This window comes from Gilliamella sp. Nev6-6 (assembly GCF_001690605.1).
Lineage (GTDB): Bacteria > Pseudomonadota > Gammaproteobacteria > Enterobacterales > Orbaceae > Gilliamella > Gilliamella apicola_C.
This window is the reverse complement of sequence record NZ_LZHP01000090.1, coordinates 57,672-173,014: the sequence shown is the minus strand read 5'-3', so window position 1 is coordinate 173,014 and position 115,343 is coordinate 57,672. Positions and strand designations below refer to the sequence as shown.

General features: G+C 35.1%; 102 protein-coding genes, 4 tRNA genes, 1 other RNA gene and 1 riboswitch (2 of these 108 cut by a window edge). Of the genes, 49 read left to right on the top strand and 58 right to left on the bottom strand.

Annotation, left to right across the window (positions count from 1 at the left end; genetic code table 11):
- The 10 genes from rarD to recA all read right to left on the bottom strand — a co-directional run.
- Nucleotides 1–69, bottom strand: the beginning of a protein-coding gene (gene rarD / locus A9G42_RS11245) for an EamA family transporter RarD (protein WP_065653459.1). 828 nt of this gene lie to the left of the window's left edge; the window shows 69 of its 897 coding nt (coding positions 1–69); it begins with the start codon at nucleotides 67–69; the stop codon falls past the left edge of the window.
- 67 nt (nucleotides 70–136) lie between these two features.
- Nucleotides 137–1,429, bottom strand: coding sequence for a serine--tRNA ligase (serS, locus tag A9G42_RS11240; protein WP_065588295.1), 1,293 nt, complete (start codon nucleotides 1,427–1,429; stop codon nucleotides 137–139).
- Between the two features lie 152 nt (nucleotides 1,430–1,581).
- Nucleotides 1,582–1,658: transfer RNA gene (locus A9G42_RS11235), tRNA-Arg, on the bottom strand.
- Nucleotides 1,659–1,677: 19 nt separating this feature from the next.
- Nucleotides 1,678–1,754: transfer RNA gene (locus A9G42_RS11230), tRNA-Arg, on the bottom strand.
- A gap of 18 nt (nucleotides 1,755–1,772) precedes the next feature.
- Nucleotides 1,773–1,849: transfer RNA gene (locus A9G42_RS11225), tRNA-Arg, on the bottom strand.
- A 16-nt stretch (nucleotides 1,850–1,865) separates the two neighbouring features.
- Nucleotides 1,866–1,958 (bottom strand) — tRNA-Ser (locus A9G42_RS11220).
- 124 nt (nucleotides 1,959–2,082) lie between these two features.
- Entirely contained in the window at nucleotides 2,083–2,283 is a 201-nt protein-coding gene (csrA, locus tag A9G42_RS11215; RefSeq protein ID WP_065567772.1) for a carbon storage regulator CsrA, read from the bottom strand.
- Nucleotides 2,284–2,418: 135 nt separating this feature from the next.
- Nucleotides 2,419–5,052 carry an alanine--tRNA ligase gene (gene alaS / locus A9G42_RS11210; protein WP_065653458.1) on the bottom strand — a complete coding sequence of 878 codons (2,634 nt, stop codon included), beginning with the start codon at nucleotides 5,050–5,052 and terminating at the stop codon, nucleotides 2,419–2,421.
- Nucleotides 5,053–5,255: 203 nt separating this feature from the next.
- Nucleotides 5,256–5,756, bottom strand: coding sequence for a regulatory protein RecX (locus A9G42_RS11205; RefSeq protein ID WP_065653457.1), 501 nt, complete (start codon nucleotides 5,754–5,756; stop codon nucleotides 5,256–5,258).
- Nucleotides 5,756–6,802 (bottom strand): recombinase RecA, encoded by a 1,047-nt coding sequence (gene recA, locus A9G42_RS11200; protein WP_065581594.1) that lies wholly within the window; start codon nucleotides 6,800–6,802, stop codon nucleotides 5,756–5,758. The genes A9G42_RS11205 and recA overlap by 1 nt, the downstream gene beginning before the upstream one ends.
- 507 nt (nucleotides 6,803–7,309) lie before the next feature.
- On the opposite strand from recA, the gene A9G42_RS11195 reads away from it, so the two are divergent.
- The 3 genes from A9G42_RS11195 to A9G42_RS11185 are packed head-to-tail and all read left to right on the top strand — an operon-like array spanning nucleotide 7,310 to nucleotide 10,791.
- Nucleotides 7,310–8,554, top strand: a complete 1,245-nt coding sequence (locus A9G42_RS11195) for a PqiA/YebS family transporter subunit (protein WP_082212148.1) — start codon at nucleotides 7,310–7,312, stop codon at nucleotides 8,552–8,554.
- Nucleotides 8,555–8,569: 15 nt separating this feature from the next.
- A complete protein-coding gene (gene pqiB, locus A9G42_RS11190; protein ID WP_065653455.1) occupies nucleotides 8,570–10,207 on the top strand; it encodes an intermembrane transport protein PqiB in 1,638 nt (545 codons plus the stop codon).
- A complete protein-coding gene (locus tag A9G42_RS11185) occupies nucleotides 10,207–10,791 on the top strand; it encodes a PqiC family protein (protein WP_065653454.1) in 585 nt (194 codons plus the stop codon). Before pqiB ends, A9G42_RS11185 begins: the two co-directional genes overlap by 1 nt.
- A 45-nt stretch (nucleotides 10,792–10,836) precedes the next feature.
- Here the strand turns inward: A9G42_RS11185 and pabB are convergent, their stop codons facing one another.
- Both pabB and A9G42_RS11175 read right to left on the bottom strand, forming a co-directional pair.
- Nucleotides 10,837–12,591 carry an aminodeoxychorismate synthase component I gene (pabB, locus tag A9G42_RS11180; RefSeq protein ID WP_065653453.1) on the bottom strand — a complete coding sequence of 585 codons (1,755 nt, stop codon included), beginning with the start codon at nucleotides 12,589–12,591 and terminating at the stop codon, nucleotides 10,837–10,839.
- 8 nt (nucleotides 12,592–12,599) lie between these two features.
- The gene (locus A9G42_RS11175; RefSeq protein ID WP_065653471.1) at nucleotides 12,600–13,169 is read right to left on the bottom strand and encodes an anthranilate synthase component II; all 570 of its coding nucleotides are present in this window, start codon (nucleotides 13,167–13,169) and stop codon (nucleotides 12,600–12,602) included.
- 292 nt (nucleotides 13,170–13,461) lie between these two features.
- Here A9G42_RS11175 and manD point away from each other — a divergent pair, with 292 nt between their 5' ends.
- From manD to A9G42_RS11150, 5 genes are all read left to right on the top strand, one after another.
- A complete protein-coding gene (manD, locus tag A9G42_RS11170; protein WP_065653452.1) occupies nucleotides 13,462–14,676 on the top strand; it encodes a D-mannonate dehydratase ManD in 1,215 nt (404 codons plus the stop codon).
- 83 nt (nucleotides 14,677–14,759) lie between these two features.
- Complete coding sequence (uxaC, locus tag A9G42_RS11165; protein ID WP_065653451.1) at nucleotides 14,760–16,163, top strand: glucuronate isomerase; 1,404 nt, start codon at nucleotides 14,760–14,762, stop codon at nucleotides 16,161–16,163.
- Between the two features lie 62 nt (nucleotides 16,164–16,225).
- Nucleotides 16,226–17,725: an MFS transporter gene (locus A9G42_RS11160; protein ID WP_081295834.1), complete on the top strand. Its 1,500-nt coding sequence runs from the start codon at nucleotides 16,226–16,228 to the stop codon at nucleotides 17,723–17,725.
- Nucleotides 17,726–17,749: 24 nt separating this feature from the next.
- Nucleotides 17,750–19,231 carry a mannitol dehydrogenase family protein gene (locus tag A9G42_RS11155; RefSeq protein ID WP_065653450.1) on the top strand — a complete coding sequence of 494 codons (1,482 nt, stop codon included), beginning with the start codon at nucleotides 17,750–17,752 and terminating at the stop codon, nucleotides 19,229–19,231.
- Nucleotides 19,232–19,421: 190 nt separating this feature from the next.
- Nucleotides 19,422–20,105, top strand: coding sequence for a GntR family transcriptional regulator (locus tag A9G42_RS11150; RefSeq protein WP_065589007.1), 684 nt, complete (start codon nucleotides 19,422–19,424; stop codon nucleotides 20,103–20,105).
- 84 nt (nucleotides 20,106–20,189) lie between these two features.
- Here the strand turns inward: A9G42_RS11150 and A9G42_RS11145 are convergent, their stop codons facing one another.
- Nucleotides 20,190–20,783, bottom strand: coding sequence for a CHAP domain-containing protein (locus A9G42_RS11145; RefSeq protein WP_065589006.1), 594 nt, complete (start codon nucleotides 20,781–20,783; stop codon nucleotides 20,190–20,192).
- Between the two features lie 259 nt (nucleotides 20,784–21,042).
- Here A9G42_RS11145 and yccX point away from each other — a divergent pair, with 259 nt between their 5' ends.
- The 5 genes from yccX (at nucleotide 21,043) to A9G42_RS11120 (ending at nucleotide 24,654) form a co-directional block, all read left to right on the top strand.
- Complete coding sequence (yccX, locus tag A9G42_RS11140; protein WP_218837808.1) at nucleotides 21,043–21,321, top strand: acylphosphatase; 279 nt, start codon at nucleotides 21,043–21,045, stop codon at nucleotides 21,319–21,321.
- An 81-nt stretch (nucleotides 21,322–21,402) separates the two neighbouring features.
- Nucleotides 21,403–21,966 carry an LPS export ABC transporter periplasmic protein LptC gene (lptC, locus tag A9G42_RS11135; protein WP_065567757.1) on the top strand — a complete coding sequence of 188 codons (564 nt, stop codon included), beginning with the start codon at nucleotides 21,403–21,405 and terminating at the stop codon, nucleotides 21,964–21,966.
- A 3-nt stretch (nucleotides 21,967–21,969) separates the two neighbouring features.
- Nucleotides 21,970–22,512: a lipopolysaccharide transport periplasmic protein LptA gene (gene lptA / locus A9G42_RS11130; RefSeq protein ID WP_082212145.1), complete on the top strand. Its 543-nt coding sequence runs from the start codon at nucleotides 21,970–21,972 to the stop codon at nucleotides 22,510–22,512.
- A 1-nt stretch (nucleotide 22,513) separates the two neighbouring features.
- Nucleotides 22,514–23,239, top strand: a complete 726-nt coding sequence (lptB, locus tag A9G42_RS11125; RefSeq protein ID WP_065653448.1) for an LPS export ABC transporter ATP-binding protein — start codon at nucleotides 22,514–22,516, stop codon at nucleotides 23,237–23,239.
- Nucleotides 23,236–24,654 (top strand): RNA polymerase factor sigma-54, encoded by a 1,419-nt coding sequence (locus A9G42_RS11120; protein WP_065653447.1) that lies wholly within the window; start codon nucleotides 23,236–23,238, stop codon nucleotides 24,652–24,654. Before lptB ends, A9G42_RS11120 begins: the two co-directional genes overlap by 4 nt.
- Before the next feature lie 30 nt (nucleotides 24,655–24,684).
- Here the strand turns inward: A9G42_RS11120 and A9G42_RS11115 are convergent, their stop codons facing one another.
- From A9G42_RS11115 to leuA, 5 genes are all read right to left on the bottom strand, one after another.
- The gene (locus tag A9G42_RS11115) at nucleotides 24,685–25,449 is read right to left on the bottom strand and encodes a class I SAM-dependent methyltransferase (RefSeq protein WP_065653446.1); all 765 of its coding nucleotides are present in this window, start codon (nucleotides 25,447–25,449) and stop codon (nucleotides 24,685–24,687) included.
- 46 nt (nucleotides 25,450–25,495) lie between these two features.
- Nucleotides 25,496–26,098, bottom strand: coding sequence for a 3-isopropylmalate dehydratase small subunit (gene leuD, locus A9G42_RS11110; RefSeq protein WP_065653445.1), 603 nt, complete (start codon nucleotides 26,096–26,098; stop codon nucleotides 25,496–25,498).
- An 11-nt stretch (nucleotides 26,099–26,109) separates the two neighbouring features.
- Nucleotides 26,110–27,510 carry a 3-isopropylmalate dehydratase large subunit gene (gene leuC / locus A9G42_RS11105; RefSeq protein WP_065588146.1) on the bottom strand — a complete coding sequence of 467 codons (1,401 nt, stop codon included), beginning with the start codon at nucleotides 27,508–27,510 and terminating at the stop codon, nucleotides 26,110–26,112.
- 161 nt (nucleotides 27,511–27,671) lie between these two features.
- The gene (gene leuB / locus A9G42_RS11100) at nucleotides 27,672–28,751 is read right to left on the bottom strand and encodes a 3-isopropylmalate dehydrogenase (protein WP_065588147.1); all 1,080 of its coding nucleotides are present in this window, start codon (nucleotides 28,749–28,751) and stop codon (nucleotides 27,672–27,674) included.
- A 67-nt stretch (nucleotides 28,752–28,818) separates the two neighbouring features.
- The gene (gene leuA / locus A9G42_RS11095) at nucleotides 28,819–30,366 is read right to left on the bottom strand and encodes a 2-isopropylmalate synthase (RefSeq protein ID WP_065588148.1); all 1,548 of its coding nucleotides are present in this window, start codon (nucleotides 30,364–30,366) and stop codon (nucleotides 28,819–28,821) included.
- A gap of 412 nt (nucleotides 30,367–30,778) precedes the next feature.
- Here leuA and nfsB point away from each other — a divergent pair, with 412 nt between their 5' ends.
- The 3 genes from nfsB (at nucleotide 30,779) to ettA (ending at nucleotide 36,136) form a co-directional block, all read left to right on the top strand.
- Nucleotides 30,779–31,423 (top strand): oxygen-insensitive NAD(P)H nitroreductase, encoded by a 645-nt coding sequence (gene nfsB, locus A9G42_RS11090; protein WP_065588149.1) that lies wholly within the window; start codon nucleotides 30,779–30,781, stop codon nucleotides 31,421–31,423.
- A gap of 352 nt (nucleotides 31,424–31,775) precedes the next feature.
- Nucleotides 31,776–33,341: a hypothetical protein gene (locus tag A9G42_RS11085; protein WP_065653444.1), complete on the top strand. Its 1,566-nt coding sequence runs from the start codon at nucleotides 31,776–31,778 to the stop codon at nucleotides 33,339–33,341.
- Nucleotides 33,342–34,468: 1,127 nt separating this feature from the next.
- Entirely contained in the window at nucleotides 34,469–36,136 is a 1,668-nt protein-coding gene (gene ettA / locus A9G42_RS11075) for an energy-dependent translational throttle protein EttA (RefSeq protein ID WP_065567746.1), read from the top strand.
- A 76-nt stretch (nucleotides 36,137–36,212) separates the two neighbouring features.
- On the opposite strand, the gene A9G42_RS11070 is transcribed toward ettA, so the two are convergent.
- From A9G42_RS11070 to A9G42_RS11060, 3 genes are read right to left on the bottom strand one after another with little or no spacing between them, the layout of a single operon-like run.
- On the bottom strand, nucleotides 36,213–37,841 hold the full coding sequence (locus A9G42_RS11070; RefSeq protein ID WP_065653443.1) for a DUF2813 domain-containing protein: 1,629 nt from the start codon (nucleotides 37,839–37,841) through the stop codon (nucleotides 36,213–36,215).
- Nucleotides 37,842–37,853: 12 nt separating this feature from the next.
- Nucleotides 37,854–38,657 carry a lipopolysaccharide core heptose(I) kinase RfaP gene (gene rfaP, locus A9G42_RS11065; protein WP_179854650.1) on the bottom strand — a complete coding sequence of 268 codons (804 nt, stop codon included), beginning with the start codon at nucleotides 38,655–38,657 and terminating at the stop codon, nucleotides 37,854–37,856.
- Nucleotides 38,650–39,774 (bottom strand): glycosyltransferase family 4 protein, encoded by a 1,125-nt coding sequence (locus A9G42_RS11060; protein ID WP_065653441.1) that lies wholly within the window; start codon nucleotides 39,772–39,774, stop codon nucleotides 38,650–38,652. The genes rfaP and A9G42_RS11060 overlap by 8 nt, the downstream gene beginning before the upstream one ends.
- A 378-nt stretch (nucleotides 39,775–40,152) precedes the next feature.
- Here A9G42_RS11060 and A9G42_RS11055 point away from each other — a divergent pair, with 378 nt between their 5' ends.
- Nucleotides 40,153–41,079 (top strand): TIGR01212 family radical SAM protein, encoded by a 927-nt coding sequence (locus A9G42_RS11055; RefSeq protein WP_065567742.1) that lies wholly within the window; start codon nucleotides 40,153–40,155, stop codon nucleotides 41,077–41,079.
- Nucleotides 41,080–41,291: 212 nt separating this feature from the next.
- Nucleotides 41,292–41,679: RNase P RNA component class A (gene rnpB, locus A9G42_RS11050), an RNA gene on the top strand.
- Between the two features lie 23 nt (nucleotides 41,680–41,702).
- Here the strand turns inward: rnpB and A9G42_RS11045 are convergent.
- The 6 genes from A9G42_RS11045 to A9G42_RS11020 all read right to left on the bottom strand — a co-directional run bounded on the left by A9G42_RS11045 (nucleotide 41,703) and on the right by A9G42_RS11020 (nucleotide 47,997).
- Complete coding sequence (locus tag A9G42_RS11045) at nucleotides 41,703–42,389, bottom strand: DedA family protein (protein WP_065642781.1); 687 nt, start codon at nucleotides 42,387–42,389, stop codon at nucleotides 41,703–41,705.
- Between the two features lie 30 nt (nucleotides 42,390–42,419).
- Complete coding sequence (tldD, locus tag A9G42_RS11040; protein ID WP_065653440.1) at nucleotides 42,420–43,877, bottom strand: metalloprotease TldD; 1,458 nt, start codon at nucleotides 43,875–43,877, stop codon at nucleotides 42,420–42,422.
- Between the two features lie 140 nt (nucleotides 43,878–44,017).
- Nucleotides 44,018–45,493: a ribonuclease G gene (gene rng / locus A9G42_RS11035; RefSeq protein WP_065567739.1), complete on the bottom strand. Its 1,476-nt coding sequence runs from the start codon at nucleotides 45,491–45,493 to the stop codon at nucleotides 44,018–44,020.
- Between the two features lie 11 nt (nucleotides 45,494–45,504).
- Nucleotides 45,505–45,990: a rod shape-determining protein MreD gene (gene mreD, locus A9G42_RS11030; protein ID WP_065567738.1), complete on the bottom strand. Its 486-nt coding sequence runs from the start codon at nucleotides 45,988–45,990 to the stop codon at nucleotides 45,505–45,507.
- Nucleotides 45,977–46,819, bottom strand: a complete 843-nt coding sequence (gene mreC, locus A9G42_RS11025) for a rod shape-determining protein MreC (RefSeq protein ID WP_065579749.1) — start codon at nucleotides 46,817–46,819, stop codon at nucleotides 45,977–45,979. The genes mreD and mreC overlap by 14 nt, the downstream gene beginning before the upstream one ends.
- A gap of 131 nt (nucleotides 46,820–46,950) precedes the next feature.
- Complete coding sequence (locus A9G42_RS11020; RefSeq protein WP_065567736.1) at nucleotides 46,951–47,997, bottom strand: rod shape-determining protein; 1,047 nt, start codon at nucleotides 47,995–47,997, stop codon at nucleotides 46,951–46,953.
- A gap of 371 nt (nucleotides 47,998–48,368) precedes the next feature.
- Between A9G42_RS11020 and accB the strand changes: the two genes are divergently transcribed.
- The 3 genes from accB (at nucleotide 48,369) to A9G42_RS11005 (ending at nucleotide 50,923) form a co-directional block, all read left to right on the top strand.
- Entirely contained in the window at nucleotides 48,369–48,824 is a 456-nt protein-coding gene (accB, locus tag A9G42_RS11015; RefSeq protein WP_065567735.1) for an acetyl-CoA carboxylase biotin carboxyl carrier protein, read from the top strand.
- A gap of 39 nt (nucleotides 48,825–48,863) precedes the next feature.
- On the top strand, nucleotides 48,864–50,210 hold the full coding sequence (gene accC, locus A9G42_RS11010) for an acetyl-CoA carboxylase biotin carboxylase subunit (RefSeq protein ID WP_065653439.1): 1,347 nt from the start codon (nucleotides 48,864–48,866) through the stop codon (nucleotides 50,208–50,210).
- Between the two features lie 68 nt (nucleotides 50,211–50,278).
- Entirely contained in the window at nucleotides 50,279–50,923 is a 645-nt protein-coding gene (locus A9G42_RS11005) for a bifunctional 4-hydroxy-2-oxoglutarate aldolase/2-dehydro-3-deoxy-phosphogluconate aldolase (protein ID WP_065581628.1), read from the top strand.
- 69 nt (nucleotides 50,924–50,992) lie between these two features.
- Here the strand turns inward: A9G42_RS11005 and A9G42_RS11000 are convergent, their stop codons facing one another.
- Together A9G42_RS11000 and A9G42_RS10995 are read right to left on the bottom strand one after the other, a co-directional pair.
- Nucleotides 50,993–51,763 carry an ABC transporter permease gene (locus A9G42_RS11000; protein ID WP_065581629.1) on the bottom strand — a complete coding sequence of 257 codons (771 nt, stop codon included), beginning with the start codon at nucleotides 51,761–51,763 and terminating at the stop codon, nucleotides 50,993–50,995.
- Complete coding sequence (locus tag A9G42_RS10995) at nucleotides 51,756–52,700, bottom strand: ABC transporter ATP-binding protein (RefSeq protein WP_065567731.1); 945 nt, start codon at nucleotides 52,698–52,700, stop codon at nucleotides 51,756–51,758. The genes A9G42_RS11000 and A9G42_RS10995 overlap by 8 nt, the downstream gene beginning before the upstream one ends.
- Before the next feature lie 221 nt (nucleotides 52,701–52,921).
- Here A9G42_RS10995 and mog point away from each other — a divergent pair, with 221 nt between their 5' ends.
- From mog to cysS, 5 genes are all read left to right on the top strand, one after another.
- Complete coding sequence (mog, locus tag A9G42_RS10990) at nucleotides 52,922–53,500, top strand: molybdopterin adenylyltransferase (RefSeq protein WP_065587914.1); 579 nt, start codon at nucleotides 52,922–52,924, stop codon at nucleotides 53,498–53,500.
- A gap of 198 nt (nucleotides 53,501–53,698) precedes the next feature.
- Entirely contained in the window at nucleotides 53,699–54,157 is a 459-nt protein-coding gene (argR, locus tag A9G42_RS10985; protein ID WP_065579746.1) for a transcriptional regulator ArgR, read from the top strand.
- A 109-nt stretch (nucleotides 54,158–54,266) separates the two neighbouring features.
- Nucleotides 54,267–54,440, top strand: a riboswitch (Lysine riboswitch).
- Between the two features lie 74 nt (nucleotides 54,441–54,514).
- Nucleotides 54,515–55,879 (top strand): lysine-sensitive aspartokinase 3, encoded by a 1,365-nt coding sequence (gene lysC, locus A9G42_RS10980; protein ID WP_065587913.1) that lies wholly within the window; start codon nucleotides 54,515–54,517, stop codon nucleotides 55,877–55,879.
- 357 nt (nucleotides 55,880–56,236) lie between these two features.
- A complete protein-coding gene (locus A9G42_RS10975; RefSeq protein ID WP_065567727.1) occupies nucleotides 56,237–56,482 on the top strand; it encodes a GlsB/YeaQ/YmgE family stress response membrane protein in 246 nt (81 codons plus the stop codon).
- 620 nt (nucleotides 56,483–57,102) lie between these two features.
- Nucleotides 57,103–58,494: a cysteine--tRNA ligase gene (cysS, locus tag A9G42_RS10970; protein ID WP_065653438.1), complete on the top strand. Its 1,392-nt coding sequence runs from the start codon at nucleotides 57,103–57,105 to the stop codon at nucleotides 58,492–58,494.
- 77 nt (nucleotides 58,495–58,571) lie between these two features.
- Here cysS and trmJ read toward each other — a convergent pair whose 3' ends face one another.
- A complete protein-coding gene (gene trmJ, locus A9G42_RS10965; RefSeq protein ID WP_065653469.1) occupies nucleotides 58,572–59,258 on the bottom strand; it encodes a tRNA (cytosine(32)/uridine(32)-2'-O)-methyltransferase TrmJ in 687 nt (228 codons plus the stop codon).
- A gap of 405 nt (nucleotides 59,259–59,663) precedes the next feature.
- Here trmJ and raiA point away from each other — a divergent pair, with 405 nt between their 5' ends.
- From raiA to A9G42_RS10945, 4 genes are all read left to right on the top strand, one after another.
- A complete protein-coding gene (gene raiA / locus A9G42_RS10960) occupies nucleotides 59,664–59,993 on the top strand; it encodes a ribosome-associated translation inhibitor RaiA (protein WP_065567725.1) in 330 nt (109 codons plus the stop codon).
- A 96-nt stretch (nucleotides 59,994–60,089) separates the two neighbouring features.
- Entirely contained in the window at nucleotides 60,090–61,241 is a 1,152-nt protein-coding gene (gene pheA, locus A9G42_RS10955; protein ID WP_065653437.1) for a bifunctional chorismate mutase/prephenate dehydratase, read from the top strand.
- 5 nt (nucleotides 61,242–61,246) lie between these two features.
- Entirely contained in the window at nucleotides 61,247–62,290 is a 1,044-nt protein-coding gene (gene mutY / locus A9G42_RS10950; RefSeq protein ID WP_065653436.1) for an A/G-specific adenine glycosylase, read from the top strand.
- Between the two features lie 68 nt (nucleotides 62,291–62,358).
- Nucleotides 62,359–63,543 carry an MFS transporter gene (locus A9G42_RS10945; protein WP_065653435.1) on the top strand — a complete coding sequence of 395 codons (1,185 nt, stop codon included), beginning with the start codon at nucleotides 62,359–62,361 and terminating at the stop codon, nucleotides 63,541–63,543.
- A 617-nt stretch (nucleotides 63,544–64,160) separates the two neighbouring features.
- On the opposite strand, the gene A9G42_RS10940 is transcribed toward A9G42_RS10945, so the two are convergent.
- Nucleotides 64,161–65,345, bottom strand: coding sequence for an FAD-dependent monooxygenase (locus A9G42_RS10940; RefSeq protein WP_065567721.1), 1,185 nt, complete (start codon nucleotides 65,343–65,345; stop codon nucleotides 64,161–64,163).
- 14 nt (nucleotides 65,346–65,359) lie between these two features.
- On the bottom strand, nucleotides 65,360–65,536 hold the full coding sequence (locus A9G42_RS13435; protein ID WP_081295562.1) for a Sec-independent protein translocase subunit TatA: 177 nt from the start codon (nucleotides 65,534–65,536) through the stop codon (nucleotides 65,360–65,362).
- Nucleotides 65,537–66,152: 616 nt separating this feature from the next.
- Between A9G42_RS13435 and A9G42_RS10935 the strand changes: the two genes are divergently transcribed.
- Together A9G42_RS10935 and A9G42_RS10930 are read left to right on the top strand one after the other, a co-directional pair.
- Nucleotides 66,153–66,845, top strand: coding sequence for a LexA family transcriptional regulator (locus A9G42_RS10935; RefSeq protein WP_065579741.1), 693 nt, complete (start codon nucleotides 66,153–66,155; stop codon nucleotides 66,843–66,845).
- 254 nt (nucleotides 66,846–67,099) lie between these two features.
- Nucleotides 67,100–68,935 (top strand): ABC transporter ATP-binding protein, encoded by a 1,836-nt coding sequence (locus tag A9G42_RS10930; RefSeq protein WP_065653434.1) that lies wholly within the window; start codon nucleotides 67,100–67,102, stop codon nucleotides 68,933–68,935.
- Between the two features lie 58 nt (nucleotides 68,936–68,993).
- On the opposite strand, the gene dacB is transcribed toward A9G42_RS10930, so the two are convergent.
- Nucleotides 68,994–70,430 carry a serine-type D-Ala-D-Ala carboxypeptidase gene (dacB, locus tag A9G42_RS10925; protein ID WP_065567718.1) on the bottom strand — a complete coding sequence of 479 codons (1,437 nt, stop codon included), beginning with the start codon at nucleotides 70,428–70,430 and terminating at the stop codon, nucleotides 68,994–68,996.
- Between the two features lie 181 nt (nucleotides 70,431–70,611).
- On the opposite strand from dacB, the gene A9G42_RS10920 reads away from it, so the two are divergent.
- Entirely contained in the window at nucleotides 70,612–71,637 is a 1,026-nt protein-coding gene (locus A9G42_RS10920; RefSeq protein ID WP_065567717.1) for a TerC/Alx family metal homeostasis membrane protein, read from the top strand.
- Nucleotides 71,638–71,683: 46 nt separating this feature from the next.
- On the opposite strand, the gene cycA is transcribed toward A9G42_RS10920, so the two are convergent.
- Nucleotides 71,684–73,054 (bottom strand): D-serine/D-alanine/glycine transporter, encoded by a 1,371-nt coding sequence (cycA, locus tag A9G42_RS10915; RefSeq protein WP_065567716.1) that lies wholly within the window; start codon nucleotides 73,052–73,054, stop codon nucleotides 71,684–71,686.
- 196 nt (nucleotides 73,055–73,250) lie between these two features.
- Here cycA and mltA point away from each other — a divergent pair, with 196 nt between their 5' ends.
- From mltA to asmA, 3 genes are all read left to right on the top strand, one after another.
- Complete coding sequence (gene mltA / locus A9G42_RS10910; RefSeq protein WP_081297862.1) at nucleotides 73,251–74,351, top strand: murein transglycosylase A; 1,101 nt, start codon at nucleotides 73,251–73,253, stop codon at nucleotides 74,349–74,351.
- A gap of 70 nt (nucleotides 74,352–74,421) precedes the next feature.
- Nucleotides 74,422–75,003: a dCTP deaminase gene (dcd, locus tag A9G42_RS10905; RefSeq protein WP_065653433.1), complete on the top strand. Its 582-nt coding sequence runs from the start codon at nucleotides 74,422–74,424 to the stop codon at nucleotides 75,001–75,003.
- Between the two features lie 32 nt (nucleotides 75,004–75,035).
- Entirely contained in the window at nucleotides 75,036–76,922 is a 1,887-nt protein-coding gene (asmA, locus tag A9G42_RS10900) for an outer membrane assembly protein AsmA (protein ID WP_065653432.1), read from the top strand.
- A gap of 56 nt (nucleotides 76,923–76,978) precedes the next feature.
- Here the strand turns inward: asmA and hslU are convergent, their stop codons facing one another.
- From hslU to sucC, 11 genes are all read right to left on the bottom strand, one after another.
- Nucleotides 76,979–78,307, bottom strand: a complete 1,329-nt coding sequence (hslU, locus tag A9G42_RS10895) for an HslU--HslV peptidase ATPase subunit (protein WP_065653431.1) — start codon at nucleotides 78,305–78,307, stop codon at nucleotides 76,979–76,981.
- Nucleotides 78,308–78,333: 26 nt separating this feature from the next.
- Nucleotides 78,334–78,861, bottom strand: coding sequence for an ATP-dependent protease subunit HslV (gene hslV / locus A9G42_RS10890; RefSeq protein ID WP_025316169.1), 528 nt, complete (start codon nucleotides 78,859–78,861; stop codon nucleotides 78,334–78,336).
- 150 nt (nucleotides 78,862–79,011) lie between these two features.
- Nucleotides 79,012–80,142 (bottom strand): cell envelope integrity protein TolA, encoded by a 1,131-nt coding sequence (tolA, locus tag A9G42_RS10885; protein WP_179854649.1) that lies wholly within the window; start codon nucleotides 80,140–80,142, stop codon nucleotides 79,012–79,014.
- A gap of 28 nt (nucleotides 80,143–80,170) precedes the next feature.
- Complete coding sequence (tolR, locus tag A9G42_RS10880) at nucleotides 80,171–80,590, bottom strand: colicin uptake protein TolR (RefSeq protein WP_065567711.1); 420 nt, start codon at nucleotides 80,588–80,590, stop codon at nucleotides 80,171–80,173.
- 2 nt (nucleotides 80,591–80,592) lie between these two features.
- A complete protein-coding gene (gene tolQ / locus A9G42_RS10875) occupies nucleotides 80,593–81,273 on the bottom strand; it encodes a protein TolQ (protein WP_065567710.1) in 681 nt (226 codons plus the stop codon).
- The gene (gene ybgC / locus A9G42_RS10870) at nucleotides 81,274–81,669 is read right to left on the bottom strand and encodes a tol-pal system-associated acyl-CoA thioesterase (protein ID WP_065567709.1); all 396 of its coding nucleotides are present in this window, start codon (nucleotides 81,667–81,669) and stop codon (nucleotides 81,274–81,276) included. It abuts the gene before it with no gap.
- Nucleotides 81,670–81,861: 192 nt separating this feature from the next.
- A complete protein-coding gene (locus A9G42_RS13720; RefSeq protein WP_141671992.1) occupies nucleotides 81,862–81,972 on the bottom strand; it encodes a cytochrome bd oxidase small subunit, CydX/CbdX family in 111 nt (36 codons plus the stop codon).
- Between the two features lie 9 nt (nucleotides 81,973–81,981).
- On the bottom strand, nucleotides 81,982–83,118 hold the full coding sequence (cydB, locus tag A9G42_RS10865; protein ID WP_065567708.1) for a cytochrome d ubiquinol oxidase subunit II: 1,137 nt from the start codon (nucleotides 83,116–83,118) through the stop codon (nucleotides 81,982–81,984).
- A 19-nt stretch (nucleotides 83,119–83,137) separates the two neighbouring features.
- Nucleotides 83,138–84,715: a cytochrome ubiquinol oxidase subunit I gene (locus A9G42_RS10860; protein ID WP_065653429.1), complete on the bottom strand. Its 1,578-nt coding sequence runs from the start codon at nucleotides 84,713–84,715 to the stop codon at nucleotides 83,138–83,140.
- A gap of 98 nt (nucleotides 84,716–84,813) precedes the next feature.
- Nucleotides 84,814–85,686, bottom strand: coding sequence for a succinate--CoA ligase subunit alpha (gene sucD / locus A9G42_RS10855; protein WP_065567706.1), 873 nt, complete (start codon nucleotides 85,684–85,686; stop codon nucleotides 84,814–84,816).
- Between the two features lie 28 nt (nucleotides 85,687–85,714).
- Entirely contained in the window at nucleotides 85,715–86,884 is a 1,170-nt protein-coding gene (sucC, locus tag A9G42_RS10850; protein WP_065653428.1) for an ADP-forming succinate--CoA ligase subunit beta, read from the bottom strand.
- 178 nt (nucleotides 86,885–87,062) lie between these two features.
- On the opposite strand from sucC, the gene fldA reads away from it, so the two are divergent.
- From fldA to cls, 5 genes are all read left to right on the top strand, one after another.
- Nucleotides 87,063–87,575 carry a flavodoxin FldA gene (gene fldA, locus A9G42_RS10845; protein WP_065642792.1) on the top strand — a complete coding sequence of 171 codons (513 nt, stop codon included), beginning with the start codon at nucleotides 87,063–87,065 and terminating at the stop codon, nucleotides 87,573–87,575.
- A 78-nt stretch (nucleotides 87,576–87,653) separates the two neighbouring features.
- Nucleotides 87,654–88,112: a ferric iron uptake transcriptional regulator gene (fur, locus tag A9G42_RS10840; RefSeq protein ID WP_065567703.1), complete on the top strand. Its 459-nt coding sequence runs from the start codon at nucleotides 87,654–87,656 to the stop codon at nucleotides 88,110–88,112.
- Nucleotides 88,113–88,179: 67 nt separating this feature from the next.
- Entirely contained in the window at nucleotides 88,180–88,722 is a 543-nt protein-coding gene (locus A9G42_RS10835; RefSeq protein ID WP_065567702.1) for an inner membrane-spanning protein YciB, read from the top strand.
- Between the two features lie 26 nt (nucleotides 88,723–88,748).
- Entirely contained in the window at nucleotides 88,749–89,204 is a 456-nt protein-coding gene (gene yciA, locus A9G42_RS10830) for an acyl-CoA thioester hydrolase YciA (protein WP_065567701.1), read from the top strand.
- A gap of 5 nt (nucleotides 89,205–89,209) precedes the next feature.
- Complete coding sequence (gene cls, locus A9G42_RS10825) at nucleotides 89,210–90,673, top strand: cardiolipin synthase (RefSeq protein WP_065653427.1); 1,464 nt, start codon at nucleotides 89,210–89,212, stop codon at nucleotides 90,671–90,673.
- A gap of 54 nt (nucleotides 90,674–90,727) precedes the next feature.
- Here the strand turns inward: cls and cpdA are convergent, their stop codons facing one another.
- Entirely contained in the window at nucleotides 90,728–91,558 is an 831-nt protein-coding gene (cpdA, locus tag A9G42_RS10820; RefSeq protein ID WP_065653426.1) for a 3',5'-cyclic-AMP phosphodiesterase, read from the bottom strand.
- A 169-nt stretch (nucleotides 91,559–91,727) separates the two neighbouring features.
- Nucleotides 91,728–92,357, bottom strand: a complete 630-nt coding sequence (gene nudF, locus A9G42_RS10815; protein WP_065653425.1) for an ADP-ribose diphosphatase — start codon at nucleotides 92,355–92,357, stop codon at nucleotides 91,728–91,730.
- A gap of 138 nt (nucleotides 92,358–92,495) precedes the next feature.
- Here nudF and tolC point away from each other — a divergent pair, with 138 nt between their 5' ends.
- The gene (gene tolC, locus A9G42_RS10810; RefSeq protein WP_065653424.1) at nucleotides 92,496–93,842 is read left to right on the top strand and encodes an outer membrane channel protein TolC; all 1,347 of its coding nucleotides are present in this window, start codon (nucleotides 92,496–92,498) and stop codon (nucleotides 93,840–93,842) included.
- A 508-nt stretch (nucleotides 93,843–94,350) separates the two neighbouring features.
- On the opposite strand, the gene A9G42_RS10805 is transcribed toward tolC, so the two are convergent.
- Together A9G42_RS10805 and A9G42_RS10800 are read right to left on the bottom strand one after the other, a co-directional pair.
- Entirely contained in the window at nucleotides 94,351–94,842 is a 492-nt protein-coding gene (locus A9G42_RS10805; protein ID WP_065653423.1) for a hypothetical protein, read from the bottom strand.
- 172 nt (nucleotides 94,843–95,014) lie between these two features.
- Complete coding sequence (locus A9G42_RS10800) at nucleotides 95,015–95,317, bottom strand: MerR family transcriptional regulator (protein ID WP_065586914.1); 303 nt, start codon at nucleotides 95,315–95,317, stop codon at nucleotides 95,015–95,017.
- 147 nt (nucleotides 95,318–95,464) lie between these two features.
- Between A9G42_RS10800 and A9G42_RS10795 the strand changes: the two genes are divergently transcribed.
- Nucleotides 95,465–96,622, top strand: a complete 1,158-nt coding sequence (locus tag A9G42_RS10795; RefSeq protein WP_065567694.1) for an MFS transporter — start codon at nucleotides 95,465–95,467, stop codon at nucleotides 96,620–96,622.
- A gap of 103 nt (nucleotides 96,623–96,725) precedes the next feature.
- Nucleotides 96,726–97,301: a hypothetical protein gene (locus A9G42_RS10790; RefSeq protein ID WP_065580444.1), complete on the top strand. Its 576-nt coding sequence runs from the start codon at nucleotides 96,726–96,728 to the stop codon at nucleotides 97,299–97,301.
- A gap of 140 nt (nucleotides 97,302–97,441) precedes the next feature.
- Here A9G42_RS10790 and metG read toward each other — a convergent pair whose 3' ends face one another.
- Nucleotides 97,442–99,469 carry a methionine--tRNA ligase gene (gene metG, locus A9G42_RS10785; RefSeq protein ID WP_065653422.1) on the bottom strand — a complete coding sequence of 676 codons (2,028 nt, stop codon included), beginning with the start codon at nucleotides 99,467–99,469 and terminating at the stop codon, nucleotides 97,442–97,444.
- 227 nt (nucleotides 99,470–99,696) lie between these two features.
- Between metG and apbC the strand changes: the two genes are divergently transcribed.
- Nucleotides 99,697–100,797 (top strand): iron-sulfur cluster carrier protein ApbC, encoded by a 1,101-nt coding sequence (apbC, locus tag A9G42_RS10780; RefSeq protein WP_065582441.1) that lies wholly within the window; start codon nucleotides 99,697–99,699, stop codon nucleotides 100,795–100,797.
- A gap of 108 nt (nucleotides 100,798–100,905) precedes the next feature.
- Here apbC and A9G42_RS10775 read toward each other — a convergent pair whose 3' ends face one another.
- A complete protein-coding gene (locus A9G42_RS10775) occupies nucleotides 100,906–101,646 on the bottom strand; it encodes an acid phosphatase (RefSeq protein ID WP_065582440.1) in 741 nt (246 codons plus the stop codon).
- Between the two features lie 281 nt (nucleotides 101,647–101,927).
- The gene (locus A9G42_RS10770) at nucleotides 101,928–102,281 is read right to left on the bottom strand and encodes a DMT family protein (RefSeq protein ID WP_065582439.1); all 354 of its coding nucleotides are present in this window, start codon (nucleotides 102,279–102,281) and stop codon (nucleotides 101,928–101,930) included.
- Between the two features lie 287 nt (nucleotides 102,282–102,568).
- On the opposite strand from A9G42_RS10770, the gene tpx reads away from it, so the two are divergent.
- Both tpx and A9G42_RS10760 read left to right on the top strand, forming a co-directional pair.
- Nucleotides 102,569–103,081 carry a thiol peroxidase gene (gene tpx, locus A9G42_RS10765; protein ID WP_065582438.1) on the top strand — a complete coding sequence of 171 codons (513 nt, stop codon included), beginning with the start codon at nucleotides 102,569–102,571 and terminating at the stop codon, nucleotides 103,079–103,081.
- A gap of 141 nt (nucleotides 103,082–103,222) precedes the next feature.
- Nucleotides 103,223–104,404 carry a sugar transporter gene (locus A9G42_RS10760; protein WP_065582437.1) on the top strand — a complete coding sequence of 394 codons (1,182 nt, stop codon included), beginning with the start codon at nucleotides 103,223–103,225 and terminating at the stop codon, nucleotides 104,402–104,404.
- Between the two features lie 74 nt (nucleotides 104,405–104,478).
- Here the strand turns inward: A9G42_RS10760 and A9G42_RS10755 are convergent, their stop codons facing one another.
- Nucleotides 104,479–106,404, bottom strand: coding sequence for an ABC transporter ATP-binding protein (locus A9G42_RS10755; protein ID WP_065582436.1), 1,926 nt, complete (start codon nucleotides 106,402–106,404; stop codon nucleotides 104,479–104,481).
- 198 nt (nucleotides 106,405–106,602) lie between these two features.
- Between A9G42_RS10755 and A9G42_RS10750 the strand changes: the two genes are divergently transcribed.
- Nucleotides 106,603–108,771 (top strand): MerC domain-containing protein, encoded by a 2,169-nt coding sequence (locus A9G42_RS10750; protein WP_065653421.1) that lies wholly within the window; start codon nucleotides 106,603–106,605, stop codon nucleotides 108,769–108,771.
- A gap of 65 nt (nucleotides 108,772–108,836) precedes the next feature.
- Here A9G42_RS10750 and glyA read toward each other — a convergent pair whose 3' ends face one another.
- The 4 genes from glyA to A9G42_RS10730 all read right to left on the bottom strand — a co-directional run bounded on the left by glyA (nucleotide 108,837) and on the right by A9G42_RS10730 (nucleotide 113,098).
- A complete protein-coding gene (glyA, locus tag A9G42_RS10745; RefSeq protein WP_065653420.1) occupies nucleotides 108,837–110,093 on the bottom strand; it encodes a serine hydroxymethyltransferase in 1,257 nt (418 codons plus the stop codon).
- Nucleotides 110,094–110,422: 329 nt separating this feature from the next.
- Nucleotides 110,423–111,784 (bottom strand): tRNA uridine-5-carboxymethylaminomethyl(34) synthesis GTPase MnmE, encoded by a 1,362-nt coding sequence (gene mnmE / locus A9G42_RS10740; protein WP_065653419.1) that lies wholly within the window; start codon nucleotides 111,782–111,784, stop codon nucleotides 110,423–110,425.
- A 155-nt stretch (nucleotides 111,785–111,939) separates the two neighbouring features.
- Entirely contained in the window at nucleotides 111,940–112,524 is a 585-nt protein-coding gene (locus A9G42_RS10735; protein WP_065653468.1) for a YdcF family protein, read from the bottom strand.
- Between the two features lie 4 nt (nucleotides 112,525–112,528).
- Entirely contained in the window at nucleotides 112,529–113,098 is a 570-nt protein-coding gene (locus A9G42_RS10730; RefSeq protein WP_065653418.1) for a DNA-3-methyladenine glycosylase I, read from the bottom strand.
- Between the two features lie 231 nt (nucleotides 113,099–113,329).
- Here A9G42_RS10730 and A9G42_RS10725 point away from each other — a divergent pair, with 231 nt between their 5' ends.
- The gene (locus tag A9G42_RS10725; protein WP_065653417.1) at nucleotides 113,330–114,679 is read left to right on the top strand and encodes an MFS transporter; all 1,350 of its coding nucleotides are present in this window, start codon (nucleotides 113,330–113,332) and stop codon (nucleotides 114,677–114,679) included.
- A 79-nt stretch (nucleotides 114,680–114,758) separates the two neighbouring features.
- Here A9G42_RS10725 and gorA read toward each other — a convergent pair whose 3' ends face one another.
- Nucleotides 114,759–115,343: the 3' end of a glutathione-disulfide reductase gene (gorA, locus tag A9G42_RS10720; protein WP_065653416.1), read on the bottom strand. Its footprint extends 768 nt past the window's final position; only the last 585 of its 1,353 coding nucleotides appear in the window; the start codon falls outside the window, past its right edge; it ends in the stop codon at nucleotides 114,759–114,761.

Here is a 115,343-nt window from a genome sequence, read left to right as displayed (position 1 = left end):
AACAGGATAGTAATAAAGTAAACCAAAAAGGCATGACGCCAGTATCGAAAGTGTAATGCCTTTTATCATTTTTCCACCTTAATTAATAAAAAAATAGCGCTAATTATTAGCGCTATTGTATGTGTAATGTCCAGTTTTATCCGATAAACTCAACGCCATTCATATAAGGAATTAAGACGGATGGGATTTTAATTGTTCCATCTGCCTGTTGGTAGTTTTCCATAATGGCAACCAGTGTGCGACCAACCGCTAATCCTGAACCATTTAAAGTATGAACTAAATAAGTTTTATTATCGGCCTTATTACGGTAACGAGCTTGCATGCGACGTGCTTGGAAATCCCACATATTAGAGCAAGAAGAGATCTCACGATAAGTATTTTGCGCTGGAACCCAAACTTCAAGATCGTAAGTTTTACATGAACCAAAGCCCATATCGCCAGTGCATAACACAATTTTTCGATATGGTAATTCAAGTAATTGTAGAACTTTTTCCGCATGGGCAGTAAGTTCTTCTAATGCTTGCATAGATTCTTCAGGCTTAACAATTTGAACCAATTCGACTTTATCAAATTGATGCATACGAATTAATCCGCGAGTATCTTTACCATAAGATCCTGCTTCAGAGCGGAAGCACGGCGTATGTGCTGTCATTTTTAATGGTAATACGCTTTCATCAAGAATTTCATCACGCACGAGATTGGTTACAGGCACTTCAGCAGTTGGAATTAATGCATAATTGCTGCTTTCTGTTTCTTCATCTAGCGGTTTAGTATGAAATAAATCACCCGCAAACTTCGGCAATTGTCCTGTGCCAAAAAGCGTTGTCTGATTTACCAAATACGGCACATAAATCTCGGCATAACCATGTTGTTCAGTGTGCAAATCTAACATAAATTGAGTTATAGCTCGATGTAAGCGTGCTATTTGTGATTTCATCACGACAAAACGTGCACCGGTTAGCTTTACTCCTGCTGCGAAATCTAGCCCACCAAAGCGCTCGCCCAATGCAACATGATCTTGAATCGGGAAATCAAACGTTCGTGGGGTTCCAAAGCGAGAAATTTCTATATTGTCATTTTCATCTTTGCCATCAGGAACGGAGTCATCAGGAATATTAGGAATAGTAGAAGCTATATCTTTAATTTGGTTAAGTAAGATATCAAGCTCAGCTTTAGCGCTATTAAGTTTTTCACCAAGCTTATTCACTTCTTCACGTACAGCTGAGATATCCTCGCCTCGTGCTTTAGCTTCACCAATTGCCTTTGAGCGAGCATTACGCTCAGCTTGCAAATTCTCGGTTTCAACTTGTAATACTTTGCGTTTTTCTTCTAGTTGACGGATAGTATCAACATCTAATTTAAATCCACGGCGTGCTAATTTATTAGCAACAAGATCAAGTTCATTTCGGAGTAAATTCGGATCCAACATAAATAATGTCCATTATTATTAATTAAGTAATATTTTCACTTCATTATTATTCTAATATAGATAACAGAACATATAAATCAAAAAGTGGGTAATTACATATATTAAAATTTGTGAACTTAGTATACTAGAATTATATTGGTATTCAACCAAAATGGCGCACCCGAAGGGATTCGAACCCCTGACCGCTCGGTTCGAAGCCGAGTGCTCTATCCAGCTGAGCTACGGATGCATGTAAACTCATGAAAAAGTGGTGCATCCGAAGGGATTCGAACCCCTGACCGCCCGGTTCGTAGCCGGGTACTCTATCCAGCTGAGCTACGGATGCATTTTGAATTTATTAAAATGGTGCATCCGAAGGGATTCGAACCCCTGACCGCCCGGTTCGTAGCCGGGTACTCTATCCAGCTGAGCTACGGATGCATATTTTAATTTTAAATGGCGGTGAGAGAGGGATTCGAACCCTCGATGCAGCTTTTGACCGCATACTCCCTTAGCAGGGGAGCGCCTTCAGCCTCTCGGCCATCTCACCGAAACATTATGATTTCGCTTTAGCAACAAAATCATAATGTGTGGCGCACATATTACGGTTTACAAAAAATAAGTCAAACATTTTTTTGTTTATGTGCGCTTAATTGTTTATTTCCTACCCAATATCACCCCATTGGCTTGGATAATTCATCATTTGTCTCTTTTGACTGATGAATCTTGTTATATATCTCTTCCCTATGAATTGAAACTTCTTTAGGGGCATTGATACCAATTCTGACTTGATTACCTTTAACACCTAAAATAGTAATGACTACATCATCACCAATAATTAGTGTTTCACCTACTCTCCTAGTTAAAATTAACATTCGATCTCCTAATATCAGTTAAGTATATATCTAAACAATTTTTAAGATATAGCTTCGCTAGCCTTCTATCAGTAAGATAAAATTTTGCAGAAAAAACTCTAATATTTAACTAATAAATAATCGAGCATATCTGGACTAACTTGCCTGTAATTTATTACTGATTTCCTTTTTTACAGAAGATAACGCTTCTGGTAACGCTGAAAGATCCATTCCACCTGCTTGAGCAAAATCAGGTCGCCCACCACCTTTACCACCTACCTTTAACGCTAATTGAGAAACTAATTCACCAGCTTTAACTACACTGATTAAATCATTGGTGACTCCAGCAGCTAAATTGATTTTGCCATCATTAACGGCCGCTAAAACAATTACGCCTGTTTTCAATTGATTTTTTAGATCGTCAATCATAGTGCGCAATAATTTTGCTTCGACATTATCAAGTTTAGCAATTAGTAAATTTGTACTATTGATTTTTTCGCATTGATTAAGCAATTGCGCACTATCTTGGCTCGCTTTTTGTGCTTTTAATTGCTCAATTATTTTTTCAAGCTGTTTAGTTTGTTCAAACAGTTGCTCAATACGGTTTAAAACAGCAGACTTATCGCTTTTAACTACTTGTCCAATCTGAGTTAATAAATTAGACTCATGATGGATCAGATCCATTGCATTTTGTCCTGAGGTTGCCTCAATACGGCGCACGCCAGATGCGATACTTGATTCGGATATTATTTTAAATAAACCAATATCACCCGTTCTATCTACATGAGTACCACCACAAAGCTCAATTGAAAAATCACCCATTGTAAGAACTCTAACAATATCTTCATATTTTTCACCAAATAAAGCCATAGCGCCTTTATCTTTGGCTTTATCAATTGGCATTAGTTCAATCTCTACAGGTAAATTGTGGCGAATCTGTTGATTAACCAAATTCTCTATCTCAATAATTTGTTCTGGCGTAATAGCTTGATTATGCGAAAAGTCAAAACGCAGATAACTATCATTAACTAAAGACCCTTTTTGATGAACATGATTACCTAAAACACGTTGCAACGCAGCTTGTAACAAATGTGTAGCTGAATGATTACGACGAATACGCTCACGTAACTCCACATCAATTGCAGCAGTAACATTATCGCCAACTTTTAAAGAACCTTTAATTATTTTACCTATATGACCAATACTTTTGCCGTATTTTTGACTATCTAAAACAGTAAATTCAACATTTGCTGCTGTTAATAATCCTTTATCGCCAATTTGACCACCAGACTCGCCATAAAATGGTGTCTTATCTAAAATGACAATAGCATCATCGCCAGAATTAACACTTTCAACTTTTTGACCATCTTTAAATATAGCGATAACTTTTCCTGATGATTCTGTTGCTTGGTAGCCTAAAAATTCTGTTTTATCATCAAGTTTGATAACATTACTATAATCAACATTAAAAGAGCTTGATTCACGGGCTCGCTTACGTTGCTCTTCCATGCATAAATTAAAGCCAATTTCATCAACAGTAATATTTTTTTCACGACATACATCAGCAGTTAAATCTAAAGGAAAACCGTAAGTATCGTAAAGTTTAAATGCAATATCTCCAGGTAAAATGTTTCCCGTTATTTTAGTTAATTCTTGATCAAGTAAAAACAACCCTCGTTCTAGTGTCTTTAAAAATTGCTCTTCCTCAATTTTGAGTGCGTCTTCGACCAACTTCTGGTTTTGTCCTAATTCAATTGCAGCACTTCCCATTACTTCAATTAATGGTTTAACAAGTTTATAGAAGAAAATACCTTTGGCGCCTAACATATGTCCATGGCGTACAGCACGTCGAATAATACGGCGTAATACATAACCACGACCTTCATTAGATGGAAGTACACCATCAGAAATTAAAAATGCGCAAGATCGAATATGATCGGCAATGACTCGTAAAGATTTACTTTCCAAATCTTTAGTTTGAATAATTTTAGCCGCATCGTGAATTAATTTTTTAAATAAATCAATTTCATAATTAGAATTAACATGCTGAAGCACCGCTGCAATACGCTCAAGCCCCATACCTGTATCAACTGATGGCTTAGGCAATAGTTCCATTGTACCGTCAGGGCGTCGGTTAAATTGCATAAAGACAATATTCCAGATTTCTATATATCGGTCACCATCTTCTTCAGCGCTTCCAGGAGGGCCACCCCAAAGATGATCGCCATGATCATAGAAAATTTCAGTACAAGGACCACAAGGACCTGTATCGCCCATTTGCCAGAAGTTATCCGAAGCATATGGCGCGCCTTTATTATCGCCAATACGAATTATTCGTTCTTTAGGGATACCGATTTCTTTCTCCCAAATAGCATATGCTTCATCATCTGTTTCATAGACAGTAACAGTTAACCTATCTTTTGGTAAATTAAACCATTCTTTACAGGTTAATAGCTCCCAAGCAAAATGTATTGCATCATGCTTAAAATAATCGCCAAAACTAAAGTTTCCTAGCATTTCAAAAAAAGTATGATGACGAGCTGTATAACCAACATTGTCTAAATCATTATGTTTACCGCCAGCGCGGACACAACGTTGTGATGTTGTTGCTCTAGAATAAGAGCGTTTATCAATACCAAGAAAGACATCTTTAAATTGATTCATTCCAGCATTAGTAAATAATAGTGTTGGATCATTATGCGGGACAAGGGAACTACTTGTGACAACTTCATGTCCTTTGCCACGGAAAAAGTCAAGAAAATTTTGACGAATTTCTGCAGTGCTTTTCATTTATGCTTCCATATAAAACGATAGATTTTTAAACATAGTAATATACCCGCTACAACTAAAGTTGAAAAGTAAATATTCTCATATCGAAACGGATCTAACTAGTACTACAAGTAAATAAGGGAAAACTAAAAAAGAATTTGCGAGCTTTATTTATAATTGCTTTTGTTAAGCTATATACCTAGTATTGTAGATATTATAATTATTTAAGTCAATAAATCGTAAGCAGTTTTAATATCATCTTGTGTATAACCTCTCGCCATTAAAAATTGCATACCTTTTTGTTTATTATTATTTTTTTTACAATCAATTTGTTTTAGCTTTTTTAGTAATTGCTCGTATGCCATATTTCCCCAATTGATATCGGCAATTTGCAAAAGTTGCCGGCTCAAATCAACAGGTAAACCTCGTTGTTTAAGTTCCATGGCTATTTTATATTTTCCATAACCTTTTTGGGCTCGCATAACAATATAATTTTCAATATATTGTTCGTCATTAATCCAATTTTGTTTTATACAATATTCAATAATATATTGAATTTCAATTTTTAGTTTGGCTAATTGGTCATGGTATTCTTCATCGGTGTATTGCAGCTTTTTTATGAAAAAAGAGGCTATTTTTTGGCTTAGCTCATAAGAAGAATGGTTGCGCTGTGCAAGTAATTGCACAGCTTTATTGAGCATTGATTTGTTCAGTTTTGTTTCCATTATTCAACGCTTTCGCTTTCTGATGATATAGCTTGGTCATCAGATGTAAAAACAGCAGGGCTATTTAATAATAATTCGCGTATTTTAGTTTCAAGTTCTGAAGCGATCTCAGGGTGTTCTTGTAAAAACTTAATTGAATTAGCTTTACCTTGACCCACTTTCTCGCCATTGTAGCTATACCACGCTCCTGCTTTATCGACTAACTTATGCTTAACGCCTAAATCAATTAACTCGCCTTCTTTCGAAATACCACAACCATAAAGAATTTGGAATTCAGCTTGTCTAAAAGGGGCTGCCACTTTGTTTTTAACCACTTTTACTCGAGTATCACTACCAATAACATCTTCACCTTCTTTTACAGAACCAGTACGGCGGATATCTAAACGTACTGATGCATAGAATTTCAGTGCATTACCTCCAGTTGTCGTTTCTGGACTACCAAACATAACACCAATTTTCATACGGATCTGGTTAATAAAGACAACTAAACAATTGGCATTTTTAATATTCGCAGTTAGTTTTCGCAATGCTTGTGACATTAAACGAGCTTGTAATCCCATATGAGAATCGCCCATTTCACCTTCAATTTCTGCTTTTGGTGTTAATGCAGCTACTGAGTCAACAATAATAACATCAACAGCACCAGAACGAACTAAAGCATCACAAATTTCGAGTGCTTGCTCTCCTGTATCGGGTTGAGAAACGAGTAAATCATCGACTTGTACCCCTAATTTTGCAGCATAAATAGGATCCAGCGCATGTTCAGCATCAATAAATGCACAGGTTTTACCCTCTTTTTGTGCTTGAGCTATTACAGATAAAGTTAGCGTTGTTTTACCAGATGATTCAGGGCCAAAAATTTCAACAATTCTACCCATTGGTAGGCCACCGATACCTAATGCAATATCGAGCCCTAAAGAACCAGTAGATACCGCATCCACATCCAACGTTTGGGTATCGCCTAAACGCATAATTGAACCTTTACCAAATTGTTTTTCGATTTGACTTAATGCTGCTGAAAGTGCGCGTTGTTTGTTTTCGTTCATATTATAAAATTCCAATGAGTTAGGATATGGCTATATATTATACTGTATTGTTATACAGTATCAAGTTTTTTTTATATATAGAAATTATTTAGTTAATCATGAGAACTTCTTCACAATTTTTTTATAAATAATTCATTTGATGTCATAATTGAAACTAACAAATGGTGATGAAATATTGAGATTCAAGATTAAATTTATTGAATTAGGCGGTTAATTTTACGATATATACTATTTGAACAATTTTAAACGCATAGTGGTTGCTTAAATGCACATAAAAGGCGTAAATTATTTCATCATCCAATTTAATTAATTTAATTTGCTAATGCTTTCATAACAAAATACCATTTGATATCATTAGCGGTGCAGAGGGTTTAATCCACTTTATTTACGAAAGTAATTATTCCACAGCCAATAATTTAAAATAATTCACTAGCTTTTATACTTAAACGTTATATCTATTTAAAATATTTTACAGGTTAAAAAATAAATATCGAATAAAGGAAAATAATGACCATTGATAAACAACATTATGTTTTATGCTCACACTGTGATTTGGTCATAGAATTATCTAATATTGAGGTAGGGCATAAAGCTGTTTGCCCTCGTTGTAATACCACGTTGACTAAAAATAATAGCAACATGAAATTTAATGCAACTATGTATGCAGCCTGTTCATTAATTATGATTATTGTAGGATGTGGCTTTCTTTTTATTGATATTCGTATTGTGGGTAATTTTATTGGTATTAGCTTATTAGATATTCCTAAAACCCTTTTTTTTGATAAATATCATTATATTTCAGCACTTTTTATCTTATTTGTTTTACTCTTTCCAATATTAAATTTATCAATTATTATTTTGCTTTGTTCAAAATTACCATTAACAAAATATCGTAAACGCGATCTACTTATTGTTTATGAAAAGTTTCAACACTGGTGTATGCCTGAAATATTTCTTACTGGAATTTTAGTGAGTTTTGTTAAACTCATGAGTTATGGCAGTATTGGCGTTACGAGTACATTTTGGGCATTTTGCCTGTTTGTCTTTTTTTATATAAAGTCTTTAGTGATTTTTTCTCCGGAAACCATTTGGAATGAAATTCATCGTAATAATTTTGCTCAAGGTATATTACAAGCTGGTGAAACGGGAATTTGTCAAAATTTGAAATTATGCAGTTGCTGTGAGGCGATATTACCTGAGCATTATATAAAATGTCCTCGATGCAAACAAAAAAGCAAAATCAGAGAACGCGATAAGATACAATGGACTATTGCTTTATTGGTTACTTCATTGATTCTTTACATTCCCGCTAATTTATTTGGCATTATGATAACTGTTGTATTTGGTTCGCCATCAAGTTCAACAATTATGGATGGTGTCATTTATATGTGGCAAGCAGGCGATGTGCCTGTTGCACTTGTTATTTTTATTGCCAGTGTCGCTATTCCCATCTTAAAAATTATTTCGCTAAGTTGGCTTTGTTATTTTGCACTAGCTGTAAAACGAAAAAATAATCATAATTGCTTGAAAATGAAAAAATTATATACAGCAGTTGAATTTATTGGTAAATGGTCAATGATAGATATATTTGTGGTTTCTGTTATTTGTTCTTTAGTTAGAAATCAGCAAATGATGGGCGTTTATCCTGATATTGGCGTTACATTTTTTGCAACTGTTGTGATTATTACAATGATTGCATCACAAAAATTTGATCCTCGTTTAATTTGGGATCTACCGCAAAATAAAAAATAGATTAATAGGAACAATATGACAACATCAAGTAAATTAGCAAAAATAATTAAAATTAGAGCTATTTCAGCAATATGGATCATCCCCATTGTTACTGCAATTGTTGGTCTTTGGATAATCTATGCGCATTTGGCTGATAGAGGAACATCGTTTACATTGCTTGCAAAAGATGCCAATGGTATTGTTGCTGGGAAAACGGTTATTAAAAACCGTAGCGTTGATGTCGGTATCGTCGATGAAGTAACTCTATCTGACGACTACACGCAAGTAGTAATAAAAGGACGTATTTATAATGATATGGATCCGCTACTAAAAAATGACTCTATTTTTTGGGTTGTGAAGCCAGAAATTGGTCGAGATGGCGTGACTGGACTTGGCACGATTTTATCAGGTGTTTATATAGAACTCGTTGCTGGAAATGATACCCATAGTTTTCAACATAAACCTTTTGTACTGTCTGATGCCCCTCCGTTGTCCGATCCAAGCATTAAAGGAATTCGTCTAAATTTAGAAAGCAATCAAAATGGGGTAATTCCTAGAGGCGCTTCTGTTATGTTTCATGGTTATCGCGTAGGTAATGTTGAAACGTCAGAATTCGATGTTGAATCACGTAAGATGAAGTATCAAATTTTTATTACAAAACCTTACGATGTGCTAGTAACACAAAATGTGCGGTTCTGGAAAGAAGGAGGAATTAATTTAACACTTTCATCTCGAGGCGCCAGCTTAGATGTCCCTTCTTTAGATGTCTTGATGTCTGGTGGAATCAGTTTTGATTTACCTGAAGGTTCAAAATTAGGTGCACCAGCTGAACAAAATTCAGTTTATACATTATATGAAGACAAAAAGTCTATCCAAGATTCACAATATACTGAATACAAAGAATTTCTTATTATGCTTTCCGATTCTATTTCTGGCTTATCAGAAGGGGTACCTGTTGAATATCATGGAATTAGGCTAGGAACAGTCTCGAAAGTGCCATTTTATACCGCTGAAATGTTAAAACAATCATCGATTTTAAATAAAAGAGTTCCGATATTAATTAGAATTGAACCCGATCGTTTATCAGAACTTGTTGATGAAAAAATTGACATTGCGACATTGATCATCAGAGAGCAAAAAAATGGCTTAAGAGCTTCATTAAAAACTTCCAACATGTTCACAGGAGCACTATATATAGATCTTGATTTTTACCCTGACTTAAAAAATAAATATGATCCAAAATTAGCGCAGCAGTTTGGTTACGATACCATTGAAACAACTTCGACAGGAATTGCACAAATTCAAGCAAAAATTATTCAGCTATTAGATAATTTTAATAACTTACCACTGAACAACACCATATCACAGTTTAATAAGTCATTGGCTACAAGTGAAAAACTAATGAATTCATTAAATCGGATTATGGCGAGTAAAGAAATGCAGAATATGCCAAAAGATCTGCAAAAAACATTACGTTCATTAAATGAAACAATGAAAGGACTACAACCAGGATCTGAACTAAATAATCAAATGAAGGAAAGTTTACAAAAAGTTCAACACATGATGGATGAACTTACTCCGTTACTTAATACGCTCAATAATAAAAGTAATGCACTGATTTTTTCTGCTCCGACGAAAAAGGATCAAGAACCTAAAGCAAAAGGTAAAAAATAATGAACAAAATAGATAAAAAGTTACTTATAGTCATATTTATGCCATTGTTTGCTATATTAGTGGGTTGCTCGGCTGGCAACCCAAGTAAAAGTTATTTTCAACTCACTAGCAATTCACAGATTCCTGTATCGCAAAACATGAAAACCACGAATCAATTTATTTGGATTGAGTCAGTTGATGTGGCGAGTTTTTTAAATAAACCGGGTATCGTATTACAAACCGATAATATCAAATATGAAACAGCAATCAACCATTTATGGGTATCAACGTTATCTCAGCAGCTTCAAGACCGATTAACGCAGGATTTAACGGCCATGTTACCTAATTATTTAGTATCCAGTAAGTCAATTACAACACCAATACTAACGGTAAAATTATTTATAGATAGCTTTCATGGCAGTTATACGGGGGATGCGATAATTAAAGGCCGATGGGTTGTTACTGACCGTAAAAATAATATTGAAACCAAACCATTTGAGCGCCATGTTCCTTTAGCAACCAATGGCTATGATGCTTTAGTTAAAGCGCTATCGAAAGGATGGCAAGATGAAGAACTAGACTTTGCAAACTCAATAAAGCATTAGTGTTTACACTGACATTCCGTCAGCGTGCTGACGGAATATCTAAACTTAAATGGCAATAGATCTTAGTGACAGTTTGAACTGGCTAAAAACCTTATCATCAATTTCCACCCATTTACGAACACTATTGATAAAAGCAATTTTATCAGCATTTAAAAAATCATCTTTTACAATTGTTTTTTCTAACAACTGATTGTGATCCAAATAAAATTGCCGCATGGTGCCAGCTAGTAATCCTGATTCTTTTTTAGGCGTAAACCATTGACCATTAAGTAGCAATGCAAGATTTCCATTGACAAATTCAGTTACTTCATTGTGTTGATTAAAATTAATATACTCTTTCCCAACCGCTAAATCAGGAAAGTGCTCACGATTTGATGTCTTATGATACAAATACACATTTTGAGTATGGACACACTGTGGCGCTAATCGAATTTCATTAATGTTCATCGGCGTGTTAATGATATCTTTACTAATCGTGTAATACCCATCTTTTTGCTGTAAAATTCTCACTTTATAAAGATTGTTAGGCATTGAATTTGCTAACTTAATAAGTTGTAACTTAATTACGTGAATGTCACAGTTAAAATCAAAATAATCAGCTGATTGGGCAAGCCTGCTTAAGTGTTCATTCAATAAAAAGAATTGCCCTTTATCTAGCAATAACGATTCAATGATATATTTTGGAGTAGAAGTAGTACGATGCAAAATGGCTGTTTTCGCTAAGATCTCGTTATACTCGTCTTGTGATGTTGAATCCCACGTGATACCCCCACCAACGCCATAGTACATCTGTTGATTATGCACAGTTAAGGTTCGAATTGGAATATTAAATATGGCTTTATTCATATACGGTTCAATATAACCAATTGTTCCGCAGTAAATGCCACGAGGTGTGTTTTCACTGTCTGCAATAATTTGCATAGTACTGGTTTTTGGTGCGCCAGTAATTGAACCACAAGGGAATAGCGCCTGAAAAATTTGATATAAATTGGCATCGTCTTTCAATTCACCTTGAATCGTTGACGTCAACTGCCAAACAGTGGGATATTTTTCAGCCTCAAACAATTGAGGCACTGTGACAGAGCCAGGCTTTGCAATTCTACTTAAATCATTACGCAATAAATCAACAATCATCATATTTTCGGCTTGATTTTTTTCTGAAAATAATAAATCTAATTGCTGTTTATCTTGCTGGTTATTTAAGCCACGCCCTGTTGTTCCTTTCATTGGCTTTGTGGTAATAATATTATTGTCTAACTTGAAAAATAATTCTGGCGAAATTGATAAAATATAATAATCGTCAAACTCAAGATAAGCACAATAATCTGCCTGATTATTTTTTTGTAGAAAGTGGTAATAATCAATAGCGCTTTCATTAAAGGGTGCAGTAAATTGAATAGTGTAATTAGTCTGGTAAGTATTGCCTAATTCAATTTGTGATTTAATATAAGCTATTTTTTGCTGGTATTCATCAAATGCGGTATCACTGATTAAATCAAAATTTGGGGGCGTATACTTACTGATTTCTGGTTGCTTAAGGACAGCAACATCATCAAAAATACCAAATAAAAGAAGGGGTAAATCTTGATTAAAATCATGACTATTTTTGGTTTGGTTTGCACTATTTAATCCCATTGCACTTTCATAGGCAAGGTAACCAACAGCAAAATAACCTTGCTGAGTAAGCTTTTCAACCTCATCAAGTTGTTGCTTAATTGAAGAATAATCATGTGACACTAACACTTTGATAGGGTTACAAAAATATTTACGCTCACCTTCAAAATCGATATAAATTTTCATTTTAAATATTACTTATGGACAAAATTATTAATCATTTGTAAACCGGATTCGGTTTTAATGGCTTCAGGATGGAATTGGACGGATTCAATGGCTAATGTTTTGTGGCGCAATCCCATAATCAACCCATCATGATTTCTCGCCGTTACAACTAACTGCGGATCTTCTAGTAAAAAACTATCACAAACAATCAATGAATGATAGCGAACAACCGAAAGCGGGGATTGAATTCCTTTGAATATCCCTAGGCCATCATGAGTTATTTCATCAATTTTACCGTGCATAGGTATTGGCGCTTTGATAATTTGGTGACCATAATATTGGGCTATCGCTTGATGCCCTAAACAAATTCCCAGTATCGGGCAAATATGAGAAAACTCCGCAATAACTGCAAGTGATATTCCTGCATTAATTGGTGCACCAGGACCTGGGGAAATAATAATTTTAGAAATGGTAAGCGCTTTTACTTGTTCAATTGTCATTTCATCATTTTTAATGACTTTAACTCTTGCACCAACTTGGCACAGATAATTGTAAATATTAAATGTAAAAGAATCATAATTATCTATTAATAATATCAAAATATAACCCACTAATTATAAAGCATATTGGTTTAAAAACTGGAACGGGTAGCCGTTAAGATCCAGTCATAAAAGATCTTATTATATCGCTAACGTACTTAAAAGAAGAGACGATTACTAATTTTACCACCTTTATCTTTCGGTGTTTTATACATAATCATAATATTTCCTGAAATGTTTTAACAAAAAGTCATTTTTTTTGTGATAAATTTCACAAAAACATACAAGCATACTTGTATGGTAGTATTTATGGTGATATTTTTATGGCATAGAGTTATAAACGAGGTCTTAAATGAAAATTGTTAAAGCAGAAGTTTTTGTATGTAGCCCAGGAAGAAATTTTGTTACGTTAAAAATAACAACCGATGAAGGCGTTTATGGTGTTGGTGATGCCACACTTAATGGACGTGAATTAGCCGTAGCGTCTTACCTCAAAGATCACCTTTGTCCTCAACTTATTGGGCGAGATCCACATCAAATCGAAGATATCTTTCAATATTTTTATAAAGGCGCTTATTGGCGCCGTGGGCCAGTAACGATGTCCGCTATTTCGGCAATAGATATGGCGCTTTGGGATATTAAAGGTAAATTGGCAAATATGCCACTTTACCAATTATTAGGTGGCGCATCTCGTACTGGTGTAATGGTTTATTGCCATACTACAGGCGCAAGTATTGATGAAGCATTAGATGATTATGCTAAACATCAAGAAATGGGTTTCAAAGCGATTCGTGTTCAATGTGGTATACCGGGTATGAAAACGACTTATGGTCAAAGTAAAGGAAAAAACCTGGCTTACGAACCCGCAACACGTGGAAACTACCCAGAAGAACAGTACTGGGCAACAGAAAAATATCTTGATTTTATGCCTAAACTATTTGAAGCCGTACGGAGTAAATTTGGTTTTAATGAGCATTTACTACATGACATGCATCATCGCCTAACTCCTATTGAAGCAGCTCGTTTTGGAAAAAGTATAGAAGATTACCGCCTATTTTGGATGGAAGATCCAACCCCTGCCGAAAACCAAGAATGCTTCCGTTTAATTCGTCAGCATACTGTCACACCCATTGCGGTCGGTGAAGTATTTAACAGCATATGGGATTGTAAGCAACTCATACAAGAACAATTAATTGATTACATTCGAACCACAATTACTCATGCTGGCGGTATTACTCATATGCGCCGTATTGCTGATTTTGCCTCGCTTTATCAAGTAAGAACAGGATCTCACGGGCCGTCTGATTTATCACCAATTTGTCATGCGGCAGCACTACATTTTGATCTGTGGGTACCTAACTTTGGAGTACAAGAATTTATGGGCTATTCAGAGCAAATGTTAGAGGTATTTTCACCAAATTGGACCTTTAATGATGGCTATATGCACCCAAGTGACAAACCGGGATTAGGCATTGATTTTGATGAAAAACTTGCCGAAAAATACCCTTACAACCCAGCTTATTTACCAATTGCACGCTTAGAAGATGGTACTTTGTGGAATTGGTAACTAATGAGCTTATTCAGCAAAACTATAGTTTAAATTTACGCTAAACATATAAAAATTATATGTTTAACGATTGGAGGGATGATATGTGTTTTATTCATGAAAATTTCATTTTAAACAATAAGGTAGCACAAGATCTTTATCATAATTACGCCTCTAAAATGCCAATAATTGACTATCATTGCCATTTAGAGCCAAAGGATATTGCTGAAAATAAAAGATTCGAAACAATATATGATTTGTGGCTAGCTGGTGATCATTATAAATGGCGACAAATGCGTGCTAATGGAGTAGAAGAAAAATATATAACAGGTGATGCAGCACCGATTGAAAAATTTAAAGCATGGTGTGAAACTGTTGAATCATGTATAGGTAATCCTTTATATCACTGGACACATTTAGAATTAAAAAACTATTTTGGAATTACAGATACATTAGGTGTCCACAATTATAAGGATGTATGGGATAAATGTAATAGTTTACTTAAAAAGCCAGAATATAGTGCTCAAGGTTTAATTGGTCGTTCAAATGTGGAAGTAGTTTGTACTACTGATTCTCCTTTGGATAATTTGGAATATCACCGTAAAATTAAAGCACAATCAAATTTTAAAACCAAAGTATTACCGACATTCCGTCCAGATGAGGCTTTAGACTCGGAAGGTGAAGCCTTTAAAATCTTTATAAAAAAATTATCTGAACTTACAAATAAAAATATTACTAATTTTTCTGATTTCTTATTAGCCCTTGAAAATCGAATCGACTTTTTCCACGAGAATGGATGTCGTTTATCAGATCATGGACTAATGAAAATAGAATTTCTTGCCAGTGATACTCAACAACAAGAAGCTTTATTCGCAAAAAAATTACAAGGACTAGTTTTAACAGCGAATGAAAAAATTGTTTATCGTAGTGCTGTGCTTACAGCTTTAGCTAAATTTTACGCAACTAGAAATTGGGCAATGCAAATACATTTTGGGGTAATTCGTAATAATAACTCCATTATGTTAAGTAAAACTGGTATTAATACTGGTTTTGATTCAATTTGTGATCAAACGGATTTAGCTATTCACCTTAATGCATTTTTAAATTCATTAAATCAACAAGACGCTTTACCTAAAATTATTATCTACAATTTAGATGCAAGTCTAAATGATGTAGTAGCAACAACAATAGCTAATTTCCAGAAAGCAGGTAGTGTTAAATCAAATATGCAATTTGGCTCTGGTTGGTGGTTTAATGATACTAAAAGAGGCATGTTACGACAATTAACTACTTTAGCCGATCAAGGTTTGCTTATGAACTTTGTCGGTATGTTAACTGATTCCCGTAGTTTTATTTCATATACACGACACGAATATTTTCGCCGAATCCTATGTAACTTAATTGGTCAATGGGTAACTGATGGTGAAATCCCTCACGATAATAAATTGCTAGAAAAATTAATAACAGGAATATGTTATCAAAATGCGAAAAATTATTTTCAATTTTAAGTTGCTATATAAAAAATTATAGTGAAACAGATTTAAACGTAAGGAATTTTAAGATGAGTATTGTGGCGCAAAAAAAACGGAAGGTAACAATTCCTGTAGCAATTGGTTATGGATTAATTGATATCATGGGTGGTGGAGCATTTACTATAATAGGTGCATATTTGCTCTTCTTTTATACAACATTTGTTGGGTTAACACCAATTGAAGCAGCCTCCATTGTTGCTATTGCAAGAATTGTTGATGCAATTGTAAGCTTATTTATGGGCAGTTTTACTGATCATTTTTATAAATATAAGTTAGGTCAACAATTTGGTCGTCGGAGATTCTTTTTGTTAATTGGTTCGCCATTAATGTTACTTTATATCTTATTATGGATTACTGGTATGAATTATTGGTTTTACCTTACCGTTTATCTAGCTTTTGAAATTGTTGCCGCTGTGGTACTAATTCCTTGGGAAACGCTACCATCAGAAATGACCAAAGATTACAATGATAGAACAAAATTATCCACAGGTAGAATGTTTTTATCTGCAAGTGGTACTTTTTTAGCAACGCTAGTACCCGGTATTTTAATCAAATATTTTGGTGAACATAATGCTTATGCTTATTTTATCAATGGTCTCTTTTTTGCAATTATTTTTGCTGTATGTGTTTTTATTTCTTATAAAGCCACTTGGGAACGTGAATTGACCCCAGAAATGCTAAAATATCAAAAAGAAAAAATTGACCAGAAAACATTTTCTGAAAAAATGATAATGCTAAAAAAATTATTTAAGGAATATTTATCTACTTTTAATATCAAAGCATTTCGCCGACACCTTGCTATATATTTATTTTCATTTACGGCTAAAGATATATTTAATACTGTATTTGTTTTCTTTTGTGTCTATTGTTTATCTGTATCTTCATCATTTGCTTCAGGCTTGTTATCGTTAAGTATTATAGGCTTGCCAATTACTTTGTTAGCTGGTGTCGCAATGGTTAAATATGGACCAAGTAAATTATACCTCTTTTCCTATTCAACAATGATTATTTGTATTTTAGGTTTCTTTATTTTGTATCTATTGAATCCTACTGAAAAAACATGGTGGCTTTATATTTTTGCTATATGCTATCAAGCTGGTAGGTGTGTTTTAGAGTTTACTCCATGGAATGTTTTTCCATTCATTCCCGATGTTGATGAAATTTTAACTAAGCAACGCCGAGAAGGATTATATGCTGCGGTTATGACGTTTGGGCGCAAAACAACGGTTGCCATTGCAACATTTTGTGTAGGAATCATTTTGCAAAAAGGTGGTTTTGAACAAGGTACTACAGAACAAAGTGCGCAAGCTATTCATACTATTTCCATATTATTTGTTGGTGGAACTATCGGCTTATTAATTATTGCTCTTATTTTTGCATTAACTTTTAAATTAAATAAACAGACACACGCTATATTAGTGAATGAAATTGATCGCTTAAAAAACAATGGCTCTAAAAATAATGTAACCGAGGAAACACGGAAAGTTGTTGAAAATCTAACTGGACACAAATATGCAGATGTATGGAATAACAGCTAATATATAAATATGAAAGGTATAATAATGAGATTATCAAACCAAACTTTATCACAACTACCTGAAAAGGTAGTTATACCAAGTTATGATAGAAACAATCTTAAAACCAAAATGGTTCATCTTGGATTTGGCGCTTTTCACCGTGCTCACCAAGCTGTGTTTACCGATATTTTAGCAACTAAACATGGTTGCAATTGGGGATATTGTGAAGTTAATTTAATTGGTGGTGAAAAACAAATAGCCGATTTGAAAGAACAAGATTATCTATTTAGTGTTTGTGAAATGTCATATGACAATTGGTCTACTCGTGTTGTTGGCGTTGCTAAAGAAGCATTGCACGCAGATATAGATGGCATTGCCAAGGTATTAGAAGTAATGACACGACCAGAAATAGCAATTGTTTCAATAACAGTCACGGAAAAGGGTTATTGTTATTTACCTTCAACAGCATCAATTGATCTAAATAACCCTCTTATTAAGCACGATATTGAAAATCCGACTAACCCAAAAACACTACCAGGAGTGATTGTTGAAGCATTGCGAATGCGTAAAGAAAAAGGTCTAAAACCGTTTACTGTTATGTCTTGTGATAATATGCCAGAAAACGGGCATGTGACACGAAACGTTGTTTTAGCGCTGGCTAAACAGCGTGATCCAAATTTAGCTAGCTGGATCGATGATCATGTTACCTTTCCATCAACTATGGTTGATCGCATTGTGCCAGCAGTGACGCCAGAAACCATGGAAAAAATAAAAAAACAACTGGGAGGTATCGAAGATCCAGCTGGTGTGGCTGGCGAGCCTTTTAAGCAATGGGTTATTGAAGATAATTTTGTTGCAGGTCGTCCTGATTGGCAAAAAGCTGGCGCTGAACTAGTAACTGATGTATTACCTTATGAAGAAATGAAATTAAGAATGTTAAATGGTAGCCACTCGTTTCTTGCTTATTTAGGATATTTAGCGGGTTATTTACATATTGATGAATGTATGCAAGATCCTAATTATGTTAAAGCTGCAAGGCATTTGATGATAAATGAACAAGCAACAACGCTACGTGTCAAAGGTGTGGATTTACAAGCTTATGCTGATTGTTTACTTGATCGTTATCGTAACACGGGATTAAAACATCGGACTTGGCAAATCGCCATGGATGGCACATTAAAATTACCACAACGGATGCTTGATTCTATTCGTTTTCATTTAAAAAATGGTACACAGTTTGACTGTTTAGCATTAGGTGTAGCTGCTTGGATACGATATGTCAGTGGCGTAGACGATGCAGGTAAGGCAATTGAGGTAAGTGATCCAATGGCTAATAAGTTAAAAGAATTAGTGGCAAATAGCAATGATAATCAAGAGCGAGTAAAATCATTATTGTCATTATCACAAGTATTTGGCGATGATTTACCTAACAATCCATGTTTTGTTGAAAAGATCATTAAAGCTTATTTGTCTTTACGGGATATTGGCGCTAAACACTCGGTTAAACAATTGGAAAGAATTTACTAAATCATTACTAACACAACTAACATAATTAATAAGAAAAAAAGTGTAATTACGCGTAAGAGCAGTTACACTTTTCATTTTTCGCTTAGCTCAAATAACTTTTTATTGATGATTGTTTATCAAAAAAACTTTTCTTCTATTTAAAAATCACCTACTATTCTTTTTTTATTTTTTCTTAACATAAGAATGGTATATGTTTACATCTATCGACTTAAATACTTCTGAACCCGTTAATCAGCAAATCTACCGAAAATTAAGAAAAGCTATTATTACCTGTCAGATATTACCAGGTGTTTTACTCTCAGAAAAAGAAATTTCTAGCCAGTTTAATGTTTCTAGACAGCCAGTTCGAGAAGCATTTATTAAGCTAGCAGAAGCAGGATTGGTTCAAATTTTACCTCAGCGAGGAACATTTGTAACTAAAATCTCTATTAAGAAAGTCATTGATGGACAATTTATTCGAGATGCGATTGAGTGTGCAATTATTAGGCGAGCGGCGATAGAAATTAACGATTTGCATATTTTATTGTTGCAAAAAAATCTTGAGGAGCAAAAAGAGGCGAATAAACAAAAAAACATTCATTATTTTCTTGAAAAAGATGATGAATTTCATCGAATTGTAATGAATGTGATAGATTGCCAGTTGGCATGGGAATGTGTTGAAAACATTAAGGCAATGATGGATAGAGTTAGATTTCTTTCGTTGGAAGAAATTTCGCCACCCGATGATCTTGTTAAACAACATGAAAAAATTCTGATGGCTTTGAAAAAGCATGAACCAGAACTTGCCGCAATTGCTCAGCATGAACATTTATCGGCAATTTTACATACTATCAAAATTGTTTCTCAGCAAAAAACAGAATGGTTTATTGACTAACCTTTTATCAACATTACCTAATATTACTTATGTATAAATTGTATAACGCTAAACTAGCGTTTTTAGAAATATTTTTTATGTTTATTAAATTTTACGCAAGTAACCTAAAACGCCAACAGCTTCTATTGTCCATATTCCATCTTTAAAAATTAAGGGAAAAGTTGCTCGACTGCTTGCTGTAGGTCCAGCATTTTGCTGAACAATTTCAATTTCGTTGTCCGTTACTTTACTTATAATGGCAACATGCCCATAGCTAGTCCAATTAAGAACCATAATATCGTCAACTTGTGGTTTTGTGGGCGAACCATTATGAAATTGTAATAAATTGCGTTGGCGATTAATTTTGCCATCGGCAATTGTTGGATCAAAAAAATCTTTTGCATGTCCATAGCTGTTTGGCATTTTGTGATTGAAGCGTTGATAATAATAGCGTTTGATAAATTCAACACATTGATATTTTAAACCTAAATTATAACCATCTTTAGCAATATTTCTTCCACTTACATTGTTGATACTGCCATTATAGTAGACATTTACGCCATTAAATTCATCAATAACGTTACCTATTTTTTGTTGATTAATTTCAATATTAGCAAAAACACAGGCACAAAGTGTATAGTAGCTTAATACAGATAATAGCCAAAGTAAGCACAGACTTTTTTTATATTTCAATAGCATTTTATTTCCATTATGTTAATTTTTTATTATTAAATATCGTTACTCATTTTATAAAAATAGATTATAAAATTTATTTTTATATGAAGAATTTAACTAAAATTAAGCTTAAAAGTATAGTATTTGTTGTTGAATGGTGTTTGTTTTTTGATAAGTTAGTTGATCAAAATAGGCGATGATATCTCGCAGTGATAATCTAAATTAGCATTTCATCATAAAAATAAATAGATTTGATTTAATAATAAAGGGAAGGAGGGGCATGATGATTAAAAAAGTTCAAATAAATGTTAGTGGTCGCGTGCAAGGAGTAGGGTTTCGTTTTTTTACTTATCAACAAGCCACAAAACAAGGTTTAGTTGGCTATGTTCAAAATTTAGATAACGGTGATGTTAAGATTATTGCTCAAGGTGATAACTTACAAATCGCAAAATTAATACAATGGATTGAAAGTGGCGGTCCTGCATCAGCAAGCATTTCACTTGTCAATATAGTTGAGTTAAAGCCACAAAACGATTTAACTTCTTTCAATGTGCGATATTAATTTAATAAAAAATAAAGTAAAATAAATAAAATTTTGGGCATTTGAAATAATAATTTCTTATTAATGTGATTAACATATGTTATGAATAAAAAAAATCTGATCTGTTTTTTACTTCTCGTCATTGTTATTGGTGTTTATTACAATTATCAAAAAGGAGATGAGGCAATAAGTCAATCAGCTAAAAATACATCAGATAAGCCGATTTATCAAAGTGATGACATGTTAACAGATATTTACGATTTATCTGGCGAACTTGTATATAAAATCGAATCAAGCAATGTTAGATATTTTGATGATGCCGGTAAAACAGCATTTGATTTGCCTAATTTGACTCTTTATGATCAAAATCATGTCGCTACATGGCATATAAAAGCGAAGAAAGCAGAGCTGACTAATGATAAACTTCTTTACCTTTATACTGATGTGCAGTTAGATAATTTGACACAAGAAGCCCAATTAAAACAAGTAAAAACAGATAATGCAGTGGTTGATTTAACTTCACAGATAGTGACATCAAAAGATCCTGTCATTATTAATGGAGTGGGGTTTTATTCAACAGGTGTTGGATTAGCTGGGGATTTACATGCAAAAACAGCTAATATACTTGAAAATGTAAAAACATATTATAATACTGAGGCAAAATAAAATATGAGTTCGCTAAAACAAATTGTTTTTTCATTAATTTTATTGCTACCTATCTCTTTAAGTAGTTTTGCAAATGAATCCATTACGCAATCAGAAAATTCAAAAATTTTTGCCGATAACAAACCTGTTGCGATTGATGCAGATAATCAGCAGATTGACATTGAAAATAATAAGATTACATTTATTGGTAACGTTGTTATTGTTCAAGATGGGTTAACGATAAAAGCTGATAAAGTTGTAATCACTGATATGCAAAACGCAGAAAAACAAAAAATCACGGCTTATGGTAATCCTGTAAGTTATAAGCAAATTTTACCGAAAAAAAATAAGATCGTAACAGGACAGTCAGCGCAAGTAATTTATAATGTAAAACAAAATAATATTGTGTTACAAGGTCATGCCGAATTATTTCAACAAGATAATCATATTGTTAGTGATCTGATTACTTATGATATTAAAAAACAGCAAATATTTGCTCAACCAGGTAAAAATAGACGGGTAAAAAGCACTATCATCCCAAGCCAAGTTAAAGAGATGAACAAATAAAATGTCAATTTTAAAAGCGGAAAATCTAGCTAAAGTATACAAAAAACGCCGTGTAGTTGAAGATGTGAGTTTAACCGTTAATTCTGGCGAAATCGTCGGGTTATTAGGACCAAATGGCGCAGGTAAAACCACCACTTTTTACATGGTGGTTGGTATTGTGACCTTAAATGCGGGTAAAATTTATCTTGATGATCATGATATCAGCATTTTACCTTTACACGAGCGTGCACAAAAAGGCATTGGCTATTTACCGCAAGAAGCCTCAATTTTTAGAAAATTGTCTGTAATTGATAACATTATGGCAATTTTAGAAACACGGAAAGATATTGATAAAAAAGAAAAAATAGACCGTGCTGAAGAATTACTTGAAGAGTTTCATATTACCCATATCCGTGACAGCATAGGACAATCGCTATCTGGAGGTGAAAGGCGCCGAGTTGAAATAGCAAGGGCATTAGCCGCTAATCCTAAATTTATTTTGCTTGATGAACCTTTTGCTGGAGTGGATCCGATTTCGGTAATAGATATTAAAAATATCATCAAGCATTTACGTGATCGTGGGCTGGGCGTTTTAATAACTGACCATAATGTTCGTGAAACATTAGATGTTTGTGAGCGAGCTTATATTGTTAGTAAAGGTCATTTAATTGGAGAAGGTACACCGAGTAGCATTTTAAGTAACGAAGATGTAAAACGTGTTTACTTAGGAAATGAGTTCAGATTATGAGCAAACCCAGTTTACAACTGAATGTCTCTCAACAATTATCTATGACGCCACAATTACAATTGGCGATCCGATTATTGCAGTTGTCAACTTTAGAATTACAGCAAGAAATTCAAACTGAACTTGAAAATAACCCATTACTGGAAATTGCCGATCAATATGATGAAATTAGCGTTAAACAAAATGATGAAATTGAACATATTGATACGCGTGAAGCCTTAGATAGCCAAGAAATTCCTGACAATATTCCACTTGATGCATCTTTAGATGATATTTATACCGCAGGGACCCCATCTGGTACTAATTCCGATTATCGCAATGATGAATTGCCTATTTATCAGGGCGAAACCCACGAAACGCTACATGATTATTTAGAGTGGCAACTTGAGCTAACTCCTTTTAGTGAAATTGATCGGGCGATTGCCGTTTCTCTTATTGAAGCTATAGATGAACGAGGCTATTTAACTGTTTCAACTGAAGAAATACTTGAAGAACAAGGTAATGATGAAATTGAATTAGCTGAAGTTGAAGCCGTATTAAAAAGAATATGGAATTTTGATCCCATTGGTGTTGGTGCAAGAACATTGCAGGAGTGTTTGTCTATTCAAACTCAACATTTAGTGTCACCACCACTTGTTAAATTAATTATTGATAATTATTTAGATTTATTAGCAAATCGTGATTATAGAACGTTAAAAAAAGTATTAAATGCTAACGATGAGCAGTTAAAAGAGGCCGTCGATTTTATACAACACTTACAGCCCTATCCCGGTGATTTTATTAATATGTCTGCGCCAGATTATGTGATACCTGATGTTTTAGTAAAAAAAGTGAATGGAAGCTGGGTTGTTGATTTGAATAATGACATAATGCCGACCCTACGCATAAATCAGCAATATGCGGCGATGGAAAAGACAGTAAGCGAAAGCGATAGCCAATATATCCGATCTCATTTGCAAAATGCGAATTGGTTTATTAAAAGTATTGAAAATCGCAATGAAACTTTACTTAAAGTAAGTCAATTTATTGTAGAACATCAGCGGGAGTTTTTCGAACTTGGCACAGAATATATGAGGCCAATGATTTTATCTGATGTTGCAACTGCAATTGAAATGCATGAGTCAACGGTTTCTCGAGTGACAACTCAAAAATATTTACAATGCCCGACGGGCATATTTGAATTAAAATTCTTTTTTTCTAGCCATGTAAACACACAGTCAGGCGGTGAAGCCTCGTCGACGGCTATTCGTGCTTTAATTAAAAAATATATATCAGCAGAAGATAGTAAAAAGCCACTGAGTGATAGCAAATTAGTTTCGTTACTTGAAGAACAAGGTATTATAATTGCCCGTCGAACCGTAGCAAAATACCGTGAAGCTTTATCAATTCCACCATCAAGCCAACGTAAACAGCTTTAAATTTAAAACTGTTTATGACAACGAATCTTTTTAAATGACTTTTTCAGTTTCAATAATCATCATATCCGTAGTAAAAGAACCATCTATTTGAAGTTCAAAATAATTTTTTGTATCGTCGGCTGCCGTTTCTTGGTAAATTCGTATTGCCTCAATTAACTGTTCAGGAGTACGCATTCGTTTAACCCATGTATCAAAAGAGAGTGTTAAACGATGACGGACAATCTTATTAATGACAAAACCAGCTTCAGTCAAAAAAGTTGACCATTCGCCAGGTGTATAATCACGAACGTGTGATGTGTCACGCAGGGATTCAACAGTTTGTAGCCAAATATCTAATACAGGGTGACCAGGTGAAACAACATCCATAATAATTAATTTACCGCCTGATTTAGTTATGCGATATATTTCTCGAATACTTTTACCAACATCATGCCAATGATGAGCTGAATAACGGCTGACAACAATATCAAATTGATTATCAGCAAAAGGTGGATATTCAGCATAACCTTGCTTAACGGTTATATTTTGTAAACTGCGCTCTTTTGCTGTTTGCGCGACAACCGATAACATTTCATTTGAAAGATCATAGGCTGTAACATGTTTAACATATTTTGCCGCAATAAAACTGACATGACCTGCGCCACATCCCATATCAAGTAGGTTTGCCTCGGAATGCGATATAAGTAGGTTAGATAAATATTCAAGATCAGCTCCTTGAGCATGTACTTTACTGGTTAAATAGGCATTAGCTTGTTCGCCAAACTGCTGTTTTACATTGTCATGATGTGTTGCCATTGTCGATTCTCATTATTGGGCGCAAACAAGCCCCCAAAAGTTAAAGTTAAGCTAAAAATGAAGGGATTTTCTGTTCAAAGTCGCTAATCGCATCTTCATGTTGCAAGGTTAAACCAATATTATCTAACCCATTTAGTAAACAGTGACGTTTAAAGGCATCGATTTTAAATGGATATTGCTTGTCGCCGGCAATAACTACTTCATTGACTAAATCAATGGTAAACTCAATGCCTTCATTGGCTTCGACAATTTTAAACAGCTCATCAACATCTTCTTCGGACAAATTAACCAATAATAACTGATTGTTAAATGAGTTATTATAAAAGATATCGGCAAAGCTTGAACCAATGATGGTTTTAAATCCATAATCAGCAAGTGCCCAAGGGGCATGTTCACGAGAAGAACCACATCCAAAATTTTCACGTGCTAATAAAATGCTGGCACCTTTATAGCGGGGTTTATTCAAGATAAATTCAGGATTAGGCTGCTCGCCAGCGTCATCTAAAAAGCGCCATTCATGAAAGGCATGTTTACCAAATCCAGTACGTGTTACTTTTTGTAAAAACTGCTTTGGAATGATTGCATCTGTATCAACATTAGCTGCGTCCAAAGGAACAACTAATCCGGTATGTTTTGTAAATTTAGCCATGACAAGTCTCCTTAAAACGGTTTGCGAATATCAGTAAAATGACCAGTAATAGCCGCGGCAGCTGCCATAGCAGGACTAACTAAATGTGTTCTGGCATCCCGCCCTTGGCGCCCTTCAAAATTACGATTACTAGTTGATGCGCAGCGATCCCCTGGTGCTAATTTATCGTCATTCATTGCAAGACACATAGAGCAACCTGGTAAGCGCCATTCAAATCCTGCATCAATAAAAATCTTATCTAATCCTTCGGCTTCAGCTTGTTCTTTCACTGGTCCTGAACCAGGTACAACTAATGCTTGTACACCTTCAGCGACTTTACGGCCTGTGGCAATTTGCGCAGCAGCTCGTAAATCTTCTATACGTGAGTTTGTACAAGAACCAATAAACACTTTATTGATTTTAATATCTGTCATTTTGGTGCCAGCGGTTAATCCCATATAAGCTAATGCACGCTCGGCAGAATGTTTTTCAATAGGATCAGCAAAATGATCAGGGTTCGGTACTGTTGCATCAATTGAAGTTACTTGACCTGGGTTAGTTCCCCAAGTGACTTGTGGTGCGATATCTTTGCCTTCTAACGTCACAACGGTATCAAAATGTGCACCTTCGTCGGTTTTTAGCGTTTCCCAATAAGCAACCGCTTTATTGAAGTCTTCACCTTTTGGTGAAAATTGACGATCTTTTAAGTACTCAAACGTGACTTCATCTGGTGCAATTATGCCAGCTTTAGCGCCCATTTCGATTGCCATATTGCATAATGTCATGCGGCCTTCCATTGATAATGCTTTAATCGCATCTCCACAAAATTCAACCACATGCCCAGTACCGCCAGCACTAGTGGTTTTGCCAATAATCGCTAATATAATATCTTTGGCAGTGATTCCTTCAGCTACTTGACCTTTGACCTCGATTTTCATGGTTTTAGCTCGACCTTGCTTTAAGGTTTGAGTGGCTAGGACATGCTCAACTTCAGAGGTGCCAATCCCAAATGCTAGTGCGCCAAATGCGCCATGTGTTGCGGTATGTGAATCACCACACACAATAGTCATACCGGGTAAAGTCATCCCTTGTTCAGGACCGACCACATGGACAATACCACGTAATGGACTTTGTAAATCATATAACGAAACACCAAACTCTTTGGCATTTTTTGCCAGTTCAGTTAATTGAATGCGGGCCATTTCGCTGCAAGCATTTAAATCATTACTTTTGGTTGAAGTATTATGATCCATGGTCGCAAAAGTTTTATGAGGCTGACGCACCTTACGATTCATTGCACGCAAACCATCAAATGCTTGTGGAGAGGTGACTTCATGCACTAAATGACGATCGATATATAAAATAGGCGTTTCATTTGGTACTTCATAAACGATGTGTGCATCATATAATTTTTGATACAGTGTTTTTGACATTGCATATTCCTTATTATTTTTACAACTTAACTGCGTTGGGTTTTAGACATAATTTTATGAATACTAAGCTTAATTAGCCGCATTTAAGAGGGATACAAGTAGTTGTTTATTCTGCCTACTTGGCTTATCCCTAAGTGATACAATAAATAACATCAATCTGATTAAATGAGCTTACAAATTATGTCTCCCATTTCGCCAGTTGAAATCGGTTGTTCTTTTTGGGCTAAATCAATAGTACGGTAGCCTTGCTCTAATGCTTTATTTACTGCAGTTTCGATAGCTGATGCAATATCATCACGTTTGAAACTGTAACGAACTAATAATGCCAATGACAAGATTTGTGCAGCTGGATTGGCTATGTTTTTACCCGCAATATCTGGCGCACTACCACCTGCTGGCTCATATAGTCCAAAACCTTGCTCGTTCAAGCTAGCCGACGGTAACATGCCCATTGAGCCGGTTATCATAGCGCATTCATCAGACAAGATATCACCAAATAAATTTGAACATAAAATTACGTCAAATTGTGAAGGATCTTTAACTAATTGCATCGTAGCATTATCGATATACATATGCTCAAGTGTAACATCGGGATAGCTTTTAGCTACTTCGCTAACCACTTCGCGCCATAAAATTGAGGTTTGTAGTACATTAGCTTTATCAATTGACGTTACTTTTTTTCGGCGTAAACGTGCGGCTTCAAAGCCCATTTTAGCGATGCGTTCGATTTCAAAACGGTGATACACTTCAGTATCAAAAGCCTTTTCTTGAGCACCGTTACCTTCGCGACCTTTTGGCAAACCAAAATAGATACCGCCAGTTAATTCGCGCATGCATAAAATATCAAAACCACGCTGGGCAATATTAGCCCGTAATGGGCAAAGATCTTCTAAACCTTGATATAGACGAGCAGGGCGCATATTAGCAAATAATTTGAAATGTTTGCGTAGTGGTAATAACGCACCGCGTTCAGGTTGTTGGTCTGGTGGTAAGTTAGTCCATTTAGGCCCGCCAACAGATCCAAATAAAATCGCATCAGCTTTTTCGCATCCTTCTAGTGTTTCTTTCGGTAATGGACAGCCATGAATATCAATTGCTGCACCACCAACATCATATTCACTGGTCGTAATGGAAAGTTGATATTTTTTGCGGATAACTTCAAGCACTTTATAAGCTTGTTTCATTACTTCTGGACCAATACCATCACCAGGAAGCACTGCAATATGGTAGTTTTGTGACATATTTTATTCCTTTATAATCTCATTTAATCTGATTATTTTGTTCAACAATTAACAAAATAATATAATATTAGTCATGGTGTAATTTTTGTTTTTCTTGTGCAACTTGATTTGCTCTATACACATTATTTAATACATTAATTAATGCGAGCGCTGATGAGTGAACAATATCGGTTGCAAGCCCAACACCATGGAATTTACGCCCTTTATAATCAGCAACAATATCCACTTGTCCTAAGGCATTTTCGCCTTGTCCTTTAGACGCTAATTGATATTTGACTATTGAAATAGGTTCACCAGTAATGCGATTTATGGCTTGGTAAACAGCATCAACAGGCCCATTACCCGTTGCTGCATCGGAAAATTTGTTATCTCCAATGATCAAACTAACCGATGCTGTAGATACAACAGTTGATCCAGATTGAACATTGAAGTAATCCAAAACATAATGTTCTTTTTCATCTTTTAGTTGATTGATAAATATTAATGCTTCTAGATCATAATCAAAAACTTGACCTTTTTTATCAGCAAGTTCTAAAAATGCTTCATAGAGTTGATCTAAATTATAATCTTTATCGTGATAACCTAATTCTTCAAGGCGATGTTTAACCGCTGCCCGCCCTGATCGAGATGTTAAATTTAATTGAATTTGATTTAACCCGATTGATTCAGGTGTCATAATTTCGTACGTTTCTCGATTTTTTAGCACACCATCTTGGTGGATCCCTGAGGAGTGGGCAAAAGCATTACTACCAATAACAGCTTTGTTAGCTGGGATTGGTGTATTGGTTATTTGGCTCACTATTTGGCTGGTACGATAAATCTCTTGATAATTAATATTGGTATGAACATTTAATATATTTTGACGGATTTTAATGGCCATGATGACTTCTTCAAGTGCGGTGTTACCCGCACGTTCGCCTAAGCCATTCATCGCCCCTTCAATCTGCCTAGCACCTTCTTGAATCGCGCTAATCGAGTTAGCCACCGACATGCCCAAGTCATCATGGCAATGAACAGAGATAATCGCCTGATCAATGTTTGGGACACGTTCAAATAAGGTATGAATAATGCCACCAAATTGATAAGGGACAGTATAACCGACAGTGTCTGGAATATTGATCGTTTTTGCCCCCGCTTTAATTGCTGCTTCAACGATCCTACATAAGTTATCAATTGGGGTACGGCCTGCATCTTCACAAGAAAACTCCACATCATTAGTATAATTACGTGCACGCTTAATACAGTGCACTGCTCGTTCAATGACATCATCAAATGTCATTTTTAATTTATCTTTGACGTGTAAAGTTGATGTTGCCATAAAGGTATGAATACGAAACTCATCAGCAACCTTTAATGCTTCTGCTGCAACATCAATATCTTTATCGACACATCGAGATAAAGCACAAACTCGGCTATCTTTTATTGTTTTAGCAATCGTCTGTACTGATTCAAAATCACCTGGTGATGAAATGGGAAAACCAACTTCCATTACATCAACTCGCATTCTTTCTAACGCTAGCGCAATTTGTAGTTTTTCTTTAACACTCAAACTTGCTTGTAATGCTTGTTCACCATCACGTAGTGTGGTATCAAAAATAATGACATGATCGCTCATTGTTTTTCCTTTTATATATTTTAGCGCTATCTCGGTATTTCAAGTTAAAAAACAAAAAACCCGCACTTTAGCGCGGGTTCTTGTTAATCTGTCGAGTTGTTTAATAAACTATCTTTTTTACTCCACACACAAGCCATCCGCGCAAAATGATGCGAGAAGAAGGCTTAGGAGGAGAGAGTATAATTTAATCAACACATGAATTCCTAAATTTAACTACTTAAAAAGTGAATTGATTATATTTTTACCAAATGATATAAGTTGTGTCAATGATTATTTAAAATAAGGCGTGTTATCAAACGGAATAGAAAAAGGCTTAACAACTACAATCAATTTATCTATTGCATAAATAAGTTGAGCAATTTATGGCTAAGCTTATAATAATGCTATCTTTCTTTTATTGAGGATGAATATTATGAATATAGTTGATATTTCTCAAAAACGTTACACTACCAAACACTATGATCAAACTAAAAAAATTCCAATTGAACAATTTGACCAATTATTAACCGTTTTAAGAAACAGCCCATCATCGGTTAATTCACAGCCATGGCATTTTTATGTTATTGATAACGATGCAGCCAAGAACAAAATCTTACCTGCTATTGCTGAATTTAATAAGCCAAGAATAACAGGCGCCTCCCATACTATTGTTTTTTGTATTAAAACGCCATTAGATGCCGCCCATTTGGTCAATTTGTTGAATCAAGAAGATAAAGATGGTCGATATCCATCGGCGGATCTTAAACAAGCACAAGATCAAGGTCGTCGGCACTTTGTAACACTCAATAGCGCGACCATTGAATCACAACAATGTTGGGAAAGTAAACAAGTCTATCTTGCCTTAGGGCAATTACTTTTTGCCGCAGCGGCAATTGGTGTGGATACAACAGCTATTGAAGGGTATGATGCTACTAAAATGGATGAAATTTTAGAGCTTAAAAGTAAAGGGCTTAAAAGTGTCGTGGTAGCAACATTAGGTTATCGAGCCGAAAATGACGGAAATGCTCACCGGCCAAAATCACGCCTACCCAAAGAGCAACTTTTTACTTTTTTGTAAGATAATAAAATAACAAGTTGTACCCTCCGCTTAAAGCTGTAATGAGGGTGGAGGTTCTTTTGCGATTTCTTTGTTTTTATTCTACTTAAATAGAATTAATATACCTGTGATATAAAAATTGTTATTATTTTTAGCTTCTTTATAAATCTTAACAAAAAAAATTATTTTTTGCTTTAAATTATCACTATATTTTGATTATACTTAATCTCCTATATCATATAAATAGTTATAGATTAATTTGGTTTTTTAAAAAGTTTTTTAAATCTGCTATTGAATTTAGTTAAACTACTACGTTTAAAGCACGTTTAAAGCATCAAACAAAGTCAAATAATTTAGTCAGCGAAGAAAAATAATGAAAATAGCTCAACTAGCCTTACAAACAACACTACCACAATTGCAAAAAAAGCGTTATGCGTTACAAGCAATTGCTACATTGTTAGGGATAACGATATCAGATAATGTCATTGCACTAACCGCAACCACAACAAAAGAGATTCAGGGCAACAAGCCTTATTTGCACTTTAAGGCAAATCAGGATAACCAAGTTGGCAATAAGCTGAACAGCTTAAATGAGCTACTTGGCTTGAAGATACCAAGTGAAACAAATAATGGTGAATTAAAACAAATTGGTATTATGGATTCAATCTCGTACGGTGGAAAACCGTTAAGAGTTCCAGAGGGTACAAAATTATCAGATATTATTGCTCTGGTTGCCGCGGACAGCAAAGTACATGACATCGCTACATTACTACAAGTAGTAGACGATGATGGTGATGCCTCTATAGCTGAGAACGCAACTGTTCTTGGTTCGTTAAAGGCAACTTGGAAAGATGGCTATGAAGAAGTTGTGAGCGATTTAAATCAGGAATTAACACAATGCGGAGGGCCTTATACCTTAGAATTAAGTATAAAAGATGTCGCTGCAACCACCAAATATGGTATTCCCAATACTAATGATTATGGTAGCAAACCTCAAATTGCTTACCAAGTTATGCTTTTAGGTGGTCCAAAATTATGCTACGCTCAACCAGAGCGTATTGATGTTTATTTAGAGGCTAGAGATGTAACTAAATATCCTAAAGGTTATAACTCTGCAATCTGGAATGGTGCTGGTTATAATGAGGCTAATCGATCTCGTGTAGGATTTATAGCCGAGTCATTTCGACCTATTACTGGTTTCGAAGGGGTTAAGTTTAACTTAATCGGTTCAGGGGGTAATCAGTCAAAATACCGTTGTATACTTGATGAGAGCAATATCACTAATTGGGTAACTTTGTCAGGAAACGGAAATAAAGCATTGGGTGCAGGTTGTAATATTACTTATAATAGTCGTCTTAAACCGAAGACCCCATTATCCATTAATATGGAGTACACAGAAGATAATGGTAATAGTTGGATAAATATTGGTAAAGTGACTCTTCCGATACCTGAGAAATGGGCAATTCTTGTTGATCATAATAATTCTAGTGAAAGTAAAGGTTTTATTCAAAAGGATAAGTACCCGGCGTTTGATGAATGTCGTAAAATTATTGATGGTCATGCAATACCAGCAACAACACGAGATCAAGTTAATGATTTTTCTGACGCAGGAAAAGCTTGGCGGCAAAAATATCTGTATAGAAGGAATGAATTAATTAATTCGCTTGATGCTGATTTACCAGAAGGTACTGCTACACTTCCTACACAAGGGATATATAGACCTTCCCGTGATTTAGGTACATTTCTAGGAGAATGGGGAGCCGCCTCGATATATAGTCAAGGCGGCGGGGATTTTATATGGACATCTGAAATGTACCGAGCCGATAAGCCTTTTTCTATTAATGGATGGGCTCTAAGAGGTCAGATTTATGGTGATGAGTATGACCTCGGTTCTGCTCAGTCCTCTCAAACATTCTGTCGAGGCGAGAATATCCCCTAGAAAATTAATACTAGAATAGTTATTTGTTTAGGTTATATTATTGGGTTATTTATTTTATAACCCTATTATTTGATAGCTTTTCTGCTGATGGTGAGCATTACCTCTAGTTGGAGAATGCTCATGGTGTCTTGGTATCTAAAATATATTTATCAATTATAACTTATTATCTTGAAAGTGAAGTGTTATGTGTTTGGAACCATATTGATATTTTAATGGCATGCTTTCAAGCGACTGCATTATTAGTAACTATAATAAAATAGTAACTACAACAAAAACGATCCACGGCAACGCTTCTTACTTAACTTTTGATGAGGGAAAATTATAGCTAACTCGACTGATGCGCTATTAAATATTAAATTGTCAGATGATAGGTAATATATAGTATTGGTAATAATTTTTCATCGGAAGATAACCCCACTGGCTCCTGTTGTAGGTCAAAAAGTAAAAGAGATAGAGAAATTTATTTCCCCAATAAATTCTATGATTCCATTAAAGGATTTAATTTCAATCAACAGATTTTGGCAAGAAGATGATGGAGATAACTCAATCTCTGTAACAAGTGATCTTACCTTGGACGTATAAAATATTGATGGAAAACAGTTAATGTAAGTACAGAATCAGATCTCTGTTATGTATCTTATAAAATCATCTTAACCAGTGATAATGGCATTTTATCTATTTAAGATGGAGAGCCTAGAGCAATTGGTTTTTTTAGGTGGCAGCGGTGCTTACTATCTAACAGCCAAAGCTGTTGTTTCTTAGGCATGTTTTGCTCAACCAACCAAATAGTGATTTTGTCTGTGATGATATCTCTTTTGACAACTGGAGTACCAAGCCTTATTGGGCTAGTGTACAAAATTACACTGTTTTTTCAAAACAAGATAATGTTAATACTATTATTTTGCGCATAAAGAGAGCTGTGTGGTGTTTGTGCATTAATTCGTCATTCTTTATGGTGTTGATAATTTAAACGGTTATTATTTGTAATTTATTGATGTATAAGCAATTAGTCAGATTATTACAAATAAGCCTAGACCCAAGAAGTAGAATCGTTACAATATACGCTATCAGTTATGTAGTAGACATTTAGTTTACCATCTTTTAACAAAATAAACGGACGATATTTTATGGCGCAATATGTTTATACCATGAATCGAGTAGGGAAGATTGTTCCCCCTAAACGCTATATTTTAAAAGATATTTCTTTAAGTTTTTTCCCAGGAGCTAAAATTGGGGTGCTGGGTTTAAATGGGGCAGGTAAATCAACATTATTACGCATTATGGCGGGTGTTGATACTGAAATTGAAGGCGAAGCCCGACCACAACCTGATATTAAGATTGGCTATTTACCGCAAGAGCCTAAGCTTGATCCTAAGCAAACCGTGCGCGAAGCGGTTGAGCAAGCCGTTGGTGATGCTAAAAAAGCACTTGCTCGACTAGATGAGGTATACGCCGCTTATGCTGATCCTGATGCCGATTTTGATAAATTAGCCAAAGAGCAAGCGGAGCTTGAAGCAATTATCCAAGCGCAAGATGCCCATAACCTTGATAATCAATTAGAGCGGGCAGCCGATGCATTACGCTTACCTGCTTGGGATGCCAAAATTGAAACATTATCTGGTGGTGAACGCCGTCGAGTGGCAATTTGTCAGTTGTTACTTGAAAGACCTGATATGTTATTAATTGACGAACCAACCAACCATTTAGATGCTGAATCGGTTGCATGGCTAGAGCGATTTTTACATGATTACGAAGGTACTGTTGTGGCCGTTACTCATGACCGTTACTTTTTAGATAATGTGGCAGGTTGGATTTTAGAACTTGACCGTGGTGAGGGTATTCCATGGGAAGGTAACTACTCATCTTGGCTTGAACAGAAAGATCAGCGTTTAGCACAAGAAGCCTCAACGGAATCGGCTCGCCGAAAATCGATTGAAAAAGAGCTTGAGTGGGTTAGACAAAATCCAAAAGGCCGTCAAGCCAAAAGTAAAGCTCGTTTAGCAAGGTTTGAAGAACTTAATAGCAACGATTACCAAAAACGTAATGAAACGAATGAATTGTTTATTCCACCTGGGCAACGTTTAGGGGATAAAGTGATCGAGGTTAATAATTTAACTAAATCTTATGGCGATCGGGTACTGATTGATAATCTGTCTTTTAGCATTCCCAAGGGGGCAATTGTTGGTATTATAGGTCCAAATGGAGCTGGGAAATCAACACTATTTAGGATGCTATCAGGTAAAGAACAACCTGATTCAGGAACCATTACTTTAGGTGAAACCGTGCAGTTAGCTTCGGTTGATCAGTTCCGCGATAATATGGATGATAAAAAAACGGTTTGGGATGAAATCTCAAACGGTCAAGATATTATGCGTATCGGCAATTTTGAAATTCCTAGTCGGGCTTATGTTGGTCGTTTTAACTTTAAGGGGGTAGATCAGCAAAAACGTGTTGGTGAACTTTCAGGTGGTGAAAGAGGGCGCGTACATTTAGCCAAATTATTGCAAGTGGGTGGCAATGTTTTGCTGCTTGATGAGCCGACCAATGATTTAGATGTTGAAACATTGCGTGCACTTGAAAATGCTCTGTTAGAATTTCCGGGGTGTGCATTAGTTATTTCACACGATCGCTGGTTCCTTGATCGCATTGCGACTCACATTTTGGATTATCAGGACGAAGGACATGTTGAATTCTTTGAAGGTAATTTTACTGAATACGAAGAATGGAAAAAACGTACACTCGGCGCTGAGGCATTAGAGCCTAAACGTGCTAAATATAAGCGAATCACTAAATAGGTTTAATTTTCATTTCATTCCGCCAATGTCTGTTGGCGGAATAGCGTTACTTTCCTGATATCGTTTTTCAGATAGTTTAAAGCCCATTTTTAGATGCTTTAATGATTTTGGCAAAGGTGTCAGTGAGCAAGCGTGGGATGGCAGTTATTCCCCGTGCTTTTGCATCATCACAAATAGCAATAGCGAGATCTGGCTTTGAGCTTTTATGGATGGCTTTTTGAATAATTTGATGTACAGGTAGATCGATATGCTGTGTTGTGTTGTAAGCAGCAAGTTTATAAACATGACTAAATCCATGTTTAAATAAAAAATTTTCAATATCACGAGCGGGTAAAACGGTTAAGTAGTCATTAGGATCTTTATCTTCACCGCCCAGTGATTTGACGGTATCTTCATATTTTTTACCCGCCATATCGCCATCAGTAATAACATACCAATGAATTCCCATTTTATTGGCATATTTTATCAGTGGTTTTAACCCACATTGTGCAAACTCAATTAGCTGAACGCCTTCAGAGCTCAAATGATAACCACTTTGCTTTGCTAATTCACGTAATAACCAAACTTCGGTTTCACCTTCAACTAATAGCCAACAACGAGCAAATAATGCACTAGAGCGTCGATAAAGAATATGAAACACAATACGGCGACTATCACTCATACTTAATGATGTAGCAGTAATATGTTTTGCGACAATTTTATCAGGCAAGCGAATTAATCGGTAAAGACTTTCTAATGGAAATAATGAGACTAAATCACTTGAGTTTGAGGTAATAATTTTTTGTGTAGGGAAGTTTTTTAGTAACCGAAATGCGACAGATAAAATGATGGGGTGTAGCGAACTTTCAGGCTCTTGTAAAATTAAAATCGGCATTGAACTTTGTAAAAGTGAATAATCGCCTTTAGCATCAATAATCGATCCAAAAATGCCTAAAAATACCGTCCGTAAATAATCATTATCAAAACTGTCTAATATATCATTAATTTGTTCTAAAACGTTCCAATCCTCTGCGCTTGGCGAGCTTTTTAGTGGGGATTGCTTATAATGATAGCGGTGTGTTTGATCGGCAAAGTAATATTCTAATAATGAGCGTGCAGCTTGCAGACCCCGAGCTAATTCATCTTGCGTTAATTTGGCGCAATGTGCTTTTAATTGGCAGGAAAGTTGCTCAATGTTTTTTTCAGATTGTGGCTGATTAGTAATAGGTAATTGGGCTTGATCCATAGCATTTTTAAGCGCCATAACTGGATTTAGGCTGATTAAAAGTGCAATTAACGATCTTTCATTTTCAATATTACATGGTTTGCCTTGTAAATTGAGCAATTTATGTTGTGTGATAATTTGATTGTTTTGTTTATTAGCCGAAATTTGATAAGTAATGCGATGCAGGTTATCTTGTGTTGATAGATAGGCAACAGCGCGTAATGGCTGATAATCTTTATGGTTTAACTCATTTAAATGCGATTGGCAATAAGTGACGGTAATGGTGATATTATCGACATTACCGTCGTGTTGGTCATGATAAAAATCAGAATCAACAAATTGATAAAACTTATTATTGAGTGATAACAGTTGTAAAGCGCTAATTAAACTTGATCGCCCCCAACGGTTTTCGCCTATTAGTACGCTAGAACTTGCATTGAATTTTAACGATAGCTGGCTGATACCTTTAAACCCACAAATATCAATTTGTTCAATAAACATAGCAATCCTTATTTAAAGATGGTATTTTTCGGTTCGCTTACGAATTCGCTCCGATTTTTTGTGTGCACTGTTAATTAGTGGTTGTTGTTCTTGCAAAATGGTTTTTAACGATTTATCAAAATAAACTTTTAAAAATAAAAGAATATCGCGGTTAGTCAAGCCAATTTTAGTCGACGAAAAATACAGCCCAATAAGATCTTTATCTCGCCAACGGGTTGGTACTTTATTGCGAGTTTGTGCTCGGTGCAAATCAATAACCGATAATTTAATTTGTTGTTTATTTTCAAATAAGGGTAAATCCAACAAAAAATGACACAAATAACAATCACGATGATTAACCCCCGAAGCGTGCATTTTTGCCACCATTTTCGCTAAATAAATAATTAAAGAACGCTTTAAATGATAGCTAGGTGGCTGAGTGAGCCATGGCTTGGTAAAATCTTCTAAACTAATTGTTGGATTAAGATCTTTGGTAATAATAAACGAATGGCGTGTTAGTGGATTTAAACCTTTACGGCCAAATGCTCGCCCATCCATAGTATTAACGCCAGCTTGCGCTAAACGATGAATGGCATCCCATTCTTGCTTGGCATCTAACACGGGTAGACGTAACGATATGAGGTTTTTAATAATCTCTTTAATCGTTGTACCCCGATGAATTTTAATAAAATAAGATTCACCCTCAAGCTCAAAATTTAGCGTTTTACGTTGCTTAACAGCACGATATACTTTACCCGAGATTAACTCGATTTCTGCAAAGGGATCTTTACCTGTCCATAATTGCTGAAAAGGCGATTTGAGTTTTATTTCATTCATCATCGTTACAACCTAAAATAATATCGGTGGCGCGAGTGGCTAAATCGTATAGATCAGCCGTTTTCCCGTAGTTAATCGCATTATGATGCCATGTTAATAATTGATCGTGATTAGTGATAGCATTTTTAACGGCCTGATTGAGATCCGATTGTACAAAAGGCTCAGCAAGAACCACACCAGCCTTGGCATCGTGTATGTGATAAGCATATCCCGAAACACCCGATACAATAACGGGGACACCAGCAGCTAATCCTTCGACTAAAACCATACCAGCAGCTTCTTGCCTTGCTGGATGCAATAGTAAATTAGCTGAAAATAAAATATCGGCAATGTCATCACGGCCCGCTAAAAAACGGACTTGCTGATCAATCCCCAGTTGTTTTGCTTGTTTTTGATAGGCTTCTGGTTTGTCTTGTCCTACCACTAAAAAAGTAACTTTTTGCTTTAGTTCATAGGGTAAAGTCGCAATGGCGGTTAGTGAACGATCAACGCCTTTGCGTTTAAAATCCGAGCCAATTTGCACAATCACAAAACTGTGTTCATCAATTTGATTGGTTTGCCTAAATTGCTTGCCTTTAGCGATCGACTCAGCATTATATTGGCGATCTTGAGCAATGCCAGGCGGTAACAGATAAAACCTTGATAGATCAGTATGATAATATTTAACAAAGTCAGCGATTTGCTGCTTAGTTAAAAGCATCACTTTAGTTTGGCTATGTTGATTAAACACCGCATCTTCAAAGGCTAAATAGTGTTTACAGCGTTTTGATAACTTATATAAAAAGCCTTTATGGGTCACTTTATCTGCATAACAGGTATCGCCCGCAAAATAGACATCTAAGTTAGGCATTTTATTAAATCCAACTACATAATCGACGGGGTTTACTTGCAAATGAGCTTTTACCCAATGGTAATAAGATTGATTACGATTATGGTTAGATAAGCCTTTTTTTGGAACCAAGATAATATCAAATCCAGCAGGCTTATCACCTTGCCATGCCATTACATAGATCCGGACGTGGTGGCCACGAGCTTGACAAGCCCTAGCTATTTGCAAAAAATCACGTTGTAAGCCACCAAAAGGAAAATATTTATAGATACAAAATGCTAGTTGCATGCAGGTTGCCTCAAGTTTGAAAGGGGTATTATATACTTGTTGATAAGCAAGGTGCAAAAATAGCTGATTTTAATAAAAGAAGAACAAAAATCAGTCAGAAAAGCTATTGATTTTATTGAAGTTTTTATTTTTAATAAAATCAATAGCTTACTTTGGTTTAACCAACAAAAAATTCTTAACAAACCCTATTAATAACATTCAAGCTACGCCTTAGTCTAAATTAAAAAAGTATTTTAATTGTCGAATTATTTAGTTAATATTATTACGTTATTAAAGTATATGATTTTTTATTTTAAAACTATCATCCTCAAACATAACGTTGCTTGAAGTAAAGCAACTAACTTCGTAAAATAAGCAAAATTTTATTTCTGGTCTATTATGCAACTTCATCTAGTCGTTAATACCTTTGGTTCCGATCTTCAGCGCCGATATGGGGAAAAAATCTATAAACTCACCTTGCATGGTGGGTTTAGTTGTCCAAATCGTGATGGCACTATTGGCATGGGGGGATGCACTTTTTGTAATGTGGCTTCAATTATTGATGAATCTATTCAAGTGAAATCAATTGCTGATCAATTGGTATCACAAGCTCATCAAATGAAAAAATCCAAGCGCTATCTTGCTTATTTTCAAGCTTATACTAGCACTTATGCCGAAGTTGCCATACTAAAAAATATGTACGAGCAAGCGCTAAATAGTACTGATATTGTTGGGCTTTGTGTTGGTACTCGCCCAGATTGTGTACCCAGTGAAGCGCTTGATTTGCTTGCTAGTTATCAAGCTCAAGGTTTTGAAGTTTGGTTAGAGTTGGGCTTACAAACTGCTCACGATAAAACCTTACATGATATAAATCGTGGGCATACTTTTCACGATTATCATCAAACCGTACAAAAAGCGCGTAAACTTGGCATTAAAGTGTGCACTCACTTAATTATTGGGTTACCTAAAGAAACCAAACAAGATAACTTAATAACTTTAGAACAAGTGTTAAATAGTGGTGTTGACGGCTTAAAGTTACACCCTTTGCATATTGTGGATGGTAGCATTATGGCAAAATCGTGGCGGGCAGGTCGCCTTGAGGTTTTGTCTTTAGCACAATATGTCGATATTGCTGGCGATATTATTCGTCAAACACCAGCAAATATTTTATATCATCGTATTTCAGCTAATGCGAGAAAACCAACCCTGCTTGCGCCAGATTGGTGTGAAAATCATTGGCAATCGATGAACGCTGTCGATCAGAATTTACGCCAGTTTGGTGCTCAAGGTAGCGCCATTGGGGATTGCTACAGCTTTAAGCTTTAGCCGTTCTAGAAGTGGCTAACAACTATAATCTATAATAATATTAACATCATTAATAACGGCGAGTTAAAGTAGAAATGGATTTTATGGATATGGAAATATTATTGACGATATTTCTTGATCCTTGCCAAAATATTGGCCATGTTTACCTTGATAAATAACTTATAAAACATGCAATACTGGACAAAACTTTACATTACGTTATACTTGTTAACGAAATTAACCAGACAATCGCTGCTTTGTTGTAGTCCTTTATTAAAGGAGACAAACAAAGGGGAGGAAAGTCCGGGCTCCATAGGGCAGAGTGCCAGGTAACGCCTGGGGGGCTTTTGCGAGAGCAAAAGTTTACGACAAGTGCAACAGAGAGCAAACCGCCGATGGCTTATTAATAAGATCAGGTAAGGGTGAAAGGGTGTGGTAAGAGCACACCGCGCAATTGGTAACAGTTGTGGCATGGTAAACTCCACTCGGAGCAAGGTCAAATAGGGATTCTTTGGCGCGGCCCGCGTTGAATCCGGGTAGACTGCTTGAGCTAATACGTGAGTATTAGCCTAGAGGAATGATTGTCCACGACAGAACCCGGCTTATCGGTTAATTTCAATTTTTCTTAACTTTGCTCATTAATACTATTTTTTGGTCGAATTTTTTAATTTATTCTTCTGGGCTAACCAACGTTTTAATACTAGCCAAATCGAAAAAAGCAAGCCGATTACTAATAAGAACACTGGGATCAGCATTAATAGCGACATAATTTGCTTTTCATAAGTTTTGAAAATAGGCGATAACCCAAATAGATAGCCTAATGTCACAATTAAGGCAATCCATAATGTTGCACTAATCCAATTATAAATATGGAATTTTCGGCTATGTAGCCCTGACAACCCTGCCATCATCGGTAACAATGTACGTACGAAAGCAATAAATCGTCCAATAAATAGAGCCTGTAATCCGTACTTATGGAATAATACTTCAGATTTATGATGGTATTTTTCAGGAATATGAGCCATCCAATTTTGCACTAGCTTAGTATTGCCAAGCCACAGTCCTTGCGCATAACCTAACCACGTTCCAAATGCTGCGCCAGAAATTAAAATAAGGTTGATTAAACCAAAATGGAATACATTTTGACTAATTAACACACCAGTTAGAAATAATAAGCTATCACCGGGTAAAAAAGCTGCGGGTAATACGCCATTTTCTAAAAGAATAATAACAAATAACATACCATATAGCGTCCATAGCACATTAGGATTTGAAAGTGTTGCTATATCCATGTTAACAAATGCTTGGTAAAGTGTAATTATGGTTTCCATTTATTTTAATATCCCATCCTCATATTATTTTTATTGGCTAATGGTACCACCAACGGTTAAATTATTCACTTTTAATGTAGGTTGTCCGACCCCAACAGGAATGCTCTGTCCTGCTTTACCACAAACGCCAACACCAGAATCTAATTCAAGGTCATTACCAACCATTGACACCTGTTGCATTGTTTCAATGCCAGAACCAATTAGTGTTGCACCTTTTACTGGTGTTGTTATTTTGCCTTTTTCAATCAAATAGGCTTCTGAGGTTGAAAAGACAAACTTACCAGAGGTAATATCTACCTGTCCTCCCGCAAAATTAGGGGCATATAGCCCATAATCAACACTGCTAATAATATCGTCAAAGGAAGAATTGCCAGCTAACATATAGGTATTTGTCATTCTTGGCATCGGTAAACACGCATACCCTTCACGACGTCCATTACCAGTTGAGTATGTATTCATCAATTTTGCGTTGAGTTTATCGAACATATAGCCCTTTAAAATGCCATTTTCAATAAGCACTGTTTTTTGGCTAGGCGTTCCTTCATCATCAATAGAGAGTGACCCTCGTCGATTTTCGATAGTGCCATCATCAACAATAGTACACAATTCTGAGGTAACTTGTTCACCTATTTTTCCTGAAAAAACCGAGGTGTTTTTGCGGTTAAAGTCACCTTCCAAGCCATGCCCTACCGCTTCATGTAACAATACACCAGGCCAACCAGCACCTAAAACAACGGGCATTGTTCCTGCTGGCGCTGCTTTGGCTGAAAGAGCAACAAGTGCTAGGCGTACCGCTTCTCGAGTGTAGCTATCAACATAACTTTCTGTCGTTTTAGGGTTAATGGTTAAAAAATATTCATAACCAAATCGCCCACCACCACCGCTACTTCCTCGTTCGCGTTTACCTGATTGTTCAACTAGCACAGAAACAGATAATCGAGCCAAAGGCCGAATGTCAGCACGTAATGTACCATCAGTCGTTGCGATTAAAATATCTTCGTAGCTCCCTGTTAAACTGCATGATACTTCGATAACTCTTGGGTCAATTGAGCGCGCCAATTTGTCAACTTTTTGCAACAATGCAATTTTCTGCTCTTGAGAAAACGAATTGATTGGGTTGATTGAAGGGTATATTGGCACTGTTTGCGTAGACTTAAACGGAGTTACTACTATAGGTGTTTGTAATTTAGTTATTGAATTTGCTGCTAATACACTTTGTTCTAAACGTGCTAACGAAAGTTGATCTGTATATGCAAACCCCGTTTTTTCACCGGCAATAGCCCTAACGCCAACTCCTTGATCACGGTGAAATGAGGCATTTTTTATAATACCATCTTCAAGTAACCAACTTTCATAGTAACCCGATAAGAAATACAAATCACCAAAATCAATTTGCCTTGCGCTAAGCATATCAAGCAGATGTAAAAGATCTTGTTGGTTTAGATTATTTGGATTGAGTAATTGTTCACTCACTTGATTTAGTATCATAAATTCCTTAATTTTTAAATGTGGATGCGAGCTTGTTTATAATTGATTATAGATATCCAATTATAATGGCTTTTTAGCTTTCATCACTCTTCTTCTTAACGTATCGTTTTCTGAAACTCTTTTCTACAAAATAGTTTTGATTACATTAATACAACATCGTATTGTTCTTGAATATAAAGCGGTTCAACTTTCACTTCGACGCGTTTACCCACAAAGATTTCAACTTCAGCTAAAGCGTGCGATTCATCATTAGTTAACGCGTTAGCTACGGCAGCTGAAGCATAAACTAAAAAATACTCCGAGTGATGCGCTTTATACACACGAACGATTTCACGCAAAATTTCGTTACAAATAGTTTCTACTGATTTGACCATGCCTCGTCCTTTGCAAGCAGGGCACTGTTCGCACAAAATATGCCCGATACTTTCGCGTGTTCGCTTGCGTGTCATTTCGACTAAACCTAAACTCGAAAATAAATTAACGGTAGTTCTTGCTCGATCTTTAGATAAAGAATCATGGAGTGATTGTAACACCCGTTCACGATGCAGGTCTTCTTGCATATCAATAAAATCAATAATAATAATGCCACCTAAATTACGTAAACGCAATTGGCGAGCAATCGCAATTGTTGCCTCAATATTGGTATTAAAAATCGTTTCTTCTAAATTTCGATGACCTACAAATGCGCCAGTATTGATATCAATGGTTGTCATAGCTTCAGTTTGATCAATAATCAAATACCCGCCAGATTTCAATTTGACTTTACGATCTAATGCTCTTTGGATCTCGTTTTCGGTATCATAAAGATCGAAAATGGGAATATTACCACGATAATGCGATAATTTACTGGTCACTTCGGGCATAAATTCTTGTGTGAATTCAATTAATAAATCATACGTTAACTTTGAATCCACCAAGATCCGTTCAATTGGCGCGCCAACAAAATCACGCAACACACGTTGTGATAATGCTAATTCACCATATATTAGATTTTTACTTACTGGGCGCGCCATACGCTGTTGAATTTTAGCCCAAAGTCGTTTTAGAAAATTGGCATCTTGTTCTAATTCATAGGCATTTGCGCCTTCTGCTGCGGTTCTAACAATAAATCCGCCTTCGTTAGTGACATATTGCTCGACAATACTTTTTAGCCTTTCGCGCTCTTGTTCACTTTCTATGCGTTGTGAAGTGGCCACATGTGCAGAATTTGGCCCAGGCATTAATACTAAATAACGCGATGGTAAAGTTATATCGGTTGTCAGCCTAGCGCCTTTAGTGCCTAGAGGATCTTTAACTACTTGTACCATTAAATCTTGCCCTTGGCGGACAAGTTCAGAGATATCTTTTACTTGAAATTGTTCTTGTTCAGTATCAGATACACACTCAGTATGAGGCATAATATCTGATGCATGTAAAAAAGCCGCTTTTTCAAGCCCAATGTCCACAAAAGCCGCCTGCATTCCAGGTAATATACGGATTACTTTACCTTTATAGATGTTGCCAACAATACCTCGTCTAGATTCACGATCAACATGAATTTCTTGTAGTACGCCATCTTCAATATAAGCGACGCGAGTTTCAGACGGTGTTATATTCATTAATAATTCAACAGACATAAGATTCCTTTTTAATTGATAGCAAAGTTTCGTCTTATTAGCCGCAAAAATAGATAGATGACAATCCATAATAAGCCATCAATACAACTTGATAGCAAAATTAATGGTGATATCGTTATAGTATGATAGATACTGACTTGGAGTAAAAATACCAGTAAATTATAACATACTGATACCCCAAAAATAATAAACGATTGTTGCCACAAAGCTAAATTGCGTATCAATTGGAATTTAAAAACAAGTAAATAAGCAATACATGAATAAATAAAAGCATGGCTTCCCAAAATCGAGCCTGTGCATAGATCTATCAATGCTCCAAATACAAAAGCGGTTCCAATCCCAACTCGATGTGGAAGTGCAATTAACCAATAAGCAAAAATAAGGAGCAGCAAATGTGGTTTAAATATATTATATTCTGGTGACCACGGTATAATTTGCAAACATAAGCCAATAAATAACGTTATCCAAATAATCAATATTCGATTACGTTCCCTCATGTTTCACTCCTTGATTTTCCCCTAATAACAATAAATAACGTAAGCGTTTTAAATCAGCTGTTGGTGTTGCTGAAATAATAGGCGTTGAATCTGTAAGATCTAGTTTTACTGAGCTGACTATCGCAACAGGATAACCTTCAGGGAATCGTCCATCCAGCCCAGAAGTAACTAAAACATCACCTACTTTTATGTCCACGTTATTAGGCATAAATTCTAATATTAAATCATTACTACATCCGTTACCCACAGCGATCATACCAATATCATTTCTTTGCACCTGAACAGGTATTGCATGTTGATAATCGCACACTAAAATTGCACGGCTGGTTGATTGAGCCGTTTCATAAATTTGTCCAATAATGCCTTTTTCATCTACAACAGGCTGCCCAACATAAACACCATCTTGTTTGCCTTTATTGACAACAAATTGATAAACATAAGGATTGGTATCTGTAAGTAATACTTGCGCAGCCATCTTATGTTCATCATGCCTTAAAGGAGAGCCTAGCAATTCACGAAGTCTTGCATTTTCATGTTTTAAATGGTCAAGTAATAATAGATCATTTTTTTGTTGTAATAAGGTTTCATGCAATTTTGCATTTTCATCTATTAAGGCTTCTCGCGTTTTAGACATTTCATAAAGCGAATCAAACGACGACTTTGGTGCATCTGAAACATAATATAAGGGCGAAATAATGGTATCTAAATAGTAGCGAATCTCTTTAAATGGGCGATAATTGATATCTAATACAATTAGGATCAATGCAAGCGCCAGAGAAGTAAATAATTGTACACTGAGAGGCGAACGTTTAGAAAAAAGTAATTTCATTGTTCAGTACTTACCTGTTTTATACTTGAGATCTACTTATGTTAAGAAATGGTTCCGCCGACAATGTCGGCGGTAGAAAATATGAGTTGTTTACTGACTAATTATTTCATTAACATGAAGATAATTAACAATTACTCTTCACTAAAGAGATCTCCACCATGCATGTCTACCATATCTAATGCTCTGCCGCCCCCTCTAGCAACACATGTTAGTGGGTCTTCTGCTACAACAACATGAATACCAGTTTCTGCTGATAATAATTTATCGATGTTACGCAATAAAGCACCTCCACCGGTTAAAACCATGCCATGTTCTGAAATGTCAGAAGCAAGCTCAGGAGGACACTGCTCTAATGCAACTTTAACGGCACTTACAATACCACTTAATGGTTCTTGTAATGCCTCTAAAATTTCATTAGAGTTTAAAGTAAAGCTACGTGGTACACCTTCAGCAAGGTTACGTCCACGTACTTCAATTTCAAGTACTTCATCACCAGGGTAGGCACTACCTATAAAATGTTTGATTTTTTCGGCAGTAGCTTCACCAATTAATGCACCATAATTACGGCGAACATAGTTAATAATCGCCTCATCAAATCGGTCGCCACCGATGCGTGCCGATGCCGAATAAACCACACCATTTAATGAAATGACTGCTACTTCAGTAGTTCCACCACCAATATCAACGACCATTGAACCTGTTGGTGCAGAGACTGGTAAATCCGCACCAATAGCCGCAGCCATTGGCTCTTCAATTAAATATACTTCACGGGCCCCCGCACCTAGTGCTGACTCACGAATTGCACGGCGCTCAACTTGTGTCGCGCCGACAGGAACACAAACAAGGACTCGTGGGCTTGGTCTTAAAAAACTATGGCTATGTACTTGGCGAATAAAATACTGCAACATTTTTTCAGTGACTGAAAAATCAGCAATAACACCATCTTTCATTGGTCTTATAGCTGCAATATTACCAGGCGTTCGCCCTAACATCTGTTTCGCAGCTTGTCCAACAGCGGCAACGCTTTTCGGTGTGCCTGTGCGATGATCTTGGCGTATCGCTACCACTGAAGGTTCGTTTAATACAATGCCTTGCCCTTTTACATAAATAAGTGTGTTTGCTGTACCTAAATCGATGGATAAATCATTTGAAAACAAGCCGCGAACTTTTTTGAACATAATAAAAACTCTTCCTAGAATGAATCTTGTTTAAGTATATTTTCGTGTTTAAAAGCAAACCATGGAATCAAAAAATATCTATTTTCAGCTTTATCCAAGCTAAATAGAGTGCCATTTAATTCTTCTAAACCACGGCTAACCCCAATAATAACTAACGTTGGCTATTGTATCGCAATTATAAAATAATACCTAGAAAATAGTATAACATGTGTTTGTAAAGGAGATATATAATGACAAATTCTGTTTTACAGTGTATTCTTCCGCGTTAATGTTGAGTTACAACCTTGTTATTGGCGAAAGACTCTTTTTGTCAATGGCGAGGATGCAGTAAAAATAATTGTTACTTATATCAAATAAACACGGTGTAATTCATGGATATACGCAAAATTAAAAAATTAATTGAATTAGTTGAAGAGTCAGGTATTTCTGAACTTGAAATTTCTGAAGGTGAAGAGTCGGTTCGAATCAGTCGTTCTGCTCCTACCACAAACTATTCGGCGCCAGTACAAAATATTCAAATTCCTCAACCAGCTCCTGTCGTTGTGGCTCCAACAGTTCAAGCCGAAGTTGTAACAGATGCTGTTGCAACTGATGGTACAACAATTAAATCCCCTATGGTTGGAACTTTTTATCGTACACCAAGTCCAGAATCAAAAGCTTTTGTTGAAGTTGGTCAAACAGTAAATGTTGGTGATGTGCTTTGCATCGTCGAAGCGATGAAAATGATGAACCAGATTGAATCAGAAAAAGCTGGTACAATAAAAGCCATCTTGGTTGAAAATGGTCAACCAGTTGAATTTGATCAGCCACTATTCATTATTGAATAATCTGAATTTATTATTGACTATACGATTAAGAGATTGAATATGCTTGATAAAATTCTTATTGCGAACCGTGGAGAAATAGCTCTACGTATATTACGAGCATCTAAAGAACTTGGAATTAAAACTGTCGCTGTTCATTCGACGGCAGATAAAGATTTAAAACATGTATTACTAGCAGATGAGACAGTCTGTATTGGTTCAGCTGCTTCAGCAAAAAGCTATCTTAATGTTCCCGCATTAATTTCAGCTGCAGAAGTCACTTGCGCAGCAGCTATCCATCCTGGATATGGTTTTTTATCTGAGAATGCAGATTTTGCTGAACAAGTTGAACGTTCAGGCTTTATTTTTATTGGTCCAAAACCTGATACTATTCGCCTAATGGGGGATAAAGTCTCTGCAATTCATGCGATGAAAAAAGCTGGTGTACCTTGTGTTCCTGGTTCAGATGGTCCGTTAGGTGGTGATATTGAAACCAATAAACAAATCGCTAAACAAATCGGCTATCCTGTTATTATTAAAGCCTCTGGTGGCGGCGGTGGTCGTGGTATGCGTATTGTTCGTGAAGAGAAGGATCTTGAACAATCAATTAATATGACCAAGCTAGAAGCCAAAACAGCGTTTAATAATGATATGGTTTACATGGAAAAATTTTTAGAAAATCCACGCCATATCGAAATCCAAGTCCTTTCTGATGGCCAAGGCCATGCCGTTTATTTAGGTGAGCGTGATTGCTCAATGCAAAGACGCCATCAAAAGGTTGTGGAAGAAGCCCCTGCGCTTGGTATTACCCCTAAAATGCGTCAATTTATTGGTGAGCGTTGCGTTAATGCATGTATTGAGATCGGTTACCGTGGTGCTGGTACATTTGAATTCTTGTTTGAGAATGGCGAATTTTATTTCATTGAAATGAACACCCGTATTCAAGTAGAACATCCTGTTACTGAAATGGTAACCGGTGTTGACTTAATCAGAGAGCAAATTTCAATCGCCGCAGGCAATCCTCTATCAATTAAACAAAGTGATATTGAAATTAAAGGCCACGCAATTGAATGCCGAATTAATGCCGAGGATCCAAAAACGTTTATGCCTTCACCAGGGAAAATTACCCGTTTTCATGCTCCTGGCGGTTTTGGTATTCGTTGGGAATCGCATATTTATGCTGGTTATACTGTTCCTCCTTATTATGATTCAATGATTGGTAAATTAATTGCTTATGGTGAAACCCGTGAAGTTGCTATTGCCCGTATGAAAAATGCATTAGCTGAACTGGTTATTGATGGCATTAAAACCAATATTGATCTTCATATTGATATTATGAATGATAAAGGTTTCCAAAAAGGCGGCACAAACATTCATTATTTAGAAAAGAAATTAGGCATTTATGAGTAACAAAATAATCCCTATTTATTAGGGATTATTTCTATATAAAAGAATCAATAAGGTATGGGTAAAAATAAATGAAAAATTGGAAAAGAAGTGCTGAAGAAATTTTAACATTAGGTCCTGTTATTCCCGTTATTGTTATTGAGCGTTTAGAAGATGCGGTACCACTAGCTAAAGCGCTAATTGCTGGCGGAGTAAAAGTACTTGAAGTTACATTAAGAACTGCTTGTGCAATTGATGCAATAAAGAAAATTATTCAAGAAGTGCCTGAAGCGGTGGTTGGTGCAGGAACAGTAACAAGTGTTGCGCAACTAAAACAGGTTACCGAAGCTGGCGTTCAATTTGTGATAACACCAGGTATTACTGATGCTATTTTAAAAGCGGCGGTTGAAGGTTCAGTACCTGTTATTCCTGGTATTGCAACTATTTCTGAGTTGTTAACTGCACAAGAATATGGTCTCACTGCATTAAAATTTTTCCCTGCTGAAGTCAATGGTGGTGTTGCTGCATTAAAAGCTTTTGCTGGTCCCTGCGGATATATGAAATTTTGCCCAACAGGAGGAGTAAATCCGAAAAACTACCGTGATTATCTTGCTCTTGATAATGTGCTTTGCGTGGGCGGTACTTGGTTTATTCCAACTGATGCAATTGCAAAAGGTGATTTTGCTAAAATTACCGAGATGGCTAAACAAGCCGTTGCTGATGCACAATGTTGCTGATGCACAATAATGATTGATTCCGCCGATAAAATATCGGCGACTACTCAAAACCTAACCTTCTAACTCTTATTAGCTTCTTAGTCCACGACCACTTTCAATAAGCTTCCATGCAATTACATAAAGCACAGTAACAAACAAAATTAGCATCGAGAAGGTAATTGATAACGATACGTCTGTCACTCCTAAAAATCCATAACGAAAACCGTTAATCATATAAACTATTGGGTTAACTTTGGATATCCATTGCCAAAAGGTTGGCAACATAGTAATCGAATAAAAAACGCCACCAAGGTATGTTAATGGTGTTAATACGAATGTAGGAATAATGCTTATATCGTCAAAAGTTTTGGCAAACACGGCATTTAATAAACCGGCTAATGAAAACAAAATTGAAGTTAATAGTAATGTGCAAACAACAAATAACCAAGAATGCACCTCATAACGAACAAAAAATAGTGACACTATAGTAACTAAAATACCAGTTAAAATACCTCGCATCACACCCCCTCCCACATATCCCAAAATAAGAATATGCGTTGGTACAGGTGCTACCAATAACTCTTCAATGTTATGTTGAAATTTAGCGCTAAAAAAGGATGAACAAACATTGGTATAAGAATTGGTAATGACTGACATCATGATTAATCCCGGCACAATAAATGCCATATAGCTAAATCCCCCCATGTCACCAACACGAGAGCCAATTAAATTACCAAAGATGATAAAATAAAGAGACATTGTAATAACCGGCGGAATTAGCGTTTGAACCCAAATTCTTAAAAATCGTGTCACTTCTTTACGCCAAATACTTTTTAAGGCAATCCAATATAAATTATTCATCAATGCTACCTTTTTGTTTTGTATCATTATGTAACAGATCAACAAATAGCTCTTCTAAACGATTCGCTTTATTTCGTACGCTGATCACTTTAATATTTTGCTGATTGAGTTGCTCAAATAATTGGTTTAATCCAAGTTGTTTATCTACTTTCACTTCTAACATGCCCATTTCAATATCAGAATAATTATAGCCATGTAATTCAATCGGTTTAGAGGTTGGCACGTAATCAATAATAATTGTTTCAGATTGGCTTTTTGCCAGTAGATCGCGCATTGACGAGTTTGCTATCAATTGGCCTCGTTGAATAATACCAATATTACGGCATAGCATTTCAGCTTCTTCTAAATAATGAGTAGTTAAAATAATTGTGATACCTTGACGATTGATAACGCGCAAAAAATCCCACATAGAGCGACGTAGTTCAATATCAACGCCTGCGGTTGGTTCATCAAGAATCAACAATTTGGGTTCATGCACAAGCGCTCTTGCTATCATTAATCGTCTTTTCATACCGCCTGATAACATATTGGCTCGGCTATGGCGTTTATCCCATAAATCTAAAATTCGTAAATATTTTTCAGCGTGCTCTAATGCAAGTTTTCGGGGTAATCCATAATAACCACCTTGATTAGTGACTATTTGTAGAACTTCTTCAAATGGATTAAAGTTAAACTCTTGTGGCACAAGCCCTAATTGCCTTTTGGCGTTTACTATGTCGTTATCTAAGTCGTAACCAAAAATTTTCACTTTTCCCGATGTTTTAGTTACTAATGAACTGATAATACCGATAGTTGTCGATTTACCAGCACCATTTGGTCCTAATAAGGCATAAAAATCACCCGCCTGTACAGTTAAATCGATACCTTTTAATGCTTCTATACCATTTTTGTAAACTTTTTTCAGCGAGATTAACTCAAGTGCAGGAGTTGATGGCATAAATATGTCCTAAATGAATCAATTACTATTTAAGTGATATAATATCATGTTAAATGAATCGACAATATAATCAATTTATTGTAAAGAACGGTTTAATTTTATTTATACCAAAGAAATAAATTATCATTTCGATATTATGGTGCATATTATTGAATGTGGTCACTAACACAGTGAATTCAATTGTGTCTGTATATCTAATTATTGCTTAAGGAATAAGTGTTATGTTTAAAATTGGCTTAATTTCAGTATCTGACAGAGCTTCAAGAGGTGTTTACCAAGATGAAGGTATTCCATCATTAATATCATGGTTGCAAACAACACTAAAAACGCCTTTTATTACCGAAAATTATATTATTCCTGATGAGCAAACTATCATCGAACAAACATTATGCGAGCTGGTTGATAATTTACATTGCCATTTAATTTTAACTACGGGTGGAACTGGCCCTGCCATGAGAGATGTAACGCCTGATGCAACATTAGCGATCGCCGATCGGGTGATGCCTGGTTATGGTGAGCAAATGCGGCAAATCAGTTTACATTTTGTGCCAACTGCGATTTTATCTAGGCAAGTTGGTGTTATTCGTAAAAAATGCTTAATTATAAATCTACCAGGCAGACCAAAATCAATCAAAGAAACGCTTGAGGGGGTTAAAGATAATCAAGGCAATGTCATTATTAACGGTATATTTGCTAGTATCCCCTATTGTATACAACTATTAGACGGGCCTTATATCGAAACCCATGATCATATAGTCAAGTCTTTTCGCCCTAAAGATGCAATTCAGTCAAATCTTTAATTTTATGCAAATTTAACGCATAATTATGTATATGATAATTATGCGTTAGATGTATAATTTATCAATATAAATAACGGTTATTAATACTATCTAAAAAATCGTGGAGTAAGCTAGCGTGAATAGTACGCAGTTTTATTCTCGGTATTATAACTGCATGTATTAGTAGAAAAAGTAACAAGTAAAGAAACAAGGAACATTATGAAATCAACCGATCTCACTAAGACATTTAAAGAGATGCTTCGCCAAGAGAAGTTTAGTTCGCAAGTAGAAATCGTCCAAGCGTTGCAAGAACAAGGTTTTGATAATATCAATCAATCCAAAGTCTCACGCATGCTTACCAAATTTGGCGCAGTGAGAACCCGTAATGCAAAATCCGAAATGGTCTATTGTTTGCCTGCAGAAATAAGTGTACCAACAACTAGTAGTCCATTAAAAAATTTAGTCCTCGATATTGATTTCAATAGTTCAATGGTGGTCATAAAAACCAGTCCAGGCGCTGCTCAACTAATTGCTCGTTTGTTAGATTCTATCGGTAAATCAGAGGGGATTTTGGGCTCAATTGCTGGCGATGATACAATTTTTAGTACACCAACCAAAGAATATACTGTAAAAAAATTGTACCAAACCATTATTGAACTATTTGAGCGAGAATTATAGCGCTTTTAATTTCGTTATATTCAGGTCGAATAAATTTTAAAGTTTAACCTATTGACACAATTAATAAAATCGTTAATGCTATACAACGCTGATTTCGTAACAGAAGTTGCAAAAACGAAGAGGTGCATTACTCAGGTAAATCATTTTAGGAACTGGAGCCACTAATGAATGATTGAGGGGATGTAATGCCGAGGTTTGATTGCCAATCCAGAAGCAATCAAATCGACTGCAAGGGCTGAATCCCTTGGGTTGTCACCTTAACAGGTGGAGCGCTTCACGGTTTGTGCTTTTTAATTGTAAATAGGACATTCCCGCTCTAACTCTGTTAAAAATAAAAATTTTTAATATGAGGAATTCATGGAAACATCATTTGTAATTGCTAAATTTGGCGGTACTAGTGTTGCCGATTATTCAGCAATGGTAAATAGTGCCAATATTGTAATCGCTAATCCCAACGTAAAAGTTGTTGTATTATCGGCTTCTGCTGGCGTGACAAATTTACTAGTTGCATTAGCTGAAGGACGTGACGCTGAGGTGCGCACTCAACATATTGCTAAAATTCAATCAATCCAATACGGCATCTTAGAACAATTGCCAGAAAACCCTAAACTACGAAGCGAAATCGACCAAATCATTGCTAACATAGCTTCTTTGTCTGAGGCCGCTAGTTTAGCAACTTCACCGGCATTAACAGATGAGCTTGTAAGTCATGGCGAAATTATGTCATCAAAACTGTTTGTCGAAATATTAAAAGAAAAGCAAACAAATGCTATGTGGTTTGATGTACGTAAAGTGATGCGCACCGATGATAAATTTGGTAAAGCCACGCCTAAAATTGAGGATATTAAACAGCTTTGTTGTGCTCATTTAAAATCACTAAATAATAGCAGTGTTATTGTGACACAAGGTTTTATTGGTAGTGAAAGTTCTGGTAAAACCACTACGTTAGGTCGTGGTGGAAGCGATTATACAGCAGCTTTATTAGGTGAAGCATTAAATGCAAGTCAAATTGATATTTGGACAGATGTTGCAGGGATTTATACCAACGATCCTCGTATTACCCCTGCCGCTAAGCGCATTGATGAGATATCGTTTGCTGAAGCCACAGAAATGGCAACATTTGGCGCAAAAGTGCTACACCCAGCAACACTGGTTCCAGCCGTACGTAGTAATATTCCTGTTTTTGTCGGTTCCAGTAAAGCTCCGCAAGAAGGGGGAACTATTGTTTACAACACTAATAGCATTACATCTAAATTGCCTGTATTTAGAGCGTTGGCGTTACGTCGCAAACAAACTTTGCTGACGCTAACTAGCCTAAATATGCTTCATGCACAAGGCTTTCTAGCAAATGTGTTTACAATATTAGCTAAACATAATATTTCGGTTGATTTAGTGACAACATCTGAAGTAAGTATCGCATTAACTATTGATACCACAGGTACTAATACCAACGGTAGCAGTTTGTTAACGAAAGAACTATTTGATGAACTGTCAACCGTTTGCCATGTAACAGTTGAAGAAGACTTGGCTTTAATTGCTATTATTGGAAATAATTTAACTACAACACAGGGTATAGCCAAAGAAGTTTTTGGTGTACTAGATGATTTTATTATTAGACTTTGCTGTTATGGAGCAAGCACCCACAATCTTTGCCTTTTGGCAAAAAGCAATGATGCAGAAGCAATTATTAAAATTCTGCATAAAACAATTTTTGAACAGTAATATTAAAAGGGAGATTTAATCTCCTTTTTACTTATTCATAATTATTTTCTTGTTTTAATACATAACCTATGTTAAAAATAAGAACAAAATTCCATCAATTTTAATTATAACGAGTTATATAAAGATAAATTATTAATGAATTAGTAATATTTTATCTACTGCACTCATATATAGGTAATTTTTTAGGTTAATCATCTATTGTTAAATTGATTGACATTAGTTATTAATCTATTTTGAATATTGTTTTTTACTTTTAATTAATTGATTAAAGCTATTACATTAAATATCAACACCTGTTAGATTTTTTATTTAATCTGAGTAAACTAAAACTAAGTTCAATAACAAAAGGAAATTATCATGGGTATTATAAGTTGGATAATTCTAGGATTAATTGCCGGCTGGATTGCGAAGTTTTTTATGCCCTTAGGAAGTGTAGGGGTGATAAAAACGATTTTATTAGGCATTGCGGGTGCCTTAGTAGGTGGATATATTAGCACCTTCTTTGGTTGGGGTAGTGTGACAGGATTTAACTTCCCTAGTTTGTTAATTTCAGTGCTTGGGGCGATTGTGGTTATTTTTATTTATCGCCATTTAAAACAATAGTTGTTTTTATGCTAAATTGGCGGGAAACCGCCAATTTAGATAACCCTATAATTTAAACTATCAGACACTTTCTCCCTCTTATTCTAATATTGAATAACTTGAAAAGAAATTTGACGCTTCTAAATAGAAACAACAGCCGTTCTTAATTCCACTTTTATAGATTAATTATTTTAGCCTTTGTTTGAAATAATAACTAAATAATGCGCGTAAGGATTATTTTTTATCACCTAATTTAGGCTATCATTAACCAGTCTTCATTTTAATTGTCATTTTTATTAAATAAAATCTTTTAACGTATATTTGAATTAAATGGATGATGAATAACTTAAATATGCATGTTTGCTTACACGATTCAAATAAGTCTTCTAATCACATAAAAAAACCGATTTACCATAATATTTTTCAGGTTATGGAAATAGATTCATTGATCCTTTAGTGTATTTTTCAATAAATGAACATGCTCAGAGTAACTAATTAATGATTTATTTAAGGGTAAAAATTGCTTACTATTTTAAATTTGTCTATTTTTCCTTACAAAGTTCATAATAAGTAATTTCGCCATATCTCGATTTTTGTTATATTATTTAACAAAATCCATTAAATTTAACTTGTAGATTATAATGTTAAAAATATTCAACACATTAACTAGAGAAAAAGAAACCTTTCAACCAATTATTCCAAATAAAGTCGGGCTCTATGTCTGTGGCGTCACTATTTATGATCTTTGTCATATTGGTCATGGACGCACGTTTGTGGCATTTGATGTTATCACGCGATATTTACGTTTTTTAGGTTATGATTTAACTTATGTGCGCAATATTACTGATGTTGATGACAAGATTATTAAACGTGCGCTCGAAAACGGCGAAACCTGTGATCAACTTACTAATCGAATGCTACAAGAAATGTATGCAGATTTTGATGCACTTAATATAAAACGCCCTGATTTTGAACCTCGTGCGACGCATCACATGCCACAAATCATTCAATTAGTTGAAGAATTAATTTTAAAAAATCATGCTTATATTGCCGATAATGGTGATGTTATGTTTTCGGTAGACAGTGATCCAAATTATGGTATTTTATCTCGTCAAAATTTAGAACAGCTTCAAGCAGGAGCCCGAGTTGATGTGGTGGATGTTAAACGTAATCCAATGGATTTTGTATTATGGAAGATGTCAAAACCTAACGAACCAAGTTGGGATTCTCCATGGGGAAAAGGCCGTCCTGGTTGGCATATTGAATGTTCTGCGATGAACAGTTACCAATTAGGCAATCACTTTGATATTCATGGTGGTGGCTCAGATTTAATGTTCCCACACCATGAAAATGAAATTGCCCAATCAACTTGCGCACACGATGGGCAATACGTCAATTATTGGATGCATTCAGGCATGGTCATGATAGACCAAGAAAAAATGTCAAAATCACTCAATAACTTTTTCACTATTCGTGATGTATTAGCGCATTATGATGCCGAAACAGTACGTTATTTTTTACTATCTGGTCATTATCGAAGCCAATTAAACTATAGTGAAGAAAATCTAAAACAAGCAAGAGTAGCGCTAGAGCGGCTATACACTGCATTACGAGACACCGATCCTGCTCATTCGCACACAACACCTGATAGTAACTATTACCGCCAATTTTGTGACGCAATGAATGATGATTTTAATACACCTGAAGCCTATTCAACTCTTTTTGACCTTGCCCGCGAAATCAATAAAGCTAAAGCAGATAATAATATGCCACTCGCTAATGAATTAGCTGCTGAATTACGTTATTTATCATCAGTGCTGGGGCTATTGGAACAAGATCCTGTAAAGTTTTTACAAGGTGACAATAAAGAGGATGCTGATAGTGCATTAATTGAAGCATTAATTAAACAACGCAACGAAGCAAGAGTGAGCAAGAATTGGGTGCAAGCAGATGAAGCTCGAGACAAATTAAATGCGATGAATATCGTTCTTGAAGATGGTGCAAATGGTACTACTTGGCGCAAAAAAAATTAAGCGGCTAATTTTTGGTTATTACAATCAGCCAGTCTTAAAAAAAACGCCCACTTATTAGTGGGTTTTTTTATCAGTTATCACTGCTTTTTATCTATCGACGTTAAAATGCCGCGTAAAATATTTAACTCTTGTTGTTCAATACGCGCTCGAGTAAATAATCGACGTAAACGTCCCATAATTTGCCCTGGATGATTGGCATTGATAAAACCTGTCTGTAATAAAGTTTGTTCTAAATGCTGGTAAAAACGCTCTATATCAGCATCTACCGGAAACTCTGAGTTTATATTGCCGTTGCCTTTTAATTCAGAACGCTGATCGTCAAGATTTAGCATTGACATGCGAATTTCGTAGCACAAAACTTGTACTGACATTGCCAAATTTAGAGAACTATAATCAGGATTAGCGGGAATTTCGACATGGTAATGGCACTTTTGCAATTCTTCATTGGTTAAACCAACTCGCTCACGCCCAAACACTAAAGCAACTTTAGAACGAGTATTGGTCGTTTCTTGAATAATTTTATCACTACACTCTTTCGGTGTTAAATGAGGCCATTGTAAACTACGAGAACGTGCACTAGTGCCAATTACTAAAGTACAATCGGCAATTGCTTGCTCAAGCGATGCAAAGAGTTGTGCATTTTTAATAATATCACTAGCTCCTGCCGCTAACGAAATCGATTGAGAATCAGGTTTGATGATTGGGTTGACTAAACAAAGGTTAGTTAATCCCATTGTTTTCATTGCTCTTGCCGCAGAACCCATGTTGCCTGTATGCGATGTTTCGACTAAAACAATTTTTACATTATCTAAATAATTCACATCATCCTCATTAAAATATTAATCAATCATAACTAAAAAATGCATAAAATAAGTATATACTAAAATGGCATTAAGGTGCAGAATATAGGTGATTACTGATACGATTAGATATTAATAAAATTGTTTTCCATTATAAAAATAATAAAAAAACAAACATGTGATTAACTGCTATTAATAGTAAATTAGCATAAAATATAAAATTGAATTTTTTAGACAACAATCACAAAATAGGATTAATAATAAAGATTATATTGACGAGCCAAATATAATTTGGCACTGTATAATCATGAAAATGGCTCAAATCAATAACGGCATTAACCATCGTCTGAAAAAACAAGGAGATTAATTATGGCGTTAAATATTACCAGTAAACAAATGGATATTACTCCTGCTATGCGTAGTTATTTAGAAGAAAAATATACTAAATTGGACAAATGGCGAGCACAATTAATAAATCCTCATTTTATTTTATGCAAAGAGCCAGACGGCTTTGTCGTTGATGCAACCATTATCACAAAAGGCACACCATTAGTGGCGTCAGCTAAACATATTGATATGTATGCAGCGATTAATGACCTTATTGAAAAGCTTGAAAAACAGCTTAATAAACTGCAACATAAAGGTGAAGCACGCCGAGCGACAAGCAGTATAAAAGATACTGTATTAGAAGAAATTTGATTTATTTTTTCGATGCAATAAAAAGGCACTTCGATAGTGCCTTTATTTTTTTGCTTGTTATAATACAACCTATCTTTTTTTAATATCATTATAAAAATGACTACAAATCCTTTGTTACCTTTACGCGATAAAATTAATGAACTTGATAAGATGTTGTTAGAGCTTATTGCTAAAAGGCGTAATCTTTCAACACAAGTTATTCACACAAAAAGTGGAGCAAATATTCCTGTTCGCGATATGGAGCGTGAGCGTTCACTTATTATTTCATTAATTAATCAAGGGAAAAACTATCATCTTGATGATGTGTTTATTAAACGTTTATATCAATTAATTATTGAAGACTCAGTCCTATTACAACAAAAAATTTTACAAGAAAAACTGAATGACGATATTATCGCCACAGCCAAAGTTGCTTTTTTAGGACCTAAGGGTTCTTATTCACATTCAGCAACACGCCGTTATGCAAGTGCTCACTTAGATCAGATGATCGAATCTAGTTGTACTTCATTCAAAGATGTATTTGAGCAGGTTGAAAGGGGCGAAGTCGACTATGGAATTTTGCCGATAGAAAACTCTAGCTCTGGTTCAATTAACGAAGTGTATGACTTATTACAAAAAACCAACTTGCATATTATTGGCGAGCTTTCATTACCTATTGATCATTGTGTGCTTGCCATGCCGAATTCGCAATTAGAGCAAATCGACACTATTTATAGCCACCCACAACCCTTCCAGCAATGTAGTAATTTCTTAGAAAGTCACCCTCATTGGAAGATTGTATATTGTGATAGTACTTCATCAGCAATGGAAACCGTTGCTAAATTGAATAAGCCGAATGTTGCCGCAATGGGGAATAAGGATGGTGGCGAATTATATGGATTACAAGTTCTTAAACATAACTTTGCTAATCAAAAAGAGAACATAACGCGTTTTATCGTGCTTGCAAGACAACCAATTGCGGTTTCAGATCAAATTCCTGCTAAAACCACTATTTTAATGAAAACAGGCCAACAAGCTGGTGCTTTAGTTGATGCGTTATTAGTACTACGCAATCATAATATCATCATGACTAAGCTTGAATCTCGTCCAATTCATGGTACACCATGGGAAGAAATGTTTTATATTGATTTACATGGCAACATTCATTCTTATGAAATGCAAACAGCGCTTAAAGAGCTAGCTTCAATGACACTATATACCAAAGTGCTCGGATGCTATCCAAGTGATTCTATTGTTTCTATAATGTAACCATTATGACAATGCAACATTTTTCACAAGCGGTACTTAACTGGTATGAGAAGTATGGTAGAAAATCATTACCATGGCAACTCGAAAAAAGCGCCTATCATGTTTGGTTATCAGAAGTGATGTTGCAACAAACACAAGTTGCAACGGTGATTCCTTACTTTAACCGATTTATTGAGCAATTTCCTAAGATAACAGACCTAGCACAAGCACCACTTGATGATGTATTACATCTTTGGACTGGACTGGGTTACTATGCAAGAGCGCGCAATTTACATAAGGCAGCACAAACAATTGCGGAAAAATTTAATGGCTCATTTCCAACACAATTTGATGATGTGGTGGCGCTGCCTGGTGTGGGGCGTTCAACTGCTGGCGCTATTTTATCTCTTTCGCAAAATCAGCATTATCCCATTTTAGATGGCAATGTAAAACGTGTGCTCACTCGATATTTTGCTGTTGAAGGCTGGTCAGGTATTAAAAAGATTGAAAATAAGCTCTGGGAATTAAGCAAGCGAGTGACACCTAAGCAAGATGTTGCAAAGTTTAATCAAGCCATGATGGATATAGGTGCAACGGTTTGTACTCGCAGTAAACCTAAGTGCACTTTATGCCCTTTGCATGGTAACTGCTTAGCTTATAAGACAGAAAGTTGGCAACAATACCCAACCAAAAAAACTAAAAGTACCATTCCTGCAAAGACAGCCTATTTTTTAATGCTGGAATATAATAATACGATTTGGCTTGAAAAAAGACCTCCGTCTGGCATATGGGGAGGATTATACTGTTTGCCTCAGTTTGCAAGCCAACAAGCATTAACTGACTGGTTAAAAAAACAAGGTATTGAAACCACAAAACCCAAGCAACTTATTGCATTTCGCCATACATTTAGCCACTTTCACTTAGATATTGTTCCAATTTATTGTGTAATTACTAAACATACAAAATGTTGGGAACAACCTTGCGGTTATTGGTATAACCTAAAATCCGACAATGCAAAAATAGGGCTTGCAACACCTGTTTATAACTTATTAAAACAAACGTCTTGTTAACGTTTGTTTATCAATACTCATGCTATTTTTAGGATATAATCACTGATTATTTTTAATTCTATTTAATTATGCAAAACAAACAACATCAAGGCTTATCTGGCTACTTAGTCTTTTTAATGGCATTTGCTATTGGTATTACAATTGCTAGCAATTATTACGCTCAACCGCTATTACATTCAATTACAAATAATCTACATATAAAAGTAGAACATGCTGGAGCAATCATTATGGCTGCACAATTTAGTTATGCCATAGGCTTGCTATTTATTACACCTCTTGGTGATAAGGTAGAGCGTAAGCGGTTAATTATTATTTTAATGATATTATCCACTTGTGGACTTATGGTAAGCGCATTATCTCAAAATATATGGATGCTTATCATCGGTACCGCAATGACAGGTTTATTTTCAACGGTTGCTCAAGTCTTAATACCTTTTGCGGCAACACTCTCAAGGCCAGATCATCGAGGTAAAGTTGTTGGTACTTTAATGAGCGGTATGTTACTAGGTATTTTATTGGGAAGAACTTTTGCTGGCGCTATATCCTCAATTGCGGATTGGCATGGTGTATATTGGATTGCAACAGGTGTTATGATTATTGTGACACTATTGCTTTCGATTTCACTACCAAAATATAGTAATACCATTAATATTAATTATTTTCAACTTTTATGCTCAATTGGTTCATTATATAAACAAGAACCGATATTAAGGATTCGCTCATTATTAGCTATTATCTCATTTTCGCTATTTTCATTATTATGGACACCACTTGCCTTTTTGTTAACTAATGCACCATATCACTATTCTGATTTTATGATTGGTTTATTTGGATTAGCGGGAGCTGCAGGAGCGATGGGATCGCCAATAGTTGGAAAACTGTCAGACAAAGGCAAAGGTTATATTGCAACAACCATTGGATTAAGCTTATTACTATTATCTTGGCTACCACTTTCATTCGCTCAATATTCCATTACTGCTTTAATTCTAGGTGTGGTTTTATTAGATTTTGCTGTACAAGTTACTCATGTTTCTAACATGAATGCTATTTATCAAATCAGACCAGAAGCACGTAGCCGAATGAACACGGGTTATATGGTATGTTATTTTATTGGTGGAATGCTAGGCTCTGCTGGATCGACTTATTTGTTTAGCCATTACGGATGGAAAGCGATAATTATTGCAAGTACTTCCTTGGCAATATTAGGCATTACTAGTTGGTTTTTTTATATTAAAACTCATCAAAAATCTTAAAGTTATTAACAAACGTAAATGATTTATTATCTGTGTTAGCCCCGAGGGTTAATATTTAATTCATATAAAAATCATGTGGCTTATTTTAGTGTTTTATATTCAATGGGTGTTATGTTTAATACTTTGTAAAAGATATCCAGAAGTCTATAGCGGTTAATCATAAAAATGGCTTGTTACATAACATCGATGTTGCGAATAATAAAAAACATGGCTGATTTGCTTTCCAGAACAAAGGTCTGTGTGGCTATTTACCAAAAATATTTGATGAAATGACAGTTAGAAAAATTATTGAAAAAATCTAAGCCTTAAATAAAAAACAAGATATACATAAAAGCAAATCGTAATTTTAGATAAGGATATAAAAATGACTATATTTGAACAACAATATCGTAACTAATTATCATCGCTTAATGTGCAATGGTTTATTTAGCTCAAGCATGAGCTAATCGTTGACGATGTAGTTGAGCTATATTTAGTTAACATCTGCATAATGTGCGTCTTATTAGGTTTCATCTGTTCCTGTATCCTATTTTATATTAAGATGTTATCAAGCTGTTTTAAAATAATATGATTAACTCTTGTAGCAAAACCACAAGAGTATTGTTAAAAGATGGCGGTTAAATACGCATAGCATATTTGATAATTTGTTTTTTTATTGGAGAACAACAATCAATAGTATTCATTCCTACTGTTCTTATCATCTTTTTAAGCAAATTATCACCATTAAACATATCTTGAATTGTTTGCATTGCTGCTAACATCACTAAAGTATCTTTACGACGAGTAAACTGAAATGGTTTTAAATTGCAAACTAAACCAATATCTTTTTGTTCATCGATTAATGTTTTTATTGTTGAGACTAATAATGCAGAATCTTGAAAACCTAAATTTACACCTTGCCCAGCTAAAGGATGAATGGTATGAGCCGCATCACCAATTAAGACAAGCCGATGTTGAATAAATTGTCTTGCAATGCGGGCTTTTAATGGAAATACCATACGAGGGTTAATTAACTGACATTGACCGACTTTATCGCCAGTTAACCGAAATAACTCATCAGAAAACTCTGATTCAGATAGAGAAGCTAAACTAGTCGCATTATCTGGTTTTGTTGACCAAACCAAACAACTTTTGTTGGCCTGCCACAAGGGCAGAAAAGCCACAATACCATTTGGATAAAAAATCTGCCTCGCACAAGATTGGTGAGGGTACTCGGTTTCAACCGTTGTAATAACAGCATGATGCAGATAATCGCGTTCAAAAACAGAAATATTTTTGCGTTGACGTACCCAGGAATGAGCACCATCTGCACCAATTAGTAATTTAGTCTGTAAGATAGCTTTATTAGCAAGTGTCAAAAAAGCAAAATCATCATTAAATGCACAGTCAATTGCCTCGCAATTATAAATATTAATATTGCTACAATTTAAAGCATATTGGTAAAGGTAATGAGAAATAATATTATTTTCGATTATATAGCCAAGATTGGAATACCCATAATCTTTGGCATGAGCAGATAAATGAGCTTGGCCATTTTTTTCCCATACACCTATTTCAGTAAATTCTTGTACACGTTTACTTGCACATAAATCATTCCATATACCTATTTGCGAAAAGTAATGTTGACTTGCGCCATTAATAGCTGAGGCTCTAATGCCTATTTCATTCTGTGAGAAAGATTGGTGCTGGTGAATTTTAGTATCTATAATCGCTATTTTTAGCGCGTATTGGCTAAGTGCGCAAGCAGTTGCTAAACCAACTAATCCGCCCCCTACAATTGCTACATCAAATTGAATATTCATACCTAGAAGCAAAACTATTTATTATCTAACTTATCATCATTTTGGGGTTCAATATCATCGTCATTCATTGCTTTCTTGAAGCCTTTTAATGCTGAACCAAGATCAGAACCTAAATTACGCAACTTTTTAGTGCCAAATAATAAAATAACGACAGCAAGAAACACTAAAAGGTGTGGAATACTAAAAGACATAATCAAATCCTCTTAATAAATATAACGCTCTATTTAGGGTAGACTTTAGAACATATTTTATGGAGTGATCATTATACTCTTTTTATGAAGGGATTTCATAAATAGTTCAAGAATAAAAAAAGACCTGTATAAAACTATACAGGCCAACATGAAATATAAGGAATATAAGGAAAGAAAACAATGAAAAATCCTTACCCTGCTTATTATCCATTTTTTTTCGCTTTAGTCAATCGTTTTTATTTGTTATCGACTTGTTTGGTTATTATGTGAGTTGTGGTTTAAATTTTTAAAAAACAATTAGTTAATGATTTTGATTGCTACTATTAAATTTTGATTAATGTCAATTTTAAATAAAAAAGGTATAAATAATCATAAAAAAATATTTTTCTCGCAGAAAAAAACAAATAAACAAACAAAAAACAAAGAATAATTATTTTCTTCAACTGTTTTTACCAATACATTAAAAAACGAGAAATACAAAAATATAAATTTTAAAAAAACGAAAAAGTGAAAAAATAAAATTAATTTAATCGGTTTTCCAAATAATAGGTATATACAAAACTATAAAAAAATGCACTATAATTAATAAACTAGTGATAGATATAATGGATTAAAGATGAATACAATTAAAAATAATAATGTTAAAACTTTTAAAGATAGATTGCTCAGCTCTATGCAAGGTTTATCTGTTTCAGCCTTCGCTAAAAAATGCGATATGTCCGAAACGGTAATTCGAGACTACTTATCTGGCAAAACTTACCCTTCACTGACACGTTTGGAAGTCATCGCTGAAAAATGTAATGTTTCTTTTAATTGGCTTGCTACTGGTCATAAACTAGAGTTTGTAGATTCTAAAAATAGCGATGAAGATATCTACAGCGAAAATATTTATCGCATTCCTGTTTATAATAAACAACTACCAACAAAAGAGGAAGCACAAAAAGAACGTTTTGTAAGAGAAACCCCTCCATTGATGAATTATCCTATCATTGAGGGTTGGGCTAAGCACCGTGGCTTAGATGCTAAAAAATTAATTATATACTGGGCCAAAGGCGATTTAATGTCACCAGAAATCGAAAACAATAATGGACTAATTCTTAACACTGAAATAACAGGTATTGTTGATGGTGCAATTTATCTAATTGAATACGAAGATATTACCTTTTTAAGAAAGGTTCGTTTAACACTTAATGGTTGGTTATTAATTTGTAATAATAGCCAGAATCCAACCATTGAAGTTCCCAAGTCAGATTTTCATAAATATCATATTGTAGGCCGTGTTGTTCTTCTTATTAAAGACATATTTTAATACCTTTAATAGCTATATATTAACTTTCAATATATAATTGAAAGTTAGAGGGAATATTAGATATTTTGTTCCCTCATTGATTTCTTCTATATTGATAAACCCATTAATAGCAACCAGATAGCTAAATGATATTAATTGGAAATTCCAGATAAATTGAGATTCAAAGGCAACATATGCCTATTTGCACTACCTCTATTTTTTTATATTATTAATAGTAGTATTAATAAAAAACGCTATGATGAATCAGGTCTAATATGTATCAATTTTTTGAAAAATTGGTGTCATCTTATCCAAAAGATGAACCTCAACCTATGGCTAGAAACTTTTTTAGTTTCATATGGCAATCAGCGAAAGGGACTCGCTTATTTTTGTTGCTATTAATTATTTTTAGCGCATTAGGCGGTGCTTTTGAAGCTTTTTTATATGCTGCCCTTGGTAAAGTTATTGATTGGCTTTCAGTTGTTGAACCTAGCAAATTTTGGCAACAAGAAAAAACAACATTAGCGCTGTTAGCCCTAATCATTATAGGAAGTACCATTATTATTGGGCTACAAACGATTATTAAACATCAGTGCCTAGCTGGAAATTTTCCAATGCGATTGCGGTGGAACCTGCATCGGTTAGTGCTTAATCAAAGTATGCGTTTTTTTCAAGATGAATTTGCTGGAAGAATATCGGCAAAAGTCATGCAAACGGCACTCGCAGTTCGTGATACTTGTTTTTTAGTGGCAGATATTTTTATCTATGTTCTTATTTCGTTTATTACTATGGCTACAATCATCGGGCAATTAGATCTTTTGTTATTAGTGCCATTTATGATCTGGTGTCTAATTTATGGCATTGCTATGTATTATTTTATTCCTCGTTTAAGTAAAGTAGCAAGTGCACAAGCGGACGCTCGTTCGACAATGACTGGGCGAGTCACCGATGCTTATACCAACATTATAACAGTAAAACTATTTTCTCATGCAGGTAATGAGGCAAAATACGCTCAAGAATCGATGAATGAGTTTTTAGTTACTGTTAATAAACAAATGCGGCTAGTCAGTAGTTTTGAAATAGTAAATCATTTATTGTCCATTTCCTTAGTGCTAAGCACAACAGGTGTTGCCTTGTGGCTATGGACAAATCAATTAATTGGTATTGGCGCAATTGCCACAGCAACAGCAGTAGCACTTCGATTAAATGGTTTTTCACACTGGATTATGTGGGAAATAGCAGCGCTATTTGAAAATATTGGTGTAGTAAAAGATGGCATTAATACGTTTTCTGTCGCTAAAGCAGTGATTGATCAACCAAATGCGCCTAAGCTTAATGTAACTCAAGGTAAAATTGAGTTTAAACATATTTATTTTAGTTATGATGAGAAAAAACGTAGCTCAGTAATTGAGAATTTAGACCTAACGATAAAACCAGGCGAAAAAATTGGTTTAGTTGGCCGATCAGGAGCAGGAAAGTCAACGCTTATTAATTTATTACTCCGTTTTTATGATTTACAAAGTGGTGAAATTGTTATTGACGGTCAGGATATTACCACTGTTACTCAAGAAAGCCTGCGCGCTCAAATTGGCATGGTAACACAAGATACCTCGTTGTTACATCGCTCAGTACGAGAAAACTTACTTTATGGTAACAATAATGCTTCAGAAGAAGAAATGATAAAAGCCACACAAAAAGCTCATGCAGATAACTTTATTCAAACATTAGTTGATGCAAAAGGTAAAACAGGATATGACGCATTTGTAGGTGAACGAGGTATAAAATTATCTGGTGGTCAAAGACAACGCATTGCAATTGCCCGGGTCATTCTTAAAAATGCGCCTATTTTATTGTTAGATGAAGCAACAAGCGCACTGGATTCCGAAATTGAGCAAGCAATTCAGGAAAGCTTATATACGTTAATGGAAGGTAAGACCGTTATTGCCATTGCCCACCGTTTATCAACCATTGCTGCAATGGATAGGTTAGTTGTACTTGATCAAGGTAAAATTATTGAGCAAGGCACACACCAAGAATTACTCATAAAAAATGGATTATATGCACAGCTGTGGAAACATCAAAGCGGTGGATTTTTAGGGGATAATATTTAATTTTATACATTTTTATTAGTAAATAAGGACATTAAACTTATAATGTCCTTATCACTGCTTAATTAATAAAATTTTTGTAAAATTCTGATTCAAAACGCATAATTGCACTATTTTTTGATTCGTTTTTATTATCCGCTTGATAACCAGATAATAATTGTACAAAAGCTACATATTTACCATCAGGTTTTTGGATAAATCCAGCTAAATTATAGCAACCTTGAATATAACCAGTTTTAGCACGTATTGTCTCTTTAAAAGGTGTCTGATTAAAGCTTTTACGGTTTTTTAATGTACCATCAATACCTGCAATAGGTAACATTTCAATAATTTTTAGCTGAGAATCATTAGCTGAAATATATTGTAAAATTTCCATTAATTTATCAGCGCTTACCAAGTTTAACCTAGACAAACCCGAACCATCAGCAATCACTAAATTTTCTAAATTTATACCTGCTTTTTTGCGTAAAATTTGTCTAACTGCATCGCCACCATTACGCCATGTGCCTTGTACATTATAGTAATGTGCGCCTAAGGTTCTAAAAATAGCATCTGCATATAGATTATTTGACTTTTTAAGCATGACAGTTAATAGTTCTGAAAGTGGTGCTGATTGGCTAGAGGCGAGTAAGGTCAATTGAGCATTATTCTTTTCTTTGCGTTGAAGTAGCGATCCTGTATAAGTTATCTTTTGTTGCTTAAGTTCATTTTTTAAAATAGATGAAAAATATTCAACCCCATCAATTACTGCAAATTTTAATGGTGTTTTATCTGAGCTTGCAGCAATACATCCTGATAAATGATAACGATTTTTGTCTAAATAGCTAACATCCAACTCACAATACCTATCATTGGGATCTTTACTGTTTTTTGCAATGGTTTTTACATCAGCTGTTACAGTAACTGGAATATTAGTAGGTTTAGATATTGAGGCTTTTTCACCTACTTTATTTGGTGTCACAGTTGCATAAAAACAATTATCATCAATAATTGCTGCAGATGGTGGGGCATTATAGCAAGCCGTTAAATTATTCCATGACCACCCCGCAGCTTTGTCATGGCTTGTAAATATCGAAGTATCTAAAATTATATTTCCTGCTATTTTTTCAATACCTTTTTGGCGCATTTCAGCAATCATTGTTTTTAATTTGGCTCGCGTAAAAGTGGGATCTCCGCTAAGTTGAATAATAAGATCACCATTTAATTGTTTATTACTAATAACGCCATTAGTTTGCAGGCGTGTTGTAAATCGGAAATTTCGACCTAATTCCAACTCAGCAGCTAATGCGGTTATCACTTTTTGAGTGCTGGCTGGGTGTTTGAATTGATCGCTTTTATATTTTGCTAATGTCTTAGGGCTTCTTCCTACAGATTGAACCAAAATAGACAAATCGCTTCCTTTAGGTAAAGATGATATATAAGGCTCTACTGGTTGCGCATGTAATAGTCCTGAAAAAAAAGGAAGAAGAAAGAAAATTATTACCCTGAATTTTGTCATGAATGCTTGCTCAAAATGTTATTAAATTAAAACAGTTAAATGGGACTTGCAAATATAACTTTTTTTGATTTAGCTAGCAATATATACTCAACCACTTTTATAATTATGTGCTATCGAATAATTTAACATAGCCAAAAGAAAAGTTAACTTCATATAGCTTTTAATACTAGGTAATATAACTATGATTCAAAATTCATTAGGTTTTCCAATAGAAACAATATTAGTATTTGTTGGGCTAGCCGTGACTGCAATTATTATTGATTTATACGCTCACCATAACGATAAACCAATCAGCTTAAAAAATGCTATTATTTGGTCGCTATTTTGGATAGCGGTTGCATTAGGATTTGCACTATTTTTATACATTCACCATGGCAGCACTATAGCCAGCTTATTTATTACAGGTTATGTTCTTGAAAAAGCCTTATCGGTCGATAATCTGTTTGTCATTATGGCTATTTTTTCATGGTTTGCTGTACCAAATAACTATCGCCATCGCTTACTTTATTGGGGGGTTATTGGTGCTATTATATTTCGCGCCATATTTGTCGTAATTGGCACAGGTTTGTTGTATTTAGGTCCTTGGATGGAGTTGGTGTTTTCAATATTGGTTGCTTGCACGGGAATAATGATGTTGAAAAATCAAGATAATGCCGAAAATATTAAAGATTATTCAAATCACTTTGCTTTTCGCATTGCCAAACGTATTTTTCCAACTTACCCAAAAATTGTCGGCCACAGTTTTTTATTGTCACAAAAACAGCTTGATATAGAGCTTGCAAAAGCTGAAAACAATAACTTAGTTGATAAAATACCTAAAAGTCTTTTTTATGCTACACCACTATTTTTATGTATTGTTGTAATTGAATTAAGTGACGTTATGTTTGCTTTTGATTCAGTTCCTGCAGTAATTGCCGTGAGCCAAGAACCATTAATTGTCTATAGCGCCATGATCTTCGCTATTTTAGGTCTTAGAACGATGTACTTTATTTTACAAGCCATGCAACAGTATTTAGTCCATCTTAGTAAGGCGGTGATTTGCTTACTTTTTTTTATTGCAGGGAAATTAGCTTTAAATGCAAGTAATCATTTATTTGGGTGTGGTATAGATATAGATCCAACCACAAGTCTTTATGTCATTTTAGGCATCTTAACTTTGGGTATTATTGCTAGTATTATTTGGCCGGTAAAAAATAAAGATCAATAATTACAAAAATAAAAAGGCAGGATCACCCGCCTTTTTATTTTTAGATTTATCTGCGTTTTAAAGAGCGAATGTAATAACTCACAGCTAAAATAATAAACCAAATAGGAGTGGCCACGAGTGCTTGGCGAGTATCGGCTTCAAAAGTAAGCAATACAATCATAAAAACAAAAAAAGCTAAACAAACACCACTCATAAAAATACCACCAGGCATTTTAAATTTAGATTGTTCATGCAATTTTATTTTTTTACGACGATAAGCAATATAAGAAATAAGAATCATTGACCAAATAAACATAAATAAAATAGCTGAAATGGTGGTTACTATAGTAAAAGCTTCCATGACATTAGGTACTAAATAAATCAAAACTACGCCACCAAATAAGCAAGCACATGAAAACAGTAAACCATTAGCGGGTACCGAGCGAGTTGATAATTTACCAAAAGGCTCAGGAGCATCTTGTTTTTTAGCTAGCCCAAATAGCATTCTGCTTGTAGAGTAAATACCGCTATTAGCGGAAGATGCTGCTGATGTTAATACGACAAAATTAATGATACTTGCAGCTGCTGGTAAACCAATTAATGTAAATAATTCAACAAATGGACTTTTATTTGGAGAAATTAACGTCCATGGTGTAACGCTCATAATGATGATTAAAGCAAAAACATAGAAAAATATGATTCGGACAGGTACAGAGTTAATAGCTCGTGGCAAATTCTTGTTTGGGTCAACTGTTTCTGCTGCTGTTGTACCCACTAACTCGATCCCTACAAAAGCAAAGATTGCAATTTGAAAACCAGCAAAAAAACCCATAATTCCATTTGGGAAAAATCCACCATATTCCCATAAATTTGAAAATGTAGCTATGCTATTAGTTTGTTCAGAATGGAAAGAGGTTAAAATAAGCACTATTCCAATACCAATCAAGGCTAAAATAGCAATAATTTTGATCATTGAAAACCAGAATTCTGTCTCACCAAACATTTTTACTGTTAATAGGTTTAAGGTTAATAGTAAGGTAACTGTTAATAACATTGGTATCCAAGATTGCAGTTCGGGAAACCAATATTGAGCATAACCAGCAATTGCAATAACATCTGCAATTCCTGTAACTACCCAACAAAACCAATAAGTCCAACCAGTGAAAAATCCTGCCCAAGGCCCTAAAAGGTCGTTAGAGAAATCACTAAAAGATTTATACTTTAAATTAGAAAGCAGAATTTCTCCCATCGCTCGCATAACAAAAAATAGAACAAATCCAATAACCATATAGACAAAAATAATAGACGGCCCTGCAAGGCTAATTGTCTTTCCTGAGCCCATAAATAAGCCGGTACCGATAGCACCACTAATTGCAATTAATTGAATATGGCGGTTAGAAAGGTTCCGTTTTAGATCATGCTTTGAGGAAGCGCTCATCGCTATTTTCCTTTTATTTGCTCAATTTCTTAATTTAATAAAGAATATAGGACTATAAAGTCTATAGAATAAAATCGCAAGTTGAATTTTTATGAAAACTTTTTATGACTACACCATAATTATTGGTAGTTTCTTATAATAGAATTGTGTAGCATAACTAACAATGATACTTAACTTATTATAATAATCTATCAAGATGAAAGAAAAGAAACGTCGCTATTATCGTTTTTATGTTTTATGTACTTTATGCTCTTTATTTATTTTATCTCTTCTAACTAGTAGCCAAAGCAATGTAAATAAACCTGTCAAACAAGGTCAACAATATAAAGATGGCAACCTCCTTTTTCCGTTTAACGTAAGCTATCCACAATTAGCTATTCCAGTAAATATTTCAGACTACATGATTCAAATTGCCAAAATCAAGTCGTCATCGCCCTCTTTGTATCTTAAAAATGAACATATCTATAAAGCGATAGATGATTGGATTAATCGTTCCTTAGGAACTGACGAATTTAGCAAAGTTGGGCTTAAAAGTTATGAAATGTCGGGGCAAGATGGGTATGGAAATGTCCATATGACAGGTTATTATACTCCAATCATTAAAGCAAGACATGAGCTAACTACAGATTTTAAATATCCTATTTATAAAATGCCCGTTAGTGAAGGAAAACAATTACCAAATCGAGAGCAAATTTATAATGGTATTCTTGCCAATAAAGGTCTTGAAATAGCATACAGTAATTCTTTAATAGATAATTTCATTATGGAAGTGCAAGGTAGTGCCTATGTTGATTTTGAAGATGATTTACCTTTAGTTTTCTTTAGTTATGGTGGTAAAAATGGACATGGTTATTCAAGTATTGGCCGATTGCTAGTAGAACAAGGTGAAATCGAAAAAGAAAGAATGTCGATACAGGCTATCAAAGATTGGGCTAAGAATAAAAGTGAGGAAAAAATTAAAGAATTATTGGTTCAAAACCATTCATTCGTTTTTTTTGAACCCAAATATAATACCGAAGTAAAAGGGGCCGCTAATGTTCCCTTAATTGCCAATGCTTCTATCGCCTCTGATAAATCATTAATACCAATGGGTTCTGTAGTACTGGTTGACGTGCCTCTGCTTGATAGCGATGGGCAATATCGTGGTAGGCGAGAAAATCGTTTAATGGTTGCTCTTGATGTAGGTGGTGCAATTAAAGGGCAGCATTTTGACCTTTATCTAGGGGTAGGTGATCAACCTGGCAAATTAGCGGGATACTATAATCACTATGGCCGCGCATGGTTGCTAAAACCTTAAACAACTAACATCGACGACATTCAAAGTTCCTGTTAGAATAAAGAAATACAAGCTGAATTAAGGATTACTTATGAGATTATGCGACCGAGATATCGAAGCATATTTACAAAACGGTAAATTAAAAATCACACCACAACCAGCAGCAAGTTGTATTAATGGTGCAACTGTTGATATTAGATTAGGTAACCAGTTTCGAACTTTCCGAGAGCATACCACACCTTATATCGATTTAAGTGGTCCTAAAGAAGAAGTTGCTGCGGTATTGGAACGAGTGATGAGCGAGGAAATTGTATTAGCTGAAAGCGATGCTTTCTATTTGCATCCAGGAGAATTAGCATTAGCCGTAACCTTAGAATCAGTCACTATTCCCGATGATCTGGTTGGCTGGTTAGATGGGCGTTCATCGCTTGCTAGGCTAGGGCTGATGGTTCACGTTACAGCACATCGAATTGATCCTGGTTGGCAAGGGCAAATTGTTTTGGAATTCTATAACTCAGGGAAAATTCCATTAGCACTTAGACCTGGAATGACAATCGGAGCGCTTAGTTTTGAAACATTAACTGGAGTGGCTGCAAGACCATACAATCGAAGGCAAGATGCAAAATATAAAGACCAACATGGCGCTGTCGCCAGTCGTATTGATAAAGACTAAACAACTTATAATATTAACAAAGGAACATTAATATGGTAAAAAAAATATTGGTTTTTTTATTTGCCTTAATTTTAGCTATTACTATCGGTATTATTTCACTTATTGTTTTTGTAGATCCTAACAACTTTCGTGGATTTATTTCTGATACAGTAAAAGATAAAACCGGTTATGAATTAACTATTGATGGCGATTTGCGTTGGCATATATGGCCACAAGTGAGTATATTAACAGATTCAGTAAAACTATCTGATGTCGATGTAAAAAAACCTATATTAACTGCGGATAATATGCGACTTGATGTTGAACTATTGCCTCTTTTCTCAAAAAAATTATCTATCAAAAATGTATTTATAAAATCAGCGATCATCAACGTCACTGATGAAAGTAAAGGTAATATTGCAAAAAATGGCGCTAAAAAAACACCTATGGATACGACCACTAATGAGCCAACTGATTCTAAAGATAAAAAAAATACATCTAGTTGGCAGTTTAGCTTAAACAAATTTGAAGTTACTGACAGTACAGTGGTATTACAATATAAAGATGATCTCATTAACTTTAGAAATACTAATCTTATTGTAGAACAAGTTAAAGATAAAAATATCGCTATTGATTTAAACGGTAACGTAGATAAAAATCAACAAGATATGTCATACCTAATACATGCTAATGTCGATTTAAATGAATTTCCAAGACAAGCAATTATCGATTTAAATAAGTTAAATTTTACTTATAAAGGCATCGCTAATTCAGCAAAAGAATTAAAAGGAAACATAAGTGGCGTTTTTAATTACCAACATAATCCTCAGATTTTAAAAAGCCAAAATTTATCTTTCTCAGTTAATGGTAATAATTTCATTGGTGTTATCAATGCAGATTTAACAAGTAAACCAGAAATAAATTTGCAGTTAAATTCTGATAAAATTGATCTCTCTTCATTACTGAAAATTGGTGAAAAAACAAACGGAAAGGCTAATAGTCAACAAACCCCTCCTGTGGTGTCAAATGTTACAAAGAGCAATAATGAATTAAATTTTTTAAATGCTTTCAATGCTAAGGCTAAGTTAACTATCAAGCAACTTAACGCCAATAAAATGACGTTTAACAATATTAATGTTGATATAACTAATAATGACGGTATTGCTATATTCAGAAATATGAGTTTAGATTTTGCTAAAGGTCATATATTGGCAACAGGTGTTGCAAATGGCAAACAAAAAAACACATTAATAAAACTAAATACCAAAATAACTGATGTTGATTTAAATACATTTTTTAAGCAAATAGATACGGCACATGATCTAGATGGTTTATTTAATGCTAGCGGGGATTTACAAAGTAACACCTTATCAGGTTCTAAATTGTTAGCAAACTTACAAGGCAATGTGGCCATTGTTGTAACAAATGCAAAGCTCAATAATTTAAATATTGAAAGTATTATCCAAAATGCGGTAGCTCGCTATTCAAAAAATGATACAACACCTGAAAATCAGAAAAAATACACCGAATTTCAAACAATTTCAGCTAATGCCTATTTGAAGCAAGGTAACTTGGAGTTTTCAACATTAACAGCGAATTCAGCAATACTTGAGATCGTTGAAGCTTCAGGAAGAGTCGGGCTCTTAAACCGTGATTTAGATATTAATTTGAACTTAAAAATGTTAGGTGGCTGGAATACTAAAAATGAAGTAATTGCAAAGCTACAAAAGTTAACAATACCACTACGTATTTATGGTGAATTTGCTAAGCTTCGTTATCAAATTGATATTGCTAAATTAATCAATGATGTATTTAGTGACAAATTACAAGATCGTTTAGAAAAACTTCGAGATAAATTAGAAAATCATCATTCTAAAGATAATTCAAAGTCTAAATCAAAAACTTCTAATATCTTAGGCGAACTACTAAAAAGGCAGTAATAAAAAAAGGTGAGCAAAGCTCACCTTTTTTATACTCGATACTCAAGCCGAACTACTTATAAAATAAACTTGCTCAGATCTTCATCTGCAACCAGTTTATCTAAATGATCGCTTACATATTTAGCATCAATTGTAACTGTTTGTCCGCCAAGTTCACTAGCCTCAAATGAAACTTCTTCCATCAAACGCTCTAATACAGTATGCAATCTACGTGCGCCAATATTTTCATTTTGCTCATTCACTTGCCATGCTGATTCTGCAATTTTACGAATACCATCTGGCGTAAAATCGATATTAACACCTTCGGTTGCCATTAGCGCTTTATATTGAACCGTAAGTGAAGCATTTGGTTCAGTTAAAATCCGTTCAAAATCTTTGCTTGTTAGTGCTTGTAATTCGACTCGAATTGGCAATCTACCTTGTAATTCAGGAATTAAATCTGATGGATTTGCTGTTTGAAACGCGCCCGATGCAATAAATAAGATATGATCCGTTTTAACAGAGCCATGTTTAGTTGATACTGTACAACCTTCAACTAATGGTAAAAGATCACGCTGTACGCCTTCACGCGAAACATCTGGCCCTGATGAGTTACCGCGCTTACACACTTTATCTATTTCATCAATAAAGACAATTCCGTTCTGCTCAACCGCTTCAATCGCTTCATGCTTAAGATCATCTGGATTAACCAACTTAGCAGCTTCTTCATCAATAAGCTGTTTAAAGGCATCTTTTATTTTCATTTTGCGCGGTTTAGTTTTTTGCCCACCTAAATTTTGAAACATCGACTGTAATTGGTTTGTCATTTCTTCCATGCCAGGAGGTGCCATAATTTCAACACCAATATTAACACCAGCTACTTCAATTTCAATTTCTTTATCGTCAAGTGTGCCTTCACGTAATTTTTTGCGAAAAGCTTGCCTTGCTGTTGAAGCATTATTATCTTCAACTTGTCCCCAACCATCTTTAGCTGGTGGCACTAGCACATCTAAAATACGCTCTTCGGCTAGTTCTTCCGCTCTATGACGATTGCGTTCAATTGCTTCTTGGCGTATCATTTTTACTGCAGAATCTGTTAGATCTCGAATAATTGAATCAACTTCTTTTCCCACATAACCAACTTCTGTAAATTTAGTCGCCTCTACTTTAATAAAAGGTGCGTGAGCCAATTTTGCAAGGCGTCTTGCAATTTCAGTTTTACCAACACCTGTTGGTCCAATCATCAGTATATTTTTAGGTGTAACTTCATGACGTAATGTTTCATCAAGTTGCATACGGCGCCAGCGATTACGTAGTGCTATAGCTACAGAACGTTTCGCTTTATCTTGGCCAATGATATGTTGGTTTAATTCGCTTACAATTTCGCGAGGAGTCATTTCAGACATAATAATATTCTCTTTAATTCAGTTGATTAGTAATTGAGCTCTTCAATGGTTTGGAAGTTATTTGTATACACACAAATGTCCCCCGCTATTGATAATGATTTTTGCACAATATCGTGTGCAGAAAGTGAGGTATTATCAAGTAATGCTCGTGCAGCTGCTTGTGCATAAGGACCGCCAGAACCAATGGCAATTAAATCGTCTTCGGGTTGGATAACATCACCAGTACCGGTAATAATTAATGATGCACTTTCATCAGCAACAGCAAGCAATGCCTCTAATTTGCGTAACATCCTATCCGTTCGCCAATCTTTAGCTAGCTCAACAGCAGCTTTGGTTAAATGACCTTGGTGCATCTCTAATTTTCGCTCAAATAGTTCGAATAATGTAAATGCATCAGCCGTACCACCAGCAAAACCCGCAATCACTTTGTTATTATATAAGCGACGAACTTTACGTGCATTACCTTTCATAATAATACGTTCGCCTAACGTGACTTGACCATCACCACCGATAACAACTTGCCCCTCACGACGGACACTAACAATTGTTGTCATGTTTTGCTCCTTATTTTACTTAAATAACTTAATTCGAAATGAATAGATGATATATTGGGGTAATTAATGTAATTTCAATATTCTAATTTATAGATATTGATCATTTATAGTAAATAATTCTAGGGAATATTGCGTTTACAATATAAAAAATTAGTTTGGTTGGAAGTCAATTTTCATTATTTTTACTTGATTATAAAACGTACTTGCAGGCTTTGGAATTATAGCTTGTTTCGTTGCTGAAAGTGCTTCTCGGCATAATGCCTCATCGCCACCTTTCGCACTAACATTAAGTAATAAACCATCAGGTGCAATTTGAATTTCTAATACACAATTTCGCCCACTATATAATTTGTTAGGATTAATAAATTTATTACTGATAGCATTTTGAACTAGAGATTTATACTTATCTAGCTCCCCATTTGAAACACCTTTCCGACTAGCAGCACCACCTGCTGGGCTGGGTATATTTGATGTAAGTCCACCCAGCAAGTTATAAAGCTCTTTATCTTTTTTTGCTTGTGCTGCTTTTTTTGCTTTTTCGATAGCAGCTTTATCTGCCGCCGCTTTTTCAGCAGCTTGCTTTTTTTCTTGTTCTTCTTTTTGTTTAGTTAACTCTGCTTGTTTGCGTTCATTTTCAATTCGTTGCTTTTCAATAAGTTCTTGTTCAGCTTTTACTTTAGCCTCTTGTTCTTCTTTCTGCTTGGCGAGTTCTTCTTGCTTACGTAAAGTTTCTTCACGTTGTTTATCTAATAATTCTCGCTCAGCTTTTAATTTAGCTTCTTGCTCTGCTTTTTGTTTTGCTAGCTCAGCTTGCTGTTGTTCTAAGCGCTGTCTTTCAGCCTGCCTTTGTTGTTCTTCTAACTGCTCTTTAGCTTTTCTAGCATCTTCTTCTTTTTGTCTTGCTATCCGCGCAGCTTGTGCAGCCTCTGCCTCTTTCTTCTGCTGTTGTTCTACTTTTAGGCGCTCTCTTTCTAGCTCTTTAAGCCGCTGTTCTTGGGCAAGCTGTTGTTCCTGCAATATTCGAGCCTGATCATCAATTTGTTGCTGCCTTTGTTTCTCAGCTTGCTTTTGGCTAACTTGTGTCTTTAGTTGCCTTTGATATTGTTCGGTCATGACAGAAGGATCAACCATAATAGCATCAATAGAATTTCCATCGACACGTCCATAGTTTACATTATTATCAGATATAACTCGGTATCCTAAAATAACAATTAAAATGACATGTAATATAATGGATAGGGCAATAGCTATACTTAATTTTGAATTTGGTTTATAAGACATTACTGACATTTTACTATATTATTTTTATTTAAATCGGTTGAGTCATTAATCCTACAGATTTAACGCCTGCAGATTGTAATAAATTCAATGCTTTTATAATTTCTTCATAGGGAACATCTTTTGCACCACCAACTAAAAAAACAGCCTTTTCATTAAGCGACATCTGTTGTTTTACTTCTGCTACAATTTGTTCTTTTGGTAAATTAGTTTGACGATCTTGATCAATAATCATTGCATATATACCAACTCCAGAAACTTCAATAATGATTGGCTTATTTTCTGAAGGTGAAACCGTTTTTGATTCCGATGCTTCAGGAAGATCAACTTCAACACTTTGACTAATAATTGGGGCTGTAGCCATAAAAATAAGTACTAAAACTAATAATACATCCAATAAAGGGACTATATTGATTTCAGTTTTAGTTGAATAACGTGAGCGTCTACGCATAATTAATTCCTAACGGCAACTGCTTGACGTTGTAAAATTGCAGAAAATTCATCAATAAAATTGAGGTAACTTTGCTCAATTCGGCTTACACTCAATGATAAGCGATTATATGCAATTACCGCGGGGATGGCAGCAAATAAGCCAATTGCAGTTGCAATTAATGCTTCAGCAATCCCTGGGGCAACCATTTGCAGTGTCGCTTGTTTAACTGCACCTAAAGAAATAAACGCATGCATAATCCCCCAAACTGTACCAAATAAACCAATATATGGGCTAATAGAACCTACTGTGCCTAAAAAAGGAATATGTAATTCCAAGTTGTCAAGCTCACGATTCATTGCTAAACGCATAGAACGTGATGCACCATCTAATGCAGATTGAGCCATATTGGGATTAATTTGATATAATCGTGAAAACTCTTTAAAGCCTGAATAAAAGATATGCTCAGTGCCGCTGATCTCTTCTTTATTGAATTTTGCTTTATCAAATAAAACATTTAAATCATCTGCAACCCAAAAGCTATTATCAAATTGCTCGATTTGTTTTTTAGCTTTACCTAAAATTTTAGTTCGTTGAAATATAATAGCCCATGACATAACAGAAAAAGTAAGTAATAACAACATAACACATTGTACTAAGAGGCCTGCTTGCAAAAACAGATCAATAATATTTAGATTTTCCACTTATATAAACTCCAAAACTAATAACTTGGGAAGCGCGCACGGCTTCATTTTAGTGATATCAACACAAGCAATAAGAACATCTGCTGTGCTGATAACGCGTTTATTTTGATTAAAAATAGTCTGTTTAAAAATAATAGACGCCTTGCGAACTTGCTCAACTTGAGTACTAATAGTCAACATATCATCTAAATGGGCTGGAGCATGGTAGCTAATATCCATCTTTTTTACAACAAAAGCAATACTTTCTTGCAATAACGTCTGTTGGCTAATTCCTAATTGCCTTAGTATTTCGGTTCTAGCCCGTTCAAAAAAAGCTAGATATCTAGCATGATAAACTACGCCACCAGCATCAGTGTCTTCATAATAAACTCTTGCATTCCAATTAAATTGTTTCATATCTAAATAGCACTAACTGAATTTGACATTATTATAACTGAATATGAAATTCGCTGCACCATGATATAAAAAAACACAAATGAAAACAATTATCATTTATTGCTTATTTTCAACAACCCTATCAGAAAATTAAGAAAAGGTGGCTATGGCCACCTTTTTATTGTTGTTTAACTTATATTATTTACTGTTGGTTTATTTGTTGCTTGATTCTTTTTCACCACTATCTCGTTCAACCCATAAACCGACTATAGCTGATAACATACATGCAGCAATAAGTCCTATACACCATAAAACGTAATACATATTAGTTCCTTAATAAAGAGAATGTTTATTATTTTCGATATGATTTTTATCCAGTCTTCCAAACATTTTGATATATGACCAAATTGTATAAAAAAGAACAATAGGCAAAAATATAAGAACCACAATAAACATAATATTAAGTGTTAATTGACTTGATGATGCATCCCATATCGTCAAACTTGCATTTGGCATAATGCTTGATGGCATAATAAATGGGAAAGTTGCAATACCATATGTAAATAGAACGCAAACAATTGTTAATATCGATGAAAGGAATGCGGATCCATTTTTATTTAGGCTGGAAAAAAGAATAGTTAATAGTGGTAACATCACGCCTAAAACAGGTACTATCCATAAAATAGGATAATTTATATAGTTGGCTAACCACGTTGCATCTGTCGATACTGTTTTAGCTAATGGATTAGATGCTGCCTTATAATCAATTACACTCGTAATTTCATACCCATTAATACCAAATGCAACCCAAACTCCAGCTAAAACAAATGCAATTAACATTATTAAACTAGCAATTTGCGTCGCTGTTCTAGCTCTTAAATAAAGCTCTCCTGACGTTTTCATTTGTAACCATGTTCCACCATGAGAAACAAATAACATTAAACTCACAATTCCCGTTAATAATGCAAAAGGATTAAGTAAGCCAAAAAAGTTACCATCATAAAACACACGATAAGCGTTATCGAATCTAAAAGGAACGCCTTCTAATAAGTTACCAAAAGCGACACCAAAAACCAATGCAGGTACAAAGCTACCTGCAAAAATGCCAATATCCCATAGATTACGCCATTTTGAATTTTCTAATTTACTGCGATAATCAAAACCAATTGGTCTAAAAAATAGTGCGCAAAGCACTAAAATCATCGCAATATAAAATCCAGAAAATGATGCTGCATATGCCATTGGCCAAGCAGCAAAAATACCTGCACCAGCAGTGATTAACCAAACTTGGTTTCCATCCCAATGAGGAGCAATTGCATTAATCATAATACGGCGTTCTGTATCTGTTTTACCGATAAAAGGTAATAAAATACCCACACCCATATCAAAACCATCTGTGATAACAAAACCGATTAAAACAACACTAATCAGCACCCACCAGATGACGCGTATAATTTCGTAATCAATCATTGTGTATACTCCCTATGTCCTATTCTGTTACTGGTTGTGTTTTTTCATAATGGTAGTTTCCTGTTCCTAAAGAACTTGGCCCTAAGCGAGTAAACTTAAACATTAAGAATAATTCAGTAACTAAGAACAGGGTATAAAGTCCACAAATAAGCACCATTGTGAATAATACTTCCCCTGGTGTTAATGATGAATTAGCAACACCTGTTGGCAAGATATCTTGGATCGCCCAAGGTTGACGACCATATTCTGCAACAAACCAACCTGATTCACAGGCCAACCAAGGAAACGGTAAAAATAGAACCAATAAACGATGTAACCAACGTTTTTCACCAATTTTATTTTTATAAGTTGTCCATAAAGCAAAACCAGTGCCAAGGATCATTAACCCGCCAAGACCAACCATGATTCTAAAAGCCCAAAATAGTGGCCACACAGTTGGAATTGAATCTTCTGTTGCCGCTTTAATATGTTCTTCTGTTGCTTCAGGTATAGTTAAATTATCACGATCAGTAAAACGTTTAACTAAATAACCATAACCTAAATCAGCTTTATTAGCTTCAAAAGCTTCAAGTACAGTAGGATCTTGATTACCCTGTTGGATTTTTTCTAAGTTACTGTAAGCTAAAATACCATTTCTAATTCGAGTTTCATTATTGGCTAAAATATCTTTTAAACCTTTTACTGGAGTGTCAAGCGAACGAGTAGCGATTATTCCCATTGCATAAGGAATTTCAATTGCAAATGAGTTCTCTTTATTTTTTTGAGATGGAAATGCAATAACGTTAAATGGTGCTGGGGCAGGGTGAGTTTCCCATTCAGCTTCAATTGCTGCTAATTTAACTGGTTGCACGGTTGTGAGTTCATGGCCTGCTTCATCGCCCATAATGGCAACTGCAATTGACATAATAAAACCAAACATAGCAGCCACAGCAAAAGAACGTTTTGCAAAAGCAACATCGCGTTTTTTTAGCAAATAATAAGAGCTAATACTTAAAACAAAAATTGCGCCTGTTAAATAGCCAGCAGTAACAGTATGAACAAATTTATATTGAGCAACAGTGTTAGTAATCAACTCAAAAAAGTTAGCCATTTCCATACGGGAATTGATAGGATTAAATTCAGACCCTACAGGGAATTGCATCCAGCCATTAGCAACTAAAATCCAAAGCGCTGATAAATTTGAACCAAACGCTACGCACCAAGTCACCATTAAATGTTTACCACGGCTTAATCTATCCCAGCCAAAAAAGAATAAACCAACCATGGTTGATTCTAAGAAAAATGCCATTAAACCTTCAATCGCTAACGGCGCACCAAAAATGTCTCCCACATAGTGTGAATAATAAGACCAGTTAGTACCGAATTGAAATTCCATGGTCAAACCTGTTGCGACACCAACGGCAAAATTGATACCAAACAGTTTACCCCAGAATTTTGTCATATCTTTCCAGATTTGCTTACCACTAACAACATACACTGTTTCCATAATTGCTAGCAAAAACGCCAAACCTAGCGTTAATGGTACAAAAATAAAATGATACATTGCCGTGAGTGCAAACTGGAGGCGTGAAAGTTCTACTATATCTAAATCTAACATAAACGCTCCCTAATTCTTAAATGCTCACAAATTTCTATGTTATTGGCGGTTATTATACACCGATAATTACAGAATAAAAATTGATATACATCAAAAAACTATATCTTAGCTTGTTTTTTTACTGCATCACCAATATCGGTAAGGCTCTTTACGACTATAATGCCTGCTGATTGTAATGCTTTTGTTTTTTCTTCTGCTGTACCTTTATTTCCTGAAATAATTGCACCGGCATGCCCCATTCGTTTTCCTGATGGAGCTGAAACACCAGCGATGTAAGCAATAACAGGTTTAGTTACGTGTTTTTTAACATATTCAGCTGCTTCTTCTTCTGCGCTACCGCCAATTTCACCGATCATAACAATAACTTCAGTTTTAGGATCTTGTTCAAGTAATGCTAAAATAGAAATAAAATCACTACCCGGGATAGGATCACCACCGATACCAACGCATACAGATTGACCTATACCAATATCTGTTGTTTGTTTGACCGCTTCATAAGTTAATGTACCAGAGCGAGAAACTATCCCTACCGAGCCTGCACGGTGAATATGTCCTGGCATAATACCTATTTTACACTCGTCAGGAACAATAATACCTGGGCAGTTTGGTCCTATCATTACTACATTGTTAAGTTGTAATTTTTCTTTAACAATCAGCATATCTAAAGTTGGGATGCCTTCAGTAATACAAACAATTAATTTAATTCCTGCATCAATTGCCTCTAAAATAGAGTCTTTACCGAATGCTGCTGGCACATAAATAACACTTGCAGTTGCGCCGGTTGTTGCAACCGCTTCTTTTACAGTGTTAAAAACAGGCAAACCTAAGTGAGTTGTACCGCCTTTGCCTGGTGTCACACCACCAACTAACTTGGTACCATATGCAAGCGCTTGCTGTGAATGGAAAGTTCCTTGGCTACCCGTAAAGCCTTGGCAGATAACTTTGGTTTCTTTATTAACTAAAATTGACATGATAACTATTCTCCATACATCCTATATACTAGGCAACAGCAACAATTTTTTGAGCCGCATCTATTAAACTTTCTGCAGTAATAACATTTAATTTACTTTTAGATAAAATTTCTCGGGCAAGTTGTGCATTATTACCTTCCAGGCGTACGACAACAGGAACGGTAAGGCTTATTTCTTTTATTGCACTAATAATACCATCGGCAATTAAATCACAACGAACAATACCACCAAAAATATTAACCAAAATCGCTTTCACATTTGTATCAGATAATATTAACTTAAATGCTTCAGCAACGCGTTCTTTCGTTGTACCTCCACCGACATCCAAAAAGTTGGCTGGTTCACCGCCATACAGTTTAATAATATCCATAGTTGCCATCGCAAGACCTGCACCATTAACCATACAGCCAATATTGCCACTTAATGATACATAGCTAATGCCTTGTTTTGCTGCGATTGATTCACGCTCATCTTCTTGAGTTGTATCTCTTAAAATATTTAAGCTGGGATGCCTAAAAAGGGCATTATCATCTAAAACAATTTTTGCATCTAAACAAACTAATTCTTCTGAATTAGTAATCACTAATGGGTTAACTTCGGCTAATGAAACATCATTCTCTAAAAATAATTTAGCAAAATTAACAAATAATTTTGTAAACTGATTAACTAATTTTCCTGTTAACCCCAATTTAAACGCCAGTTCACGACCTTGATAAGCACAAGGACCGGTTAAAGGATCAAGTGAACTTTTATAAATTAAGTGTGGTGATTTTTCGGCAACGCTTTCTATATCAACGCCACCCTCTGTCGATGCCATAATCACAACACGCTTAGAACTACGATCAACTACAGCTCCCAAATAAAGCTCTTTATAAATATTAGACGCTTTTTCGATTAAAATCTTATTAACAGGCTGACCTTTACCAGTAGTTTGATAAGTAACAAGGTTTTGCCCAAACCATTTTTCAGCAAATTGCTTTATTTCATCATAGTTTTTAGTACAAATAACACCACCAGCTTTACCTCGCCCTCCTGCGTGAACCTGACATTTAGCGACTAAAGGGTTTGAGACTGTTTCTGACGATAATTCGGCTAATGTGTCTTGTATTTCATCAATCGAATTACAAACGTATCCTTGCGGTACGGGTAAATTATATTGCTTAAAAAGGTATTTAGATTGATATTCGTGCAGGTTCATAACGAAATTCCACAGCCTAAGTTAATATAAAAATGATGATAATTTTAATGCAAGATAAATAAATTGTATAGCAAATAATAACTTATGTTTGATGTGATTTAGAATCATTGCTGATAATAAATGACAATGATATACTTCTAAGAGAAATTTATATATCGTAAATAACAAAGGTACAAATATGAAACAAGTTGGTATTTTTTTTGGTAGTGACACCGGCAATACAGAAAATGTAGCAAAGCAAATCCAACTCATTTTAGGTAGTGATAAAGCTGAGGTTTTTGATATTGCAAAAGCCACTAAAGAAAACATTGAACAATATAATTACCTATTTTTTGGTATTCCAACTTGGTACTATGGTGAATCACAAGCTGACTGGGATGATTTTTTTCCTAATTTAGAAAAAATTGATTTTAATGGTAAAACAGTAGCTATTTTTGGTTGTGGCGATCAAGAAGATTACGCAGAGTATTTCTGTGATGCTATGGGAACACTTCGCGATATTATCGAACCTAAAGGCGCTAAAATTGTTGGAAACTGGTCTATTGAAGGGTACAGTTTTGAATCGTCAAAAAGCTTGGTTGATGATACACATTTCGTTGGTTTAGCTATTGACGAAGATCGCCAACCAGAATTAACAGAAGAGCGCATCAACAGTTGGGTAAATCAAGTCCGAGCTGAAATGAAAATTTAATCTATTAAAATGATTTCTTTTATTTACGTTATATAGTTCCTATAATGGAAAAATATTAACAAATTAATGGGAAGTAATATGACAAATCATGATAATGATAATAATGCGGCGCTCAAAAGTGCAGGTTTAAAAGTTACGTTACCAAGATTAAAGATTTTAGAATTATTACGGAATCCTTCATGCCAACATATCACCGTGGAAGATCTGTATAAGAAATTAATTGATATGGGAGAGGAAATCGGGCTTGCAACCGTTTATCGCGTTTTGAACCAATTTGATGATGCAGGAATAGTTACTCGTCATAATTTTGAGGGTGGCAAAGCAGTTTTCGAGTTGGCGACACAACAACATCATGATCATTTAATTTGCTTAGATTGTGGCGAAGTATTTGAATTTCGAGATGACATTATCAACACAAGGCAAAAAGAAATTGCTGAGCAATATGGTGTTGAACTAACTTTTCACAGTTTATATCTTTATGGGCATTGCCAATCTGGTAATTGTAAGGCACACCCTGAACTTCATCGCAAAAAATAAGCCTATTCCAATAGGCTTTTTATTCATTTAAAATATGATAACTTACCTTGTGCTAGGCTAATAATCAATGAAACAACTTTTAAACTTCGTTCCACTTGCGTTCTTTTTTGTTTTTCTTTCTATGTATGATGTGTTTGTCGGTGTTCAAGCATTGATGATCACTGCAACAATCTGCTTTCTTCTAATTCTTGCCTTATATAGGAAAATAGATAAAGTAGAGTTGATATCTTATTTAATGGTTATGGTTTTTGGTGGATTTACACTTTATATGCGTGATCCTAATATAATTAAATGGAAAGTCACGATTATTAACTTTTTATTTGCCGCAGCCTTGTTAGTTAGTCAATTCATTTTCAAAAAAAATCTGTTGCAAAAAATGCTTGGCAAAGAAATCCAGCTAGATATAACTATTTGGAATAAATTAAATTTATTATGGGTTGTCTTTTTTATACTATGTGGTACAACAAGTTTAGTAGCAACCTATTACACTACAGATGATTTCTTTTGGATATTTAAAGTATTTATTTTGCCGAGCGCATCATTACTGTTATCGTTGATATCAGGTATTTATATCTATAAAAATATGAATAATGATTTAGAGAACAAATAATAAATAATAAAAAAGGGTATTTTAGCATGACACAAGATACAAATCCTAAAGGTCAACTAGTGCTTAGAACGCTTGCAATGCCAGCAGACACCAATCCTCATGGGCACATTTTTGGTGGTTGGATCATGTCTCAAATGGATCTTGCAGGCGGTATTTTATCAAAAGAGATCGCAAGAAACCGAGTAGTAACGGTTAATGCTAGTAGTATTACATTTTATAAACCAGCAATGGTGGGCGATGTGGTTTGTTGTTATGCACATTGCATTAAAACTGGAAAAACATCTATCACAATAGGTATTGAAGTTTGGGTTAAAAAAGTCATTGATACATCTGATACAACACAACGATTTTGCATAACAGATGCCGTATTTACTTATGTTTCAGTGGACAAACATAATAATCCCAAACCATTACCAGAGGTATTCCAGCATTATGATTCAACTAAGGATCCGATAACTAAATTAAACCTAAATAATAACTAATAAGTATGCAATTTACCTCATTTCATGCTTTAGTCAGTTCTTTGATCTTCCTTGTTTATTGGTTGATCATTGTTTCAACGGCGTTACGTATTGTCTTTAAACGAAGACCAACAACTTACGTTATTGCATGGATGTTAGTTATTTATATCTTACCGCTTGTGGGTGTGATCTTATATTTTGCGCTAGGCGAAGCTCACTTAGGGCAACAACGCGTTAAACGAGCTCAAAAAATGCGCCCAACTATTTCCAAGTTTATTCACCGAATAGGTGACTTTTCTGATATCTTCACTGGAAACGTAAGCCAAGTTAGCAAACCCATTTTCCAACTTTGTAAGCACCAGACGGGTCTTGATGGTATTAATGGTAATCACATTGAATTGTTGAGTGAAACCAATGTCATTTTTGACCGTTTAATTGATGATATAAACCAAGCGACATCAAATATTGAAATGGTATTTTATATCTGGAATGAAGGTGGTCGAGCTGATGATGTTGAGCAGTCGCTCATTCAAGCAAGTAAACGAGGCGTAATTTGCCGATTAATGGTTGATTCTGCTGGTAGCCGGCATTTTATCCAAACAAACGCTAGTAAAAGAATGCGCGATGCTGGCATTATCATTGTCGAAGCTTTACAAGTAAACTTGCTTCGCTTTATGTTTAGACGGTTAGATTTACGCCAACACCGAAAAGTCGCTATTATTGATAACTATATATCTTATACTGGAAGCATGAATATAGTTGATCCGCGTTTTTTTAAACAAAATAAACATGTTGGCGAATGGGTTGATATTATGGTAAGAATGAGTGGGCCGGTTACAACACTTATGGGAGCCATATATGCTTGTGATTGGGAGCTAGAAACAGGTAAACATTTAGCACTACCACAAATTACTGATTTTGCCGAGCCACCAGAAGATAAAAAACACATTATGCAATTGATCCCATCTGGTCCAGGTTATACAGAAAATATGATCCATCAAGTGCTATTAACAGCAATTTATTCAGCACAAGAGCGAATTATTTTTACTACACCTTATTTAGTACCAAGTGATGACATTTTACATGCTGTATGCACCGCAGCACAGCGAGGGGTCGAAGTGATTATCATCATTCCCAAAAATAATGATTCATTAATGGTCAAATGGGCAAGTCGAGCTTTTTTTTCTGAATTATTAAACGGTGGGGTAAAACTCTATCAATTCAATGATAACTTATTACATACTAAAAGTGTTTTAATTGACAATCAGCTCAGCCTTGTTGGTACTGTTAATTTAGATATGCGTAGCTTATGGCTTAATTTTGAAATTACCACTGTAATTGATGATGCAGAGTTTGCTAATTCACTAGCCGATCTTTTACAAAAATATTTATCTAATTCAGATCAAATAAAGACCGAAAAATGGAACCAACGGCCTATATGGCAACGTGTAACTGAAAGGCTGTTTTACTTTTTTGCCCCTTTACTATAACTATTGGGCTAGTGTTAAGCCTACATCTATTATTGCTAGAAATATTGCTACTGACTAATAACCATTTTGAGAGATATCTGGTAAAAAGCGGTTGTTCTTTAATCTATAAACCTCACTATCAATGGTTCCATTGGTATTAAGCGTAATTTCTCGCCAACCAGGTGCATCATCACTTGATAATTGAAAATCATAACATTCGGGTTTAAATTGGAAACAAGTTGAAGGCGTTGAGAATGCCTTACATTTATGCCAAACATAATCTTGTTTCTGATGAATATGTCCCCAACCTAATCCTCTTACATTCGGATGTTTTTGGATAACTTTTTCTAATTGCTCATAATTTTTTAAAATATGATGATCTAACCAATGGCAGCCTGAATTAATGGGATGATGGTGTAAAAAAATTAACGCATATCTATGAGAATGTTCAGTTAAGGCGTTGTGTAAAAACTCGAGCTCAGATTCGTGTAAAAAGCCATAAGCCTGACCAATAACTTGGCTATTTAATAGAATTGCTAGCCAGTTATCACCCAACAGTACGATTTTATTATCGACAAGTTGATAGTTTGCAAACACTTCTTGCATATGTGCATAATTATCATGATTGCCAGCCAACCATACACATGGAGTGTTAAATTTATTTATTTGTTCAGCAAAACGAGCATAAGCTTTTTTAGAACCATCTTGCACAAAATCACCTGTCGCCACAATTAAATCATATTGCCTATCACCTTTCTTTATGTCATCGATAACAGCTAAAAAACTTGCATTAGAATTAATACCAAGCAACGAGCCACTATCTTCTGCAAAAAGATGGGTATCAGTTATATGTAATATTTTGCCGTAATTTTTATTACGGGTTTGAAGCTCTAAAAATGATCCCAAAATTTACCTCAATTATTTATTAATCTATAATTATGGTTAATAATGTCAGCAATAAAAAAATAGGTATTGTGATTGAAAGCAAAATACCTTTATAAATCATATTATTATGTTAAATTGTGAAATAAATCACACTTCTATGAAAGGAATAATTAAACATAATTATAAAAAGTTATTTCCACTCATTTTGTAATAGCTGATGATTAAGTTCCAACCATTGAAGGGCAATAATTGATGCTGCATTGTTAATTATTCCATCTTCAATCCACTGATAAGCTTGAGAACGGCTTACGACATGAACTTTAATATCTTCACTCTCTTCGGCAAGGCCATGAATCCCCTTAGCTGTTGATGAGTCGACTTCACCAACTAATATATGCAATTGTTCAGTTAAACCCCCCGGTGATGCTAAATAACTAATAATAGGTTTACATCGACCTATAGTGATTCCCGCCTCTTCCATTGCCTCACGCCTTGCTACATCTTCTAAGGATTCATTCACATGATCCATCATACCAGCTATTAGCTCTAACATCCAAGGGCTGTCTTGAGTCTCAATAGCAGCAATCCTAACTTGTTCTATTAGTACTACTTTATCACACTTTGCATCATAAGCTAAAAGCACAACCGCATTTCCACGTTCTAAAATTTCACGAGTGACAACCTCGCTCATTGAGCCGTCAAACTTGCGATATTGAAAACGGTATTCAAATAAAGAAAAAAAACCTTTATACAAAATTCGTTTAGTTAAATTAACGATATCATTTTTGTTAAAATTTACCGGATTATGTTTAATTTTCATATAAATTCTCGATTGTAAACTGAATTTGAATAAAAAGTGCGAATAGCATACAAACAATGCTTACTATATGCTAATTATCTGTTAAAATCACGCTATTAGAGATGATACTATATTTTAATGATTTCAAAGAGAAGATTAATGAAAAAAAACTTAACTTTTTTAATTGGATTATTGCTAAGCCAATCTGCTTTCGCTGAAAATTTAATACAAGTTTATGAACAAGCTAAAAAAACCAACCCAGATCTACGCAGCTCATTAGCGGAAAAAAATAAAGCATATGCAGCCATTTCTGGTTCTCGGGCAAGTTTGTTGCCACAAATAGGTTTGAGTGCTTCTTATGGTGTAACGCATGGTCGGCGAGATACCAGTGGCGTAAAATCTAAAAGCGGAAATTTATATCAAGTAGCTGTATCGCAAAGCATTTTTAATTTTTCAAATTGGAAAGGCTTAGATATTACTAAAAAGCAAGCAAGCGTTGCTGATATCGCTTATCAATATCAAGGGCAAACACTAATATTAAATACTTCTGTTGCCTACTTTAATGTTTTAAAAACACTTGATGCATTGAGCTTTATTGATGCACAAAAAAAAGCAATTGGGCGTCAGTTAGAACAAACTCGCCAACAACACCAAGTCGGTTTAGTTGCAATTACTGATGTACAAAATGCTCAAGCAAACTATGATCTAACCGTTGCGCAACAAGTTAATGCTTTAAATGATCTAAACAATGCAATAGAAGATTTACGTCAAGTGAGCGGTCGTTTTTATTCTAGTTTAGCAAGCGTTAACACCAATACCTTTAGAACAGAAAATCCAACGCAAATCAGCACATTGTTAAAACAATCTGAAACGTCTAATCTTAATTTACTCACCATGAAGTTAAATCAAGATATTGCACGTGAACAGATCAAACTTTCTCAATCAGGTCATTTACCTACAGCAAATTTAGATGCATCAACAAATCTTAATAAAACTGACCGATATGGTAATAATGTAGCAGCTGGTGGGCGTGGTGGTAAATCTTATTCTGGGAATAATTATGTTGGTGTTAGTGTTAATCTGCCTATCTTTTCAGGTGGTGCAACAATGTCTAAGGTCGAACAAGCACAACAAAATTACGTCAGCTTTAGCGAAAAATTAGAAAGCACCAACAGAAACGTGATTAATCAAGTACGTTCATCATACAATAATATTTCATCATCAATTAGTGCAATCAAAGCTTATCAACAAGCTGTGGTTTCTGCACAAAGTTCATTAGAAGCAACTAATTCTGGCTATCAAGTTGGAACACGAACAATTGTTGATGTATTAAATGCGACAACACAGCTATATAGTGCAAAACGAAACCTATCTGATGCAAAATATAATTATTTAACTAGCTTGCTACAATTAAAATATGCTGTGGGGACCTTAACAGCTAATGATCTAGTTTATTTAAACAATATGCTAGGTAAAGAAGTTAGTACTTTAGCTACGATAAAATAATCATTAATTCTGTTATGACAACTGTTTAAAAGGCGAATAAACCGCCTTTTTTTATTATGTCACTAAAAAAATATCTACCACTTCAGATCTAGTCTTTACTGAAGGGCTTGCGCAGGAATTAAAACAAGCTAACGTCAATTAATAACAAAGGGATTTGTTGGGCTGTAACGAAAACCGAATTTGGTGAAAAGCCAATAATATCAGTCAATACAATAATGATGAGAGTTTTACCTAGCACCATACAGCAAAGCAAATCGCCAATTTTTTACTGGCTTTATACGATAGCAACAAAGTTATTGGTGAGATTAATACTAAAGATTTCTCTTTTTCACTAAAAGATAGCCTATTTTCTTATTCAGGAAATCCGTCAGAAAACCAAAAGTAAGAAAATAACGAATTTACCAGCAATATTCAGTCGAAAATATTAATTTTAACAAAAATGAGTTTTGGCAATCGTTATTTTGATTGCCAATTTCAGTATAAAGAAAGAGAAATATAGTATATCGATTTAAAGTGACTTTTTATTTACTTCGATTAAAAAATGGCGTTTAAATGAAATTGGACGCCAGACATGAAATAGGTTTCTAAGTGTAAACGGAAAGGTTTTTATAGGTTTTTTAAAAAGTTTAAGTAACCAACCATCAGTCCCCTCAAACGACATAAATTCAAAACTTAATGTATGATCCGATAAAATTTTAATATTCCAAAGCCCACAAGCGCTAAGCCAAGCATATGCTCCACCGCCAATTCTGGCACGATCAACGATATGGTAGTTTTTTGAATCAAGTAGATAGATGAATAAAACTTCTTCCCAAGGACCACCCTCTTCCGTCACAAAAATTAAAACGTAACAGCTATCATAGCTAAAAGCCATTTCTAAATAGCGACCTTCTAGTTTTTCATCATAGCAAACACCATCAACTTCAACAAGCGAGCTAATTTTACCTCTTTTGCTTTTAGGTAGCGGTTTTAATGTAATATTAGATATCGGTTTTATCATGTTTATCCCAAAAAATGCTTATTAATAAAAACCTATCAATAAGAAACTTAATAAAGTCAACAATTAATAAGCAAAATAATAAAATACCCATATTGAAAATAAATTATAAAACTAATTAATGAATAGAACTTGAATTAATATTATTACAATATAAAAACCAATATACACACAATTACATTTGAATTAGATTCATTAACGATTCTATTTTTGCAATTCTATCTTCAACTTTTTTGGCTGCACCATCCAATGAATATCCATCTTCCATCAATTCTTGAATTAAAACAATTTTTTTTATATTCGCTAAATCAAATTGACGAGACTTAGATTGTGGATCAACCGTTTTAATGATGCCTTTTTCTTCCCAATATCGTAATTTTCTAACTGGAATTTTTGTCATCTCAGAAACCTCTCCAATACCAACAATCACGGTTGATAAAAAGTCATCATATGAATTTTTAGCAGAGATATCTTCCATAATAAAACCTTTTTCATCGTTTATTTTTTTATATTTTATCGATTAAATTATATTGTACAACAAATTATGTTGATTTAAAAACCATAATGGATATATACTCCAATTGTTGTAGTTTAAATACAACAATAAAACTTAAAGGACTCATCAATGAAATATAAGTTAATCGTAGGAACAACATTAATTCCTTTTATAGCACTTGCTGTTGTTACCCTTCTATACATTTTTTTACCCATTCCAGAAAATTTACTAATTTTTATCAAAGGTAGCACACCAAGTAATGTCAGCTTATTGACAAGTGTGTTTGGTATTTTTTACGCGATTGGACTAATTATTTGGGGAATTTTATCGGATAAAATAGGCAAAGATTTTACTTTAGCAATAGGCTTACTACTTTTAGCATTAATCACTTTTATTATTCCATTGATAAGTGGTTATTATTTATTATTGCTAGCACGTTCCATCCAAGGCTTTTGTGCAGCCTCATTTCCACCTGTTGCATTAGCGTGGATTTCGGTCAACCTTGCTGATGCAACAAAATCTAAAGCAATCTCAATTATTAGTTGTGCGTTTCTACTCGCAACAACCATTGGGCAATGGTTTGGTTCAATAATGATTGTTGATTCACTGCATAAGTCTATGTGGTTTTTAGGTATTATTTACGCATTAGGCGCTGTATGCTTTTATTTCAACAGTTCAAAAAGCAATAGAAAAAAACCAACACCCCAAAAAACAACAATAACTTCAATTTTTAGTAAACTTCCCAATATTTTGTTTAATAAAAAATTATTTCCTATCTATTGTTGTTCGCTCTTTGTTTTACTTAGTTTCGTTAGTCTTTATTCAATATTACACCATAGCTCATTAATCATTTATGTACCAACACTACGTAATATAAGCATTATTGCTATATTATTTAGTCTAACAGCTGGTTATATATTTAAGCTAATCAAACCATTATACGTATTATTCATGGCATTATGCCTAATGAGCATTTCGTTATTAATTCACTGTTTTTATATTAATGACCAATTAAATTTTGTTAGTTTTTTATTTATTATCCATTTTATATTTATTTTTGGACTAGCCTATGCCATTCCATCAATGATTACATGTATTACAATCGAATCTGAAGCTGAAAGTCGTGGCATTGCCATATCGCTATACACCTGTGTTTTATTTATTGGTGCGAGTGTAGGCGCCTTTTTACCAACCATTTTTGAAACAAATACTTTAATTTTACTCGTCACCCTTTTCCTATTTATTTGTGCATTGCAACTAATGTTAAATAAAAGAAATTACCATTAAGGTTTTTATAATGAAAAAAATATTTATTAGCTTAATAATTATAACAAGTTTTTTAAATTCAACTTGTTACGCCGAAGAAATGAGTACAATAAAGGAACCCACTATGAACTCAACGCAAATACAACAAGCAAAAAACATACTTGAACCAAATTTTCAAAAGTTATTACAAAATGCAGAACGCGATTTTAATTTTGTATTAACTAAACAAGGACTCCACAATAAACAGCCTGTCACTCTTTATCGTTTTGAACCCAATGAAAGCATACATCTTGAACAACAACATGTTTCATTATTAATAAATGATACTACTAAAAATTTACAAGGATTAGTAAGATTACTACCTAAATATCAGTCTTCTAGCCAACAAGTTTCCAAAGAAATCGCATTACAAATTACTCTAAATTTTCTTAAAGACTATGCACCAGATTTATTAGAAAACTATAATAATAATTGGATCAATACCCATAACGAAACTATTATTGTTGATGGCAAAAAAAACACACTAACTGGAATGAAAGTCAAATGCCGTGATTTAAATACTGGCCTCTATTTTTGGACTATTATAGGACCTGATCAAACAGTAATGGTTTTTGAAAGAGATATTGACTGGGATTTTATTCGAGCAGGAAGGCAAACTCAAAAATGGTTACATGATAGTTGGTTAGCTAAACACTTATAATAGAAAAACAACTCTAAAAAACAAACGCTACAATTATTTATCAAATAAGCAAATTTTATACTGAAACGCATAATTTCCTGAAACATCTTAACAAGTATATTAACTTGTTAAGATGCAGTTATTTATAATAAAGATATCAATTACGAAATTCGCATTCCTGGTTTAGCGCCACTATCTGGTGATAGTAGGTACACACCTTCGCCATCATCTTTACCACTTGCACAAAGCACCATACCTTCTGAAACGCCAAAACGCATTTTGCGAGGTGCTAAGTTTGCAATCATAATAGTTAAACGACCTATCAGTACTTCAGGATCTGGATAGAATTGCTTAATGCCAGAAAACACATTACGCGTTTCATCACCAATATCAAGCGTTAGTTGAAGTAATTTATCTGATCCTTCAACAAAACTGGCGTGTTTAATTAAAGCAACTCGCATGTCGACTTTAGCAAAATCGTCAAAATTAATTGTTTCAGCGATAGGTTCGGCAACTTGGGTTTTAGCTGGTGTTGCTAAGACAGCTTGTTGTTTAGTTTCTTCAATCATGGCTGTGACTTTGTCCATATCAATACGGTTAAATAAAGCTTTAAATTGATTAATCTTGTGGTTTGTTAACGCATCCCCAATGGTATTCCATTCTAATTTACTATTTAAAAATGCCTCAGTTCGTTCAGCTAATGACGGTACAATCGGTTTTAAATAGGTCATTAAAATGCGGAATAAGTGAATCCCCATTGAGCAAATATCTTGCAATGCTTGATCTTGTCCTTCTTGCTTAGCAACAACCCATGGTGCTTTTTCGTCAATATAACGATTCGCTTCATCGGCAAGCGCCATGATCTCACGAATGGCTTTACCTGATTCGCGTTGTTCAAAGAAATCGGCAATCACTTTCGCTTTTTCCACAAATAATCCATAAAGCGCTGGCTCTGCCACTTTATCCGATAATTTGCCCTCAAAACGTTTATAAATAAATCCAGCCGAACGTGAAGCAATGTTGACCACTTTATTAACTAAATCACTATTCACACGTTGCACAAAATCTTCAAGGTTTAAATCAATATCATCAATATGCGGTGATAATTTAGCAGCGTAATAGTAACGTAAACAATCGGGATCTAAATGTTTTAAATAGGTGCTTGCTTGAATAAACGTACCGCGTGATTTAGACATTTTAGCGCCATCAACGGTCACATAGCCATGAACAAAAATATTCGATGGTTTGTGATATTGGCTACCTTCAAGCATTGCAGGCCAAAATAAGCTGTGGAAGTAAACAATATCTTTACCAATAAAATGGTAAAGCTCTGTACTGGAATCTTTATTCCAAAATTCGTCAAAAATGGGTTTATTTTGTTTATTGCAGTAATTTAAAAAAGATCCCATATAACCAATGGGCGCATCTAACCAAACATAAAAATATTTACCTGGCGCATCTGGGATTTCAAAACCAAAATAAGGCGCGTCACGGCTAATATCCCATGGTTGCAAGCCAGCTTCAAACCATTCTTGCATTTTATTAGCGACTTGATCTTGCAACGTCCCAGAACGGATCCACGCTTGCAACATATTTGAGAAAGCAGGCAGATCAAAAAAGAAGTGCTCTGATTCTTTCATAATGGGGGTGGCTCCCGAAACAACAGACTTAGGGTTAATCAAATCAATCGGGTTATAAGTTGCACTACAAACTTCACAGTTATCACCATACTGATCTGGCGCTTTGCAACGTGGACAAGTGCCTTTTACAAAACGATCGGGCAAAAACATCTGTTTTTCAGGATCGAATAGCTGTGAAATGATTTTAGTTTTAATGTAACCATTAGCCTTTAAACGCTGATAAATCTGCTCTGATATTTCGCGATTTTCAGGACTATGTGTTGAGTGGTAATTATCATAACTAATATGGAACCCAGCAAAATCACGTTGATGTTCAGTTTTTACTTCACTGATCATTTGCTCTGGCGTGATACCTAATTGTTGAGCCTTAAGCATAATTGGCGTACCATGCGCATCATCAGCACAAATAAAATAAATTTCATTATCACGCATGCGTTGATAGCGTACCCACACATCAGCTTGAATATGTTCAAGCATGTGCCCTAAATGAATTGAACCATTGGCATAAGGAAGTGCACAAGTCACCAATATTTTGCGTTGAGTTGTCATATTAATTTATTGTCCCTTTTTATATAATAGCAGAAATAGTACATCAATCGTGGGATTATCGCTAGATTTATGCCATAATTTGATTAAATTTCTATACTCGATTGCGCTTTGTAAGCAAGTAAGCAATGATTTTTTTTGAGGATGAAAATAATGTGCTTGATGGTGTCCCACCATTTACGATGTTTTACCCTCTTAAGGAGAATTGATTGAAAGTGAAATGGGCCTAAATGTCGATACATAAAGAGATAGCCATAATGAACATTGAAGTCAAAAAAATTCTTGAAAATTTTACGCATCCAACTTTACAAAAAAATTTACTTGAACTTAAAGCACTAAAAAAATGTGAAATAGTTAATCATTGTTTATCTATCACTTTAGCTATGCCCTTTGTTTGGCAAACCGCTTTTGAGGAATTGAAAAAAAAATCCACTCCTGAATTACTCAAGCTTAACAACATTAACGAAGTTGACTGGCATATTGAATACCCAATAGCGACATTAAGGCGCGCTAATGACCAACATGCCATTAACAATATAAAAAATATTATCGCCATAAGTTCAGGCAAAGGTGGCGTGGGTAAATCATCAACAGCCGTCAATCTTGCACTAGCTTTACAAAAACAAGGCGCCAAAGTAGGTATTTTAGATGCAGATATTTATGGCCCTTCAATTCCAACCATGTTAGGCACAGAAAAACAGCAACCGTTAACACCTGACAATAAACACATGACCCCAATTATGGCACACGGATTAGCCAGTAACTCTATTGGTTATTTAGTCGATCCAGATAGCGCCATGGTATGGCGTGGACCAATGGCAAGCAAGGCATTACTGCAAATATTACAAGATACATTATGGCCTGAACTTGATTATTTGGTTATTGATATGCCTCCGGGTACTGGGGACATCCAATTAACCCTAGCACAAAGCATTCCAGTAACGGCAGCAATCATTGTCAGTACACCACAAGACATAGCATTAATTGATGCCCAAAAAGGCATGACCATGTTTAATAAAGTCAACATCCCTACACTAGGCATTATTGAAAACATGAGTTACCACATTTGCGAAAATTGTGGTCATCACGAAGCCATTTTTGGCGAAGGTGGAGCACAGCGTTTAGCTGAGCAATATCAAACAAAATTACTCGGGAAAATGCCACTCCATAAAATGTTACGCCAAGATCTCGATACAGGGCAACCTACTGTTATTAGCCATCCTGATAGCGAATTTACCCAGCTTTATTGCCAAATTGCCGGGCGTATTGCCAGTGAGTTATATTGGCAAGGCGAAGCAATTTTACCGGATATTTCCTTTAAGGCGCTATAATAAAGAATAAGCTTGGCTGTCAACAACAGCCAATGCTATTGATATTTTATAATTAATTTGGCATCACATCGCCATGATCAGCTGCGCAATAACTGCCCATTATCACCCTTATTTTAAATGGCGGAACTCGGCTTTTGCCTTCGTTAATTGTTGATTAAAAACGGTATTCGTATGTAATTGAGCAACCACCGCAGCTGCCATCACCTTAGCAGCATCAACATCACTTTGCCAATGATAGCCACAAATAACGCGGCTTTCGCCAATCTCATAACCTCGTTTTAAAATTTCATTTTGACGCGCTGGATTTATCTCTGCTAACACAAGTGAAATAGCAAACCCCATTGTTGTATGACCAGAGGGATAGGATCCATTGGTCGATAGCGCTTTTTCATCATCTGGGCGACAGGTTGGTTCATGGAAAAATGAAAACGGTCGAATACGATTATAATGGTTTTTAGCTGAGCGCGTTGCCAAATCCCCTGCATCTTCTTTCATTGTAGTAACTAATTTGTAAATTTCTGGTGTTTTCTTATCAGAAATTTCAAAACCAAAAGATGGTGAAAATTGCTTAGTGATATTATCTTTACTTGAATCAGCATCTAAATAGGCCTGTTTTCCACGTTCTGTATTACGAACAGACTTACCCCAATCGTACATTGCTTTATCGCGTAAAAAATCAATGCTGTCAAAAGTAGGAGGCGGTGGCAAAAGCAGCAAGCTATTAGGTGCTTGTTCTTCTTTAAGGAAAAAATCATTAGGATCTGTTGTTACATCTTTTCCCCCAGAAGCGAAAACATTTGAACATATTAAAGAAGCAACAAATAACGAACAAAAAATTTTTTTTTGCATATACTTCTCCTTATACAAATAAGGGATAACTATCAAAACATGTTATCGAAACAAAAAACGCTTAAATAACATCCAATTAATGATTTTGTATGAAACAATAACACGGTCAGCAAGATATCAATAGCTGTTCAACAATAAAATACAGCAACATATTAATAAAGATTGAGTATTTTTAATGTGATAGTCATCACAATTATATTTACAGTGGAATATTTGAAAGGCTAATTTAGATCATTACCGTGACAAATATGCTCAATATTTATCACGGTTCTAGAATGAATTTAAGCAAAAATCTTATCGCGGAACATAAAAAATACTGCACCTAAAAGACACAAACCCGCCCAAATATAGTCTGTCTTAAATGGCTCTTTTAAAATATAAATTGAAAAAGGGATAAAAACAGACAAACTAATTACTTCCTGAATAATCTTTAATTGACTTGCGCTGGCAACCTGAAAACCAATGCGATTAGCAGGCACTTGCAATAAATACTCAAATAACGCAATCCCCCAGCTAGCAAACACCGCCACTAGCCAAACTTGGTTATGTAAAAACCGCAAATGCCCATACCACGCAAAAGTCATAAAAACATTACTAAAAGTCAGTAAACAAACAGTAATAAGTAATTGATTCATAGTGTTGATATAAGAGTAAAGAAAGGGACTGGCATTATATACCATTGTCTAATAAACATACAAAATAGAAATAATTTAATTACATTAAAAAAACAACATTATTAACAATAGTTGAAATTGGCTAATTCATCACTAAAAACATGATAGCGCTATTGCTCAGTAGTCTGTTTAGGTCTATATTGAATCAACGCCAATAGGTGCAAAATCTTTAATGCATTGAACGTCGTTATCCTATCAACACTGAAATTTATTACAACACAATTATTATCCCCCCAAAGGAAACAGTTATGCAAAAAAGAGTCAATGAAGTTACTATGCGTGGAGCCCCCATTACTTTGTTAGGTCCCAAAATCAACGTTGGTGACATAGCACCTGATTTTATTGTGCAAGATTTAGTAATGAAACCCATTAAATTATCCGATTTTAAAGGTAAAATCAGAATTATTAATTCGGTACCATCCATTGATACTTCGGTATGTAGTGCCCAAGTTCACCGTTTTAATGTCGAAGCGGCAAAATTAACCGATACTATAATATTTTCAATTAGCCTTGATTTACCTTTTGCATTAAATCGCTATTGTGCTGCTGAAGGCATTAATGCCGTTAAAGTGACGTCAGATCATAAAGACCTTGATTTTGGCCTAAAATATGGCACTGTTATTGAAGAACTACGTTTACTTTCCCGAGCCGTATTTGTTATTGATAAAAATGACAAAATTGCTTATGTTGAATATGTTAAAGAAACATCTTCAGAACCTAATTATGACAAAGCCCTAGCGGCGGTTAAAGCATTAGCATAAATCAAAGCAATAATACATCGCCATCCTCTACAAATAGTGGTGGCGATGATTTACTTTAAGATTTATTTAGAGTAGCTATTTAATAGACAAAATTATTCAGTTATAATCCAATAAAAACATACCTCTTCCATAATCTTAATCATGAATAATAGTATTCCCCGATCTCGCATTTGGTCATCAATTCTTTGCCTTGCATTTGCGGCATTTATTTTTAATACAACGGAATTTGTGCCCGTTGGGCTATTACCTAATATTGCTGAAAGCTTTTCAATGGATGTCGCTCATGCTGGATTATTACTCACCATTTATGCGTGGGCTGTCTCGTTATTATCATTGCCACTCACAGTATTAACGTCAAAAATGGAACGAAGAAAGCTACTCATCCTTTTATTTTGCCTATTTATTGGTAGTCATATTTTAGCTGGGTTTGCGTGGAATTTTTACAGTTTGATGGTAGCAAGAATTGGTATTGCTTGTGCTCATGCGGTATTTTGGGCAATTACAACACCACTTGCCGTTCGGTTAGCGCCCAATGGTAAAAAAGCTAAAGCCATGGGCTTTATTGTTATTGGCGTATCGATGGCAACCATTCTAGGCATTCCAATTGGCACCATCATAGGACAACTCGTTGGCTGGCGTGTGACTTTTTTATGTATTGCTGGTATCGCTTTTTGCGTGATGATATTACTACTCCGCTTATTGCCTACTGTACCAAGCATGGATATTATCTCTATCAAAGATATTCCAATGGTATTAAAACGCCCAATACTGCTAAACATTTATCTATTAATAGCCATTATAATTGCTGGCCACTTCACTGCTTATACCTACATTACGCCATTTATGAAAGATGTTGGCGGATTTAATCAAAATGTTATCGTCGCTTTATTGTTAGTAGTCGGTTTTTCTGGCATGATTGGCAGCGTTATTTTTGCAAAATACGCCGAAAAAAATCCAACCGCCATTTTAGTGATCCCTATGTTGTCATTGATCGCTTGTTTATTATCACTTTATGTCTGTTCGTTCACACTTTATACCGCAATCATCCAATGTTTGATCTGGGGGCTTTCGATTACCATTATTGGCATGGTCATGCAAAGCAAAGTCATCGATGCAGCGCCCGATGCAACCGATATTGCCACATCTGTTTATTCAGGTATTTACAATATTGGAATAGGCGGAGGTGCTTTTATAGGTAGTAAAGTATTAATTTTACTATCAACGGAGGATATTGGTTTTGTTGGCGCCGTTTTCGTTATTATTGCGTTGTTATTTTTCTGTCTTTGTTCTAGAAAATTGTGGAATAATAAAACCATTTTATAAAAATCTTAAAGCTCAGAAACAGCATTATTTATTATATAGCGCCAATAAATAATGCTGAAAATAACACTCTTACATTATGATTTACTTAAAGACTCTAACTGTTCCCAGCGTTCAAAAGCAGATTCTAATTCGGCTTCTTTGTCGGTCAAAGATTGTAAGATTGGACCTGTAACCTCGTGGGGTTGATTAAAAAAGTCGCTTTGACTAATCTGTGCTTGTAAATCAGCAATGGCTAATTCTAATTGTTCTATTTTGCTTGGTAATTGTGTTAACTCTCGTTGTTCATTATAACTCAGCTTAACCTTCTTTTTAGTGGCTTGATCATTGCTTTTGTTATTCGCCGTGCTTAATGCTTTTTTAGGCTGTTTAACATCATTAACTGTCGCTACTTTAACCGGTTGTGCTTGTTGCTGTTGTTGCAGAGCATCGGCATAACCACCGGCATAAATACCAATATGCCCTTTGTCCTCAAAAAAACAACATTGGGTAACCACATTATCAACAAACTGCCGATCATGACTAACTAGTAAGACTGTTCCCTGATAATCATTAACCAACTCTTCTAACAATTCCAGTGTTTCAATATCCAGATCATTGGTCGGTTCATCAAGTATTAATAAATTACTAGGCTTTAAAAATAGTTTAGCCAGCAATAAACGATTACGCTCCCCACCTGATAATGCACGAACAGGTGTTCGGGCGCGTTTTGGCGGGAATAAAAAATCTTGCAGATAACCAAGTACATGACGTGATCGTCCATTAACCATCACTTCTTGTTTACCTTCAGCTAAATTATCCATCACGGTTTTTTCAGGATCGAGCTCTAACCGATATTGATCAAAATAAGCTACTTCAAGCTTGGTACCGCAATGCACACTACCTGATGTTGGCGTTAAATTACCCAACATCAGTTTTAACAACGTTGTTTTACCAATACCATTAGGGCCAATTAAAGCAATCTTATCACCTCGTAATACTTGTACAGAAAAATCATTAACGAGCAACTTATCCCCAATCTGATAGGTCACATTTTCAAGCTCAAAAACGATTTTTCCTGAACGTAATGCCTCTTCAATTTGCATTTTGGCACTACCCATCACTTGGCGACGCTCGCTATACTCTTGGCGCATTGCTTTTAATGCACGTACTCGCCCTTCATTACGTGTACGGCGTGCTTTAATCCCTTGGCGAATCCAGACCTCTTCTTGGGCTAATTTCTTATCAAATTCGGCATTTTGCAACTCTTCAACACGTAGTGCTTCTTCTTTGCCAATTAAATAGTTATCGTAATTACCACTCCAAGAGGCTATTTTGCCGCGATCTAAATCAATAATGCGTGTTGCCATTTGGCGAATAAAAGAGCGATCATGAGAAATAAATACAATACTGCCATTAAAGCTTTTTAAAAACTCTTCTAACCATTTTATAGTTTGAATATCTAAATGGTTGGTTGGTTCATCAAGCAATAAAACCGACGGTTGGCAAACCAAAGCTCTGGCCAATGCGGCTTTACGAAGCCAGCCACCAGATAGCGAAGATAGCAAAGCATCGCCATCAAGCGATAGCGACGAAATAACATTATGAATACGACTATCTAATTGCCAGCCATTTTGGTGATCTAATTGCTCTTGCATTTTAGCTAATTTGGTTAAATTGCTTTCGCAAGGGTCTTGCTCTACTTGATGTGCCAAATCGTAATAATCACGTAATAATTGCGCTTGTTCATGCAACCCTTCGGCCACAAAGTCAAATACATTGCCTTGCACATCGCGAGGAGGATCTTGTTGCAAACGTGAAACAATCACATTATTTTCATAAATAATTTGACCTTCATCTAATGGTATTTCTTTGTTTAATACTTTCAGTAACGTTGATTTGCCCGCACCATTACGACCAACAAGGCAAACTCGTTCGTTTGGTTCAATAGACATATCAATATGATCGAGCAGTGGCGCATCACTAAATGAAAGGTAAGCATTGGTAAGATTAATTAATGACATAATGGTGATTTTTATTTGGATATTAAGTAATAAGGCATTATTCTACCATAAAGTTAGCCAAGGCAAATAAATCAAAAAATAAAGAAGCACTAATAGGTCTCACAAATATTAGAAATCACTGTTCTATCCTATAAAAAAAAATAAATACTGTTATATTAATGAATAAAAATATTAATGAGTTTCGGTGTGGAGATTATTATGAGCCATATGTGGACATTCCAGCGCGTTGGTGGGTTGGATCAAGTTGTATTTAAAAGTGCTGATGACATTATCAATTTACCAGATTTAGACCCTAAATTATGGGTAGCATTAAGCTGCCCAACAACAGGGTTAGATTTTGACGAGCGAACCTTAGCATTACTTGATTCAGATCAAGATGGACGTATTCGCATTCCTGATATTTTAGATGCTATCAGTTGGACACAAGATAAAATCGTGTCATTTGATAGCATTTTAACAATGAGTGAAACACTACCTTTATCACAAATTAAAACGTCTACCCCACAAGGGGAAAAACTCTCTACTACGGCACGGAGTATTTTGGCTAGTTTGAATAAAAGTAATGTGGATTATTTAACACAAGATGATATATGGCAATCAATTAAAACCAATGCTGATAAACTTTATAATGGCGATTTAATCTTCCCTGCATCAAGTGAATTATCAAGCGACATGCAAACCTTTATTCAAACAGCAATCAAAACCACTGGTGCACAAAAAGATATGAGTGGACAAGAGGGGATTGATTTAAACATTGCCACCACATTTGTTGAAAACTTAAAAACTTGGTTGCAATGGCAAGCAAAAATAAATAATACCGATACACCATTTGGTGAAAATAGCGCTGAAATATGGAAGCTAATTCAACTATTAAAACCCAAAATTGATGATTATTTTTTACGTGTTGAATTGGCGCAATATGCCCCACAAGCACAAACAGCGCTTAACGTAGACGAAAAGTATATCGTACCGACACAAAATGGATTATTGTCTGATGAGGCTTTAGCCGAATTACCTCTATCAAAAATCGACACAGTTGAGGTGCTTGATTTAGTCAATGGAATAAACCCTCTTTGGAAAACTAAAATTAGTCGGTTTAAAACATTAGTAGAAACATCCTTATCCAATTCAGACCAGCTAACACAGCAAGAATGGCAACATATTCAACAAAGCTTGCAAGCTTACGCTAAACTGATTAGTTCTAAGCCCGAATTAGCACAATTAACTGTTGCAATTGAACCCTCTGCCAGCATAGAAGATATACCAAATAATCTCATGATTAGCCTAGCTAACGACGATTTGTTAACCGAATTTCAGCAAATGGTTGAACAAGATAATAAAACGCCAATATCGGCGTCAGACATTCTCATATTAGAAAAATTAGTCTTATTTCATAAACATTTATATCGTTTATTGGTTAACTTTGCGTCTTTTGCTGACTTCTTCTCACCAAATACGCGAGCTGCATTTCAGCTTGGTAAGCTTTATATTGATGGTCGCTGTGCAACCCTTTGCGTTGCAGTTGATAATATTGCTAAGCACGTAACAATGGCAAATTATTCCGAACTTTGTTTACTTTATTGTGAATGCACAAGGCATGGGCAAAAGCAACTCATTGCCGCGGCAATGACAGCAGGGCAAGGCGATTTATTACTTGAAGGTCGCAATGGTGTATTTATCGATAATAAAGGAAATGATTGGGATGCCAATGTGGTTAAAATAATCACTAAGCCAATTAGCATTCAACAAGCAATTTTAGCACCTTATCAACGTATTGGTCGCTGTATTACTGAACAAATTAACAAATGGGCTAGCAGTAAAGATGCCAATATTGAAAAATCAAGTGAACAAGCTTTGCAAAACCCAGCAAATAAATTTGATATTGGTAAAAGCGTTGGTATTTTTGCCGCAATTGGTTTAGCTGTAGGTGCAATAGGTACGGCATTAGCCTCTATTTTTCAAGCAATTTTTTCGCTAACTTGGTGGCAATTTCCTTTATTCTTTATTGGATTATTCTTAATTATTTCAGGACCGTCTGTTATTTTGGCATGGTTAAAGTTACGACGTAGAACTCTAGGTCCACTACTTGAAGCATCAGGTTGGGCAATTAATGGTCAAGTTAAAATCAACTTAATGTTGGGTAGTTTGCTCACCAGCAAAGCTGAACTGCCATCAAACGCAAAACGCAATTTGCGTGACCCAATGAAAAACAACAGCAACAAAGTTTTAATTGCCGCTTTTGGGTTAGCTATTTTACTTGGTATTGGCGCAATGGGCGGTTGGTTATGGCACAAAGGTTATTTAGAACACTATATCGAACTACAAAAGCAAGAAAAAAACCAAGATAATACAACGAATGATAAATAAAAATCATTTTATAAAACAATTCATTAAAAAATTGCCGATAATAGTCGGCAATTTTTTATCAATAATTAATGCTGATAAACTGGTAATCGACGGCAAATAGTTAACACTTTTTCTTTCACTGTTTGAATGGTTTGTTCATCATCAATATTGTCTAACACATCACAAATCCAATTGGCCAAATCACGTGATTCGGCTTCTTTAAAGCCTCGACGAGTAATAGCTGGTGTACCAATACGCACACCCGATGTTACAAATGGGCTTTGCGGATCTTTAGGTACGCTATTTTTATTAACAGTAATATTAGCACTACCCAAAGCGGCATCAGCTTCTTTACCTGTAATATTTTTGTCGACTAAATCAATTAAGAATAGGTGATTGTTTGTTTCACCAGATACCACTTTATAACCACGATTTAAAATCACTTCCACCATAGCTTTAGCATTGTTAACTACTTGATGTTGATATTGTTTATACGCAGGTTCCATGGCTTCTTTTAATGCAACAGCTTTAGCTGCAATCACATGCATTAAAGGACCGCCTTGTGCTCCTGGGAAAACCGCTGAATTTAGTTTTTTATATAAGTCCTCACTACCACCTTTAGCTAAAATTAATCCCCCTCGTGGACCTCCTAGGGTTTTATGTGTTGTAGTGGTAACAACATGCGCATAAGGAACAGGATTTGGATAAACGCCCGCTGCAACTAAACCTGCTACATGCGCCATATCTACAAATAAGTAAGCGCCTACGCTATCGGCAATTTCGCGCATACGCTTCCAATCAACTACGCCAGAGTAAGCCGAAAACCCGCCAATAATCATTTTAGGTTTTGATGCTTGAGCAATGTTAGCCAGCTGTTGATAATCAATATGGCCAGAATCATCAACGCCATAAGAAACAACATGATAAAGTTTGCCTGAAAAGCTCACTGGCGAACCATGCGTTAAATGACCTCCCTCGGATAAATTCATACCTAAAACGGTATCCCCTATTTTTAACAGTGCCATATAAACCGCAAAATTAGCTTGTGAACCCGAATGCGGTTGCACATTGGCATAGTCCGCACCAAATAACTCCTTAGCACGCTCTATTGCTAATTTTTCAACAATATCAACATATTCACAACCACCATAATAGCGTTTGCCAGGATAACCTTCAGCATATTTATTGGTAAGTTGTGAGCCTTGCGCTTGCATTACTCGTGGGCTGGTATAGTTCTCTGATGCGATCAGTTCAAGATGATCTTCTTGACGCTGTTCTTCGCCTTTAATGGCATTCCACAATTCCTTATCATAATCGGCAATAGTCATATCTTTACTAAACATGTTGACTCCTTATTGTTCATTGCATTAGTCTTAAAGGCTTTGCTATACATAGTGTATAAAAATATTACTGTCAGTTATCCTTACTTAATTAACGTGCGATTTCAATCTTTTTTTAAGGTTATAAAAAAAATTTATGACAAATCGATATCAAGAATAACGCATTTACAAATCACCATTAAAATAGTGGTTTAATGTGGATATATTTAATATTTTCAAAAACAAGGAAGTATTTGCATACTGTGAATAAAAGACCGCCAAAAAAGAGTGCATTTTTACCTCTAAAAGTTGTTCAGAAAAACTATTGATTTTATTAATTTTTTTAATTGCATTTACTTACCAATACAAAACGAACTAAATATACGGCCTAATAAGTCATTGGAGGTAAATTCTCCCGTGATTTCGCTTAAAGCTTCTTGAGCTAACCTTAGCTCTTCAGCTAATAATTCACCAGCATGAAAAACAACGAGTTTATGTTTGCCATTGTTTAAGTGCTGAGCTGCCTTTTCAAGTGCTTGTAGGTGGCGGCGACGTGCTAAAAATCCTCCCTCGGTACTACTGGTATAGCCCATGGCTTGTTTTAGATGATCACGTAGCAGTCCTATCCCTTCACCCGTTCGTGCAGATAGTTGGATCTGCGAGTAACCATTTGCTTCGCTATAACCTAGGGATTCGCCAGTTAAATCTGCTTTATTGCGAATAACGGTAACAGGCATATTTTTAGGTAAGCGTTCAATAAATTCTGGCCATAATTTTTCGGGATTGGATTCGGTCGTTGTTGTACTATCGACCATAAATAATACCCTATCTGCTTGTTCAATTTCTTGCCAAGCACGCTCAATACCAATTCGCTCTACTTCATCACTGGCTTCACGTAGACCTGCGGTGTCAATAATATGTAACGGCATACCATCGATATGAATATATTCACGTAGTACATCTCGGGTCGTTCCTGCTATATCAGTCACTATGGCGGCATCACGCCCTGCTAGTGCATTAAGCAAACTGGATTTACCTGCATTAGGGCGCCCAGCAATGACCACCTTCATTCCTTCTCGTAACAGTGTTCCTTGCTTAGCTTCTTGGCGAACTTCAGCTAAGCGAGTAATTACTTCATTTAGCTGAGACTCAATTTTACCATCCGATAAAAAGTCTATTTCTTCTTCAGGAAAATCAATTGCTGCTTCGGTAAAAATGCGTAAATGGATTAATGACTCAACCAGTGCATTTACTTTTTTAGAAAATACTCCTTGTAAGGATGATATTGCTGATTTTGCTGCCTGTTCCGAACTAGCATCAATTAAATCAGCAATCGCTTCGGCTTGGGCTAGATCTAGCTTATCATTTAAAAATGCGCGCTCTGAAAATTCACCAGGGCGTGCAATACGGACATTAGGCACTTCCAGAACTCGTTTTAACAATAAATCGAGAATAACTGGCCCACCATGCCCTTGTAGTTCAAGCACATCTTCGCCAGTAAATGAATATGGATTTGGAAAAAATAAAGCGATGCCTTCATCTAAAGTTGAACCATCTGATGCTAAAAAAGATAAATAATCAGCGTGGCGTGGTTTAGGTAATTTACCTAATATAGATTGAGCTACTGCTCGGGCTTGAGATCCCGAAATACGTAAAATCCCAACACCTCCACGGCCAGGTGGGGTTGCCTGTGCAACAATAGTATCTAAATTCATATGTATTAATTTCTAAATTAAATAGCAATGTGCCATAATATCATGGACAAGATGCCAAAAACAGCTACTGCTTACTTATCTAGTGATGATAAGAATAAGCTATATATAAAAAAATTAAAAGATTTGATAAGTTGTTAAAAGCTACCATACCTAATTTAATTTTTAGGGTGATCAAATAACCAAGAATTAGCCAAAGCAAGTGGTTCTCTTATCATCGCAATATATTTATCAAAATTAGAAAAGCTCAAGGGCGCTGACAATCCAGATACATCATTAAATCCTGAGCGTTTAGCCAGCATTACTGAACGTAATAAATGAAAATCATTAGTTACAATTATCGTTTTCCCCAATGGTAAAATGCGATTAGCGTATACGAATTGTTGCGCAGTTCGGGTTGATTTATCTTCAATATAGATTCGTGAAGCATCTATTCCTTTATTCACTAAGTAATTAAACATCACACTGGCTTCGCTTGCTGATTCATCTTTACCTTGTCCACCACAAACAACGACTTTAGTTTGAAGATGATTTTGTAAGTAAGTAGCGGCAATATCTAAACGAATTTGTAAAGTTAAAGGCGCTGTAGCTGGCGTGCCGACAACTTGAGAGCCTAACACAACCATAGTTTCAGCATTATCAACGGGCTTTTGTTGTGCATAAATAAAAATAATAATATTACAGACAATAAAATAACTTAAAATAGCGATTACAGAATGCTTTAATAACTTAAATATATTCATTAAATTAACATCCTTTTTTAAAGCAATTCTTAAAATGATCATCAACCAGTCCCATTGATTGCATAAAAGCATAACAAATTGTGGAGCCAACAAAACTAAAGCCTCTTCTTTTTAACTCCCTTGACATGTTGTCAGATATTTCGGTGCTTACAGGTACTTCACTTTTATCTTTAAAGTGGTTAATAATGGGTTTACCGTTTACAAAAGACCAGATAAATTGCGAGAAATCTTCCCCTTTTTTTTGCATGTTTAAATAAGCATGGGCATTTTTGACAATGCTATTTAATTTTAAACGATTACGGATCAATCCTTTATTTTCAAGTAATTGCTCAATATCTTCAGTTGACAATCTTATGATTTTTTTAGGGTCAAAATTGAAAAAGCAGCGGCGATATTCATCACGCTTTTTCAAAACAGTAATCCATGATAACCCTGCTTGTTGCCCTTCAAGGCAAATCATTTCAAATAATTTAAGACTATTATGTTGAACAATGCCCCATTCGTTATCGTGGTAATGAATATATATGGGATCATTCAAAACCCAATCACAACGTACTTTTTCGTTATTTTGCATCAAATTTTACCTAGCTTATCTATTATTAATTATGCTTTATGTCGATTTGTATTTTTTAAGCATAAATTGGTTGGATTATAAATCAAATAAGTTGATTTGTTGTATACATTAAATTTTTTTATGATGAAAAAAAGGACTTTTTTTTATGGCAGAATGAAGCTCACATTTTTATCTTAAATCAATAAAAGACAGTTCTTTATTTTTTTACTTAATTTAATAATAAGGTTTTCCATGAGTCAGTCTGAGATCAACACCGAATGGCAGCCTAGCGCTCGACCATTAACTTGTCAGGATTTTAAAACGTTAGTTTTATCCTCTTTAGGTGGTACATTAGAATTTTATGATTTTGTTATCTATGCACTTTACATTGATACCATCGTCAAGCCACTCTTTTTACCGCATACACTTTCACCATTAACGTTAGATTTGTTTGCTTGGGGTATTTTTGCTGCCGGTTATTTAGTTCGCCCTGTTGGTGGCATTATTATGGCTCACTTTGGTGATAAAGTTGGGCGTAAAAAAATGTTTACCTTAAGTGTTGCTATGATGGCTCTACCAACATTTATCATTGGTATATTGCCAACTTACGATATGATTGGCATTTTTGCACCGCTGTTATTGTTAGTAATGCGAATGCTACAAGGTGCTGCTATAGGTGGCGAAATGCCAGGTGCGTGGGTGTTTATTGCTGAACATGTGCCAAAGCAACGTTATGGGCTTGGTGTAGGGACATTAACTTCTGGCATCACTGGTGGTATTTTACTTGGGTTTATTGTAACTATTATTATTGATCTTTGTTTTACTAAACAAAATATTTTAGATTATGCTTGGCGTATTCCGTTTATTATTGGTGGTATTTTTGGCATTATTTCAGTTTATTTAAGACGTTTTCTCTCTGAAACACCTATTTTTAAAGAGTTAGCCGCCCGTAAAGCTATCGAAAAAAATATTCCTGTAGTTACAGTGCTACAGAAACACAAAACAGCATGTGTGATTGTTGCATTACTAACTTGGTCGTTATCAACAGCAATTATGGTGGGGATTTTAATTACTCCTGGACGTATTGTCGGTGGAATGTATCACTTTACTAACCTTGATTGGCGTGTTGGCGGTTGTATTGCAGCATTAACATTAACAATCGGCTGTGTTATTTCCGGTTGGCTAGAAGACAAGTTAGGAACCACTAAAACCGTTGTCATTACTTGGGGTGGGTTGGCTATTACTAGTATCTACTTTTATAGCTCCTTAAGTCCAGAAATATCGTTAACTCAACTTTATTGGACATGGGCTGCGTTTGGTCTTTTCATTGGGGCTATCGCTATGACACCAATTATTGGAACGAGAACTTTTCCTCCAGCTATTCGCTATTCTGGCTTATCGTTTTCTTACAATTTAGCCTATGCACTATTTAGTGCATTTACACCGACTTTAACAATTTATCTATTAAGCACTGAACATTTATTAGGTCAGTATAGTTATCTTGGTGCAGGCCTTTATATCTCTTTTGTGGCATTAATTGCGATTGCTGTCGGTTTCTACCCACTTGCAAAACAAGGATGGAATAGTAACTCAGGTCATTAATCAGTAACTACAACCAATAAAAAGCAGGGCTTTTACCCTGCTTTTTATTTTATTGTGTACTACACAATAACTGATACTATTAACGCATTGTGACAAACTCTTCAGCTGCGGTTGGGTGAATTGCCACGGTATTATCAAAGTCTTTTTTAGTAGCGCCCATTTTTAATGCCACTGCAAAACCTTGTAGTATTTCGTCCATACCATAACCAATGCCATGAATACCGACGATTTTTTCATCTTTACCTACACAAACTAGCTTCATGCGACATGGTTGGCGATGTTGAGTAACTGCGGTATACATTGCTGTAAATGTTGATTGATAAACTTTTACATTTTCAGATCCATATTGCTTTATTGCGTCTGGTTCTGTTAAGCCTACGGTACCAATTGCCGGATGAGTAAATACTACAGTTGGAATATTACTGTAATCTAAATGTTCATCAGGTTTATTGTTAAATAGCCTTTCTGATAAACGACGTCCAGCAGCAACCGCAACAGGGGTTAGTGCTGTTGCGCCTGTATCATCACCGACTGAATAAACTCCTGATATATTAGTATTTTGATATTTATCAACCATCACAAAACCTTTACTATCAACAGCAATGCCTGCTGCTTGTAAATTCATATCATGGGTCGCAGGTTCACGGCCAATTGCCCAAATTAA

Bases quoted from the DNA above. Each gene is read 5' to 3' on its own strand.
- serS (WP_065588295.1), bottom strand. From the start codon at position 1,429: ATGTTGGATCCGAATTTACTCCGAAATGAACTTGATCTTGTTGCTAAT.
- csrA (WP_065567772.1), bottom strand. From the start codon at position 2,283: ATGTTAATTTTAACTAGGAGAGTAGGTGAAACACTAATTATTGGTGAT.
- alaS (WP_065653458.1), bottom strand. From the start codon at position 5,052: ATGAAAAGCACTGCAGAAATTCGTCAAAATTTTCTTGACTTTTTCCGT.
- A9G42_RS11205 (WP_065653457.1), bottom strand. From the start codon at position 5,756: ATGGAAACAAAACTGAACAAATCAATGCTCAATAAAGCTGTGCAATTA.
- recA (WP_065581594.1), bottom strand. From the start codon at position 6,802: ATGAACGAAAACAAACAACGCGCACTTTCAGCAGCATTAAGTCAAATC.
- A9G42_RS11195 (WP_082212148.1), top strand. From the start codon at position 7,310: ATGACCATTGATAAACAACATTATGTTTTATGCTCACACTGTGATTTG.
- pqiB (WP_065653455.1), top strand. From the start codon at position 8,570: ATGACAACATCAAGTAAATTAGCAAAAATAATTAAAATTAGAGCTATT.
- A9G42_RS11185 (WP_065653454.1), top strand. From the start codon at position 10,207: ATGAACAAAATAGATAAAAAGTTACTTATAGTCATATTTATGCCATTG.
- pabB (WP_065653453.1), bottom strand. From the start codon at position 12,591: ATGAAAATTTATATCGATTTTGAAGGTGAGCGTAAATATTTTTGTAAC.
- manD (WP_065653452.1), top strand. From the start codon at position 13,462: ATGAAAATTGTTAAAGCAGAAGTTTTTGTATGTAGCCCAGGAAGAAAT.
- uxaC (WP_065653451.1), top strand. From the start codon at position 14,760: ATGTGTTTTATTCATGAAAATTTCATTTTAAACAATAAGGTAGCACAA.
- A9G42_RS11155 (WP_065653450.1), top strand. From the start codon at position 17,750: ATGAGATTATCAAACCAAACTTTATCACAACTACCTGAAAAGGTAGTT.
- A9G42_RS11150 (WP_065589007.1), top strand. From the start codon at position 19,422: ATGTTTACATCTATCGACTTAAATACTTCTGAACCCGTTAATCAGCAA.
- A9G42_RS11145 (WP_065589006.1), bottom strand. From the start codon at position 20,783: ATGCTATTGAAATATAAAAAAAGTCTGTGCTTACTTTGGCTATTATCT.
- yccX (WP_218837808.1), top strand. From the start codon at position 21,043: ATGATTAAAAAAGTTCAAATAAATGTTAGTGGTCGCGTGCAAGGAGTA.
- lptC (WP_065567757.1), top strand. From the start codon at position 21,403: ATGAATAAAAAAAATCTGATCTGTTTTTTACTTCTCGTCATTGTTATT.
- lptA (WP_082212145.1), top strand. From the start codon at position 21,970: ATGAGTTCGCTAAAACAAATTGTTTTTTCATTAATTTTATTGCTACCT.
- lptB (WP_065653448.1), top strand. From the start codon at position 22,514: ATGTCAATTTTAAAAGCGGAAAATCTAGCTAAAGTATACAAAAAACGC.
- A9G42_RS11120 (WP_065653447.1), top strand. From the start codon at position 23,236: ATGAGCAAACCCAGTTTACAACTGAATGTCTCTCAACAATTATCTATG.
- A9G42_RS11115 (WP_065653446.1), bottom strand. From the start codon at position 25,449: ATGGCAACACATCATGACAATGTAAAACAGCAGTTTGGCGAACAAGCT.
- leuD (WP_065653445.1), bottom strand. From the start codon at position 26,098: ATGGCTAAATTTACAAAACATACCGGATTAGTTGTTCCTTTGGACGCA.
- leuC (WP_065588146.1), bottom strand. From the start codon at position 27,510: ATGTCAAAAACACTGTATCAAAAATTATATGATGCACACATCGTTTAT.
- leuB (WP_065588147.1), bottom strand. From the start codon at position 28,751: ATGTCACAAAACTACCATATTGCAGTGCTTCCTGGTGATGGTATTGGT.
- leuA (WP_065588148.1), bottom strand. From the start codon at position 30,366: ATGAGCGATCATGTCATTATTTTTGATACCACACTACGTGATGGTGAA.
- nfsB (WP_065588149.1), top strand. From the start codon at position 30,779: ATGAATATAGTTGATATTTCTCAAAAACGTTACACTACCAAACACTAT.
- A9G42_RS11085 (WP_065653444.1), top strand. From the start codon at position 31,776: ATGAAAATAGCTCAACTAGCCTTACAAACAACACTACCACAATTGCAA.
- ettA (WP_065567746.1), top strand. From the start codon at position 34,469: ATGGCGCAATATGTTTATACCATGAATCGAGTAGGGAAGATTGTTCCC.
- A9G42_RS11070 (WP_065653443.1), bottom strand. From the start codon at position 37,841: ATGTTTATTGAACAAATTGATATTTGTGGGTTTAAAGGTATCAGCCAG.
- rfaP (WP_179854650.1), bottom strand. From the start codon at position 38,657: ATGAATGAAATAAAACTCAAATCGCCTTTTCAGCAATTATGGACAGGT.
- A9G42_RS11060 (WP_065653441.1), bottom strand. From the start codon at position 39,774: ATGCAACTAGCATTTTGTATCTATAAATATTTTCCTTTTGGTGGCTTA.
- A9G42_RS11055 (WP_065567742.1), top strand. From the start codon at position 40,153: ATGCAACTTCATCTAGTCGTTAATACCTTTGGTTCCGATCTTCAGCGC.
- A9G42_RS11045 (WP_065642781.1), bottom strand. From the start codon at position 42,389: ATGGAAACCATAATTACACTTTACCAAGCATTTGTTAACATGGATATA.
- tldD (WP_065653440.1), bottom strand. From the start codon at position 43,877: ATGATACTAAATCAAGTGAGTGAACAATTACTCAATCCAAATAATCTA.
- rng (WP_065567739.1), bottom strand. From the start codon at position 45,493: ATGTCTGTTGAATTATTAATGAATATAACACCGTCTGAAACTCGCGTC.
- mreD (WP_065567738.1), bottom strand. From the start codon at position 45,990: ATGAGGGAACGTAATCGAATATTGATTATTTGGATAACGTTATTTATT.
- mreC (WP_065579749.1), bottom strand. From the start codon at position 46,819: ATGAAATTACTTTTTTCTAAACGTTCGCCTCTCAGTGTACAATTATTT.
- A9G42_RS11020 (WP_065567736.1), bottom strand. From the start codon at position 47,997: ATGTTCAAAAAAGTTCGCGGCTTGTTTTCAAATGATTTATCCATCGAT.
- accB (WP_065567735.1), top strand. From the start codon at position 48,369: ATGGATATACGCAAAATTAAAAAATTAATTGAATTAGTTGAAGAGTCA.
- accC (WP_065653439.1), top strand. From the start codon at position 48,864: ATGCTTGATAAAATTCTTATTGCGAACCGTGGAGAAATAGCTCTACGT.
- A9G42_RS11005 (WP_065581628.1), top strand. From the start codon at position 50,279: ATGAAAAATTGGAAAAGAAGTGCTGAAGAAATTTTAACATTAGGTCCT.
- A9G42_RS11000 (WP_065581629.1), bottom strand. From the start codon at position 51,763: ATGAATAATTTATATTGGATTGCCTTAAAAAGTATTTGGCGTAAAGAA.
- A9G42_RS10995 (WP_065567731.1), bottom strand. From the start codon at position 52,700: ATGCCATCAACTCCTGCACTTGAGTTAATCTCGCTGAAAAAAGTTTAC.
- mog (WP_065587914.1), top strand. From the start codon at position 52,922: ATGTTTAAAATTGGCTTAATTTCAGTATCTGACAGAGCTTCAAGAGGT.
- argR (WP_065579746.1), top strand. From the start codon at position 53,699: ATGAAATCAACCGATCTCACTAAGACATTTAAAGAGATGCTTCGCCAA.
- lysC (WP_065587913.1), top strand. From the start codon at position 54,515: ATGGAAACATCATTTGTAATTGCTAAATTTGGCGGTACTAGTGTTGCC.
- A9G42_RS10975 (WP_065567727.1), top strand. From the start codon at position 56,237: ATGGGTATTATAAGTTGGATAATTCTAGGATTAATTGCCGGCTGGATT.
- cysS (WP_065653438.1), top strand. From the start codon at position 57,103: ATGTTAAAAATATTCAACACATTAACTAGAGAAAAAGAAACCTTTCAA.
- trmJ (WP_065653469.1), bottom strand. From the start codon at position 59,258: ATGGGTTCTGCGGCAAGAGCAATGAAAACAATGGGATTAACTAACCTT.
- raiA (WP_065567725.1), top strand. From the start codon at position 59,664: ATGGCGTTAAATATTACCAGTAAACAAATGGATATTACTCCTGCTATG.
- pheA (WP_065653437.1), top strand. From the start codon at position 60,090: ATGACTACAAATCCTTTGTTACCTTTACGCGATAAAATTAATGAACTT.
- mutY (WP_065653436.1), top strand. From the start codon at position 61,247: ATGACAATGCAACATTTTTCACAAGCGGTACTTAACTGGTATGAGAAG.
- A9G42_RS10945 (WP_065653435.1), top strand. From the start codon at position 62,359: ATGCAAAACAAACAACATCAAGGCTTATCTGGCTACTTAGTCTTTTTA.
- A9G42_RS10940 (WP_065567721.1), bottom strand. From the start codon at position 65,345: ATGAATATTCAATTTGATGTAGCAATTGTAGGGGGCGGATTAGTTGGT.
- A9G42_RS13435 (WP_081295562.1), bottom strand. From the start codon at position 65,536: ATGTCTTTTAGTATTCCACACCTTTTAGTGTTTCTTGCTGTCGTTATT.
- A9G42_RS10935 (WP_065579741.1), top strand. From the start codon at position 66,153: ATGAATACAATTAAAAATAATAATGTTAAAACTTTTAAAGATAGATTG.
- A9G42_RS10930 (WP_065653434.1), top strand. From the start codon at position 67,100: ATGTATCAATTTTTTGAAAAATTGGTGTCATCTTATCCAAAAGATGAA.
- dacB (WP_065567718.1), bottom strand. From the start codon at position 70,430: ATGACAAAATTCAGGGTAATAATTTTCTTTCTTCTTCCTTTTTTTTCA.
- A9G42_RS10920 (WP_065567717.1), top strand. From the start codon at position 70,612: ATGATTCAAAATTCATTAGGTTTTCCAATAGAAACAATATTAGTATTT.
- cycA (WP_065567716.1), bottom strand. From the start codon at position 73,054: ATGAGCGCTTCCTCAAAGCATGATCTAAAACGGAACCTTTCTAACCGC.
- mltA (WP_081297862.1), top strand. From the start codon at position 73,251: ATGAAAGAAAAGAAACGTCGCTATTATCGTTTTTATGTTTTATGTACT.
- dcd (WP_065653433.1), top strand. From the start codon at position 74,422: ATGAGATTATGCGACCGAGATATCGAAGCATATTTACAAAACGGTAAA.
- asmA (WP_065653432.1), top strand. From the start codon at position 75,036: ATGGTAAAAAAAATATTGGTTTTTTTATTTGCCTTAATTTTAGCTATT.
- hslU (WP_065653431.1), bottom strand. From the start codon at position 78,307: ATGTCTGAAATGACTCCTCGCGAAATTGTAAGCGAATTAAACCAACAT.
- hslV (WP_025316169.1), bottom strand. From the start codon at position 78,861: ATGACAACAATTGTTAGTGTCCGTCGTGAGGGGCAAGTTGTTATCGGT.
- tolA (WP_179854649.1), bottom strand. From the start codon at position 80,142: ATGTCTTATAAACCAAATTCAAAATTAAGTATAGCTATTGCCCTATCC.
- tolR (WP_065567711.1), bottom strand. From the start codon at position 80,590: ATGCGTAGACGCTCACGTTATTCAACTAAAACTGAAATCAATATAGTC.
- ybgC (WP_065567709.1), bottom strand. From the start codon at position 81,669: ATGAAACAATTTAATTGGAATGCAAGAGTTTATTATGAAGACACTGAT.
- A9G42_RS13720 (WP_141671992.1), bottom strand. From the start codon at position 81,972: ATGTATTACGTTTTATGGTGTATAGGACTTATTGCTGCATGTATGTTA.
- cydB (WP_065567708.1), bottom strand. From the start codon at position 83,118: ATGATTGATTACGAAATTATACGCGTCATCTGGTGGGTGCTGATTAGT.
- A9G42_RS10860 (WP_065653429.1), bottom strand. From the start codon at position 84,715: ATGTTAGATTTAGATATAGTAGAACTTTCACGCCTCCAGTTTGCACTC.
- sucD (WP_065567706.1), bottom strand. From the start codon at position 85,686: ATGTCAATTTTAGTTAATAAAGAAACCAAAGTTATCTGCCAAGGCTTT.
- sucC (WP_065653428.1), bottom strand. From the start codon at position 86,884: ATGAACCTGCACGAATATCAATCTAAATACCTTTTTAAGCAATATAAT.
- fldA (WP_065642792.1), top strand. From the start codon at position 87,063: ATGAAACAAGTTGGTATTTTTTTTGGTAGTGACACCGGCAATACAGAA.
- fur (WP_065567703.1), top strand. From the start codon at position 87,654: ATGACAAATCATGATAATGATAATAATGCGGCGCTCAAAAGTGCAGGT.
- A9G42_RS10835 (WP_065567702.1), top strand. From the start codon at position 88,180: ATGAAACAACTTTTAAACTTCGTTCCACTTGCGTTCTTTTTTGTTTTT.
- yciA (WP_065567701.1), top strand. From the start codon at position 88,749: ATGACACAAGATACAAATCCTAAAGGTCAACTAGTGCTTAGAACGCTT.
- cls (WP_065653427.1), top strand. From the start codon at position 89,210: ATGCAATTTACCTCATTTCATGCTTTAGTCAGTTCTTTGATCTTCCTT.
- nudF (WP_065653425.1), bottom strand. From the start codon at position 92,357: ATGAAAATTAAACATAATCCGGTAAATTTTAACAAAAATGATATCGTT.
- tolC (WP_065653424.1), top strand. From the start codon at position 92,496: ATGAAAAAAAACTTAACTTTTTTAATTGGATTATTGCTAAGCCAATCT.
- A9G42_RS10805 (WP_065653423.1), bottom strand. From the start codon at position 94,842: ATGATAAAACCGATATCTAATATTACATTAAAACCGCTACCTAAAAGC.
- A9G42_RS10800 (WP_065586914.1), bottom strand. From the start codon at position 95,317: ATGGAAGATATCTCTGCTAAAAATTCATATGATGACTTTTTATCAACC.
- A9G42_RS10795 (WP_065567694.1), top strand. From the start codon at position 95,465: ATGAAATATAAGTTAATCGTAGGAACAACATTAATTCCTTTTATAGCA.
- A9G42_RS10790 (WP_065580444.1), top strand. From the start codon at position 96,726: ATGAACTCAACGCAAATACAACAAGCAAAAAACATACTTGAACCAAAT.
- metG (WP_065653422.1), bottom strand. From the start codon at position 99,469: ATGACAACTCAACGCAAAATATTGGTGACTTGTGCACTTCCTTATGCC.
- apbC (WP_065582441.1), top strand. From the start codon at position 99,697: ATGTCGATACATAAAGAGATAGCCATAATGAACATTGAAGTCAAAAAA.
- A9G42_RS10775 (WP_065582440.1), bottom strand. From the start codon at position 101,646: ATGCAAAAAAAAATTTTTTGTTCGTTATTTGTTGCTTCTTTAATATGT.
- A9G42_RS10770 (WP_065582439.1), bottom strand. From the start codon at position 102,281: ATGAATCAATTACTTATTACTGTTTGTTTACTGACTTTTAGTAATGTT.
- tpx (WP_065582438.1), top strand. From the start codon at position 102,569: ATGCAAAAAAGAGTCAATGAAGTTACTATGCGTGGAGCCCCCATTACT.
- A9G42_RS10760 (WP_065582437.1), top strand. From the start codon at position 103,223: ATGAATAATAGTATTCCCCGATCTCGCATTTGGTCATCAATTCTTTGC.
- A9G42_RS10755 (WP_065582436.1), bottom strand. From the start codon at position 106,404: ATGTCATTAATTAATCTTACCAATGCTTACCTTTCATTTAGTGATGCG.
- A9G42_RS10750 (WP_065653421.1), top strand. From the start codon at position 106,603: ATGAGCCATATGTGGACATTCCAGCGCGTTGGTGGGTTGGATCAAGTT.
- glyA (WP_065653420.1), bottom strand. From the start codon at position 110,093: ATGTTTAGTAAAGATATGACTATTGCCGATTATGATAAGGAATTGTGG.
- mnmE (WP_065653419.1), bottom strand. From the start codon at position 111,784: ATGAATTTAGATACTATTGTTGCACAGGCAACCCCACCTGGCCGTGGA.
- A9G42_RS10735 (WP_065653468.1), bottom strand. From the start codon at position 112,524: ATGAATATATTTAAGTTATTAAAGCATTCTGTAATCGCTATTTTAAGT.
- A9G42_RS10730 (WP_065653418.1), bottom strand. From the start codon at position 113,098: ATGCAAAATAACGAAAAAGTACGTTGTGATTGGGTTTTGAATGATCCC.
- A9G42_RS10725 (WP_065653417.1), top strand. From the start codon at position 113,330: ATGAGTCAGTCTGAGATCAACACCGAATGGCAGCCTAGCGCTCGACCA.